107 protein-coding genes and 7 tRNA genes (2 of these 114 cut by a window edge) are annotated in these 113,684 nt (G+C 56.5%); 67 read left to right on the top strand and 47 right to left on the bottom strand.

Translation table 11 applies throughout. The features are described 5' to 3' along the window. Both dapE and VPX56_RS16100 read right to left on the bottom strand, forming a co-directional pair. Positions 1-573 carry the 5' portion of a succinyl-diaminopimelate desuccinylase gene (gene dapE / locus VPX56_RS16105; protein WP_326467608.1) on the bottom strand. It extends 555 nt beyond the left edge of the window, so only the first 573 of its 1,128 coding nucleotides appear in the window; the start codon lies at positions 571-573; its stop codon lies off the left edge, out of view. A 3-nt stretch (positions 574-576) separates the two neighbouring features. Beyond that, complete coding sequence (locus VPX56_RS16100; protein ID WP_131634768.1) at positions 577-933, bottom strand: ArsC family reductase; 357 nt, start codon at positions 931-933, stop codon at positions 577-579. A gap of 387 nt (positions 934-1,320) precedes the next feature. Between VPX56_RS16100 and ypfM the strand changes: the two genes are divergently transcribed. Further along, the gene (gene ypfM, locus VPX56_RS16095) at positions 1,321-1,380 is read left to right on the top strand and encodes a protein YpfM (RefSeq protein WP_015572204.1); all 60 of its coding nucleotides are present in this window, start codon (positions 1,321-1,323) and stop codon (positions 1,378-1,380) included. Between the two features lie 108 nt (positions 1,381-1,488). Here ypfM and acrD read toward each other — a convergent pair whose 3' ends face one another. Further along, positions 1,489-4,602: a multidrug efflux RND transporter permease AcrD gene (gene acrD / locus VPX56_RS16090; RefSeq protein ID WP_131634769.1), complete on the bottom strand. Its 3,114-nt coding sequence runs from the start codon at positions 4,600-4,602 to the stop codon at positions 1,489-1,491. Between the two features lie 130 nt (positions 4,603-4,732). Continuing rightward, on the bottom strand, positions 4,733-6,427 hold the full coding sequence (gene narQ, locus VPX56_RS16085) for a nitrate/nitrite two-component system sensor histidine kinase NarQ (RefSeq protein ID WP_131634770.1): 1,695 nt from the start codon (positions 6,425-6,427) through the stop codon (positions 4,733-4,735). Between the two features lie 152 nt (positions 6,428-6,579). Here narQ and aegA point away from each other — a divergent pair, with 152 nt between their 5' ends. The 3 genes from aegA (at position 6,580) to VPX56_RS16070 (ending at position 10,367) form a co-directional block, all read left to right on the top strand. Further along, positions 6,580-8,556: a formate-dependent uric acid utilization protein AegA gene (gene aegA, locus VPX56_RS16080; protein ID WP_326467603.1), complete on the top strand. Its 1,977-nt coding sequence runs from the start codon at positions 6,580-6,582 to the stop codon at positions 8,554-8,556. A 67-nt stretch (positions 8,557-8,623) separates the two neighbouring features. Continuing rightward, entirely contained in the window at positions 8,624-9,214 is a 591-nt protein-coding gene (gene nudK / locus VPX56_RS16075; protein WP_326467601.1) for a GDP-mannose pyrophosphatase NudK, read from the top strand. 109 nt (positions 9,215-9,323) lie between these two features. After that, positions 9,324-10,367, top strand: coding sequence for a DUF1176 domain-containing protein (locus VPX56_RS16070; protein WP_131634773.1), 1,044 nt, complete (start codon positions 9,324-9,326; stop codon positions 10,365-10,367). A gap of 114 nt (positions 10,368-10,481) precedes the next feature. Here the strand turns inward: VPX56_RS16070 and ygjK are convergent, their stop codons facing one another. The 6 genes from ygjK to ebgR form a co-directional block, all read right to left on the bottom strand. After that, positions 10,482-12,827 (bottom strand): alpha-glucosidase, encoded by a 2,346-nt coding sequence (ygjK, locus tag VPX56_RS16065; protein ID WP_131634774.1) that lies wholly within the window; start codon positions 12,825-12,827, stop codon positions 10,482-10,484. A gap of 14 nt (positions 12,828-12,841) precedes the next feature. Then, a complete protein-coding gene (gene ygjJ, locus VPX56_RS16060; RefSeq protein ID WP_326467597.1) occupies positions 12,842-13,900 on the bottom strand; it encodes a protein YgjJ in 1,059 nt (352 codons plus the stop codon). A 38-nt stretch (positions 13,901-13,938) separates the two neighbouring features. Further along, complete coding sequence (locus VPX56_RS16055) at positions 13,939-15,375, bottom strand: amino acid permease (RefSeq protein ID WP_131634776.1); 1,437 nt, start codon at positions 15,373-15,375, stop codon at positions 13,939-13,941. 52 nt (positions 15,376-15,427) lie between these two features. After that, a complete protein-coding gene (locus VPX56_RS16050; RefSeq protein ID WP_326467594.1) occupies positions 15,428-15,877 on the bottom strand; it encodes a beta-galactosidase subunit beta in 450 nt (149 codons plus the stop codon). After that, on the bottom strand, positions 15,874-18,957 hold the full coding sequence (gene ebgA, locus VPX56_RS16045) for a beta-galactosidase subunit alpha (RefSeq protein WP_326467592.1): 3,084 nt from the start codon (positions 18,955-18,957) through the stop codon (positions 15,874-15,876). The genes VPX56_RS16050 and ebgA overlap by 4 nt, the downstream gene beginning before the upstream one ends. Before the next feature lie 146 nt (positions 18,958-19,103). Then, positions 19,104-20,087, bottom strand: coding sequence for a transcriptional regulator EbgR (ebgR, locus tag VPX56_RS16040; RefSeq protein WP_131634779.1), 984 nt, complete (start codon positions 20,085-20,087; stop codon positions 19,104-19,106). A gap of 137 nt (positions 20,088-20,224) precedes the next feature. Here ebgR and VPX56_RS16035 point away from each other — a divergent pair, with 137 nt between their 5' ends. Beyond that, on the top strand, positions 20,225-20,557 hold the full coding sequence (locus VPX56_RS16035; RefSeq protein WP_131634780.1) for a tRNA-binding protein: 333 nt from the start codon (positions 20,225-20,227) through the stop codon (positions 20,555-20,557). A gap of 71 nt (positions 20,558-20,628) precedes the next feature. On the opposite strand, the gene tkt is transcribed toward VPX56_RS16035, so the two are convergent. Then, a complete protein-coding gene (gene tkt / locus VPX56_RS16030) occupies positions 20,629-22,617 on the bottom strand; it encodes a transketolase (RefSeq protein WP_131634781.1) in 1,989 nt (662 codons plus the stop codon). A 19-nt stretch (positions 22,618-22,636) separates the two neighbouring features. Beyond that, positions 22,637-23,587, bottom strand: a complete 951-nt coding sequence (gene tal / locus VPX56_RS16025; protein ID WP_131634782.1) for a transaldolase — start codon at positions 23,585-23,587, stop codon at positions 22,637-22,639. Between the two features lie 290 nt (positions 23,588-23,877). On the opposite strand from tal, the gene maeB reads away from it, so the two are divergent. Continuing rightward, positions 23,878-26,157, top strand: coding sequence for an NADP-dependent oxaloacetate-decarboxylating malate dehydrogenase (gene maeB, locus VPX56_RS16020; RefSeq protein WP_326467588.1), 2,280 nt, complete (start codon positions 23,878-23,880; stop codon positions 26,155-26,157). Positions 26,158-26,274: 117 nt separating this feature from the next. Here the strand turns inward: maeB and hemF are convergent, their stop codons facing one another. Both hemF and amiA read right to left on the bottom strand, forming a co-directional pair. Further along, a complete protein-coding gene (hemF, locus tag VPX56_RS16015) occupies positions 26,275-27,174 on the bottom strand; it encodes an oxygen-dependent coproporphyrinogen oxidase (RefSeq protein ID WP_326467586.1) in 900 nt (299 codons plus the stop codon). Then, a complete protein-coding gene (amiA, locus tag VPX56_RS16010; protein ID WP_131634786.1) occupies positions 27,174-28,049 on the bottom strand; it encodes an N-acetylmuramoyl-L-alanine amidase AmiA in 876 nt (291 codons plus the stop codon). The genes hemF and amiA overlap by 1 nt, the downstream gene beginning before the upstream one ends. 212 nt (positions 28,050-28,261) lie before the next feature. Here amiA and VPX56_RS16005 point away from each other — a divergent pair, with 212 nt between their 5' ends. The 10 genes from VPX56_RS16005 to pdxK all read left to right on the top strand — a co-directional run bounded on the left by VPX56_RS16005 (position 28,262) and on the right by pdxK (position 36,600). Continuing rightward, positions 28,262-28,687 carry a GNAT family acetyltransferase gene (locus tag VPX56_RS16005; RefSeq protein ID WP_003861292.1) on the top strand — a complete coding sequence of 142 codons (426 nt, stop codon included), beginning with the start codon at positions 28,262-28,264 and terminating at the stop codon, positions 28,685-28,687. Beyond that, positions 28,674-29,123, top strand: a complete 450-nt coding sequence (locus tag VPX56_RS16000; protein WP_326467584.1) for a DUF2919 domain-containing protein — start codon at positions 28,674-28,676, stop codon at positions 29,121-29,123. Before VPX56_RS16005 ends, VPX56_RS16000 begins: the two co-directional genes overlap by 14 nt. A 63-nt stretch (positions 29,124-29,186) precedes the next feature. Continuing rightward, the gene (locus VPX56_RS15995; RefSeq protein ID WP_326467583.1) at positions 29,187-29,762 is read left to right on the top strand and encodes an RpoE-regulated lipoprotein; all 576 of its coding nucleotides are present in this window, start codon (positions 29,187-29,189) and stop codon (positions 29,760-29,762) included. A 92-nt stretch (positions 29,763-29,854) separates the two neighbouring features. After that, entirely contained in the window at positions 29,855-30,754 is a 900-nt protein-coding gene (locus VPX56_RS15990; protein WP_326467581.1) for a Dyp-type peroxidase, read from the top strand. A gap of 173 nt (positions 30,755-30,927) precedes the next feature. Next, entirely contained in the window at positions 30,928-31,941 is a 1,014-nt protein-coding gene (locus tag VPX56_RS15985) for a sulfate ABC transporter substrate-binding protein (protein ID WP_263609796.1), read from the top strand. Further along, positions 31,941-32,774 (top strand): sulfate/thiosulfate ABC transporter permease CysT, encoded by an 834-nt coding sequence (cysT, locus tag VPX56_RS15980; RefSeq protein ID WP_326467579.1) that lies wholly within the window; start codon positions 31,941-31,943, stop codon positions 32,772-32,774. Before VPX56_RS15985 ends, cysT begins: the two co-directional genes overlap by 1 nt. Beyond that, positions 32,774-33,649: a sulfate/thiosulfate ABC transporter permease CysW gene (cysW, locus tag VPX56_RS15975; protein ID WP_326467577.1), complete on the top strand. Its 876-nt coding sequence runs from the start codon at positions 32,774-32,776 to the stop codon at positions 33,647-33,649. Before cysT ends, cysW begins: the two co-directional genes overlap by 1 nt. Continuing rightward, positions 33,639-34,733, top strand: coding sequence for a sulfate/thiosulfate ABC transporter ATP-binding protein CysA (gene cysA, locus VPX56_RS15970; protein WP_263609798.1), 1,095 nt, complete (start codon positions 33,639-33,641; stop codon positions 34,731-34,733). The genes cysW and cysA overlap by 11 nt, the downstream gene beginning before the upstream one ends. Before the next feature lie 113 nt (positions 34,734-34,846). After that, entirely contained in the window at positions 34,847-35,758 is a 912-nt protein-coding gene (cysM, locus tag VPX56_RS15965; protein ID WP_326467574.1) for a cysteine synthase CysM, read from the top strand. 5 nt (positions 35,759-35,763) lie between these two features. Beyond that, the gene (pdxK, locus tag VPX56_RS15960) at positions 35,764-36,600 is read left to right on the top strand and encodes a pyridoxine/pyridoxal/pyridoxamine kinase (protein WP_326467572.1); all 837 of its coding nucleotides are present in this window, start codon (positions 35,764-35,766) and stop codon (positions 36,598-36,600) included. 44 nt (positions 36,601-36,644) lie between these two features. Here the strand turns inward: pdxK and crr are convergent, their stop codons facing one another. The 5 genes from crr to cysZ form a co-directional block, all read right to left on the bottom strand. Further along, entirely contained in the window at positions 36,645-37,154 is a 510-nt protein-coding gene (crr, locus tag VPX56_RS15955; RefSeq protein ID WP_003861316.1) for a PTS glucose transporter subunit IIA, read from the bottom strand. Between the two features lie 40 nt (positions 37,155-37,194). Beyond that, entirely contained in the window at positions 37,195-38,922 is a 1,728-nt protein-coding gene (gene ptsI / locus VPX56_RS15950) for a phosphoenolpyruvate-protein phosphotransferase PtsI (RefSeq protein ID WP_131634795.1), read from the bottom strand. Between the two features lie 44 nt (positions 38,923-38,966). Next, positions 38,967-39,224 carry a phosphocarrier protein Hpr gene (ptsH, locus tag VPX56_RS15945; RefSeq protein ID WP_000487600.1) on the bottom strand — a complete coding sequence of 86 codons (258 nt, stop codon included), beginning with the start codon at positions 39,222-39,224 and terminating at the stop codon, positions 38,967-38,969. 317 nt (positions 39,225-39,541) lie between these two features. Then, positions 39,542-40,513 (bottom strand): cysteine synthase A, encoded by a 972-nt coding sequence (gene cysK, locus VPX56_RS15940; protein WP_006176601.1) that lies wholly within the window; start codon positions 40,511-40,513, stop codon positions 39,542-39,544. Between the two features lie 163 nt (positions 40,514-40,676). Further along, entirely contained in the window at positions 40,677-41,438 is a 762-nt protein-coding gene (gene cysZ, locus VPX56_RS15935; protein ID WP_131634796.1) for a sulfate transporter CysZ, read from the bottom strand. A 230-nt stretch (positions 41,439-41,668) separates the two neighbouring features. Here cysZ and zipA point away from each other — a divergent pair, with 230 nt between their 5' ends. The 3 genes from zipA to VPX56_RS15920 all read left to right on the top strand — a co-directional run bounded on the left by zipA (position 41,669) and on the right by VPX56_RS15920 (position 44,948). Further along, positions 41,669-42,646 carry a cell division protein ZipA gene (zipA, locus tag VPX56_RS15930; protein WP_131634797.1) on the top strand — a complete coding sequence of 326 codons (978 nt, stop codon included), beginning with the start codon at positions 41,669-41,671 and terminating at the stop codon, positions 42,644-42,646. 69 nt (positions 42,647-42,715) lie between these two features. Further along, positions 42,716-44,731, top strand: coding sequence for an NAD-dependent DNA ligase LigA (gene ligA / locus VPX56_RS15925; protein ID WP_131634798.1), 2,016 nt, complete (start codon positions 42,716-42,718; stop codon positions 44,729-44,731). 1 nt (position 44,732) lies between these two features. Next, a complete protein-coding gene (locus VPX56_RS15920) occupies positions 44,733-44,948 on the top strand; it encodes a DUF3820 family protein (RefSeq protein WP_003861328.1) in 216 nt (71 codons plus the stop codon). On the opposite strand, the gene VPX56_RS15915 is transcribed toward VPX56_RS15920, so the two are convergent. Continuing rightward, positions 44,945-45,940 carry a bile acid:sodium symporter family protein gene (locus VPX56_RS15915; protein WP_326467561.1) on the bottom strand — a complete coding sequence of 332 codons (996 nt, stop codon included), beginning with the start codon at positions 45,938-45,940 and terminating at the stop codon, positions 44,945-44,947. The two genes, VPX56_RS15920 and VPX56_RS15915, sit on opposite strands and share 4 nt — an antisense overlap. An 89-nt stretch (positions 45,941-46,029) precedes the next feature. Here VPX56_RS15915 and VPX56_RS15910 point away from each other — a divergent pair, with 89 nt between their 5' ends. After that, a complete protein-coding gene (locus VPX56_RS15910) occupies positions 46,030-46,962 on the top strand; it encodes a LysR family transcriptional regulator (RefSeq protein ID WP_131634800.1) in 933 nt (310 codons plus the stop codon). Here VPX56_RS15910 and VPX56_RS15905 read toward each other — a convergent pair. Continuing rightward, positions 46,953-47,294 carry a FlxA-like family protein gene (locus VPX56_RS15905; RefSeq protein WP_131634801.1) on the bottom strand — a complete coding sequence of 114 codons (342 nt, stop codon included), beginning with the start codon at positions 47,292-47,294 and terminating at the stop codon, positions 46,953-46,955. The genes VPX56_RS15910 and VPX56_RS15905 overlap by 10 nt on opposite strands. 193 nt (positions 47,295-47,487) lie before the next feature. Between VPX56_RS15905 and xapA the strand changes: the two genes are divergently transcribed. From xapA to VPX56_RS15890, 3 genes are all read left to right on the top strand, one after another. Further along, a complete protein-coding gene (gene xapA, locus VPX56_RS15900; RefSeq protein WP_131634802.1) occupies positions 47,488-48,312 on the top strand; it encodes a xanthosine phosphorylase in 825 nt (274 codons plus the stop codon). Between the two features lie 51 nt (positions 48,313-48,363). Next, complete coding sequence (locus VPX56_RS15895; RefSeq protein ID WP_326467557.1) at positions 48,364-49,620, top strand: nucleoside permease; 1,257 nt, start codon at positions 48,364-48,366, stop codon at positions 49,618-49,620. A gap of 66 nt (positions 49,621-49,686) precedes the next feature. Further along, positions 49,687-50,574: a LysR family transcriptional regulator gene (locus VPX56_RS15890; RefSeq protein WP_131634803.1), complete on the top strand. Its 888-nt coding sequence runs from the start codon at positions 49,687-49,689 to the stop codon at positions 50,572-50,574. Between the two features lie 70 nt (positions 50,575-50,644). Here the strand turns inward: VPX56_RS15890 and VPX56_RS15885 are convergent. The 4 genes from VPX56_RS15885 to VPX56_RS15870 all read right to left on the bottom strand — a co-directional run bounded on the left by VPX56_RS15885 (position 50,645) and on the right by VPX56_RS15870 (position 51,022). Next, a tRNA-Lys gene (locus VPX56_RS15885) sits at positions 50,645-50,720 on the bottom strand. 4 nt (positions 50,721-50,724) lie between these two features. Further along, positions 50,725-50,800, bottom strand: a tRNA-Val gene (locus tag VPX56_RS15880). Between the two features lie 29 nt (positions 50,801-50,829). Further along, positions 50,830-50,905: transfer RNA gene (locus tag VPX56_RS15875), tRNA-Val, on the bottom strand. Between the two features lie 41 nt (positions 50,906-50,946). Further along, positions 50,947-51,022 (bottom strand) — tRNA-Val (locus tag VPX56_RS15870). A 258-nt stretch (positions 51,023-51,280) separates the two neighbouring features. Here VPX56_RS15870 and gltX point away from each other — a divergent pair. Next, entirely contained in the window at positions 51,281-52,696 is a 1,416-nt protein-coding gene (gltX, locus tag VPX56_RS15865; protein WP_131634804.1) for a glutamate--tRNA ligase, read from the top strand. Positions 52,697-52,738: 42 nt separating this feature from the next. On the opposite strand, the gene VPX56_RS15860 is transcribed toward gltX, so the two are convergent. Further along, on the bottom strand, positions 52,739-53,134 hold the full coding sequence (locus VPX56_RS15860) for a YfeC-like transcriptional regulator (RefSeq protein WP_131634805.1): 396 nt from the start codon (positions 53,132-53,134) through the stop codon (positions 52,739-52,741). After that, positions 53,115-53,498 (bottom strand): YfeC-like transcriptional regulator, encoded by a 384-nt coding sequence (locus VPX56_RS15855; protein ID WP_131634806.1) that lies wholly within the window; start codon positions 53,496-53,498, stop codon positions 53,115-53,117. Before VPX56_RS15855 ends, VPX56_RS15860 begins: the two co-directional genes overlap by 20 nt. Positions 53,499-53,715: 217 nt before the next feature. On the opposite strand from VPX56_RS15855, the gene VPX56_RS15850 reads away from it, so the two are divergent. The 3 genes from VPX56_RS15850 to VPX56_RS15840 all read left to right on the top strand — a co-directional run bounded on the left by VPX56_RS15850 (position 53,716) and on the right by VPX56_RS15840 (position 56,311). Continuing rightward, positions 53,716-53,791 (top strand) — tRNA-Ala (locus tag VPX56_RS15850). Between the two features lie 41 nt (positions 53,792-53,832). Further along, positions 53,833-53,908 (top strand) — tRNA-Ala (locus tag VPX56_RS15845). A gap of 213 nt (positions 53,909-54,121) precedes the next feature. After that, a complete protein-coding gene (locus VPX56_RS15840) occupies positions 54,122-56,311 on the top strand; it encodes a sensor domain-containing phosphodiesterase (RefSeq protein ID WP_131634943.1) in 2,190 nt (729 codons plus the stop codon). Positions 56,312-56,354: 43 nt separating this feature from the next. Here VPX56_RS15840 and nupC read toward each other — a convergent pair whose 3' ends face one another. Beyond that, positions 56,355-57,542: a nucleoside permease NupC gene (gene nupC / locus VPX56_RS15835; RefSeq protein ID WP_131634807.1), complete on the bottom strand. Its 1,188-nt coding sequence runs from the start codon at positions 57,540-57,542 to the stop codon at positions 56,355-56,357. 346 nt (positions 57,543-57,888) lie between these two features. On the opposite strand from nupC, the gene VPX56_RS15830 reads away from it, so the two are divergent. Next, complete coding sequence (locus VPX56_RS15830) at positions 57,889-59,127, top strand: Nramp family divalent metal transporter (RefSeq protein WP_131634808.1); 1,239 nt, start codon at positions 57,889-57,891, stop codon at positions 59,125-59,127. 31 nt (positions 59,128-59,158) lie between these two features. On the opposite strand, the gene VPX56_RS15825 is transcribed toward VPX56_RS15830, so the two are convergent. Next, positions 59,159-59,500, bottom strand: coding sequence for a DUF2502 domain-containing protein (locus VPX56_RS15825; protein WP_131634809.1), 342 nt, complete (start codon positions 59,498-59,500; stop codon positions 59,159-59,161). A 126-nt stretch (positions 59,501-59,626) separates the two neighbouring features. Then, positions 59,627-60,625: an L-glyceraldehyde 3-phosphate reductase gene (mgrA, locus tag VPX56_RS15820; protein ID WP_131634810.1), complete on the bottom strand. Its 999-nt coding sequence runs from the start codon at positions 60,623-60,625 to the stop codon at positions 59,627-59,629. Positions 60,626-60,808: 183 nt separating this feature from the next. Here mgrA and ipdC point away from each other — a divergent pair, with 183 nt between their 5' ends. Beyond that, positions 60,809-62,467 carry an indolepyruvate decarboxylase gene (gene ipdC / locus VPX56_RS15815; protein WP_131634811.1) on the top strand — a complete coding sequence of 553 codons (1,659 nt, stop codon included), beginning with the start codon at positions 60,809-60,811 and terminating at the stop codon, positions 62,465-62,467. Here the strand turns inward: ipdC and VPX56_RS15810 are convergent, their stop codons facing one another. After that, positions 62,468-63,703 (bottom strand): ion channel protein, encoded by a 1,236-nt coding sequence (locus tag VPX56_RS15810; protein WP_326467542.1) that lies wholly within the window; start codon positions 63,701-63,703, stop codon positions 62,468-62,470. Positions 63,704-63,907: 204 nt separating this feature from the next. On the opposite strand from VPX56_RS15810, the gene glk reads away from it, so the two are divergent. Further along, the gene (gene glk, locus VPX56_RS15805) at positions 63,908-64,873 is read left to right on the top strand and encodes a glucokinase (protein ID WP_131634813.1); all 966 of its coding nucleotides are present in this window, start codon (positions 63,908-63,910) and stop codon (positions 64,871-64,873) included. A gap of 38 nt (positions 64,874-64,911) precedes the next feature. On the opposite strand, the gene VPX56_RS15800 is transcribed toward glk, so the two are convergent. Then, positions 64,912-65,643: a LytR/AlgR family response regulator transcription factor gene (locus tag VPX56_RS15800; RefSeq protein ID WP_131634814.1), complete on the bottom strand. Its 732-nt coding sequence runs from the start codon at positions 65,641-65,643 to the stop codon at positions 64,912-64,914. Between the two features lie 13 nt (positions 65,644-65,656). Beyond that, positions 65,657-67,354 (bottom strand): sensor histidine kinase, encoded by a 1,698-nt coding sequence (locus VPX56_RS15795; protein ID WP_131634815.1) that lies wholly within the window; start codon positions 67,352-67,354, stop codon positions 65,657-65,659. Positions 67,355-67,740: 386 nt separating this feature from the next. Between VPX56_RS15795 and alaC the strand changes: the two genes are divergently transcribed. Further along, complete coding sequence (alaC, locus tag VPX56_RS15790; protein WP_326467538.1) at positions 67,741-68,976, top strand: alanine transaminase; 1,236 nt, start codon at positions 67,741-67,743, stop codon at positions 68,974-68,976. A gap of 55 nt (positions 68,977-69,031) precedes the next feature. On the opposite strand, the gene ypdK is transcribed toward alaC, so the two are convergent. Both ypdK and lpxP read right to left on the bottom strand, forming a co-directional pair. Beyond that, positions 69,032-69,103: a membrane protein YpdK gene (gene ypdK / locus VPX56_RS15785; RefSeq protein ID WP_099458937.1), complete on the bottom strand. Its 72-nt coding sequence runs from the start codon at positions 69,101-69,103 to the stop codon at positions 69,032-69,034. Positions 69,104-69,442: 339 nt separating this feature from the next. Next, positions 69,443-70,360, bottom strand: a complete 918-nt coding sequence (gene lpxP, locus VPX56_RS15780) for a kdo(2)-lipid IV(A) palmitoleoyltransferase (RefSeq protein WP_407655044.1) — start codon at positions 70,358-70,360, stop codon at positions 69,443-69,445. Positions 70,361-70,439: 79 nt separating this feature from the next. On the opposite strand from lpxP, the gene VPX56_RS15775 reads away from it, so the two are divergent. Then, positions 70,440-70,616, top strand: a complete 177-nt coding sequence (locus VPX56_RS15775; protein ID WP_326467536.1) for a hypothetical protein — start codon at positions 70,440-70,442, stop codon at positions 70,614-70,616. A gap of 28 nt (positions 70,617-70,644) precedes the next feature. On the opposite strand, the gene VPX56_RS15770 is transcribed toward VPX56_RS15775, so the two are convergent. The 3 genes from VPX56_RS15770 to VPX56_RS15760 form a co-directional block, all read right to left on the bottom strand. Continuing rightward, positions 70,645-71,121 (bottom strand): WbuC family cupin fold metalloprotein, encoded by a 477-nt coding sequence (locus tag VPX56_RS15770; protein ID WP_263609812.1) that lies wholly within the window; start codon positions 71,119-71,121, stop codon positions 70,645-70,647. Between the two features lie 50 nt (positions 71,122-71,171). After that, positions 71,172-71,243: transfer RNA gene (locus VPX56_RS15765), tRNA-Arg, on the bottom strand. Positions 71,244-71,318: 75 nt separating this feature from the next. Beyond that, positions 71,319-72,239 carry a formate/nitrite transporter family protein gene (locus tag VPX56_RS15760; protein WP_131634820.1) on the bottom strand — a complete coding sequence of 307 codons (921 nt, stop codon included), beginning with the start codon at positions 72,237-72,239 and terminating at the stop codon, positions 71,319-71,321. A gap of 316 nt (positions 72,240-72,555) precedes the next feature. Between VPX56_RS15760 and mlaA the strand changes: the two genes are divergently transcribed. Continuing rightward, positions 72,556-73,308 carry a phospholipid-binding lipoprotein MlaA gene (mlaA, locus tag VPX56_RS15755; protein WP_131634821.1) on the top strand — a complete coding sequence of 251 codons (753 nt, stop codon included), beginning with the start codon at positions 72,556-72,558 and terminating at the stop codon, positions 73,306-73,308. A gap of 44 nt (positions 73,309-73,352) precedes the next feature. On the opposite strand, the gene fadL is transcribed toward mlaA, so the two are convergent. After that, positions 73,353-74,699 (bottom strand): long-chain fatty acid transporter FadL, encoded by a 1,347-nt coding sequence (gene fadL, locus VPX56_RS15750; protein ID WP_131634822.1) that lies wholly within the window; start codon positions 74,697-74,699, stop codon positions 73,353-73,355. 372 nt (positions 74,700-75,071) lie between these two features. On the opposite strand from fadL, the gene VPX56_RS15745 reads away from it, so the two are divergent. From VPX56_RS15745 to sixA, 4 genes are all read left to right on the top strand, one after another. Then, positions 75,072-75,356 (top strand): YfcZ/YiiS family protein, encoded by a 285-nt coding sequence (locus VPX56_RS15745; RefSeq protein WP_131634823.1) that lies wholly within the window; start codon positions 75,072-75,074, stop codon positions 75,354-75,356. A 234-nt stretch (positions 75,357-75,590) separates the two neighbouring features. After that, complete coding sequence (fadI, locus tag VPX56_RS15740) at positions 75,591-76,901, top strand: acetyl-CoA C-acyltransferase FadI (protein ID WP_326467529.1); 1,311 nt, start codon at positions 75,591-75,593, stop codon at positions 76,899-76,901. Continuing rightward, complete coding sequence (gene fadJ, locus VPX56_RS15735) at positions 76,901-79,048, top strand: fatty acid oxidation complex subunit alpha FadJ (protein WP_131634825.1); 2,148 nt, start codon at positions 76,901-76,903, stop codon at positions 79,046-79,048. Before fadI ends, fadJ begins: the two co-directional genes overlap by 1 nt. 209 nt (positions 79,049-79,257) lie before the next feature. Continuing rightward, positions 79,258-79,743 (top strand): phosphohistidine phosphatase SixA, encoded by a 486-nt coding sequence (gene sixA, locus VPX56_RS15730; protein WP_119937133.1) that lies wholly within the window; start codon positions 79,258-79,260, stop codon positions 79,741-79,743. 48 nt (positions 79,744-79,791) lie between these two features. Here the strand turns inward: sixA and smrB are convergent, their stop codons facing one another. Then, positions 79,792-80,343, bottom strand: a complete 552-nt coding sequence (gene smrB / locus VPX56_RS15725) for an endonuclease SmrB (RefSeq protein ID WP_326467525.1) — start codon at positions 80,341-80,343, stop codon at positions 79,792-79,794. 145 nt (positions 80,344-80,488) lie between these two features. Between smrB and prmB the strand changes: the two genes are divergently transcribed. From prmB to VPX56_RS15695, 6 genes are read left to right on the top strand one after another with little or no spacing between them, the layout of a single operon-like run. After that, positions 80,489-81,421, top strand: a complete 933-nt coding sequence (prmB, locus tag VPX56_RS15720; protein WP_326467523.1) for a 50S ribosomal protein L3 N(5)-glutamine methyltransferase — start codon at positions 80,489-80,491, stop codon at positions 81,419-81,421. 60 nt (positions 81,422-81,481) lie between these two features. Continuing rightward, positions 81,482-82,567 carry a chorismate synthase gene (gene aroC / locus VPX56_RS15715; protein ID WP_131634828.1) on the top strand — a complete coding sequence of 362 codons (1,086 nt, stop codon included), beginning with the start codon at positions 81,482-81,484 and terminating at the stop codon, positions 82,565-82,567. A 2-nt stretch (positions 82,568-82,569) separates the two neighbouring features. After that, positions 82,570-83,394 carry a penicillin-insensitive murein endopeptidase gene (mepA, locus tag VPX56_RS15710; RefSeq protein ID WP_131634829.1) on the top strand — a complete coding sequence of 275 codons (825 nt, stop codon included), beginning with the start codon at positions 82,570-82,572 and terminating at the stop codon, positions 83,392-83,394. After that, positions 83,394-84,203 carry a sulfite exporter TauE/SafE family protein gene (locus VPX56_RS15705; protein WP_131634830.1) on the top strand — a complete coding sequence of 270 codons (810 nt, stop codon included), beginning with the start codon at positions 83,394-83,396 and terminating at the stop codon, positions 84,201-84,203. Before mepA ends, VPX56_RS15705 begins: the two co-directional genes overlap by 1 nt. Then, positions 84,203-84,748: an elongation factor P hydroxylase gene (locus VPX56_RS15700; RefSeq protein WP_263609820.1), complete on the top strand. Its 546-nt coding sequence runs from the start codon at positions 84,203-84,205 to the stop codon at positions 84,746-84,748. The genes VPX56_RS15705 and VPX56_RS15700 overlap by 1 nt, the downstream gene beginning before the upstream one ends. Before the next feature lie 13 nt (positions 84,749-84,761). Then, the gene (locus tag VPX56_RS15695) at positions 84,762-85,037 is read left to right on the top strand and encodes a YfcL family protein (protein ID WP_033146100.1); all 276 of its coding nucleotides are present in this window, start codon (positions 84,762-84,764) and stop codon (positions 85,035-85,037) included. 96 nt (positions 85,038-85,133) lie between these two features. Here the strand turns inward: VPX56_RS15695 and mnmC are convergent, their stop codons facing one another. Then, positions 85,134-87,131, bottom strand: coding sequence for a bifunctional tRNA (5-methylaminomethyl-2-thiouridine)(34)-methyltransferase MnmC2/FAD-dependent 5-carboxymethylaminomethyl-2-thiouridine(34) oxidoreductase MnmC1 (mnmC, locus tag VPX56_RS15690; protein WP_326467518.1), 1,998 nt, complete (start codon positions 87,129-87,131; stop codon positions 85,134-85,136). 158 nt (positions 87,132-87,289) lie between these two features. Between mnmC and fabB the strand changes: the two genes are divergently transcribed. Then, positions 87,290-88,507, top strand: coding sequence for a beta-ketoacyl-ACP synthase I (fabB, locus tag VPX56_RS15685; RefSeq protein ID WP_131634833.1), 1,218 nt, complete (start codon positions 87,290-87,292; stop codon positions 88,505-88,507). Between the two features lie 68 nt (positions 88,508-88,575). Further along, positions 88,576-89,754 carry an MFS transporter gene (locus VPX56_RS15680; RefSeq protein WP_263609823.1) on the top strand — a complete coding sequence of 393 codons (1,179 nt, stop codon included), beginning with the start codon at positions 88,576-88,578 and terminating at the stop codon, positions 89,752-89,754. Positions 89,755-89,844: 90 nt separating this feature from the next. On the opposite strand, the gene flk is transcribed toward VPX56_RS15680, so the two are convergent. Then, positions 89,845-90,849, bottom strand: a complete 1,005-nt coding sequence (gene flk, locus VPX56_RS15675) for a flagella biosynthesis regulator Flk (protein ID WP_263609824.1) — start codon at positions 90,847-90,849, stop codon at positions 89,845-89,847. Positions 90,850-90,951: 102 nt separating this feature from the next. On the opposite strand from flk, the gene pdxB reads away from it, so the two are divergent. The 15 genes from pdxB (at position 90,952) to hisP (ending at position 105,040) form a co-directional block, all read left to right on the top strand. Next, positions 90,952-92,088, top strand: coding sequence for a 4-phosphoerythronate dehydrogenase PdxB (pdxB, locus tag VPX56_RS15670; protein WP_263609825.1), 1,137 nt, complete (start codon positions 90,952-90,954; stop codon positions 92,086-92,088). A 67-nt stretch (positions 92,089-92,155) separates the two neighbouring features. Next, positions 92,156-93,169 carry an aspartate-semialdehyde dehydrogenase gene (locus VPX56_RS15665; protein ID WP_326467514.1) on the top strand — a complete coding sequence of 338 codons (1,014 nt, stop codon included), beginning with the start codon at positions 92,156-92,158 and terminating at the stop codon, positions 93,167-93,169. Continuing rightward, positions 93,169-93,981, top strand: a complete 813-nt coding sequence (gene truA / locus VPX56_RS15660) for a tRNA pseudouridine(38-40) synthase TruA (RefSeq protein ID WP_042716992.1) — start codon at positions 93,169-93,171, stop codon at positions 93,979-93,981. The genes VPX56_RS15665 and truA overlap by 1 nt, the downstream gene beginning before the upstream one ends. 28 nt (positions 93,982-94,009) lie before the next feature. Continuing rightward, entirely contained in the window at positions 94,010-94,669 is a 660-nt protein-coding gene (locus VPX56_RS15655) for a DedA family protein (RefSeq protein WP_326467512.1), read from the top strand. Positions 94,670-94,823: 154 nt separating this feature from the next. Further along, positions 94,824-95,729 carry an acetyl-CoA carboxylase, carboxyltransferase subunit beta gene (gene accD, locus VPX56_RS15650; RefSeq protein WP_023336427.1) on the top strand — a complete coding sequence of 302 codons (906 nt, stop codon included), beginning with the start codon at positions 94,824-94,826 and terminating at the stop codon, positions 95,727-95,729. A gap of 70 nt (positions 95,730-95,799) precedes the next feature. After that, positions 95,800-97,068: a bifunctional tetrahydrofolate synthase/dihydrofolate synthase gene (folC, locus tag VPX56_RS15645; protein ID WP_326467509.1), complete on the top strand. Its 1,269-nt coding sequence runs from the start codon at positions 95,800-95,802 to the stop codon at positions 97,066-97,068. Then, entirely contained in the window at positions 97,058-97,741 is a 684-nt protein-coding gene (gene dedD, locus VPX56_RS15640; protein ID WP_263609828.1) for a cell division protein DedD, read from the top strand. The genes folC and dedD overlap by 11 nt, the downstream gene beginning before the upstream one ends. A gap of 252 nt (positions 97,742-97,993) precedes the next feature. After that, positions 97,994-98,482 carry a colicin V production protein gene (cvpA, locus tag VPX56_RS15635; protein WP_000262116.1) on the top strand — a complete coding sequence of 163 codons (489 nt, stop codon included), beginning with the start codon at positions 97,994-97,996 and terminating at the stop codon, positions 98,480-98,482. Between the two features lie 33 nt (positions 98,483-98,515). Beyond that, a complete protein-coding gene (gene purF, locus VPX56_RS15630; protein ID WP_119937116.1) occupies positions 98,516-100,033 on the top strand; it encodes an amidophosphoribosyltransferase in 1,518 nt (505 codons plus the stop codon). An 89-nt stretch (positions 100,034-100,122) separates the two neighbouring features. Further along, positions 100,123-100,692 carry a UbiX family flavin prenyltransferase gene (locus VPX56_RS15625; RefSeq protein WP_131634845.1) on the top strand — a complete coding sequence of 190 codons (570 nt, stop codon included), beginning with the start codon at positions 100,123-100,125 and terminating at the stop codon, positions 100,690-100,692. Positions 100,693-100,982: 290 nt separating this feature from the next. Continuing rightward, positions 100,983-101,765, top strand: a complete 783-nt coding sequence (argT, locus tag VPX56_RS15620) for a lysine/arginine/ornithine ABC transporter substrate-binding protein ArgT (RefSeq protein WP_131634846.1) — start codon at positions 100,983-100,985, stop codon at positions 101,763-101,765. A gap of 225 nt (positions 101,766-101,990) precedes the next feature. Further along, entirely contained in the window at positions 101,991-102,773 is a 783-nt protein-coding gene (hisJ, locus tag VPX56_RS15615; RefSeq protein WP_326467501.1) for a histidine ABC transporter substrate-binding protein HisJ, read from the top strand. An 88-nt stretch (positions 102,774-102,861) separates the two neighbouring features. Continuing rightward, entirely contained in the window at positions 102,862-103,548 is a 687-nt protein-coding gene (locus VPX56_RS15610; protein ID WP_326467499.1) for a histidine ABC transporter permease HisQ, read from the top strand. Next, on the top strand, positions 103,545-104,258 hold the full coding sequence (locus tag VPX56_RS15605) for an ABC transporter permease (protein ID WP_131634850.1): 714 nt from the start codon (positions 103,545-103,547) through the stop codon (positions 104,256-104,258). The genes VPX56_RS15610 and VPX56_RS15605 overlap by 4 nt, the downstream gene beginning before the upstream one ends. Positions 104,259-104,266: 8 nt before the next feature. Then, on the top strand, positions 104,267-105,040 hold the full coding sequence (gene hisP / locus VPX56_RS15600; RefSeq protein ID WP_045354320.1) for a histidine ABC transporter ATP-binding protein HisP: 774 nt from the start codon (positions 104,267-104,269) through the stop codon (positions 105,038-105,040). Positions 105,041-105,487: 447 nt separating this feature from the next. On the opposite strand, the gene VPX56_RS15595 is transcribed toward hisP, so the two are convergent. From VPX56_RS15595 to yfcG, 4 genes are all read right to left on the bottom strand, one after another. Next, on the bottom strand, positions 105,488-106,009 hold the full coding sequence (locus VPX56_RS15595) for a GNAT family N-acetyltransferase (RefSeq protein ID WP_326467497.1): 522 nt from the start codon (positions 106,007-106,009) through the stop codon (positions 105,488-105,490). A 44-nt stretch (positions 106,010-106,053) separates the two neighbouring features. Further along, positions 106,054-106,947 carry a TIGR01777 family oxidoreductase gene (locus VPX56_RS15590; protein ID WP_263609832.1) on the bottom strand — a complete coding sequence of 298 codons (894 nt, stop codon included), beginning with the start codon at positions 106,945-106,947 and terminating at the stop codon, positions 106,054-106,056. 13 nt (positions 106,948-106,960) lie between these two features. Beyond that, complete coding sequence (gene folX, locus VPX56_RS15585; RefSeq protein WP_131634856.1) at positions 106,961-107,329, bottom strand: dihydroneopterin triphosphate 2'-epimerase; 369 nt, start codon at positions 107,327-107,329, stop codon at positions 106,961-106,963. Between the two features lie 75 nt (positions 107,330-107,404). Next, positions 107,405-108,034 carry a GSH-dependent disulfide bond oxidoreductase gene (gene yfcG / locus VPX56_RS15580; protein ID WP_131634858.1) on the bottom strand — a complete coding sequence of 210 codons (630 nt, stop codon included), beginning with the start codon at positions 108,032-108,034 and terminating at the stop codon, positions 107,405-107,407. Between the two features lie 140 nt (positions 108,035-108,174). Here yfcG and yfcF point away from each other — a divergent pair, with 140 nt between their 5' ends. Genes yfcF through yfcD form a run of 3 tightly spaced genes read left to right on the top strand, consistent with a single transcriptional unit; the run spans position 108,175 to position 110,049 of the window. Further along, positions 108,175-108,819: a glutathione transferase gene (gene yfcF, locus VPX56_RS15575; RefSeq protein ID WP_131634860.1), complete on the top strand. Its 645-nt coding sequence runs from the start codon at positions 108,175-108,177 to the stop codon at positions 108,817-108,819. A 56-nt stretch (positions 108,820-108,875) separates the two neighbouring features. Further along, on the top strand, positions 108,876-109,427 hold the full coding sequence (gene yfcE / locus VPX56_RS15570) for a phosphodiesterase (protein WP_131634862.1): 552 nt from the start codon (positions 108,876-108,878) through the stop codon (positions 109,425-109,427). 55 nt (positions 109,428-109,482) lie between these two features. Continuing rightward, positions 109,483-110,049 carry an NUDIX hydrolase YfcD gene (yfcD, locus tag VPX56_RS15565; RefSeq protein WP_131634864.1) on the top strand — a complete coding sequence of 189 codons (567 nt, stop codon included), beginning with the start codon at positions 109,483-109,485 and terminating at the stop codon, positions 110,047-110,049. Between the two features lie 3 nt (positions 110,050-110,052). On the opposite strand, the gene VPX56_RS15560 is transcribed toward yfcD, so the two are convergent. After that, positions 110,053-111,072: a LacI family DNA-binding transcriptional regulator gene (locus tag VPX56_RS15560; RefSeq protein ID WP_131634866.1), complete on the bottom strand. Its 1,020-nt coding sequence runs from the start codon at positions 111,070-111,072 to the stop codon at positions 110,053-110,055. 235 nt (positions 111,073-111,307) lie between these two features. Between VPX56_RS15560 and VPX56_RS15555 the strand changes: the two genes are divergently transcribed. The 4 genes from VPX56_RS15555 to VPX56_RS15540 all read left to right on the top strand — a co-directional run. Continuing rightward, entirely contained in the window at positions 111,308-111,751 is a 444-nt protein-coding gene (locus tag VPX56_RS15555) for a PTS sugar transporter subunit IIA (protein WP_131634868.1), read from the top strand. Between the two features lie 80 nt (positions 111,752-111,831). Continuing rightward, positions 111,832-112,104 (top strand): PTS sugar transporter subunit IIB, encoded by a 273-nt coding sequence (locus VPX56_RS15550; protein WP_131634870.1) that lies wholly within the window; start codon positions 111,832-111,834, stop codon positions 112,102-112,104. 21 nt (positions 112,105-112,125) lie between these two features. After that, a complete protein-coding gene (locus tag VPX56_RS15545; protein WP_131634872.1) occupies positions 112,126-113,517 on the top strand; it encodes a PTS ascorbate transporter subunit IIC in 1,392 nt (463 codons plus the stop codon). Then, positions 113,514-113,684, top strand: partial view of a transketolase gene (locus VPX56_RS15540; RefSeq protein WP_131634873.1) — the 5' end (the start) only. 660 nt of this gene lie beyond the right edge of the window; 171 of the gene's 831 nt are visible here — the first part of the coding sequence; it begins with the start codon at positions 113,514-113,516; the stop codon falls past the right edge of the window. The genes VPX56_RS15545 and VPX56_RS15540 overlap by 4 nt, the downstream gene beginning before the upstream one ends.

The following is a 113,684-nucleotide window of genomic DNA, read 5'->3' as shown; positions in this document are numbered from 1 at the left end:
CTGAACGCCGTGGATCGTGAGGTTACAGGTCATCGACCCGCGACGTCCGTTTTTCACTACGTCGCCCACCACTTCGGTACTGGACGGCTCGCCCACCAGACAGTAGTCCAGGCGTTCGTTGCGCGCCATCAGCGCCTCAACGACTTTAACCGTGCCGTTATGCGCGCTGGCTTCTTCATCGGACGTGATCAAAAACGCGAGGCGGTTTTTATGATTTGGATGCTGGGCCACGAAGCGCTCAGCGGCAACAACCATCGCCGCCAGCGAGCCCTTCATGTCCGCCGCACCGCGGCCAAACAGCATACCGTCGCGGATGGTTGGCTCAAAAGGCGGGTTGATCCAGCGATCGGCATCACCCGCGGGAACGACGTCGGTATGTCCGGCAAAGGCCAGCGTTTCACCCTGGCCGCGCCATGCCCAGAAGTTTTGCGTGTCGCCAAAATCCATGTGCTCCACGGTAAACCCGATGGCGCACAGGCGCTCAATCATTAATGCCTGACAACCTGCATCGTCCGGGCTAAGGGAAGGACGGCGAATAAGCTGCTGAGTCAGCTCAATGACCGGGCATGACATAGACTACACCTCAACGAAAAATTCAGAATAAAGGGTTTCACTGAAACCCAGCAGCATAGGCTGCCCTGGCTTGCAGAGCAATGGGCGTTTGATAATAGCCGGCATTTCCATCATCAGTTTTGCCGCGCTGTCAGCGTCGGTGATGCTGGCCCGCAGCGACTCGTCCAGCTTGCGCCAGGTGGTTCCGCGCGTGTTCAGCAGCGCTTCCCAGCCAAGCTCGTTAATGGCGGTATGCAGGAATTCTGCATCAAGTCCGTCAGCACGGTAATCGTGGAAGCGATACTCGACGCTGTTAGCCTCCAGCCAGCGGCGGGCTTTCTTGATGGTGTCGCAATTTTTAATGCCGTACATCACAACCATGGTGAATCCTTTTGCTCTTATGACGATTAAATGTTCAGTAATTTCGAAGATATATCCTTATGTGAAATATAACACAGCCAGGAATTCTCTCGATTTACAATTCTTCTTAATTCAACTTACACCTGTGCGCTGAATATTCTTTCATCATTTAAGCATAGATGTCCATCATGTTTAAAATTCTAATAAACTCAGGGGGTAAAATACTTCTCACCCGGTCGTAGGGTTATTTCAAAATATTGCTATCCGTCACACAAAATTTGACGCTTCGCGTTCATATTTATCATAAATCCCTGACTGCAGCGGGGTATAATCGCAGCGATAGGTTAAGCAGGCTTCACAATGATGATACGTTTTCGTAGAATGCGCATAATAATAAGAGAGGTCGTTATGATTGAACGTGAACTGGGGAACTGGAAAGATTTTATCGAAGGTATGCTTCGTAAATGACATTCAGTAAGAATGCAAGAGCACTAAAATAAGTAAAATAACCATAGTGTGAATTAATCACACAATAAAAAGGCGGCCCTCGAGAGCCGCCTTTTTTATTTCACGCCGTTATTCCGGACGCTCTTTCAGCGGGAAGCGGCGACGCACCAGCACAAAGAACAGCGGCACGAAATAGATCGCCAGAATCGTTGCTGAAATCATGCCGCCCATTACCCCTGTGCCCACCGCGTGCTGGCTGCTGGAGCCTGCGCCAGAGCTGGTCGCCATCGGCAGCACGCCAAAGACAAACGCCAGTGAGGTCATCAGGATCGGGCGTAAGCGCTGACGGCAGGCGTAGAGCGTGGCCTCCATCAGGTCGTGGCCTTTCGCATTCATCTCATTGGCAAATTCGACGATCAGAATGGCGTTTTTCGCCGACAGGCCGATAACGGTGAGGAGCCCGACCTGGAAGTACACGTCGTTCTCCAGGCCGCGCATCCAGGTCGCCAGCAGCGCGCCGATCACGCCGAGCGGAACCACCAGCATCACCGAGAACGGCACTGACCAGCTTTCATACAGCGCGGCGAGACACAGGAACACCACCAGCAACGACAGCGCGTACAGGGCAGGCGCCTGCGCGCCGGAGAGGCGCTCCTGGTAAGACATCGCCGTCCACTCCAGGCCAAAACCAGTCGGCAGCTCCTGCACCAGTTTTTCCATGATATCCATTGCCGTACCGGTACTGACCCCCGGCGCGGCTTCACCCACAATTTCCAGCGCGGAATAGCCGTTATAGCGTTCCAGACGCGGCGATCCGGTTTCCCAGCGCGAGGTGGCGAACGCGGAGAACGGCACCATGCCGCCCGCGTTATTACGCACGTACCAGCGGTTGATATCGTCCGGCAGCATGCGGTATTTGGCGGCGGACTGAACGTACACTTTCTTCACGCGGCCGCGATCCATAAAGTCGTTCACGTAGCTGGAGCCCCACGCGGTTTGCAGCGTGTCGTTAATATCATCGATGGAGACGCCAAGCGCCTGCGCCTTACGCTGGTCGATATCCACCTGCAGCTGCGGGCTGTCGTCCAGGCCGTTGTGGCGCACGCGGGTCAGCTGGGGATCTTTACCCGCCAGGTCGAGCAGCTTGTCGCGGGCGGCCATTAGCGCGTCGTGGCCTGCGCCAGCGTGATCCTGCAGCTCCATATCAAACCCTGCCGAACTGCCGAGGCCGCTGATGGCCGGAGGGCTGCTGGCAAATACCCGCGCCTCCTTAATGTGGCTGAAGGCTTTGGTCGCGCGCTCGATAATGGCAAACGAGGAGCCCGTGTCGCTATCGCGCTGGTCCCAGTCCTTCAGGCGCACGAACATACGCGCCACGTTCTGCCCGTTGCCGCCCGGGCCCGAACCGACGGTGGAAAAGACCGAAACAACGTTATCTTTCTCTTTGGTATGGAAATAGTCCTCAACCTTCTGCACCACCTTCAGCGTCTGCTGCTGCGTTGAGCCGCTCGGCAGCTGAACGGAGGTGATAAACATGCCGCGATCCTCCAGCGGCAGGAAGGAGGTCGGCAGACGCAGGAACAGGAACACCATGCCGCCCAGCAGCAGAACGTAGACCACCATCCAGCGCACGCTGCGGTGCAGGATCTTGCCCACGCCCGCTTCATAGCGCGCCGCATTGCGGTTAAACATGCGGTTGAACCAGCCGAAAAAGCCTTTCTGACCGTGATGCTCACCCTTGTGTAAGGGTTTAAGAAGGGTGGCGCACAGCGCCGGCGTCAGGATCATCGCCACCAGCACCGAAAGCACCATCGCAGAGACGATGGTGATCGAAAACTGACGGTAAATCGCGCCGGTGGTGCCGCCAAAGAAGGCCATCGGAATAAACACCGCCGAGAGCACCATCGCGATGCCGACCAGCGCGCCCTGAATTTGCCCCATCGATTTTCGCGTGGCCTCGCGCGGCGATAGCCCTTCCTCGCTCATGATGCGCTCGACGTTTTCCACCACCACGATGGCATCATCCACCAGCAGACCGATGGCCAGCACCATCGCGAACATCGTCAGGGTGTTGATGCTGTACCCAAACGCATACAGCACGGCGAAGGTGCCCAGCAGCACGACCGGCACGGCAATGGTGGGAATAAGCGTGGCGCGGAAGTTTTGCAGGAACAGGTACATCACCAGGAATACCAGTGCGATCGCTTCCAGCAGGGTTTTCACCACGTCCTCAATGGAGGCCTTAACGAAGGAGGTGGTTTCGTAGGCGACCTTGTACTCCAGGCCGTGCGGGAAATAGTGCGACAGTTCGTCAAGGCGATTTAGCACCAGCTCGGCGGTGGCCATTTCGTTCGCGCCGGAGGCCAGCTTCACCCCTAAACCTGACGCCTGATTACCGTTGAAGCGGCTCAGGTAGTCATATTTTTCCGCCCCCATCTCCACGGTGGCGACGTCGCCGAGACGCACCTCGGAGCCGTCCTGATTCACCCGCAGGGTAATATTTCTGAACTGCTCGGGCGTCTGGAGCAGGGACTGTGAGTTGATGGTGGCGTTCAGGGCCTGATTATCAACGGACGGCGTACCGCCAAGCTGGCCGACGGCTATCTGGGCGTTCTGCGATTCGATAGCGTCGGTAACGTCTTTGGCCGTCATCTGCACGCTGTTCAGCTTGTTAGGATCCAGCCAGATGCGCATGGAATATTGTGAACCGTAGGCGTCGATATCCCCCACGCCGTTAATACGGCTGAGCGGGTCCTGAATATTACTCGCCACGTAGTCGGCGATATCCTGTTTATCCATCGAACCATCGGTCGAGACGAAGGCGATGGTCAGAATGTTGGTATCACCGGTTTTACGCACGGTGACGCCCTGATTTTGAACCGCTTGAGGCAGCTTGCGCAGGGCCGACTGCAGCTGGTTTTGCACCTGCTGCACCGCTTCGTCCGGGTCTGTCCCCGCCTTAAAGCTCAGTGTGACCGTGGCCTGGCCCGTGGCGCTACTTTGCGAGGACATGTACATCAGGTTATCCAGACCCGTCATGTTCTGTTCGATAACCTGCGTCACGGTGTTTTCCAGCGTCTGCGCAGATGCGCCGGGATAGTTGGCGGTGACGCGCACGTTCGGCGGTGCGAGATCGGGATATTGCTCAACAGGCAGTGAAGTAATGGCCAGGACGCCTGTCAGACACAACAGAATCGCAAGCACCCAGGCAAAAATGGGGCGATCGATGAAGAAATTCGCCATGAAAAAGTGACCTCGTTTTGCAGCACGTCATTGTTGTTTATTAGCCGCCTAACTTTAGCGGTAAGACGAAGGTCAAACGTGGAGAAATAAAGGAGATAATGTAAATTATCATGCGCTTTACGCCTCCCCGCTAGTTTCCCACCTGCGCCGTAGGCGTGCGGAACGTCACGCTGACCTGCGTTCCGCCATTTTGCGGCTGGGAGAAGTGCAGCGTTCCGCCGAGCCGACCTGCGCGCTCGCGCATAATATTCAGCCCGTAATGGCCCGGCGGCTCGCTTGCATCGCCAATGCCAATGCCGTTGTCGCATATGGTGACGGTGTGCGTACCGTCGGCCGCGGTAATGCAGCTAACGGTGATCTCGCTCGCTTCGGCATGCTTGATGGCGTTCAGCACCGCTTCACGCACGATCTGTAACAAATGAACCTGCTTTTGCGCGTCCAGAGCAAGCGACGACAGCCGACAGTCGAGGATCAGCTTCGCCTGCGTCTGGTTTTGCAATCCGTCGAGCGACTCCTGCAGCGCAGCGGGAAGATTGGCGTGGTTAAGCGTCAGGCGGAAGGTGGTGAGCAGCTCGCGAAGCTGCTGCCAGGCGTTGTTAAGTTCGCGGGAAAAGTCCGTGATGATGCCCTGCGCCGGGGCATTTTCCTCCGGTATTGCATGTTTGAGCAACGTAAGCTGGATGCGTAAATAAGAAAGCACCTGTGCCAGCGAATCATGCAGCTCGCGGGCAATCGTCGCACGCTCCTCCATCAGCAGCAGCTGCTGGAAATGCTTTTGCCCCTGGTTGAAGTAGAGACCGCGTCCCAGCATCGTCGCCACGCTTTTCATCAGCGGGAGGGGAACATTTCCTGCTGCGCTTTGCCAGCGTAATTCCCCGTACAGCGTATCCTGCATTAGCACCGGCAGGCTTTGCATTTCAGCATGGCTCTGCTCTGTACCCTCGCAAAGCCGCCAGTCGTCGCTGGTGCGCAGCTCCAGGTAATTCACCCGGGTGTATTCATGCACAATCTGCAGAATATGCCTGAAGCAGTGGCTGTCTATCTGGCCGGTGTTCAGCGCCTGAGAACATGTGAACAGCATTTCCAGCTGCTGGTGCGCCTCGTTGAGGTGGTGCGTTTTTTCGGCAACGGAGCGTTCCAGCGAGCGATAAAGCGTGTGCAGTTCCGCCGACATATGATTGAACGCGCGCGAGAGCTGGCCCAGTTCGTTCGGCAGATGCGTATCCGGGGCAGGGGTATCAAACTGTCTTTGCTCAATGCGTTCGCTTGCCGCCACCAGGTTGTTGAGCGGCAACACCACCTGGCGGCGTATGCGCCGCAGGGTCAGTACCGTCAGCAGCAGAATGCCAAGACCGCCTGCCAGGGACATCAGGATCACCAGCTGAATTTTATGTTCGGTATAGTGCTGGAGGGCCAGGACGAAGGCGTCAATGCGGCTGACAAAATCCTCTATGTGATTCTGATACCACAGGGTATCGCCGCTGGCGATGCGCTGGTCTATCTCCTGCCAGGCAAGATGCAGCTGTTGATAGCGCTGTTTAACATCGTCCGGCACGTACCAGCGGCTCAGCGTGGTGAGCGCGGGGGCGCTCAGGGTTTGCTGCCAGTCTTTGCGATGTTCCGAAAGCGACGGGCTGTTGCGCTGCATCTCGTAGCCAAGACGGTAGCTCTGCATGCGCAGCGATCCGGCAATGTTGATCGCTTCTGCGTCGCGCTGGCTGCTGGCAAGCGTGAATAGCGCAACGGTGCTGGTCAAAACGGACAGCACGATAATCGAAAAGAAAGCCCGGGCAAGGCTTCCCGAAACGGGGCGTTTAACGGTCACAGAACAGCTTCCTGAATAAAATTGATCTGCCACAGGTTCACTGGAGATAGTTGGGCTTCCTGGGCATTTGAACATTGCCTGATAACGTTGCCGTCGGTTAATACAATATTCTTATAAAGATTAAGGTTATTGAACCAGAAACAGGTGTTGTTATGAATCGTTTTATTATGGCCAACAGCCAGCAATGCATTGGTTGCCGGGCCTGCGAGGTTGCCTGCGTGATGGCGCACAACGGCGAACAGCATGTCCTGAGCGCGCGCCATTTTCATCCCCGCATTACGGTCCTCAAATCCGGCGTGAAGAACAGTCCTGTCACCTGTCACCACTGCGAAAATGCCCCCTGCGCGCAAAGTTGCCCAAACGGGGCGATCGACAGGCTCGCTGACAGCGTACAGGTGAATCAGCAAAAATGCATTGGCTGCAAAGCCTGCGTGGTGGCCTGTCCGTTTGGCACCATGGACATTATCGTCACGCCGCTGGATAACGCGAGCGTGAAAGCCTCTGCGCATAAATGCGATCTCTGCCTGGATCGTCCACGGGGCCCGGCCTGTATCGAAAATTGTCCGGCGGGGGTTCTCACCCTCGCGACGCCCGCGGTGCTGGAAAATCTGGCGAAGGCGCGTCGACAGCGCACGGCTCGCCTGGAATCTCAGCCCTGGCACGGCGAATCGGTTCAACGGGAACGCCCGCAAACCCTGCAGCAGCAGATGCAAAACACGCCCGCGCGCGGCGAGCCGGATAAGCTCCCTGCGAAAGCGCGCGCCTGCCATTTCAACGAAATCTACCTGCCGTTTCGGGCCGAACAGGCTCAGCGCGAGGCGTCCCGCTGCCTGAAGTGCGGCGAGCACAGCATCTGCGAATGGACCTGTCCGCTGCATAACCACATTCCCCAGTGGATTGAACGCATCAAAGCCGGGGATATCGTCGGTGCGGCCGAGCTTTCGCACCAGACCAACTGTTTACCTGAAATCACCGGCCGCGTCTGTCCCCAGGATCGATTATGTGAAGGAGCCTGCACCCTGCGCGATGAATCGGGTTCAGTGACCATTGGCAATATTGAGCGCTACATCTCCGATCGGGCGCTGGCGGCGGGCTGGATGCCGGATATGAGCGGGATTTCACCGGTAGATAAGCGCGTGGCGATCGTCGGCGCAGGCCCGGCAGGACTTGCCTGCGCCGACGTGCTGGTACGCCGCGGCGTAAGCGTGACGGTGTACGATCGTCACCCGGAGATCGGCGGCCTGCTGACGTTTGGCATTCCCGCCTTCAAGCTGGACAAATCCCTGCTCGCCCGGCGCAGAGAGATTTTTACCGCGATGGGGGTCCACTTTGAGCTGAATTGCGAAGTGGGTCAGGACGTGTCGATGTCGCAGCTGCAGCAAGACTACGATGCGCTGTTTATTGGCGTCGGAACCTATCGCTCCATGAAAGCGGGAATACCGCACGAGGATGCGCCGGGGGTCTACGACGCGCTGCCGTTCCTGGTGGCGAACACGAGGCACGTGATGGGGCTAGCGCCGACGGAGGCCGAGCCGTTTATCGACACGCGGGGGCTTAACGTGGTGGTGCTGGGCGGCGGCGATACGGCGATGGACTGCGTGCGTACCGCGCTACGCCACGGGGCGAACAAAGTCACCTGCGCCTATCGCCGGGATGAGGCCAACATGCCTGGCTCTAAAAAAGAGGTCAAGAACGCGAAGGAAGAGGGGGCTGAATTTGAGTTTAACCTCCAGCCCATTGAGCTGACGCGCGATCCCAGCGGTCGGGTTAACGGTATCCGTATGCTGCGTACGGAGCTGGGAGAGCCGGATGCGCAGGGGCGCCGTCGGCCCGTTCCGATTGCGGGCAGCGAGTTCGTGATGCCCGCCGATGCGGTCATCATGGCGTTTGGATTTAACCCCCATGCGATGCCCTGGCTGCAGGCGCAGGGCGTCGAGACGGACGACTGGGGGCGCATCGTTGCCTCGGTGGAGAGCCGCTATCGCTACCAGACCTCCAACCCGCAGATTTTTGCGGGCGGGGACGCCGTGCGCGGCGCGGATCTGGTCGTCACCGCAATGGCGGAAGGGCGGCATGCGGCGCAGGGCATTCTCGACTGGCTTGGCGTCAATCCGCTAAAAATGCATTAACCCCGGCGGGCGACAAAGCGGGTTTCGCGGCGTAATATAAATGCACTCATTTTGCCGTGGAGCCCGCATGACCCTGAAAATCGACGTGATCAAAGACAAAATCCTCTCTGAAAATTACTTTGTCCTGCGCAACATCACCTATGACTTAACGCGCCGTAACGGTGAAGTGATTCGCCACAAGCGCGAGGTCTACGACCGCGGAAATGGCGCAACCATTTTGCTCTATAGCCGTGAAAAACAGAGCGTGGTGTTGATCCGCCAGTTCCGCGTCGCGACCTGGGTCAATGGCAACCCTGACGGACGGCTGATTGAAACCTGCGCAGGGCTGCTTGACGATGATGAGCCTGAGGTTTGCATCCGTAAAGAGGCGGTTGAAGAAACCGGTTTTGAAGTAGGAGAGGTGACCAAAGTCTTCGAACTGTTCATGTCGCCCGGTGGCGTGACGGAACTGGTCCATTTCTTTATTGCGGAATACAGCGACGCGCAGCGGACGCACCGGGGCGGGGGCGTAGAGGACGAGGATATCGAAGTGCTGGAATTACCTTTTTCCCGGGCGCTGGCAATGGTGCGTTCCGGTGAAATTAAAGACGGTAAGGCGGTGATATTGCTGCAGTATTTACAGACAACCGGTTTAATGAATTCCCCTTTCGGACGGTAATAGGCTGTGTTTCGGATAAATCTATCCGATAAATCCGATTGAGCCAGCACGGTTGGAACACGAAGATACTGCCCAGATATGCGTTTTCGTTTCCGGGATTGTGCCATTCATGCGCCACTGCGTTTTTATTATCTTCTTATTCTGCGTGCTGCCCGCGCCGCTGGCGTGGGCCGCGCCCGCTCAGCAATCATTCTCTGACTGGCAGGTCACCTGCAATAATCAGAACTTTTGCGTTGCGCGTAATACGGGGGAACACCGTGGCCTGGTCATGACGCTCAGCCGGAGCGCGGGAGCGAAAACCGATGCCACGCTGCGTATCGATCTTGGCGGCCTGTCCGCGCCATCGGTTAAAGAGCCGGATATTGCGCCGCGCCTGCTGCTGGATAATGTACCGCTGAGGCCTGAGGGGCCGCGCTGGCAGTTAACTCCCTGGCATCTGAAAACTGACGATGCGGCGACCATCACGGCATTTTTGAAAAACATTCAGGAAGGGAAAACCCTGACCCTGAAAGGCGGAAATCAGGTTATCTCACTGGATGGGCTGAAGGCGGCGCTGCTGTTTATCGACGCGCAGCAAAAGCGCGTCGGGAGTGAAACCGCCTGGATTAAAAAAGGCGACGATCCGCCGTTGAGCGTCCCGCCCGCGCCTGCCTTAAAAAAGGTGGCGGTGGTGAACCCGACCCCCACGCCGCTCTCCCACGCTGAGCTGAACGACCTGCTTGATTACGGTACCTGGCGAATGAACAACAGCCAGTGCTCCCTTGACCCAAACCGCCGCGAAGTCCGCGTAACCGCGTTAACCGATGACAAAGCGCTGCTGATCGTGAGCTGTGAAGCGGGGGCGTACAACACGGTCGATCTGGCGTGGCTGGTGTCGCGTAAAAAACCCTTTGCCGCGCGCAGCGTGCGGTTGCGCCTGCCGTTTACTCCCTCCAGCGAAAGCAGTGAAATGGAGCTGATGAACGCCAGCTTTGATGAAAAAACGCGTGAGTTGACCACCCTGGCGCTGGGGCGAGGGATGGGCGATTGCGGTATCCAGACGCGCTGGCGTTTTGATGGGCAGCGCTTCCGCCTGGTGCGTTATGCAGAAGAGCCCAGCTGCGACGGATGGAACGGGCCAGATGCCTGGCCCACGCTGTGGATCACGCGCTAGTTTTGCCGGGTGGCGGCTTGGCCTTACCCGGCCTACGAATCGTGCGGCCTGCAAAAGCTCGAACCGTAGGCCGGGTAAACGATAGCGCCACCCGGCAAAGCAGACAGCTCCCCGTTACTGTTTACGGAAGAAGTCGTTATACAGCATGTAAAGATGCGCCGCGCTCCACGAGAAATTCGGCGCGCCTTGCTGCGCCCCGGTCAGCGGGTTGTAGTTTTCCTGAATCGGACCGTCGGACGTTAGCCCCTTCGCGTGCTTAAAGAAGGTCTCCGCCAGGGTTTGTGCCTGCTCACGGTAGCCATACCGCTCCATCCCTTTTAGCCCAAACCAGAACTGGTCGACCCAGACCCGGCCGCGCCAGTAGATATCCGGGCCGAATGCCGGATTGGTCAGCGCGGCGGTGCCGAGCGGCACATACGTGTTGAACTCTTTCGGATCGAGCATCACTTTTACCACCGCGTCAGCATGTTCCTGCGTGGCGGCCCCGTTAAACAGCGGCGACCAGCCTTCCGGCCCTTTCCCGCGCTCGACGATAGGCTTACCCGCACAGCCATTCGCCAGCGGCTTATCCTCGATACGAATGTCATAGTAAAAACCGCTCTTCGCATCGAACATGCAGGTATTGATGTAGGCCGCGAGCCTATCCGCCAGCTGGCGGTAGCGGCTGGCTTCCCGCTCTTTCCCCAGCAGGCTGGCCATTTGCGCCAGATAGTGATTGTCGCTGTACATATAGCTCGCCTGGTCGACGGACTCCTGCAGCAGCGAATAACCCAGCAGCTTGCCTTGTTTATCCCGGTTTTCGGCAAACTTCACCACCCAGTCGCTGCGCTTACCGCCGTTTTCGACGTATTTATCCAGCTGCGCTTTATCGATAAAACCGAATACGGCGGCGTCATCGCGCCCCGATTCCCACGAGGCCGCAACCTGCGCCGGGATCGCCAGGCTGTCGTAATGGCCCTTGTCGATGACTTTGGCATAATTCTTCAGGCCGGAAAGGGATTCCTCCTTATCGCCTTTTTTCACCGTAAAAAGCATGTCGCCGTTCGCGGTATTATGGGCCTTGTCGCGCGTCGCGCCGTACTCCGGCACGCCGTTTCCGTTGTGGTCGCGGTTGCGCAGCCACCAGTCGTGATAGGCGACCAGTTTTGGGTACATTTCCGCAAGCCAGGCTTTGTCCTGGGTTGTGTTGTACACCTCCATTACCGACCATGCGGCCAGGCTCGGCTTGGTGTTGCGTTCGTTCCAGTTGCCGCCGTCGCCCCCGCGTTCCGGGCTCAGGTTCCAGGCGATAAGATCCGGCACAAAGCCGGCATCCTGCGGGCGCACCGGATCGTCAGGTTTGATTTGCCACGAGAAGACCGCGCGGATGTTCTCTTTGGCGATATCCGGATTGAAGTGCGACATGGCGAATGCCTGTTTCCAGGTATCCCACGGCCAGGTCTGGTTGCCGGAGAACCAGCGTCCGGTGACGGACGGGGTTACGGTATTGTGCTTCACCGCGCCGCCCGGCGAGCGCCAGTTGCCGTTCAGCGTCTCAATGGCTTTCACCGCGACCCGGGTTTGCTCCGGCGTGGCATTGGGATTGGTTAAGCCTTTGTGCAGATAGTCCTCCCAGCGCTCCCGCGAGGCCGACATGTACGCGGCGGGGCGTGCCAGAATATCGCGGATCTGCACCTGCTCGCGCTTCACGTCATCGGCGTTCAGCAGATGGGAGTAGGTGGTATACAGCGTGGTGCTGCCCGTAACGTGCGCCCGGCTGGTAAAGCGATGCCCGTCGACCGTGGTGTCTGCTGGTATCGACTTGTGGATCTGGTATTCAGAGCTGCCGGAGGTGAGCAGATCCCAGGTCGAGCGCACCTTGCCGAAGGTGACCTTCAGGCCGTCACGCGTGGGGACTATGTTGCGCCGGTAATCCGGATACGCGCCGTCGATGGTCTTATCCGACAGCGGTTTGCCCTCTTTAGCCTCCAGCTTTTCCAGCAGTTCGCCGTCCCACACCAGCTCAAGGGGCGCGTTGCTGGTGATGCGGGTTTCCAGCAGCGAGGTGCGCGCGGTGGCGAAGCGCAGCGTCATGTCGATCTGCACCTCTTTCGCACTCAGCTTCTGAACCAGCGCGCCGGGCAGGCTGTAAGCCTCAAGGGTAAAATCGACTTTTTTACCGTCCCGGTAGACGGTGAGGCGGTCGAAATTGGTCGCCATAAAGTTGATGTACTCTTCGGTGAGCAGCGCTACGCCGGGAAATCCCCCCTGCGTTTGCGGCCCGTCCGGCAGCAGATGCCCATGCCAGGCACCCAAATCGAAAAAGGGATTAAAGCGCTGGTGGTCGTCATAATCGAAATCGTGCATGTATTCCGGCGCCCCGGTCCGGTTGATGACGTTTTTGAAGTCGGTCGCGGTGGCGGCGTGAGCAGAAAAGCTGAGCGCCAGCGCGCAGGCCAGCGGTGTAAGGCTGAATTTCATGATGGAAGATCCTTTTACCAGTAGAAGTATTGCATCAGGAAAACCTGGTCACTTGGGTCACCAGAGGCATTTTTCATGTAGAAACGGCTGTCGGCGGCGGTGGCAAAGCGTCCGTTGCCGTACTCGTACCAGATACCAAACTGCATAAACGACGTGGTTTCGTCGGCAGCATTGTCCGGACGATGCTTCGCGTAGCTGTAGGCGGTGGAGAGATAAACCCCTTTCAGGGCTTCCACCATGGCGCTGACCATATAGCCGGTTTCGGTGCCTGAGACGTCCTTTCCGCTGGCGCGTCCGGTGTGATGCCAGGCGCGCGCCGCCAGATTAGGCGACAGAATGCCGGTCAAAAAGAGTTGCCCGGTTCCATCGGTGACTTCAAGGCCGTTCATCCAGGTCACGTCCTTTACGATGTCATACTGGATGTAGCCGTTGGCCATTGCCGGATAGGTATATTTGTCGTCATAGCGATCGTATTTGCCAAAATGCAGCCAGGCTTTACCCTCATCGTGATGGCCTGCAGGCGTCGCGGTAACGCTGTAGCGCAGGTTGCCCGAGAGATTCTGCACCTTGAGCGCATACATAATGTCGCGGGTGTTGGGTATCACGTAGCCTAAATCCGGTGTGAAATCGCCCCACCACTGCAGGTCGTCGAGAGAGGAGTCCTGACGCAGGCTGAGCATGATTTCGGTGCTGTTATCGGTTTTGTACCCGCCGTAAAGGCGGTTAAGCCCGCCTTCAAATCCGCCCCAGCCGTGGTCAGGCACCCAGGCGTTCCCCTGATGGTCGGCCTGAACCGTCCAGCCTTCCCCGTAAATCAGGCCGAACCAGTTCCCGTGCTTCATTTCCAGGCCACCTTCAATGTAGGTGCCATCGCTGTATTTATGTTTATCCTGGCCTTCTACATCCATATATCCACCGACGCCCATCTCGCCATAAAAACGGAAGGACGGCGAGGTGATTTCCGGCGTTCGGGTATCGTCGCGTTCGGCTGGCCGGACGTCTTCTGCGGCAAATGCGGGGCAGCAGAAAGAGAGGGCGGCAAGCGCCCCAAGGGTTTTATCTTTTATTTTCATGCACTCATCCCAAAGAGAGAATATCCATTACTTCACCGTCAGTGAATATTTGACGCAGGTGATGCTTCTATTTGTTGTTGTTCTTTTGATAATCCCTTTACGTATTTGCTGTATTTCCACCAGGCAAATCCGAGGAATAAAACAATGCCGCCGACGTTGTAGAAAATTATCGTCAGAATATTGGCACCGGTCGGGAAGGTAGAGGCCACAAAGCCAATGGCGAATATTACAATCAGCATTGATACCACCACTATGCCCGTGGTGCGGGAGCCCATTTTGAAATCGCGCGGCAGGTGATCGAGTTTGCGGCGCAGGTTAAGGTAGGCCAGCATGATGAACAGCGGCGGCAGCATCGAGGCGGCGGCGGTCATGTTGATGACGGTATTCATCAGATCCTGCGCGGTGTTCGAGCCCAGGGTCGGGATGATCATGAGCGGGATGACAATCAGATACTGGAACCATGCCGCGCGCGCCGGGACGCCGTTTTCGTTCAGCGCTACGGTCTTTGGCCCAAAAATGCCGGTCGGGATTTCAGAGAAGAAGATTTTGACCGGGGTCGCCGTCCACATCAGCAGGGAGCCAAACATTGCGGTAAAGGAAACCAGCCCGACAAAGCGGTTCATCAGCACTTCCGGCAGGCCAAACCACACCGCCAGACCGTGGAAGACCTGCACCGAGCCGCCGGTGTATTTCAGCTCTTTGCTGCTGATAAAGACGTTAATCAGCACCGAGGAGATGGAGTACAGCACGCCGATGAAAATCCCTGCCAGGATAATCACCTTCACGAAGGATTTTGAGCCGCCCTTCACGTCGTTAACGTACACCGCGACGGACTCCGCGCCCCCGGCGGCCATGAATATCCAGGTTGTGATGCCGAGGAACGCCCAGTTAACGTTCGGGATCATCGCATCGACGGTAATCGGGTCGGCCGGCTGCACGCCGCCCATCAGCGCTGCACCGGCCAGCAGAATATAGGAGAGGGTTAGCAGCAGCATCAGCGTGGACGTAACGGAGGTAATCGGCCCCAGCATTTTCGCCCCGTTGGTGGACACCCAGGTCGAGAAGGCGAACAGCACCATGCTCAGCACCGTGGTGGCAAACGGCGTGAGAATGTACTCATACCCCAAAAAGGCATAAGAGGCGTAGGCGATGACGCGCGGCAATAGCGAGGTGAAAAAGAACAGGTTTACGAACCAGTAGGTGTAGGCGGTAATAAACGCCCAGCGCCCGCCAAGCGAACTTTTCACCCAGGCGTACACCCCGGCTTCGGAGTTTTTATTCAGCGAGACAAACTCCGCGATAATCAAGCAGAACGGAATGAAGTAGAACAGGGTGGCTAAAAAGAACATCGGCGCCGAGGCGAGGCCCAGCTCGATATTATTGTTGATAACGTTGTTAAAACTGAATACGGCGGCAAACGTCAGCGACAGCAGGCCGAATTTGCCGATGGTATTACGCTTGGTGGTTTCAGACATAACGTTTCTCCGGGTACGAGGATAGCGGTGCTTCATTGGCACCGCGGATTTTTTATTTGTTATGGAAATAACCGTCTTCGATGGTCACATTGAGAATGACTTTTTTAACCGCCTCCTCGCTGATGAAGCGATAGGCCTCGTGATTCTCACAAATCACTATCTGCCCCTCGCGCACCTGCTCGGTAAGGCCCACGCCTTTCAGGTATTCGCGGTCGGTTTCATCCCGGTAGCACTCCACCACCTGCAGGGCTTCTTTTGCGCCGTACTCGATTTTTTGCGCGCCCTGCAGGTAGTAATGCACCTCGAAATAGCGGCGATGGCCGACGAACAGCGCGTCCGTGCTGGCATCATGGGTCACGCGGTAGGCCAGCGAATCGCCAATCGAGTGGGCAACGCCGGGCTGAATGGCGTCGATGTTGTTAATGGCCTCTACGCAGCGCTGCCATTTGCGCCCCGCGCGGTAAAGTTTCTGGAACTGTTCCAGGCTGTCGAGAACGATCATTTGTCTGCCTCGCTGAGCGAATTCATGGAGAAGAAACCGGTGCCGAACGGCTGGTGCGCCAGCGCCTGCGCGGCGTTCAGGCCACCTTCGAACGGGAGCAGGGTAAAGCCGTAGCGGAACGGTCTGAACCAGACGCGCCAGGAATCCAGCACTTCGCTTCCCCAGGAGTTAGAGCCTAAACCCAGCACCTGACTATCGAGGTTGAGGGTGATGTCATCGCAGCGACGCAGTTCGTTGCAGTGCTGCGCGGCGTGGATGTTTTCTGCCGTATAGTGCCAGGCGCTGAAGTGAATGGGCCGTTCAGGCACCACCAGCAGGCCGCTGCCGTGGCGGTTGGCGAGCGTTGCCCAGCGCACCTGCTGGCGGTTGCCGTTGTTCTGCGGGAACGGATAGTTTTCAAACATGTCGTCCACCGTGGTATGCCACAGATCGACGATGCTGGCCTGCTGGCTGTCCGGGTAGTTCTCTCCGGGGCCGCGTCCGTAGTAGCTCACCCGATCAAACTCGCCGTTGATGCCGAGGGTAAAGCCGATGCACGGGATGATGTGCGGGTAATCACCGTAGCGTTCGCCGCTCAGCTCAACGTTGATTTGCCCGTCGGCGGCAATGCGCCAGCGGTAGGTGCAGCGCATGCCAAAATCAAATACCGGCGGGGCAATCAGGGTGTGGGTCGTCACGATCACCGCATCGTCCAGCTGCTCGACCGCAAAGCCGCGCAGATGCTCCTGCATAATCTGCAGGTGGTTCGGCTGCCACAGCCCCTCATACTCCTGCTTGTGGTTATCAATCATCGGCTTGAAGAAGTTAATCTTCGGCTCGCGGGTGATATGTTCCTCGCCGTTAACCTGCCAGGCGCTCAGTTTCCCCGTCACTTTTGAGAAATGCGCGCGGAAATTGTGCCCGGTGACGGTGCAGCTCAGCCGATCCTCTTCCAGTTTGAGCGGCGCGGCACTGGTGTTGAGTAAGGGTAAGGCGCGTGCGGTTCGCGCCTTTAACAGGAACTGGTACACCGCGATCTCGTGCCCGGCTTCGCTGTAGCGCGTGCGGCTGTTTTTGCTGATGCGCACGGTCAGGAACGCTTCGCGCTCGTCGAGTTCCGGCACGTTCAGGCTCACGCGGCGGGCGCTGTTGGGGGCCAGCCCGGCAATCGTCAGCGGCTGGCTGTGCAGCGTTTCGCCTTCGGCACGCACCTCAACCAGCAGGGTGTAATCATCCAGCGTGGTGAACCAGAGGCGGTTTTCAACGTGCAGCTCGCCGTTCTGCCAGCGCAGCTTGACCGGGGCAATCACCTGCTTGTATTCGCGCAGGCCCGGACCCGGCGTTTGATCGGAGTAGATCAGCCCGTCGAGGCAGAAGTTGTAGTTGTTCGGGTAATCACCAAAGTCGCCGCCGTAGGCGTAGTAGGTACTGCCGCTGGCGTCCGTTGCCTGAATGCCGTGATCGCACCACTCCCAGACGTAGTGCCCCTGAATGCAGTCGTGGCGATCGAAGACGTTTTGATACTCGGTTAAGCCGCCGGGGCCGTTGCCCATCGCGTGGGCGTATTCGCAGATAATGCGCGGCTTAGGGTGCGGAAACTCGCCGAATAGGTTCATCAGCGGCACGCGGGTGTACATGGTGGAGATGATATCCACCACCTCGGCGTCGCGATCTTCTTCGTAATGCAGCAGGCGCGTGTCGTCCAGCGCTTTTGCCGCCCGCGCCATGGCGCGGATATTGCAGCCGTAGCCGGACTCGTTTCCAAGCGACCAGATAATGATTGATGGATGGTTTTTCTGGGCGTGGATGTGGCGCTCGATGCGCTCAACGTAGACATGCTCCCATGCAGGATCGTCCGTGATGCGGCTCAGATCGCCGACGTTGGCAAAGCCGTGAGACTCCACATCCGTCTCCGCCATCACGAACAGGCCGTAGATGTCGCACAGCTCGTAGAAGCGCGGATCGTTCGGGTAGTGGGCGGTGCGTACAGAGTTGATGTTGTGCTGCTTCATCAGGATCAGGTCGCGCTCCACGCGATCCATGCCTACCGCGCGGCCTTTCTGGTGATCGTTGTCGTGGCGGTTTACGCCGTGCAGCTTCAGGTAGTGATTGTTAACGTAGAACAGACCGCCGCGCACCCTGATGTCGCGAAAACCAATACGCTGCGGGATAACCTCCAGCGTTTGCCCGTTCGCATCTTTTAGCGTTACTACCAGATGGTAGAGATAGGGCGATTCCGCAGACCACTGCCGAGGCTGTTTGACCTCAATGCTAAAGGCGGTTTCCGCGCTGTGCGTGACGGAAAGGCTGCCGGCTGTGCCCTGATGAAGCACCGCTTCGCCGTCGTAGAGGGCATACTCCAGCGATACGGCTGATGCGTGCGGGGCCAGGTTTTCCAGCTCAAGCTGACAGAAGAGGGTGGCGTCTTTGTAGGCGTCGTCAAAGGTGGTTTTGATCGTCAGGTCGCGCACGTGGGCCTGATTTTTGCCGATCAGATAGACGTCGCGGAAAATGCCCGCCGTCCACCACATGTCCTGATCTTCAATGTAGGTCGAATCCGCCCACTGCATCACCCGCACGCACAGCAGGTTTTGCCCGCCGTGCACTGCGTCAGAGATATCAAACTCGGCGGTCAGCCGGCTGCCTTTGCTAAAGCCAATGTAGCGGCCATTCACGTAGACTTCGAAATAGGTTTCAACCCCGTCAAACTTGATGAGGGTCTGCTTATCCTGCCAGCCGTCCGAGAGCGTGAAGTAGCGCTGATACGCCCCGGTTGGATTATCCGTAGGCACCCACGGCACGTCTACCGGGAAGGGAAAGCCTTCGTCGGTGTACTGCAGGCTGCCGTGGCCCTCCATCTGCCACATGCCTGGCACGGCGATATCGCCCCAGTCCGTCATGTACCGTGACGTGAAGTCCTCCGGTACCAGCAGCGGGTTAGTGAAAAAACGAAAATTCCACCGGCCGCTTAGCGACAAAAAGCGGCTGCTGGCCTCGCGGGCAAAGGTGCGCGCCTGGGCGACGGTATCATAAGAGAAGAAATACGCGCGCGGCGGGAGCCGGTTCTCGTGCGTAAGTTGAATATTTTCCCAGCGATTCATGCGATCTCCCTGTAGGGGTAAAACATCATTGCTGGGGATTTTAGTAAATATTTTACTAAATAAAATCAGTAAAACTGATTTGCTTTAACTCGATCACGAAATAAAAAAATGCCGGGCATGCCCGGCAGAGAAATTGAGGAGGGATATTAGCGCGTGGTGCCGCGCAGTTTTAGCACGCTAGGCACGAAGACTTGCAGCGGCAGCGCCCGGCCATCGCGGGATTTTTCCAGCAGCAGGTTAACGCCCTGGCTGCCCATCATTTCGGAGTGAATGCGCACCGTGGAGAGCGGCGGGAAGGTGAAGCGGGCGGTCGGGATATCGTTGACGCTAATGAGTGAAATATCCTGAGGGATGGAAAGCCCCTTCTCGTGGATCGCGCGCAATACGCCGATGGCTATCGAGTCGGATGCCACAAACAGCGCAGCGGGCCAGCTTTCCTGCGCCAGCATCGTTTTTGCCAGCTCGTAACCGGAGGAGCTGGAAAAACCGCCGCGCCAGATATCCTGTTCTGAGACCACGCCCTTCAGCTTACCGTACTCGACAAAGGCCGCTTCGCGGATATCGGCTTTGCCGGGTTCATCCTCTCCGCCAATAAAACCTATGCGCTTAACGTTCTGAGCGATAAAGAAATCAATGATTTGTTTGCTGATCCGCGACAGGTCAATGTCGACGGAATCGTACTCGCTGCCCGGTTCGTGAAAATCGATAAAGCAGATGTTATCCGTTAACGCCGTCGCAGCGCGCAGGACGGCGGAAGAGGGCTTGCCCACAATCAACACGCCGGTGAGTTTTTTCCCTTCCGGCAGGGTAGCATTGGCGTAGCAGTTGCTTAGCTCAACGCCGAGCTTTTCACACTGCGTCTCAATGCCGTGGCGGATGGCAAGGTAGTAAGGGTCGTTAATTTCCAGCTCTTGCTGGTAGCTATAGAGTGCCAGAATGTGCTGCTGACCCACCGCGGCAGACTGCATTTTGCGGGACGTTGTGCTCTTATATTCCAGCTTTTCAGCGATCTCCAGAATGCGGTGTTTGGTCTCTTCTTTTACGTTCAACGTTGGGTCATCGTTTAAAACCCGGGATACCGTCGCCAGCGAAACGCCAGCCTCCGTCGCGATGTCTTTGAGCGTTGCCATGTTTGTCCTTATTCCCCACGTGATAACCCATTGTAAAGGATGAGCCAGGACATGCATCAGTTTTTACTAAATATCCTGCCCATTGCTTCCCGCAAATACCGTGCTAATATTTAGTAAAATTTTACTAAGGAGAGAGTATGGACACGATTGCCTATGATGACTTTGCAAAGCTGGAGATCCGCACGGGAAAAATAATCGACGTTAAGCGTCACGCCAACGCCGATAAGCTCTACATCGCGCAGATCGAGGTGGGCGGCAAAACGCTGCAAACGGTCACCAGCCTGGTGCCTTACTACCGGGAGGAGGAGCTGATGGGGAAAACGGTGGTGGTGCTGTGCAATCTGGCGAAAGCCAAAATGCGCGGCGAAACGTCCGAATGCATGCTGCTCTGTGCGGAAACCGATGACGCCAGCGAAAGCGTGCTGTTAACGCCGGAGCGGGCGATGGCGGCGGGTATACGGGTGGTATAAAAAAGGGTGGCAAAGCCACCCAATTTTGTAGGCCGGGTAAGCGACAGCGCCACCCGGCAGCGCAGGCCGCACTAGATCACGCTCAGCGCCTTCTCCACCACGTTCTCAACGGTAAAGCCGAAGTACGGGAACAGCTTGTCGGCAGGCGCCGATTCACCGTAGCCGCGCATCCCGACGATGGCCCCTTTTAGCCCGACGTACTTGTACCAGTAGTCGGCAATCCCGGCCTCTACCGCCACGCGCGCCGCGACGTTAGAAGGCAGAACCGATTCCCGGTACGCCTCGTCCTGCGCGTCGAAGATGTCCGTGGAAGGCAATGACACCACGCGCACCGCGTGACCTTCGGCGGTCAGCTTTTCCGCTGCTTTAACGGCGATCTCGATTTCGGAGCCGGTGGCAATCAGGATCACGTCCGGCTTGCCGCCGCTGTCTTTCAGGATGTAACCACCGCGGGCGATGTTTTTCACCTGCTCCGGCGTGCGCTCAATCTGCGCCAGGTTCTGACGCGACAGGATCAGCGCGGTCGGTCCGTTATGACGCTCCACCGCCAGCTTCCAGCCCACTGCGGCCTCTACCTGATCGCACGGACGCCAGGTGCTGAAGTTCGGCGTCAGGCGCAGGCTTGCCAGCTGCTCGACGGCCTGGTGCGTTGGCCCATCCTCGCCCAGCCCGATGGAATCGTGGGTATACACCATAATCTGCCGCGCCTTCATCAGCGCCGCCATGCGCGCCGCGTTTCGGGCGTACTCGACGAACATCAGGAAGGTGGCGGTATAGGGCACAAATCCGCCGTGGTGGGCGATGCCGTTGGCAATAGCCGTCATGCCAAACTCGCGCACGCCGTAGTGGATGTAGTTCCCGGCTATATCCTCTTTCAGCGATTTTGAGCCGGACCAGATGGTCAGGTTGCTCGGGGCAAGGTCAGCAGAGCCGCCCAGCAGTTCCGGCAGGATAGGGCCGATCGCGTTGAGGGTGTTTTGCGACGCCTTGCGGGTGGCAATTTTCGCCGGGTTGGACTGGAGATCTTCAATCAATGCCTGGGTTTTCGCTTCCCAATCCTCTGGCAGACCCCCGCTCATGCGGCGGGAAAACTCGGCGGCCAGATCCGGATGCGCTTTCTTATAGGCGGCAAACTTCTCGTTCCAGCTATGCTGGGCCTTCTCGCCCTCTTCACGCGCGTCCCACGCCCGGTAGATCTCCTTCGGAATTTCAAAGGCAGGATATTTCCAGCCCAGCTTCTGGCGGGTCAGCGCCACTTCCTCTTCACCCAGCGCCGCGCCGTGCGCCTCTTCTTTGCCCGCCTTGTTCGGGGAGCCAAAGCCGATGGTGGTGCGGCAGATAATCAGGGACGGTTTGTCCTTCACGCTCTGCGCTTCCTGAATCGCTCTCTTCACCGCCTCCGGGTCGTGCCCGTCGATCTCATGCACCACGTGCCAGTGGTAGGCCTCAAAGCGTTTTGCCGTGTCGTCGGTAAACCAGCCTTCGGTTTCCCCGTCGATAGAGATGCCGTTGTGATCGTAAAAGCCGATCAGCTTGCCCAGCCCCAGCGTGCCTGCCAGCGAGCAGACCTCGTGGGAAATCCCCTCCATCAGGCAGCCGTCACCCATAAACACGTAGGTGTAATGATCGACAATCTCATGTTCCGGCTGGTTAAACTGCGCCGCCAGCGTGCGTTCGGCAATCGCCAGCCCGACCGCGTTGGCTAAGCCCTGACCCAGCGGCCCGGTGGTGGTTTCTACGCCGGGCGTATAGCCGATCTCCGGGTGGCCCGGCGTTTTGGAGTGCAGCTGGCGGAAGTTTTTAATCTCCTCAAGCGGCAGATCGTAGCCGGAGAGATGCAGCAGGCTGTAGAGCAGCATCGAGGCGTGGCCGTTAGAGAGAATAAAACGGTCGCGATCGTACCAGGTGGGATCGTTCGGGTTGTGCTTGAGGAAGTCGTTCCACAGCACTTCGGCAATGTCGGCCATGCCCATTGGGGCGCCGGGATGGCCGGAATTGGCTTTTTGCACGGCATCCATGCTGAGGGCGCGAATGGCGTTGGCTAGCTCTTTACGGGACATAGTTCACTCCGTGGCAAGGTTAAAGTTTGGCGGCGAGAAGGTCTTCAAGTTTGCGCTGATCGACGGCGAACTGGCGGATGCCGTCCGCCAGTTTCTCAACGGCCATTGCGTCCTGATTATGCTCCCAGCGGAACTCCGCTTCCGTCATGGCTTTGGGTTTTGGCAATACGGTAGAGGTCGGCACCAGCTTGCGGATCACCGTTTCGTCGCTCTCCTGCAGCTTTTTCAGCAGGTCAGGGGAGATGGTCAGACGATCGCATCCTGCCAGCGCCAGGATCTGCTCGGTGCGGCGGAAGCTCGCCCCCATTACGATGGTCTGGTAGCGGTGCTGTTTGAAGTAGTCGTAGATATTACGCACCGACTTCACGCCGGGATCTTCTTCCACCACGTAAGGGTCCATCGGCTGTTTGGCCTGATACCAGTCGTAAATGCGCCCAACGAAAGGCGAGATGAGGAACACGCCCGCTTCGGCGCAGGCGCGCGCCTGCGCAAAGGAGAACAGCAGCGTGAGGTTGCAGTGGATACCCTCTTTTTCCAGCACTTCCGCCGCGCGGATGCCTTCCCACGTCGATGCGAGCTTAATCAGAATGCGTGATTTATCGATCCCCTGCTCCTGGTAGAGTTCGACCAGGTGACGAGCTTTGTTAATACTTTTCTCCTGGTCGAACGAGAGGCGGGCGTCCACTTCGGTCGAGACGCGACCAGGAATGCTTTTCAGAATTTCCGCACCGAAATTGACCGCCAGCTTGTCGCTGGCCTCGGCGACCTGCTGCTCCTGCGTCTTGCCGCGTTGTTTACCGTAGGCAATGGCGTCATCAATCAGATGACTAAAATGGGCAAGCCCCGCTGCCTTTAGCAGCAGCGACGGGTTAGTGGTCGCATCTTCGGGCTGATAGTGCCGAATGGACTCGATATCGCCGCTGTCGGCGACCACGGTGGTGAATTGTTTGATGCCGTCTAGCTGGTTCATAAATAATTACTCCTTGGAAATAAAAGAGTTAGTCGAGTGCGTTAGTTCACACTTCTGCGAAAATCATGATGGACTTAACAAAAAAGCATAGCAGACGGGGGAGGCATTGCTTTCTGAGACGGGTAACATGGATGTTATAAATTGATAACAATTTTTGCTCCGCAATGGTGAGAGTTTGGCAGCCTTCAAAGTTTAGGGGGCCGCCTGCGGCGATACTATGCGGCACGCCAGGGTGTGCATAGGAACGTCAACATCACCCTTTTTGACCGATACGTGAAAGGAAAAATAAGATGGATGAGCAGTTGAAGCAGAGTGCCCTCGATTTTCACGAGTTTCCTGTCCCGGGTAAAATCCAGGTTTCCCCCACCAAGCCGCTGGCAACACAGCGCGATCTGGCGCTGGCCTACTCGCCGGGCGTAGCAGCCCCGTGTCTTGAGATCGAAAAAGACCCGCTCGCCGCCTATAAATACACCGCGCGCGGCAACCTGGTGGCGGTGATCTCTAACGGCACGGCGGTGCTGGGATTAGGTAATATCGGCGCGCTGGCCGGTAAGCCGGTGATGGAAGGGAAGGGCGTTCTGTTTAAGAAATTCGCCGGTATCGACGTGTTTGATATCGAAGTGGACGAACTCGATCCCGATAAATTCATCAACGTGGTGGCCGCGCTGGAGCCGACCTTCGGCGGCATCAACCTGGAAGACATCAAAGCGCCGGAATGTTTCTACATCGAGCAGAAGCTGCGCGAGCGCATGAACATTCCCGTGTTCCATGATGACCAGCACGGCACGGCGATCATCAGCACCGCCGCCATTCTCAACGGCCTGCGCGTGGTCGAGAAAAACCTCTCCGACGTGCGCATGGTGGTCTCCGGCGCGGGCGCGGCGGCGATTGCCTGTATGAACCTGCTGGTGGCGCTGGGGATGCAGAAACACAACATCGTGGTCTGCGATTCTAAGGGCGTGATCTATAAAGACCGCGAGCCGAACATGGCGGAAACCAAGGCGGCGTACGCGGTGGAAGACGACGGCAAACGCACGCTTGAGGAGGTGATTGACGGCGCGGATATCTTCCTCGGCTGCTCGGGTCCGAAGGTGCTGACCCAGGAGATGGTGAAGAAGATGGCGCGTGCGCCAATGATCCTGGCCCTGGCGAACCCGGAGCCGGAAATTCTGCCGCCGCTGGCGAAAGCGGTGCGTGAAGACGCCATCATATGTACCGGCCGTTCGGACTATCCGAACCAGGTGAATAACGTGCTTTGCTTCCCGTTCATCTTCCGCGGCGCGCTGGACGTTGGCGCAACGGCGATCAACGAAGAGATGAAGCTGGCGGCGGTTCACGCCATCGCCGAGCTGGCGCACGCCGAGCAGAGCGAAGTGGTGGCCTCCGCCTACGGCGATCAGGACCTGAGCTTTGGCCCGGACTACATTATTCCAAAACCGTTCGACCCGCGCCTGATTGTCAAAATTGCACCGGCGGTGGCGAAGGCGGCGATGGACTCCGGCGTGGCGACGCGTCCGATTCAGGACTTCGACGCCTACGTCGATAAGCTCACCGAGTTTGTCTACAAAACCAACCTGTTTATGAAGCCGATCTTCTCTCAGGCGCGCGCCGACGCGAAGCGCGTGGTGCTGGCGGAAGGGGAAGAGGCGCGCGTGCTGCACGCGACGCAGGAGCTGATCACCTTAGGCCTGGCGAAGCCGATCCTGATTGGTCGTCCGAGCGTGATTGAGATGCGTATCCAGAAGCTGGGGCTGCAGATCAAGCCGGGCGTAGACTTCGAGATCGTTAACAACGAATCCGATCCGCGCTTTAAGGAGTACTGGAACGAGTACTACGCGATCATGAAGCGCCGGGGGATCACCCAGGAGCAGGCGCAGAAAGCGGTCATCAGCAATACCACGGTGATCGGCGCGATCATGGTGCATCGCGGCGAAGCGGATGCGCTGATCTGCGGCACCATCGGCGATTACCACGAGCACTTTAGCGTGGTGCAGGAGATCTTCGGCTATCGCGAAGGCGTTCATACCGCCGGTGCGATGAACGCGCTGCTGCTGCCGAGCGGCAACACCTTTATTGCCGATACCTACGTCAACGACGATCCGACCCCGGAACAGCTGGCGGAGATCGCCGTGATGGCGGCGGAAACCGTGCGTCGCTTTGGCATTGAGCCGAAGGTGGCGCTGCTGTCGCACTCTAACTTCGGTTCGTCTAAATCCCCGGCGGCCTGCAAAATGCGTCAGACGCTGGAGCTGGTGCGCGAGCGTGCGCCGGAGCTGATGATTGACGGCGAGATGCACGGCGATGCCGCGCTGGTGGAGAGCATCCGTAATGAGCGCATGCCGGACAGCCCGCTGAAAGGCTCGGCGAACGTGCTGATCATGCCAAACGTGGAGGCGGCGCGTATCAGCTATAACCTGCTGCGCGTCTCCAGTTCTGAAGGGGTAACCGTGGGGCCGGTGCTGATGGGCGTGGCGAAGCCGGTGCATGTGCTAACGCCGATTGCGTCTGTGCGTCGTATCGTGAACATGGTGGCGCTGGCGGTGGTTGAGGCGCAGACGCAGCCATTGTAATTAACCCTACCCCTCACCCTAACCCTCTCCCCTGAGGGGAGAGGGGACTGCTCCGAGCCGTCTTTTCACCCTCGCCCCTTTGGGGAGAGGGCCGGGGTAAGGGGTAAGGGTCAAGGGTTACACCCAGTCCCGAACCTGAATAAACTCTCTCAAGGCAGCCTCCGGACTGCCTTCTTTTGGTTCGTAGCTGTATTCCCAGCGCACCAGCGGCGGCATCGACATCAGAATCGACTCCGTGCGTCCGCCGGTCTGCAGGCCGAACAGCGTCCCGCGATCCCACACCAGGTTAAACTCCACGTACCGTCCGCGGCGGTAAAGCTGGAACTCACGCTCGCGCACGCCGTAGTCGGTGTCTTTGCGGCGCTCAACGATGGGCAGGTACGCGTCGGTGTAGCCTTCACCCACCGCGCGCATAAAGCTGAACGCGGTATCAAAATCGGGCGTGTTGAGATCGTCAAAGAACAGCCCGCCGATGCCGCGCTGCTCGTCCCGGTGCTTCAGGTAGAAATAGTCATCGCACCATTTTTTAAATTTCGGGTAGACGTCCTCGCCAAACGGCAGGCAAATGTCTCGCGCGGTGGTGTGCCAGTGCACGGCGTCCTCTTCGAAGCCGTAGTAGGGCGTGAGGTCAAAACCGCCGCCAAACCACCAGACCGGATCGGCGCCGGGCTTTTCCGCTATGAAAAAGCGCACGTTGGCGTGGCTGGTCGGCACAAACGGGCTGTGAGGATGCACCACCAGCGAGACGCCCATCGCCTCGAAGCTGCGGCCTGCCAGCTCAGGGCGATGCGCCGTTGCAGACGCAGGCATCGCGTCGCCGTGAACGTGGGAAAAATTCACGCCCGCCTGCTCGAAGATGCCGCCGTTGCGCAGCACGCGGCTGCGGCCGCCGCCGCCCGCTTCGCGCTGCCAGCTATCTTCCTGGAATTCACCGCCGTCTGCGGCGGCCAGTTTTTGGCAAATGTCATCCTGCAGCTGCAGCAGGAAAGTTTTGACCAGCTGTGCATTGGGTTTCATTAACGTTTCCTGGAGTGCGCTTTCTGGTTATCGAACCAGTTGAAGTAGCTGATGATACCGGAGGCAATCGCGTTGGCGATCTTCTGGCGAAACGCCGTGGTGCCGAGCAGACGCTCCTCTTCCGGGTTGGTGATAAAGGAGGTTTCCACCAGCACCGACGGAATCGACGGGGATTTCAGCACCACAAACGCCGCCTGTTCCGTGCCTTTACTGTGCAGGCGGTGCACCGGCTTAATCTTCTTCAGAATATGCGACCCGAGCGTCAGGCTGTTCTTGATGGTGTCCGTCTGCACGAGGTCAAACAGCACCTGCTGCAGCAGATGGTCTTTGTCGGTGGCTTTCTTCCCGGCGACTTCATCCGCGCGGTTTTCGCGGTCGGAGAGGTATTTTGCCATGGCGCTACTGGCGCCGCGGTTGGAAAGCGCAAACACCGACGCGCCCGCCGCCGACGGGTTGGTAAAGCCGTCGGCGTGAATCGACATAAACAGATCCGCGCCGTGCTTATGGGCAATCTCCACGCGGTCGTACAGCGGAATGAAGGTGTCGCCAGAGCGCGTCAGGCGGGCGTCAATGCCGTTGCTGCGTAAAATCGATCGCACATTTTTTGCAATCGCCAGCACGACGTGTTTTTCTTTCGAACCGTTTCTGCCGATGGCGCCGGTATCAATGCCGCCGTGGCCCGGGTCGAGCATCACCAGGCGCTTCGCCCCCGGCTTCCTGGCTTTGGGTTTACTGTGTCCGTTACTGGTTTTAAGCGTGCTCTCGTCTTTAGCCTGAGCCTGCTTAGCGATGCCCGTTAACGTTAAGGCCGCCAGCCCCGCTTTGAGAACCTGACGACGCGATGTGAGTGCTTTTAATGGTTTGAATGTGCTCATGCGGCCTGAATAGTAAAAATTGCGATCCTGGTGTTATATCGTATCGTGATTACCGTTACGACAGTCCTTATTGATAATTGTTTTACTTTTCATTTCAATACGTGACAAAGTGACATTATGCCAAATTTTGGCGAGATTTTCCCCGGTTATTGGCTAAACGCGCGGTTCACGCCATAATCACTGTTTTTAAACCCGAAAAGGCGGTTAATACCATGGAGATACGCGTTTTTCGCCAGGAAGATTTCGAAGAGGTGATCACCCTTTGGGAGCGCTGCGATCTGCTGCGTCCGTGGAACGACCCGGAAATGGACATCGAGCGTAAGGTGAATCACGACGTTAGCCTGTTTCTGGTCGCAGAAGTCAACGGCGAGGTGGTCGGAACGGTGATGGGCGGTTACGACGGCCACCGCGGTTCGGCCTATTATCTGGGCGTTCACCCGGAATACCGGGCGCGCGGCATTGCTAACGCGCTGCTCAATCGTCTTGAAAAGAAACTCATCGCCCGCGGCTGCCCGAAAATCCAGATCATGGTGCGGGAAGATAACGACGTGGTGCTGGGGATGTATGAACGTCTGGGCTACGAGCACGCCGACGTGCTGACCCTGGGTAAGCGCCTGATCGAAGATGAAGAGTACTGAAATTCACCCGGCAGACTATGACGCGCAGGGCCGCGTCAGGCTGCCTTTTCTGTTCTGGTGCGTACTCCTGCTGCAGGCCCGCACCTGGGTGCTGTTCGTGATGGCCGGGGCGTCGCGCGGGCAGGGCGACACGCTGCTGAACCTCTTCTATCCCGATCACGATGCGTTCTGGCTTGGTTTACTGCCGGGCATTCCGGCCGTAATGGCGTTTTTGGTCAGCGGACGGCGGCATCTTATCCCGCGCTTATGGGCCGCGCTTCGCTGGCTGCTGATCCTGGCCCAGATTGCGCTGCTCTTCTGGCAGCCGGTTCTCTGGTGGCGCGGTGAGCCGCTTACGGGCATCGGCATTGCGCTGGTGGTGGCGGATATCGTGGCGCTGCTGTGGCTGCTCACTAACCCGCGTCTGCGCGCCTGTTTTACGCATCAGGATGATTAATCCGGCACTTTTTGCCGATGCCGCACTCCAACAAGCGTTGATTTAACAAGAAAGGACGTTTCAATGAAATCGCTGCGTTTACTTTTATGCGCTCTCCCGCTGGCGTTGACCGGCTGTTCGACGCTCTCTTCCATCAACTGGTCTGCTGCGTATCCGTGGAACTGGTTTGGTTCTTCCATCGAAGTGACCGAGCAGGGCGTAGGAAAAATTACCGCCTCAACGGCGCTCGATCAGGACGCCATTCAGGACGCCCTGAGCAGCGACTACCGGCTGCGCAGCGGCATGAAAACGGAGAATGGCAATATTGTGCGTTATTACGAAGCGCTGAAGGGCGACACGCTTGCGCTGGTGATTAACGGCGATAAAGGCACGGTAAACCGTATCGCGGTGATGGATGAAGACATTCCAACCGCCAGCGGCGTGAAGGTGGGTACGCCGTTTGGCGATCTCTATAAGCAGGCGTTCGGCAACTGCACCAGCGTGCCGTCGGACGACAAGGTGGCGGTAGAATGTAAGGCTGAAGGCAGCCAGCATATCTCCTACCTGTTCACCGGCGAGTGGAGCGGCCCGGAGGGGCTAATGCCGTCCGACGACACGCTGAAAAACTGGAAAGTGAGCAAAATAATCTGGAAGCAGTAATTTGCGCCTGAACAAACCGCCTCGCTGAAATCCGGGTATAATAGCCGCCATCAATGCCACGCTGACGTGGCATCTTTATTTCAGGAGGAGCGATGTCTCAGGTTCAGAGCGGCATTTTGCCAGAACATTGCCGCGCGGCGATTTGGATTGAAGCCAATGTAAAAGGGGACGTGGATGCCCTGCGTGCGGCCAGTAAAGTTTTCGTGGATAAACTGGCCACCTTCCAGGCCAAATTCCCGGAAGCTCACCTTGGCGCCGTTGTTGCCTTTGGCAATAACGTCTGGCGTCAGCTGAGCGGTGGGGAAGGGGCGGAAGAGTTAAAAGACTTCATCCCTTACGGCAAGGGCCTTGCGCCAGCCAACCAGTACGACGTGCTGATCCATATTCTTTCTCTGCGTCACGACGTGAACTTCTCCGTTGCTCAGGCGGCGGTTGAGGCCTTTGGCGACAGCATCGAGGTGCAGGAAGAGGTTCACGGTTTCCGCTGGGTTGAAGAGCGCGATCTGAGCGGCTTCGTCGACGGAACGGAAAACCCGGCGGGTGAAGAGACGCGTCGCGACGTGGCGGTGATCAAAGACGGCGTGGACGCGGGCGGCAGCTACGTGTTCGTGCAGCGCTGGGAGCACAACCTCAAGCAGCTTAACCGCATGAGCGTGCATGACCAGGAGATGATGATTGGCCGAACCAAAGACGCCAACGAAGAGATCGACGGCGACGACCGTCCCGTTACCTCTCACCTGACCCGCGTTGATCTGAAAGAAGACGGCAAAGGGCTGAAGATTGTCCGCCAGAGCCTGCCGTACGGCACGGCAAGCGGCACGCACGGCCTTTACTTCTGCGCCTACTGCGCGCGCCTGTATAACATTGAGCAGCAGCTGCTGAGCATGTTCGGCGATACCGACGGCAAGCGCGACGCCATGCTGCGCTTCACCAAACCGGTGACCGGCGGCTACTATTTCGCGCCGTCCGTAGAGCGCCTGCTGGCGCTGTAATGGCCTTTCTCCCTCTCCCTGTGGGAGAGGGCCGGGGTGAGGGCATCAGGCCGCACCCCTTATTCCCTTTTCTGCTTCTAAATCACCAAACGGTATATAAAACCGTTACTCCTTTCGACCTCGTTATAAATATTATGACCATAAGATAGTCATCACATTTATAAGGGTGCGCAATGGCCGTTACTGTACTGAAAAAAGGATCTCTGGCGCTGGCAGGTTTACTGCTGGTGGCACAGGCGCAGGCAACCGAGCTGTTGAACAGTTCCTATGACGTCTCCCGCGAGCTGTTTGCCGCCCTTAACCCGCAGTTTGAACAGCAGTGGGCGAAAGATAACAACGGTGACAAGCTGACCATCAAGCAGTCCCACGCCGGCTCGTCCAAGCAGGCGCTGGCGATCCTGCAGGGGCTGAAGGCCGACGTGGTAACCTACAACCAGGTGACCGACGTGCAGATCCTGCACGACAAAGGCAAGCTGATCCCGGCGGACTGGCAGAGCCGGCTGCCCAACAACAGCTCGCCGTTCTACTCCACCATGGGCTTCCTGGTGCGTAAGGGCAACCCGAAGAATATCCACGACTGGAACGACCTGGTGCGTTCTGACGTGAAGCTGATTTTCCCGAATCCGAAAACCTCCGGCAACGCGCGCTATACCTATCTGGCGGCGTGGGGCGCGGCGGATAAAGCTGACGGTAACGATAAAGCGAAGACCGAGCAGTTCATGACCCAGTTCCTGAAAAACGTCGAGGTGTTTGATACCGGCGGCCGCGGCGCAACCACCACCTTCGCCGAGCGCGGCCTGGGCGACGTGCTGATCAGCTTCGAGTCGGAAGTGAATAACATCCGTAAACAGTATGAAGCGCAGGGCTTCGAGGTCGTTATCCCGAAAACCAATATCCTGGCCGAGTTCCCGGTGGCGTGGGTGGATAAAAACGTACAGGCAAACGGTACCGAGAAGGCGGCGAAAGCCTACCTGAACTATCTGTATAGCCCGCAGGCGCAGACCGTGATCACCGATTATTACTATCGCGTCAACAACCCGGACGTGATGAATAAACTTAAAGACAAATTCCCGCAGACCGACCTGTTCCGCGTGGAAGACCATTTTGGCGCCTGGCCTGAGGTGATGAAAACGCATTTTGCCAGCGGCGGCGAGCTGGACAAACTGCTGGCGGCGGGGCGTAAGTAATGTTTGCAGTGTCCTCCAGACGCGTGCTGCCGGGCTTTACCCTAAGCCTCGGGACCAGCCTGCTGTTCGTCTGTCTGATTTTGTTGTTACCGCTCAGCGCGCTGGTGGTCCAGATCTCTGAAATGAGCTGGGCGCAGTATTGGGTCGTGGTCACCAACCCGCAGGTGGTGGCGGCCTATAAGGTCACGCTGCTGTCGGCGTTTGTGGCCTCGATCTTCAACGGCGTCTTCGGCCTGCTGATGGCGTGGATCTTAACCCGCTATCGCTTCCCGGGCCGCACGCTGCTCGATGCGTTAATGGATTTGCCGTTTGCGCTGCCGACGGCGGTGGCGGGCTTAACGCTGGCGTCGCTGTTCTCGGTGAACGGCTTTTACGGCGAATGGCTGGCGAAGTTTGATATCAAAGTGACCTACACCTGGCTCGGTATCGCAGTGGCGATGGCCTTTACCAGCATTCCGTTTGTGGTGCGTACCGTGCAGCCGGTGCTGGAAGAGCTCGGTCCGGAATACGAAGAAGCAGCGGAAACGCTGGGCGCCACGCGCTGGCAGAGCTTCCGCAAGGTTGTCCTGCCAGAGCTCTCTCCGGCACTGCTGGCGGGCGTGGCGCTGTCGTTTACCCGTAGCCTCGGCGAGTTCGGGGCCGTTATTTTCATCGCGGGGAATATCGCGTGGAAAACGGAAGTGACCTCGCTGATGATTTTCGTCCGGTTGCAGGAGTTTGATTATCCGGCGGCGAGCGCGATTGCCTCGGTGATCCTGGCCGCGTCGCTGCTGCTGCTGTTCTCAATTAACACTCTGCAAAGTCGCTTTGGTCGACGCGTGGTAGGTCATTAATGGCGGAAGTGACGCAGTTGAAGCGCTATGACGCACCCCGTATTAACTGGGGAAAATGGTTTCTGATTGGCACCGGGGTACTGGTTTCGGCGTTTATCCTCGTGGTGCCGATGGTGTACATCTTTGTTCAGGCCTTCAGCAAAGGGATCATGCCCGCGCTGCAAAACCTGGCCGATCCGGACATGCTGCACGCCATCTGGCTGACGGTAATGATTGCCCTGATTACCGTGCCGGTGAACCTGGTCTTTGGCGTGCTGCTGGCCTGGCTGGTGACGCGCTTTAATTTCCCGGGCCGCCAGCTGCTGTTGACCCTGCTTGATATTCCTTTTGCGGTATCGCCGGTGGTCGCGGGTCTGGTTTACCTGCTCTTTTACGGCTCCAACGGCCCGCTGGGCGGCTGGCTGGACGAACACAACCTGCAGATCATGTTCGCCTGGCCGGGCATGGTGCTGGTGACGGTCTTTGTGACCTGTCCGTTCGTGGTGCGCGAGCTGGTGCCGGTGATGCTAAGCCAGGGGAGTAACGAAGACGAAGCCGCGGTGTTGCTGGGCGCATCCGGCTGGCAGATGTTCCGGCGCGTGACGCTGCCGAACATCCGCTGGGCGCTGCTTTACGGCGTGGTGCTGACTAACGCCCGCGCGATTGGCGAGTTCGGGGCCGTGTCGGTGGTATCCGGTTCCATTCGTGGTGAAACGCTGTCGTTGCCGCTGCAGATTGAGCTGCTACAGCAGGACTACAACACCATCGGCTCCTTTACTGCCGCAGCGTTGCTGACGCTGATGGCCATTTTGACCCTGTTTTTGAAGAGTGTGGTGCAGTGGCGTTTAGAGAATCAGGAAAAACGTCAGCATCAGGAGGGAAATCATGAGCATTGAGATTGCCAATATTAAGAAGTCTTTTGGTCGCACCCAGGTGCTGAATGATATCTCGCTGGATATCCCTTCCGGACAAATGGTAGCGCTGCTGGGGCCGTCCGGCTCGGGCAAAACCACGCTGCTGCGTATTATCGCCGGGCTTGAGCATCAGACCAGCGGACATATCCGCTTTCACGGTACCGACGTAAGCCGCCTGCATGCCCGGGACCGTAAGGTTGGCTTTGTGTTCCAGCACTACGCGCTGTTCCGCCATATGACCGTGTTCGACAACATTGCGTTTGGCCTGACCGTACTGCCGCGTCGCGAGCGCCCGGATGCGGCAGCCATTAAGGCGAAAGTAACCAAACTGCTGGAGATGGTGCAGCTTGCCCATCTGGCGGACCGTTTTCCTGCGCAGCTTTCCGGCGGGCAGAAGCAGCGCGTGGCGCTGGCGCGCGCGCTGGCCGTTGAGCCGCAAATTCTGCTGCTGGACGAACCCTTCGGCGCGCTGGACGCCCAGGTGCGTAAAGAGCTTCGCCGCTGGCTGCGCCAGCTGCATGAGGAGCTGAAGTTTACCAGCGTCTTCGTGACCCACGATCAGGAAGAGGCGATGGAAGTTGCGGATCGCGTGGTGGTGATGAGCCAGGGCAACATCGAGCAGGTGGACGAGCCTGAGCAGCTCTGGCGTGAACCGGCCACCCGCTTCGTGCTGGAGTTTATGGGCGAGGTGAACCGTCTGCAGGGCACCATTCGCGGCGGCCAGTTCCACGTCGGCGCGCACCGCTGGCCGCTGGGCTACACCTCGGCGCATCAGGGTCCGGTCGATCTGTTCCTGCGTCCGTGGGAAGTGGACGTGAGCCGCCGAACCAGCCTGGATTCACCGCTGCCGGTGCAGGTGCTGGAAGCTAGCCCTAAAGGCCACTATACCCAATTGGTGGTACAGCCGCTGGGCTGGTATACCGAGCCGCTGACCGTGGTGATGCGCGACGACGTGCCGCCGCACCGGGGCGAGCGTCTGTTTGTTGGGCTGCAGCATGCCCGCATTTATCACGGCAACGAGCGTATCGAGACGCGCGAGGATATTGCTCTGGCGGAGTCAGCCTGATAGGTTAGGATTACGTAGTTTTGCCGGGTGGCGCTGCGCTTACCCGGCCTACAATATGACGTCTGTAGGCCCGGTAAGCGAAGCGCCACCGGGCTTTTTATTGGACAGCGATCATGAATACATTAGAACACACCATCGGCAATACTCCTCTGGTCAAGCTTCAGCGCATGGGGCCGGACAACGGCAGCGAAATCTGGGTCAAACTCGAAGGCAACAACCCGGCGGGCTCGGTGAAAGACCGCGCGGCGCTGTCGATGATTGTCCAGGCCGAAAAGCGCGGCGAGATAAAACCGGGCGACGTGCTGATTGAAGCGACCAGCGGCAACACCGGTATTGCGCTGGCGATGATTGCCGCGCTGAAGGGCTACCGCATGAAGCTGCTGATGCCGGACAACATGAGCCAGGAGCGCCGCGCCGCGATGCGTGCCTACGGGGCCGAGCTGATTCTGGTGACCAAAGAGCAGGGGATGGAAGGCGCGCGCGATCTGGCGTTAGAAATGGCCGAACGCGGCGAAGGTAAACTCCTCGATCAGTTTAATAATCCCGATAACCCCTACGCGCACTACACCACGACCGGGCCGGAAATCTGGCAGCAAACCGACGGGCGTATCACCCACTTTGTCTCCAGCATGGGCACTACGGGCACCATTACCGGCGTATCGCGTTTTCTGCGCGAGCAGGACAAAGCGGTGACGATTGTTGGCCTGCAGCCGGAAGAGGGAAGCAGCATTCCCGGCATTCGCCGCTGGCCTGCAGAGTACATGCCGGGCATTTTTAATGCGCAGCTTGTGGACCAGGTGCTGGATCTTCACCAGCGCGAGGCGGAAAATACCATGCGTGAGCTGGCCGTGCGTGAAGGTATCTTCTGCGGCGTCAGCTCGGGCGGCGCGGTAGCGGGTGCGATTCGGGTGGCGAAGGCCAATCCGGGTTCGGTGGTGGTGGCGATTATTTGCGATCGCGGCGATCGCTACCTGTCTACCGGGGTGTTTGGTGAAGAGAGTTATTCGCAGGGGGCGGGGATTTAAGCGTCATGGAGATGATTTTATTCCGGGATAAAACCCGGGCGCAGCAAACCGATATTGTCGCGGTGCAGTCGCAGGTGGTGTACGGCAGCGTGGGGAACAGCATCGCGGTGCCCAATATTCGCACCCATCAGCTGAACGTCACGGCGGTGCCGACGGTCCTGTTCAGCAACACGCCGCACTACGATACCTTCTACGGCGGGGTGATCCCCGACGAGTGGTTCAGCGGCTACCTGAAGGCGCTGGAAGAGCGCGAGATTTTACGCGAGCTGAAGGCGGTGACGACGGGCTATATGGGGAGCGCTAGCCAGATCGCGCTGTTGGCGCAGTGGATTAAGGCGGTCAAAATGCAGCATCCTGACCTGCCGGTGCTGGTCGACCCGGTCATCGGCGATATCGACAGCGGCATGTACGTGAAGCCTGATATCCCGGATGCCTATCGGGAACATCTGCTGCCGCTGGCGCAGGGCATTACGCCGAACGTCTATGAGCTTGAGGTGTTAAGCGGTAAGCCGTGCCGAACGCCTGAAAGCGCCATTGCCGCCGCGCAGGGACTGCTCTCTGACTCGCTGAAATGGGTGGCGATCACCAGCGCGCCGGTCGCCGACGCCCCGGAAAATATCCACGTGGTGCTGGTGACCAAAGAGGGCGTCACGGTGAGCGCGCACCCGCGGGTTGAAACCGATCTGAAGGGGACGGGCGATCTGTTCTGCTCGGAGCTGGTAAGCGGCATCGTCGAAGGGAAAACCGTTGCGGATGCCATTCGTCGTGCGGGAGACCGCGTCACCGAGGTGATGGTCTACACGCATGAAAAAGGCTATGACGAGCTTATTCTGCCGGCATAAACAAAAATGGCGCCCGAAGGCGCCATTTCTTTGTGCGGCAAGAATTACTTCTTGATGCGGATAACCGGGGTTTCACCCACGGTCACGCTGCCGGACAGTTTGATCAGTTCTTTGATTTCGTCCATGTTGGAGATAACAACCGGCGTCAGGGTAGACTTGGCTTTTTCTTCCAGCAGTGGCAAATCGAATTCAATCACCGGGTCGCCAACTTTAACGCGCTGGCCTTCTTCCGCGATACGCTTGAAGCCTTCGCCTTTCAGTTCAACGGTGTCGATACCGAAGTGAACGAACAGCTCGATACCGCTATCAGATTCGATAGAGAACGCATGGTTGGTTTCAAAAATTTTACCGATGGTGCCGTCAACTGGAGCAACCATTTTGTTGCCAGTTGGTTTGATAGCAATGCCATCACCAACGATTTTCTCAGCAAACACTACATCCGGCACGTCTTCAATGTTGACGATCTCGCCAGAGAGCGGAGCAACAATCTCAATAGTTCCGGAGTCTTTTTTATCATCAGAAACCAGAGATTTCAGTTTATCGAACAAACCCATGATCTTCTCCTAAGCAGTAAATTGGGCCGCATCTCGTGGATTAGCAGATTGTTTTTTCTTCAATGAACTTGTTAACCAGCGTCATTAACTCGTCCGTTGTCGGTTGAGCAAGAGCCTGCTCTGCTAATACCTTCGCATCTTCGAAGTTCGTGTTACGGATAATCTTCTTGATGCGCGGGATGGAAATGGCGCTCATAGAGAATTCGTCCAGACCCATACCCAGCAACAGAAGTGTAGCACGTTCGTCGCCTGCAAGCTCACCGCACATGCCAGTCCATTTACCTTCTGCATGAGAAGCATCAATAACTTGCTTAATAAGCGTCAGTACGGACGGTGACATCGGCTGGTAGAGATGTGAAATCATATCATTACCACGGTCAACTGCCAGGGTGTACTGCGTTAAATCATTGGTACCGATACTAAAGAAATCAACTTCTTTGGCTAAATGACGCGCAATTGTCGCGGCGGCAGGTGTTTCCACCATCACGCCCACTTCGATTGACTCGTCAAACGCTTTACCTTCGTCGCGCAGTTCCTGCTTGTAGATTTCGATCTCTTTCTTCAGTGCACGCACTTCTTCAACAGAGATGATCATCGGGAACATGATGCGCAGCTTACCGAAAGCGGAGGCACGCAGAATGGCGCGAACCTGGTCACGCAGGATCTCTTTGCGATCCATAGCGATACGCACCGCACGCCAGCCCAGGAATGGGTTCTCTTCTTTCGGGAAGTTCATGTACGGCAGCTCTTTGTCGCCGCCGATGTCCATAGTACGGACGATAACCGCCTGAGAGCCACAGGCTTCAGCCACGGCTTTGTACGCAGCAAACTGTTCTTCTTCAGTTGGCAGCGCGTCGCGGTCCATGAACAGGAATTCAGTACGATACAGACCCACACCTTCCGCACCGTTGCGCTCAGCGCCATCAACGTCACGTACGGTACCGATGTTAGCGCACACTTCAACCTGATGGCCGTCCAGCGTAATTGCCGGCAGGTCTTTCAGCTTAGCGAGTTCCGCTTTCTCGGTTGCAACCTGCTCCTGAACGGCGCGCAGCTGCTCGATCTCTTCGTTAGTTGGGTTGACGTAAACCACGTTGTTTACGGCATCCAGAATCAGATAGTCGTCGTTTTTCACCTGAGAGGTGACGCTACCGGTACCCACGATGGCAGGCAGTTCCAGAGAACGCGCCATGATTGAGGTGTGGGAAGTACGGCCACCCGCATCGGTGATGAAACCCAGCACCTTGTTCAGGTTCAGCTGTGCGGTTTCTGACGGGGTCAGGTCAGCGGCAACCAGGATAACTTCGTCCTGAATCGCGCTCAGATCGATGATGGCCAGACCCAGGATGTTGCGCAGCAGGCGCTTACCGATGTCGCGTACGTCAGCCGCACGCTCTTTCAGGTATTCGTCATCCAGTTCTTCCAGGGCAGTTGCCTGACCTTCGATAACTTCATGCGCAGCCGCGTCGGCCGTCATGCCTTTATCTTTAATCAGGGCTATGATTTCCTGCTCCAGCTCCTCATCTTCGAGCAGCATGATGTGCCCTTCGAAGATGGCTTCTTTTTCTTCACCGAAAGTTTCGCCAGCTTTAGTTTTGATGGTTTCCAGTTGCGCAGATGCCTTGGCACGACCGCTCAGAAAACGTTCAACTTCCTGATCAACCTTGTCGGCAGAAATTTTTTTCCGGTCAATGACGATTTCGTCTTCTTTCAGCAGCAGTGCTTTGCCGAAAGCGATACCCGGGGATGCTAAAATGCCTGAAATCATAACCCTACCTTACTTGTGACTGATATTGAAAAAAACCCGGAAACTTACTCGAGTTCCGCCATCAGCTTAACCAGATGCTCAACTGCTTTCTGCTCGTCTTCACCTTCTGCAGAGATGGTGACGACGGTTCCCTGGGTCAGGCCCAGAGTCTGCAGTTTGAACAGGCTCTTAGCGCTAGCGCTTTTGCCGTTGGAAGTTACAGTGATTTCAGAAGTGAAGCCTTTCGCTTCTTTAACAAACTGAGCAGCAGGGCGGGTGTGCAGACCGTTCGGAGCGGTAATGGTAACTTCTTGCTGGAACATTGTATTTCCCCAACTTATAGGTTTAGTGTTGTGGAACTAAAGTCTAGCCTGGCGGCTTCACTTTAGCCTGTATTGTTAGCGCTGACGTTTCAATCGTCATTAAACATTATGCAGCGAAAGCAAGACTTGAACCAAATCATAAAATCGATTCAGCAAGGCTATTTCGTTCACTGATTAATTTCACGCTTCAAAATAATTGCTGGTTTAAATACCAGACCCAACGGGGTGAATCAATGGCAGGAGGGGTAAAACTTTGAAGCAGGCCACAAAAAAGCACCCAAAAAGGTGCTTTTTTACGCGTTTTTAACATGCTGGCATTACTGTTGCAGTTCTTTCTCAGTGAAGAGATCGGCAAACAGTGCAGTGCTTAAGTAACGCTCACCCGAGGAAGGAAGGATAACCACAATATTCTTATTGGTAAAGGTTTCATCTTCCTGAAGTTTGAGCGCGGCCGCAACTGCAGCGCCGGAAGAGATACCTGCCAGAATACCCTCTTCGTCCATCAGGCGACGCGCGGTTGAGATGGCTTCTTCGTTGGTGATGGCAACCACTTTATCAATCAGCTTCAGATCCAGGTTGCCTGGAATGAAGCCTGCGCCGATCCCCTGGATTTTATGCGGGCCCGGCTTCAGCTCTTCACCCGCCAGCGCCTGAGCGATAACCGGAGAGTCGGTTGGCTCGACGGCAACGGTAATCAGATCTTTTTTGCCTTTCGTGCCTTTTATATAGCGAGACACGCCGGTCAGCGTACCGCCGGTACCTACGCCGGAGATAAACACGTCAACCTGACCGTCAGTATCTTCCCAGATTTCCGGGCCGGTGGTTTTTTCGTGGATTTCCGGGTTCGCCGGGTTGCTGAACTGCTGCAGCAGCAGATATTTCGCCGGGTCGCTGGCAACAATTTCCTCGGCTTTCTGAATGGCGCCCTTCATGCCTTTTGCGCCTTCGGTCAGAACCAGGTTCGCGCCCAGCGCCTTCAGCAGCTTGCGACGTTCAATGCTCATGGTTTCAGGCATGGTCAGCGTCAGCTTATAGCCGCGTGCCGCCGCAACATAGGCCAGCGCGATACCGGTGTTACCGCTGGTTGGTTCAACCAGCTCGACGCCAGGCTTCAGCACGCCACGTTTTTCAGCATCCCAAATCATGTTTGCACCGATACGGCATTTTACGCTGAAGCTCGGGTTACGTGATTCGACCTTCGCCAGGATGCGTCCATTACCGATACGGTTCAGTCGAACCAGGGGCGTATGACCGATAGTCAGCGAGTTGTCTTCATAAATCTTACTCATGGCCTGTCCTTAACTGTATGAAATTGGGATACCGACCCAGCATACCTGTTGATTAAGTATGGGGAAGTAAGGAATTCGCATATCTATATGCTGCAAGGAAATAATGGGGATCAGTATGGAATAAGGGGCGGCATAAGCCACCCCTGTTTTACACATTTTTGCATTACTTCCATAACGCGTGCTTAGCACGATAGCAGTCGACCCACATCGCCGTCGCGCCGCAGACGGCAACCGGCATGATGAACAGATTCAGGAACGGGATCAGGGTGAACAGGCTGGTCAGCGCGCCAAACTGCATATTGGCGACCTTCTGCGTGCGCAGGGCGGTGCGCATCTCTTTGAACGGCACCTTGTGGTTATCGAACGGATAGTCGCAGTACTGGATCGCCAGCATCCATGCGCTGAACAGGAACCACAGCACAGGGGCCACCGTCTGGCCAATGCCTGGGACAAAATAGAGGATAAGCAACACAATCGCGCGGGGGAGGTACCACGCAAATTTCTGCCACTCGCGCTTCATAATGCGCGGGAGATCTTTCATTATGCCCAGAATGCCGGTATCGGGCGGGGTTGCGCCGGTAAGACGGGCCTCCAGCTGTTCCGCCAGCAGGCCGTTAAAGGGTGCGGCTATCCAGTTTGCAATCGTCGAGAAGAAGTAGCCGAACACCAGCAGGACGGAGATCACCACGATTGGCCATAGCAGATAGCTCAGCCACTGCAGCCAGTCTGGTACATGGCTCATGATGGCAGGCACCCAGCTTTCCAGTTTGGTGAACAGCCACCAGAACGCCCCGCCCATCAGGATAACGTTGATCAGCAGCGGCAGAATAACAAAGCGTCGAATGCCCGGCAGGGAGACCAGCTTCCAGCCCTGAGAAAAATACCAGACGCCGCTGCGCGGGGGAGAAGAAGATGTTGAAACCATAACCAGGCTGTACTCCTTTTTTCACAACCAGTGGATTTGCCCGCCTATATTATCCAGTTACGGACCAATGACCAGTTCGGAAATGTTCGAAAAAACAGCAAAAAGCACGATTTAGTTCATCTTTATGCCGTGAATGCTCTGCACACACTTGCACTTGACGTAAACGGCAAATACTCTTAGTGAGTAAATGTTTGCCGTGGTGGCAAGGTGTTAGAACAACAGAGAATATAATGATGCAGGATTTGCGTCTGATATTAATCATTGTTGGCGCGATCGCCATAATCGCTTTACTGGTGCATGGTTTCTGGACCAGTCGTAAAGAGCGCTCTTCTATGTTTCGCGATCGCCCACTGAAGCGCATGAAGTCCAGTCGTGATGACGATGACGTAGAAGACGACATCGTCGGAAGCGACGACGACGGCGTGGGTGAAGTTCGTGTTCATCGGGTCAATACTGCGCCCGGCGCAGCACATGGGGAGCATGAAGCCCCCCGCGCTCCGCAGCACCAGTATCAACCGCCGTATGCTTCTGCACAGCCGCGCCAGCCAGCGCCGCAGCCCGTGGAAGAGCCGGTGCGTCAGCCGCCGCAACAGCCTGTTCACCAGCAGCCTGCAGCGCACCAGCCGGTTCAGCAGCCACAGCCTGTGCAACAGCCACAGCCGCAGCCGGTTCAGCAACCGCCGCAGCAGCCTGTCCAGGTTCAGCCTGCGCCGCAGCCCGCTCCAGCGCCTCACGTTGAGCCTGAGCCGGTAGCTGAGCCAGAGCCCGTTGTTGAGAAACCGCAGCGTAAAGAGGCGGTTATTATCATGAACGTGGCCGCGCATCATGGCACTAACCTGAACGGTGACGTGCTGCTTAACAGCATCCAGCAGGCTGGCTTCAAGTTTGGCGACATGAACATCTTCCATCGCCACCTGAGCCCTGACGGAAGCGGTCCGGCGCTGTTTAGCCTCGCGAACATGGTCAATCCAGGCACGTTCGATCCGGAAATGACCGGTGATTTCGTTACGCCGGGCGTGACTATCTTTATGCAGGTGCCGTCCTACGGGGACGAACTGCAAAACTTCAAGCTGATGCTGCAGTCCGCTCAGCACATCGCTGACGAAGTCGGCGGCGTGGTGCTCGACGACCAGCGTCGTATGATGACGCCGCAGAAACTGCGCGAGTATCAGGACCGCATCCGCGAAGTTAAGGAAGCCAACGCGTAATCCTCGCGTTTACTTCATCTCCTCCTGAACCCCCGCATGTCGGGGGTTTTTTCTCATTGATGGTGCGATATGGACTCAATCGAACAACAACTCACTGAACTGCGAACCACGCTTCGCCATCATGAATATCTCTATCATGTTATGGACGCCCCGGAAGTGCCGGATGCGGAGTATGACCGCCTGATGCGGGAACTGCGCGAAATAGAGGCACAGCATCCGGAGTTGATTACCCCTGATTCGCCGACCCAGCGCGTCGGCGCAGAGCCTTTGGGCGCCTTCAGCCAGGTGCGCCACGAAGTGCCGATGCTGTCGCTGGATAACGTCTTTGACGAAGAGAGCTTCCTGGCTTTCAACAAGCGCGTGCAGGACAGGCTTAAAAGCGCGGACTCGCTGACCTGGTGCTGCGAGCTGAAGCTGGACGGCCTGGCCGTCAGCATTCTTTACGAAAATGGCGTGCTGGTGCGCGCCGCCACGCGAGGCGATGGCACAACGGGGGAAGACATTACCACCAACGTGCGCACCATCCGCGCCATTCCGCTGAAGCTGCGCGGTGAAAATATTCCTGCACGTCTGGAAGTGCGCGGGGAGGTGTTCCTCCCGCAGGCGGGCTTCGAGAAAATTAACGAAGAGGCCCGACGCACCGGCGGGAAAGTGTTTGCTAACCCACGCAACGCGGCGGCAGGCTCTCTGCGCCAGCTGGACCCGCGCATTACCGCGAAGCGACCGCTTACTTTCTTCTGCTACGGCGTTGGGATCCTGGAAGGTGGGGAACTGCCGGATACGCACCTTGGGCGTCTGCTGCAGTTCAAAGAGTGGGGCCTGCCGGTAAGTAACCGCGTGCAGCTTTGCGACTCGCCGGAAGCGGTGCTGGCATTTTACCGCAAGGTTGAAGAAGACCGCCCAACGCTCGGTTTCGACATTGATGGCGTGGTGATAAAGGTTAACTCCCTTGCGTTACAGGAGCAGCTCGGCTTCGTGGCGCGCGCGCCGCGCTGGGCGGTGGCCTTTAAGTTCCCCGCTCAGGAGCAGATGACCTTCGTCCGCGACGTGGAGTTCCAGGTTGGCCGCACCGGCGCGATTACCCCGGTTGCGCGTCTGGAACCTGTGCAGGTGGCGGGCGTGCTGGTGAGCAACGCCACGCTCCACAACGCCGATGAAATTGCCCGTCTCGGCCTGCGCATCGGTGACAAAGTGGTGATTCGCCGCGCGGGTGATGTGATCCCGCAGGTGGTGAACGTCGTTGAATCCGAACGTCCTGATGAAACGCGCGAGATCGTCTTCCCGACCCACTGTCCTGTCTGTGGCTCTGACGTGGAGCGCGTGGAAGGCGAAGCGGTAACCCGCTGCACGGGCGGATTAATCTGCGGCGCGCAGCGTAAAGAGGCGCTGAAGCACTTCGTCTCCCGCCGCGCGATGGACGTCGACGGCATGGGCGACAAGATTATCGACCAGCTGGTTGAGAAAGAGTACGTCCACACGCCAGCGGATCTGTTTAAGCTGACGGCAGGCAAGCTGACCGGGCTGGACCGCATGGGGCCAAAGTCGGCACAGAACGTGGTTAACGCGTTAGAAACCGCGAAGGAAACCACCTTTGCCCGTTTCCTGTATGCGCTGGGCATTCGTGAAGTGGGCGAAGCGACGGCGGCGGGACTGGCGGCCTACTTTGGCACGCTCGACGCGCTGGAAAAGGCCAGCATCGACGAGCTGCAGAAAGTCCCGGACGTCGGCATCGTGGTTGCCACGCACGTATTTAACTTCTTCGCTGAAGAGAGCAACCGTGAGGTGATCGGCAAGCTGCTGGAAGAGGGCATCAAATGGCCCGCGCCGGTGGTGGTTAACGCCGAAGAGATTGACAGCCCGTTTGCCGGTAAGACCGTGGTGCTGACCGGCAGCCTGAGCCAGCTTTCGCGCGACGATGCCAAAGCGCGCCTGGTGGCGCTGGGGGCAAAAGTGGCGGGCAGCGTGTCGAAGAAAACCGATCTGGTCATCGCCGGGGAAGCGGCGGGTTCGAAGCTGGCTAAAGCGCAGGAGCTTGGCATTGAGGTTATCGACGAAGCGGAAATGCTGCGCCTGTTAGGAGAGTAAGGTGGAAAAAGAACAGCTCGTTGAGATCGCCAATACGGAGATGCCGTTCGGCAAATACAAGGGCCGCAGGCTGATTGATTTGCCGGAGGAGTATCTGCTGTGGTTTGCCCGCAAGGATGAGTTTCCTGCCGGGCGGCTGGGCGAGCTGATGGCTATCACGCTTCTGATTAAAACCGAGGGGCTGACCCAGCTGGTTCAGCCCCTGAAACGCCCTTAAGCCTTCGCGGCGCGGGTCTCTTCCTGCGCCAGCTTTTCCGTCTGCGCTTTGTAACGACGCGCCAGCACGGCGCAAACCATCAGCTGGATCTGATGGAAAATCATCAGCGGCAGCACCATCATCCCAATTACCGAGGTCGGGAACAGGATGTTGGCCATCGGAATACCGTTCGCCAGGCTCTTCTTCGAGCCGCAGAAAACAATCGTAATCTCATCGGCCTTATTGAAGCCGCACCTGCGCGCCACAAAGACGTTTACCGCGATCACAATCGCCAGCAGAACGATGCTGACCACCACGATAAACAGCAGCGAGCCTGCGCCAACCTTATGCCAGATCCCGTTCACCACGGCTTCGCTGAAGGCAGAATAGACCACCAGCAGAATCGACGTCTGGTCGGTTTTCGAAATCCACTTTTTGTGTTTCGCCACGAATGCGCCCGTCCACGGACGAGACAGGTGCCCAAGCACAAACGGCAGCAGCAGCTGCAGGCAGATTTTGCCAACCTGCTCCAGGTTGCCTTCCGCGCCGTGCATATTCATCAGTAGGCCAACCAGCAGCGGCGAGACGAAAATCCCTAGCAGGCTGGAGGCAGACGCCGAACACACGGCGGCGGCAACGTTACCGCCCGCCAGCGAGGTAAAGGCAATCGCAGACTGAACGGTGGCTGGCAGAATGCACAGGTAAAGGAAGCCGGTATACAGCGCCGGATCGACGTTTACCGGTGCCCACCAGGCAAACAGTACGCCCAGTACAGGGAAGAGGATAAAGGTACTGCACATTACCCACAGGTGCAGCCGCCAGTGGCCGCCCCCTGCGATGATGGCTTCGCGCGAAAGTTTTGCGCCGTGCATAAAGAACAGCAGGGCGATGGCCGCCGTGGTCAACCCTTCAAAGAACGGCACAAAGCCGCCGCGGGCCGGGAAGAAGGAGGCCAGTAAAACGGTCACTACCAGGGTAAGCGTAAATGGATCGAGAATACGGAAGAGTTTCATAATGACTCCTGAAAACGGATATCGCTATTGTGCTTTTATCCATTTGAGAAATAAAATTGATTTATTGCATCCATTCATGAATTAAACAGATGAATTATTCACTCCGCCAGCTTCGCGTCTTCGTTACCGTGGCGCATGCCCGCAGCTTTAGCCGGGCAGGGGAAATGATTGGCCTGAGCCAGTCTGCCGTGAGCCACAGCGTTAAAGAGCTGGAGCTTCAGACGGGCGTACGGCTGCTTGACCGAACCACGCGCGAAGTTGTGCTTACCGAAGCGGGGCAGCAGCTTGCCGTGCGTCTGGAGCGGCTGCTGGATGAGCTAAACAGCACGCTGCGGGATGTGGGCCGCCTTGGCCAGCAGCTTTCCGGTACCGTGCGGGTGGCGGCGAGCCAGACGATCTCTGCGCATCTGATCCCGCAATGTATTGCCGAGAGTAATCACCGCTATCCGGATATTAATTTTGTCCTGCACGACAGGCCGCAGCAGTGGGTGCTGGAGAGCATTCGCCAGGGGGATGTGGATTTCGGGATCGTTATCGATCCCGGCGCGGCAAGCGATCTGGCGTGCGAAGTCGTCCTCTCAGAGCCTTTTTTATTGCTCTGCCGTGATGACGATCCGCTGACGTTTCAGCCGCAGATCGCATGGCAGGCGCTGCAGGGAGCAAATCTGGTTTTACAGGATTACGCGTCAGGAAGCCGCCCGCTCATTGATGCTGCGCTGGCTGCGCAGGGCGTGAATGCGACCATCGTCCAGGAAATTGGCCATCCGGCGACGTTATTTCCCATGGTGGAGGCCGGGATTGGGATAAGCGTTCTGCCCGCGCTGGCGCTGCCGCTGCCGCAGGGAAGTCGTCTGGCGGTGAAGCGGCTGGTGCCCTGCATTGAGCGTCAGCTGATGCTGGTGCGGCGTAAAAACCGTTCGCTTTCGGGCGCCGCGCAGGCGTGTTGGGAAGTGGTGCGCATGCAGGCGCAGCGTTTGATGGAGGCCCGCACGCGCGATCCGCTGTTTAACGATCAGATGTAGATATCAATCTTATGTTCCGCGGAGGGGTTGTTAACGCCTTCCGCCACGGTCTGACCGCTTTCCTGTTTTGGCATCTCTTCCTCTGCCTGCTGGCGCTGCAGCTGCGCCAGCTGAGCCTGCAGCATCGCCAGCTGAGATTCGAGTAATTCCTGCTGCTTTTGTTTCTCTTCAGTTGTTGCATCGCTCAATGCCACTTCTTTGAGCTGCTGAGTGGCTTTTGTTATCTGTTTCATCAGTCGGTTGATCTGGGAAGCGATGTCGTTTCCGCCCGAGCTATTGTCCGCGCTACCGATTTCCATTGCCAGCGTTGATACCGGTTTGAGGGTGGTCATATTGCGTTCCTTTTCGCCATAAATAAGGGATATCGGCACGAAAAGGGATAGCTTGAGCGGGGCGGGTGCCATTAATAGCAAAAGAGTATCGCCGGGACGGGAAAAGTGTATTGGTGATAACCCGCAGGCTCCAGGTATAAGACGTAGGTCATGCGATCTGTGATATCGCCATTTTCGTCTTTAAGGAGCCTTTATGACCCTCTCAAATAACCCATGGTACTGTGCCGATATCATCCGCGCGGCAAAGCCAAACTTCACGCCGCGCGTTGCCTTTATCCTCGGCTCTGGCCTGGGTGCGCTCGCCGACCAGATCGATGACGCGGTGGCGATCTCGTATGAAAAACTGCCGGGCTTTCCGGTAAGCACCGTTCACGGTCACGCAGGTGAACTGGTATTAGGCCATCTTGCCGGCGTGCCTGTTGCCTGTATGAAAGGACGCGGTCACTTCTATGAGGGCCGGGGAATGACCATCATGACCGATGCGATTCGCACCTTCAAACTGCTGGGCTGCGAGCTGCTTTTCAGCACCAATGCGGCAGGTTCGTTACGTTCCGACGTCGAGCCGGGCAGCCTGGTTGCCCTGAATGACCATATCAATACCATGCCGGGCACGCCGATGGTCGGCCTGAACGACGAGCGCTTTGGTGAGCGTTTCTTTTCGCTGGCTAACGCCTACGATGCGGAATATCGCGCCGTTCTGCAAACCGTCGCGGCGAAAGAGGGCTTCCCGCTGCATGAAGGGGTGTTCGTCTCGTATCCTGGACCTAACTTTGAAACCGCCGCCGAGATCCGCATGATGCAAATCATCGGGGGCGACGTCGTCGGGATGTCCGTGGTGCCGGAAGTGATTTCGGCACGTCACTGCGGCCTGAAGGTCGTGGCGGTTTCAGCCATTACTAACCTTGCGGAAGGCCTCGGCGACATCAGGCTCTCTCATGAGCAGACGCTCGCCGCCGCCGAACTGTCCCGCCAGAACTTTATCAATCTTATCTGCGGTTTTCTGCGCCACGTTGCCTGATTAAAACAAGAAAGTGGCCCGCGAGGGCCACGCTGCGATAAGGAACGCGTTATGAACATCACGACTCGCTTAAAGATGATGTCCTTTATGCAATATTTTATCTGGGGGAGCTGGCTGGTTACCCTGGGTTCTTACATGATTAACACCCTACACTTTACCGGCTCCGACGTGGGCATGGTTTACAGCTCCAAAGGCCTTGCCGCGATTATCATGCCGTCGCTGGTGGGTATCATTGCCGACAAATGGTTGAGGGCTGACCGGGCTTACATTATCTGCCATCTCGTTTGCGCAGTTGCGCTTTGCTACGCGGCACAGGTTAACGAACCCGGGCTGATGTTCTGGGTGATGCTGGTCAATGCCATGGCTTTTATGCCCACGATTGCGCTGTCGAACACGATTTCATACTCCTGTCTTGCGCAGGCGGGCATGGATACGGTGACCCATTTTCCACCGGTACGGGTGTACGGCACCGTAGGATTTATTGCGGCGATGTGGGCCATCAGCCTGATGGGCGCCGAGTTAAGCAATGTGCAGCTTTATATGGCTGCCGGCGCGTCGCTGGCGCTCGCGCTCTATTCGTTGACCTTGCCCGCGATTCCGGTTGCCCGGAGCAAAGCGTCCCAGACGCTGGTCAGCAAGCTCGGCCTGAATGCGTTTGTCTTATTTAAACAACCCCGTATGGCGGTTTTCTTTTTGTTTGCCATGCTGCTTGGCGCGGTGCTGCAAATCACCAATACCTTCGGCAGCCCCTTCCTGCACGATTTTGCCCGTAACCCCGAGTACGCCGAGAGCTTTATCGTAAAATATCCGTCTATTTTGCTCTCCGTCTCGCAGATGTCAGAGGTGTTCTTTATCATGACCATTCCGTACTTCCTCAAGCGCTTCGGTATCAAAACTGTGATGCTGATGAGCATGGTCGCGTGGATGCTGCGGTTTGGACTATTTGCCTTTGGCGATCCGTCCGCGGTGGGCTTTGGGCTATTGATGCTGTCGATGATTGTCTACGGCTGCGCTTTCGACTTCTTCAATATCTCCGGATCGGTCTTCGTGGAGCAGGAGGTGAGTCCGGATATCCGCGCCAGCGCGCAGGGGCTGTTCATGACCACGGTCAACGGCATCGGCGCTTATTTCGGATCGATTCTAAGCGGTATGGCGGTGGACTACTTCTCTGTGGATGGCGTGAAGGACTGGCAGACCATCTGGCTGGTGTTTGCGGCCTACGCACTCGGGCTGGCGGTGGTGTTTTATTTCAGCTTCAACTATCGTCATTCGCAGAAAAACAGCGAGCTGCGCACAGTCGTACACTAAATTTTCCCGTTGATAATCAAAAGGCTTTAAGGTGAGGTGTCTGTGTTATCGCCAGGGTATGTTTTGATGGAACGCGTTTACCGAACCGACCTGAAGCTGCTGCGTTATTTTTTGGCCGTTGCCGAGGAACTTCACTTTGGGCGGGCTGCGGCCCGCCTCAACATGTCGCAGCCGCCGTTAAGCCTGCATGTAAAAGAGCTGGAGAGCCAGCTGGGTACGCTGCTCTTCATCCGCCACTCGCGAAGCGTTGCGCTGACGCACGCGGGGAAAGTGCTGATGGAAGAGTCCCGCAGGCTGCTTGCGAGCACAAACCAGGCGCTGGCACGCGTCGAGCAAATTGGCCGGGGTGAGGCGGGGCGCATTGAGCTGGGGATCGTCGGTACGGCGATGTGGAGCCAGGTGCGCACGATCGTGCGCGGTTACATTAAAGCACACCCTAACGTCGACGTTATTTTTCGGGAAAAATCACCCGTGATGCAGATGGCGCTGCTTGAACGTCGGGAGCTGGACGTGGGGATCTGGCGAATGGCGACAGAGCCAACGGCGGGGTTTACCAGCATCCGGCTCCGCGAAGCGGCATTTCTGGTGGCGATGCCCGAAGATCACCCTCTGGTAAGCGAAAGCGCCATCGCGCTAGCCGATCTGCAGAATGAGTACTTTGTCACAATGCCGTCGGCGCACTCTGACTGGGCGTTTTTACATCGCGTCTGCCAGCAGGCCGGGTTTTCACCGATGATCGTCCGCGAGGCCGTTGAGCCGCAAACCGTGCTGGCGATGGTCAGCATGGGGATGGGCATTACGCTCGCGGCAGATAGCTACGCCCAGATGCAGTGGCCGGGCGTAGTATTTCGTCCGCTTCAGGTGCGCGTACCGGCAGATTTGTATGTGGTCTATGATGAAAAGCAGGCGACACCAGCGGTGGAGACGTTGATTGCGACGTTGACGGCGGCGTAGGGGTTTTATTGTTGGGTGGGTTTCTGAACGTCAGATAGCAAAAAAGCGCCTTTAGGGCGCTTTTTTACATTGGTGGGTCGTGCAGGATTCGAACCTGCGACCAATTGATTAAAAGTCAACTGCTCTACCAACTGAGCTAACGACCCGAAATGGTGGGCGATGACGGGCTCGAACCGCCGACCCCCTCCGTGTAAAGGAGATGCTCTACCAACTGAGCTAATCGCCCATTTCGGAACTGCTGCGATAAGGTGAGAATGGTGGGCGATGACGGGCTCGAACCGCCGACCCCCTCCGTGTAAAGGAGATGCTCTACCAACTGAGCTAATCGCCCAATCTCAATTCTTATCTACACTGCGAGTCTACCTAAGTAGATGGTGGGTGATGACGGGCTCGAACCGCCGACCCCCTCCGTGTAAAGGAGATGCTCTACCAACTGAGCTAATCACCCCCGCTGTGTGGAGTCGCATTATAGGGAGAGTTGAAAATGAGTCAACGCCTTTTCTAAAGTTTTTATTCGTTCGTCGTAAAATTAAACAAAACGATCGCAAAACGGGCTGTGACGCATGATTTCTAAACAAAAATAGCAAACTCTATGGCTATACGGGGATCAACATTGAGGAATCGCCCCACAGTGATAGAATATTGCCCATTGTTTTTCCCCCAGGATTTGCCGATTGCCGGCATCTTTATAACGTAAGGCCATTTCATGAAAATCAAAACTCGCTTCGCGCCTAGCCCGACAGGCTATTTGCACGTCGGTGGTGCACGTACCGCTCTCTATTCCTGGCTCTTTGCACGCCACAACAAAGGTGAGTTCGTGCTGCGTATTGAGGACACCGATCTCGAGCGCTCTACCCCGGAAGCAATTGAAGCCATTATGGATGGGATGAACTGGCTGAACCTGGAGTGGGACGAAGGCCCGTATTTCCAGACCAAACGATTCGACCGCTATAACGCCGTCATTGACGAGATGCTGGTCGCAGGAACGGCTTATAAGTGTTACTGCTCCAAAGAACGTCTGGATGCACTGCGCGAAGAGCAGATGGCGAACGGCGAAAAGCCGCGTTACGACGGCCGCTGCCGTCACGACCACAGCGAGCATGCAGCAGATGAACCTTGCGTCGTGCGTTTCGCTAACCCGCAGGACGGCTCCGTTATCTTTGACGATCAGATCCGTGGCCCGATCGAATTCAGCAACCAGGAGCTGGACGATCTTATCATTCGCCGTACCGATGGCTCACCAACCTACAACTTCTGCGTCGTGGTTGATGACTGGGATATGGAAATCACCCACGTTATCCGCGGTGAAGACCATATCAACAACACCCCGCGCCAGATTAACATCCTGAAAGCGCTGAATGCGCCGGTGCCGGTTTACGCGCACGTTTCCATGATCAACGGTGATGACGGTAAAAAACTGTCTAAACGTCACGGTGCCGTCAGCGTTATGCAGTACCGCGACGACGGCTATCTGCCGGAAGCGCTGCTCAACTATCTGGTGCGTCTGGGCTGGGCCCACGGTGACCAGGAAATCTTCAGCCGTGAAGAGATGATCGAACTGTTCGCCCTGAACTCAGTGAGCAAATCCGCTAGCGCGTTCAATACTGACAAGCTGCTGTGGCTGAACCATCACTATATCAACACCATGCCGCCAGAATATGTTGCGACCTATCTGCAGTGGCATATTGAGCAGGCAAACATTGATACCCGCACCGGCCCGGAGCTGGCGGATCTGGTTAAACTGCTGGGCGAGCGTTGCAAAACGCTGAAAGAGATGGCGGAAAGCTGCCGCTACTTCTATGAAGAGTTCGAGGCATTTGATGCCGACGCGGCGAAGAAACACCTGCGTCCGGTTGCGCGTCAGCCTCTCGAAGTGGTGCGTGACAAGCTGGCAGCTATCACCGACTGGACGGCCGAGAATGTGCATCACGCGATTCAGGCCACAGCAGATGAGCTGGAAATCGGCATGGGTAAAGTCGGGATGCCTTTGCGCGTTGCCGTAACTGGCGCAGGCCAGTCACCGGCGCTGGACGTTACCGTTCACGCCATTGGTAAATCACGCAGCGTAGCGCGCATCAACAAGGCGCTCGACTTCATTGCTGAACGCGAAAGCCAGCAGTAAGTCAGCCTGAGTCGGGCAAACGGCAGGGTGACCTGCCGTTTTTTATGCCTGCAGTTCAGCAATACCGAGGCGCGTCAGAAAACCCTCAATGCCTTCGCGAGCCAGTAACACCTGAAGGCGATCCTGTTCCACCTCGGTCAAATTTTCCAGTGCGCTAACGATCTGTGGACGCAACTGTGATGGCGCAGGGACCCTGTACAGGGTAGGGGCTTCGGCCACCTGATAGACCGTCTGACGGTTGCGAATGGCAGGAAGGCTCATGATATGTTCCTTTACCCGCACATCGATATGAATCAGACGCGCGCGTCCGCCTTTAACACCATTGATCCCTTCGGTTTTCCAGCCTTTTTGGCGTATCCAGCGGTTAACCGTTTGTCTGGCAACGCCCAAAATTGCGGCCAGCTCTTCCGTGGTCATTTTACTGCGTAATCTTTTCATATTCGTTCTGATCGCGAATCCCTAAACGTTGCAATAATCCGGTTATCCCTTCCCGCAGCAGCAGCGATGTCATCTGCTTTTGCTCATCCGGCGTCATTTCATTTGCCAGCGTCAGAAGTAAAGTATGGAGCGAGCTTTCGTGACAGGCACTTTCTGGCATGTCAGGCGTCTCTGACGCCCTGCGCGCGCTGCGAATAAATTCTCGTACTTTTTCATTCACATGCACCAGACGTGCCTTACCACCCTGAACCCCTGGTTTTGGCGACGTAATCCAACCCTCTTTGCGTACCCATTTATTGATGGTCTGTCGGCTATAGCCAGTGAGCAGGGCTAACTCTTCCGGCGTCATTCGTTCCTTGATCATGCAATTTCCTGAATATCTATGGGGTTAATTAGTGGTTCATTTTATAGCACCGTTTTACGTGAAAACGTGACAGGCTTAACTCCTGGCTGCGAGCACGCTCGCAAAGTGATTTATTTGCATGATTTTTCGGCGATTGAATGGCTGTGATTGATTTTGCCGTTGACACTCTGCGGCGGAATTCATATTATGCCGCCCGTCAACATGACAGCTTTACGACGGGGCTATAGCTCAGCTGGGAGAGCGCCTGCATGGCATGCAGGAGGTCAGCGGTTCGATCCCGCTTAGCTCCACCAAACTCTGAACCCAACAGAGTGCGGTAGGTAAAGTAACATGTGGGGCTATAGCTCAGCTGGGAGAGCGCCTGCATGGCATGCAGGAGGTCAGCGGTTCGATCCCGCTTAGCTCCACCAAAATTTAAACCCTCGTCGAAAGACGGGGGTTTTTTTATGCCTGTGTAACACCCTTGCTAACGTAATGTTGGTAGAAGGGATGTTTTCTATACCCCACCTCAACCCAAATCAATAAAAGAGTCTATAAATAGACTTGAACTTGATTCGCTCAATTAATAAACCTATTATCCGTCCGGTCAATGATATGCGCGGTTAAATAGATTAATTAATTTGATGAAAAGAAAACCTTACAATAATGTAAAGATATTTATGATTTCGCTGGCATTATGCCTGATCGCGGTGCCATTTTCCCGCTATCTTTCGCCACGCGCAATGGTTAATGGGCATGATGTGTATTTGGCCTGGCTGCCACTCAGCGTCATGCTTGCCGTTATTTTATTGTTTGGTCGTCGCGCCATTATTCCCATCCTGTTAAGTTTTACCATCACTAATATATTCCTCATTGATTTAGCTCCGCTACACTATTTCGTCTTATTGTTTTGTCAGACTTTTTCAGTTTTCGCAGCATGTGGGGCGATCCGTCTGATGCTGGGCAAGCGCTGGCGCTACAGCGTCCCAAACAAGTACATCGGGATTCGGATTTTCTGGCTTGGTTTTATGGTGCCGATAGGCATCAAAATATCGATGTATCTCGCAGGCTATTTATTTCATTTCCCGGTCACTATTTCCACCTTCTTTGGGGAAGGAACGGCAATTTACAACGTCGTCGATATTCAAAGCCTGATCTGCGCGGCATTGATATTCACCATGATGTTCTATTATCCATTAAGAATGATTATTAATCCCCGCTATGCCAGAACGTTCTGGCGACGGAGCGTGAAGCCAGTTTTTTGTCATAAGAAATCATTATTTACAGTCATCTTGCTGATGCTGCTAATCACCATTCTGGCAATTTTATGTGCGCCATTTGAGTCCCCTATTATTGCGGGATATCTCATGCCGATTATATTTATCCTCTTCACGCTAGGTATCAGTCGACTAAGCTACGCGCTCATCTCTTTGCTGTGGGCGGCATCCGCGCTCCTGCTCTTGACCTATAACTACAATTTTCTCAACGGTGTGGAATCGGGTCATTCGCTCTCCTTTATTTTGTCCGTGCTGATCTCGTTCGCCATCTGTCTGCTTTACATGTCGCGGATCTACCAGCGGAGTGAGCGAATGAAGCAGGGGTGGCAGGAGATCGCATTAACGGACCCCCTGACGGGGCTGCCCAATATTCGTGCGCTTGAAGATTATCTTCAGGACCATCCCGACGCCAAAATCTGCTGTCTGCGCATGGACAACCTGGAGTTCCTCAGCCGCCATTACGGCATTCTTATGCGGGTGCATTGCAAAAAGATGATTACAGCCTCGCTGCAGCCGCTGTTGCAAAAGGATGAGACCCTTTTTCAGCTACCCGGAAGTGAGCTGGTGCTGGTGCTGTTGGGGCCGGGAGCCGGCGAGCGCCTGCAGCATATGGTCGATCGGCTCAATAGCCGTAAAATTTACTGGAACAACACCGGGCTGGATATCGAATTTGGCGCCTCGTGGGGCGAAGTCGAGAGCGGGGAAAACCTGCACCACACGCTGGGGCAGCTCAGCTGGCTGTCTGAGCAGTCCTGCGCTGCGCATAATGTTCTGGCCTTAACCAACAGCGTTGAGGATGTCTCGGGGCAAACAACGGACAGAGTGCTGATGCTCGCGCGCATCAAACGCGCGCTCGATGAAGGGGGGCTGCATCTGTATGCCCAGCCGATTCGAAACGCGCAGGGGGAGGGCTATCACGAAATTCTCGCGCGTCTGGAAAGTGACGGGGAAATTATTACGCCGGATCGCTTTATTCCGCTGATTGCCCAGTTCAACCTTAGCCACCGCTTTGACCTGAACGTAGTGGAAAATCTGCTGATTTGGCTGCGCGATCGCCCTGCCACGCATGCCGGAACCCGTTTTTCCGTGAACCTGATGCCGATGACCCTGATGCAAAATGAGGTCGCAGCAGAAATTATCGCGCTTTTCGAACGCTATGGGGTGGCGCCGCAGACGGTGGTCATTGAGGTGACCGAAGAGCAGGCGTTTTCCAACTCCGGGAGCAGCATCAAAAACATCCAGCAGCTGAGGGAAAATGGATTCCGCATCGCCATTGATGACTTTGGTACTGGCTACGCCAACTATGAGCGCCTCAAACGCCTGGAGGCCGATATCATCAAGATTGATGGCTGCTTTGTGAAGGATATTTGTACCGACAGCATGGACGCGATGATTGTGCAGTCCATATGCAACCTCGCAAAAACGAAGTCGCTCTGCGTGGTGGCGGAATATGTAGAAACGCCTGAGCAGCGAGAGATGCTATTCCGCTTCGGCGTGGACTATCTGCAGGGCTATCTGATCGGCAAGCCCACACCGCTTAGCGAACTGCAGGCATAAAAAAACCGGGAGCATGGCTCCCGGTTTTCGTTTCTGGCGTGAGTTACAGTACCAGTGCTGCGATAGAAGCAGACAGTACGCTCACCAGGGTAGAACCATAAACCAGCTTCAGACCGAAGCGAGAAACCACGTTACCCTGTTCTTCGTTCAGACCTTTAATCGCACCGGCGATAATACCGATGGACGAGAAGTTCGCGAAGGAAACCAGGAACACGGACAGGATGCCTTCCGCGCGTGGAGAGAGCGTGCTCGCAATCTTCTGCAGATCCATCATCGCCACGAATTCGTTAGACACCAGCTTGGTGGCCATGATGCTACCAACCTGCAGCGCTTCGTGAGCCGGAACACCCATCACCCATGCAACCGGATAGAAGATGTAGCCCAGGATGCCCTGGAAGGAGATACCCAGAACCGCTGCGAACAGGGCGTTCAGAGCAGAGATCAGGGCGATAAAGCCGATCAGCATAGCGGCAACGATAACCGCTACCTTGAAACCTGCCAGAATGTACTCACCCAGCATTTCGAAGAAGCTCTGGCCTTCGTGCAGGTTTGACATCTGAATGTTTTCTTCGCTGGCGTCAACGCGGTACGGGTTGATCAGCGACAGAACGATAAAGGTGCTGAACATGTTCAGAACCAGCGCCGCGACAACATACTTCGGCTCCAGCATGGTCATATACGCGCCCACGATTGACATGGAGACGGTAGACATTGCGGTTGCCGCCATGGTGTACATGCGGTTGCGGGACATCTTGCCGAGAATATCTTTGTACGCGATGAAGTTCTCAGACTGACCGAGGATCAGTGAACTTACGGCGTTGAAAGATTCCAGCTTACCCATGCCGTTCACTTTGGATAACAGGAAACCAATACCACGAATAACAACCGGCAGAACGCGAATGTGCTGCAGAATACCGATAAGCGCGGAGATGAAGACGATTGGGCACAGCACTTTCAGGAAGAAGAAGGCCAGGCCTTGATCGTTCATGCTGCCAAAGACGAAGTTCGTGCCTTCGTTGGCAAATCCGAGCAGTTTTTCGAACATTTCGGAAAAGCCTTTCACGAAGCCCAGGCCTACGTTTGAGTTCAGGAAGAACCACGCAAGTAAAACTTCAATGACCAGCAGCTGGACAACATAACGGATACGAATTTTTTTGCGGTCTGTGCTGACCAGCAATGCAAGTGCAGTAACGACAACAAGTGCCAGGACAAAATGAAGGACGCGGTCCATATTTGCTCCAAATATGAGGCAGGTTTAATTTCCGTGCACATTCTATGTAACAAGCGCAAAGAAAACGAGATCAAGGCCACACTATAGTTACATCCTGTGACGAGTCTCAAAAATAGTGATCAACAATACATTTTTGTTATGTTAGGTAAATGAGTGAAAAGTTAAGTTTGTGTGCTACGCTTCACAAATGACCGCGCATATTCACATTCTGTGATGTCGCACCACCTGCCCGTCTATCGTTCTTAGCTATCAGAGAAATCAATTTAAACCATCCAAATGAACTTGATAATCATTCTCATTTTGATAGCATTAAACATAGCAAAGGCTATATTTCCAGAGGCAGATAATGACAAACAGTCGCGTAGAGGGTAGCAGCGGCAGGGCAGCGCGCAAGTTGCGGTTCGCATTAATGGGACCTGCGTTCATTGCCGCCATTGGCTATATCGATCCGGGTAATTTTGCGACCAATATTCAGGCCGGGGCCAGCTTCGGCTATACGCTGCTGTGGGTGGTTGTCTGGGCTAACCTGATGGCGATGCTGATTCAAATGCTTTCAGCCAAGCTGGGGATTGCCACGGGAAAAAATCTGGCCGAGCAAATTCGCGACCACTATCCTCGCCCGGCGGTCTGGCTGTATTGGGTGCAGGCCGAAATTATTGCTATGGCGACTGACCTCGCTGAATTTATCGGCGCGGCGATTGGGTTTAAGCTGATCCTCGGCGTCTCCTTATTACAGGGGGCGGTGTTGACCGGGATTGCCACCTTCCTGATCCTGATGCTGCAGCGCCGGGGGCAAAAGCCGCTGGAAAGGGTCATCGGCGGCCTGCTGCTGTTTGTCGCCGCTGCCTATATTGTCGAGCTTATTTTTTCCCAGCCGAATTTGGTACAGCTCGGTAAGGGAATGGTGATCCCAAGTCTGCCAACCTCAGAGGCGGTGTTCCTCGCCGCCGGGGTGCTGGGCGCGACCATCATGCCGCACGTTATTTATCTGCACTCTTCCTTAACGCAGCATATGCACGGCGGTTCCCGTAAAGAGCGGTATTCTGCAACAAAATGGGATGTCGGTATTGCCATGACCATTGCCGGATTTGTGAACCTGGCGATGATGGCCACTGCAGCGGCTGCCTTCCACTTCAACGGGCACACGGGTATTGCCGATCTTGACCAGGCCTATCTGACGCTGGAACCCTTATTAAGCCACGCCGCGGCAACGATCTTCGGGCTAAGCCTGGTGGCGGCCGGTCTTTCTTCCACCGTGGTGGGGACGCTGGCCGGTCAGGTTGTCATGCAGGGGTTTGTGCGTTTCCATATCCCGCTGTGGGTGCGTCGCGCCGTTACCATGCTGCCATCCTTTATCGTCATTCTGATGGGGCTGGATCCAACGCGTATTCTGGTCATGAGCCAGGTGCTGTTAAGCTTCGGTATTGCGCTGGCCCTGGTGCCGCTGCTGATATTTACCAGCAATAAATCGTTAATGGGCGATCTGGTTAACTCGACGCTGGTGAAACGCGCGGGGTGGGTCATTGTGGTGGTGGTGGTGGCACTCAACCTGTGGTTGTTGATAGGCACGGTAATGGGATTATAAAGAAAAAGGAGCCGGGAGGCTCCTTTTTGCATTAATGGTGATGGCCATGACCGCGGCCTTTACCGTGACCCCAGCCGCCGCGGCGGTCGTCACGATCGCTCCAGCCTTCGCGATAGCCACGCTCGTAGGCTTTGCGATTGTCCCAACCGCGATGACGACCGTTGTCATGTTTCCACCAGCGGTCTTTACGCCATTCATAGTGGCGATGCCAGTAGTCGCGGTCGCGCCAGCCGCCGCCGTCCCAGTAGTTACCGTAATTGTCGCGATCGCCAATTTGTAATTTTATCGATGGCAACAGGGTGATTTCGCCGGCAGTGGCGACCAGCGGGGCCGAAGCCAATAATACCGCTGCAAGAATCAGTGACCTGAACATACTCTTCTCCTTCACGATCGGGGCCGCTGTGCGACCTGTTAACGCAATTTTACGAGTTGGTAAACATTCGTTTCATCGCCTCAACTCCTAAATCCTGAACGAGAGCACTTTTTGCTAAAAATGATTTTAATTTGAGCTGGACAGGATCTCTTCTATCGACGCCAGTTCGCCTGCGGTGAAATCGTAATTCGCCAGCATGCCCACGGCGTCATCAATTTGCGCGGTTTTACTGGCACCAATCAGCACGGAGGTGACCGCGTCATGGCGTAGAATCCACGCCAGCGCCATCTGCGACAGCTTCTGACCACGGCTTTCCGCCAGCGCGTTCAGCTTGCGGACTTTTTCCAGCTTCTCATCCGTAATCTGATCGGGGTTGAGGAACTTACTGCCGCTGGCCGCACGAGAATCCGCGGGGATGCCGTTCAGGTAACGGTTCGTTAACTGCCCGCCGGCCAGAGGCGAGAAGGGAATACAGCCCACGCCCTGCTTATGCAGAACGTCCAGCAGACCCTCCTCAGGCGCACGCTCGAACATCGAATATTTCGGCTGGTGAATAAGACAGGGTGTTCCCAGATCGTCGAGGATCTCTATGGCCTGACGCGCCAGCTCCGCAGGGTAATTGGATAATCCTACGTACAGGGCTTTGCCCTGGCGCACCACGTGGTCGAGCGCTTTCATCGTCTCCTGCAGCGGGGTTTCCGGATCGGGACGGTGGTGATAGAAGATGTCGACATAGTCCAGCCCCATACGCTTCAGGCTCTGATCAAGGCTTGATATCAGGTACTTGCGCGAGCCCCAATCCCCGTACGGGCCGTCCCACATGGTGTATCCCGCTTTGGTGGAGATGATGAGCTCATCGCGCCAGGGGAGGAAATCTTCCTGCAAAATGCGGCCAAAATTGCGTTCGGCCGAGCCGGGTGGAGGCCCGTAATTATTGGCAAGGTCAAAGTGTGTAATACCCAGATCGAACGCGCGCTGTAAAAGTTGACGGCTGTTTTCGATAAGGGTGGCGTCGCCAAAGTTATGCCAGAGCCCAAGAGAGATGGCGGGCAGTTTAAGGCCGCTCCGCCCGCAGCGGCGATAGTGCATTGTCTGATAACGATTTTTGTCTGGCTGATAACCCATTCTCATGACCTCTGACGATGAAGGAAAAATCAGTGTATACGTTTACACAGGGATGATGAAAAGGAGAATAGCGCAGCTTTTTTTGTAAAGCATTCTTTCCAGACCCTTCTTAGCGCCGTTTCTGGACAGTCATCACGCTTCTTTAATACTCAAGGTGAGATCAACATAAGAAGGATACCTGTAATGCGTACCCCATACTGCGTCGCCGATTACCTGCTGGACCGTCTTACAGACTGTGGTGCAGACCACATGTTTGGCGTGCCGGGCGACTATAACCTGCAGTTTCTCGATCACGTGATAGATAGCCCGGATATCTGCTGGGTCGGCTGTGCCAACGAGTTGAACGCATCCTACGCCGCCGACGGTTACGCCCGATGTAAGGGCTTTGCCGCGCTGCTGACGACGTTTGGCGTAGGTGAGTTAAGCGCCATGAACGGGATAGCCGGCAGCTTTGCCGAGCATGTTCCGGTGCTACATATCGTGGGTGCGCCAGGCATGGCGTCACAGCAAAAAGGGGAGTTATTGCACCACACGTTAGGCGACGGCGAGTTCCGCCATTTTTATCACATGAGCGAACCCATCACCGTCGCGCAGGCGATCCTTACCGAACAAAACGCCTGCTATGAAATCGATCGTGTGCTCACGACCATGCTGCGGGAACGTCGTCCTGGCTATCTGATGCTGCCTGCCGATGTGGCAAAAAAAGCCGCCACGCCGCCTGTAAACGCTCTCACTCTCAAGCCTGAAGATGCCGATAATGCCTGCCTGGATGCGTTTCGCGAGGCGGCCAGCAGCAGGCTGGCAATGAGCAAACGCCCCGCGCTGTTAGCGGATTTTCTGGTGCTGCGCTATGGCCTGAAGCATGCGCTGCAGAAGTGGGTCAAAGAAGTACCGATGGCACACGCTACGATGCTGATGGGCAAAGGGATCTTCGATGAGCGCCAGCCTGGTTTTTACGGTACGTACGCGGGTTCCGCCAGCGCGGGCGCGGTCAAAGAGGCGATAGAGGGCGCTGATACCGTGCTCTGCATTGGGACGCGCTTTACCGATACGCTGACGGCTGGATTCACCCATCAGCTCACCCCTGCCCAAACGATTGAGGTTCAGCCCCATGCGTCACGCGTGGGCGATGTCTGGTTCACCGGGATCCCGATGATTCAGGCGATTGAGACGCTGATCGCGCTGTGCAAGCAGCATGTATACGAGCCGCTAGCCGCTTCCAGCCACAGCAGCTTCTCCTTCCCGCAGCCTGACGGCTCGCTCACCCAGGAAAGTTTCTGGAACACGCTGCAGACCTTTATTCGCCCAGGCGACATTATTCTCGCCGACCAAGGCACCTCGGCGTTTGGCGCGATCGATCTGCGTCTGCCTGCCGACGTTAACTTTATCGTCCAGCCTCTGTGGGGCTCGATCGGCTACACCCTGGCATCGGCCTTCGGGGCGCAAACGGCCTGTCCACAGCGCCGCGTGATTGTTCTGACAGGGGATGGTGCGGCGCAGTTGACCATCCAGGAGCTGGGTTCCATGCTGCGTGATAAGCAGCGCCCGATTATTCTGGTGCTCAACAACGAAGGTTACACGGTTGAAAGGGCGATCCACGGGCCGGAGCAGCGGTATAACGACATTGCGCTGTGGAACTGGACGCAAATTCCACAGGCGCTCAGCCTGGCGCCTCAGGCAGAATGCTGGCGGGTCAGTGAAGCCGGGGAGCTTGCGGACGTGCTGGAAAAAGTCGCCCACCATGAGCGACTCTCGCTGATTGAGGTCATGCTGCCAAAAGCGGATATTCCGCCGCTGTTAAGCGCCATCACCAAAGCGCTGGAGGCGCGTAATAGCGCCTGATTATTTGTCGTTACGCCATGCCATCAGCATCGGTTTGCCCGCCAGCAGGAGCCAGGCGGGCAACATCACGATACAGAGCAGCGGAAACAGCGTCGAATCCAGCACCACCACGGCGGCCATAAACAGGCTTAACCAGGCGTCACGCGTGACGACCAGCACCAGCCCCAGTATCGAACAGGAAACGGTAATCGCCGCCGGTACGGCATCGACATGTTCGTGCAGCATCAGCCCCAGCGCCACGCCAATAAATACCGCCGGGAATATACGTCCTCCCCGGAAGCCGCATGCTGAGGCCACGACCAGAGCCGCCAGTTTTATCAGGGCAAACAGCAGATAATCGGACACGCTGAACACCTGGCTGAAGGCCAGCTGTTGCATTTCGTCCAGACCCTTAAAGAGGGTTACCGTTCCGCCGACCGCCCCCAAAATGCCAAGCACGAAACCGCCGACGCCGAGAATGAGCACCGGATGTTTCATCTTATGCATCAGACGGTGCAGGCGAGGCAGGCACCAGACCGCCACCATTCCCAGCGCAATGGCGATGGCAACCACGACCGCACCGCTGAAAATGTCGGCGATCTGCATTTGACCATAGTGGGGCAAAGAGAGTGAAAAGTGAGGATGGAAAAACAGGCTGGTGGTGAGCGCGCCTGCGGCAGCGGCCATCAGCGGAGCAAAGAGTTTATCCCAGAGGGGAACATCGTTATTGCTGCTGAGCGTCTGCGAAAAAATCAGCGCGGCGGCGACGGGGGTACCAAATAACGCGCCAATCGTGCCCGCCGAGGCCAGGATCGTCCAGTCCAGCGCGCCGACGCGCGGGAAGATACGCGCGCCCAGAAATACCGCCAGGCCAATATTCACCGCCATGATAGGGTGCTCCGGCCCCAGGCTCACGCCGCCTGCCAGACCTAAAATCAACGCGATAATTAACCCCGGCAGGGCGGAAGGCGCGACCGGCGCACCAATCAGCGGTTCCTGCGCCGGATCGGGGCCCGCATGCCCGGGGCTAAAGCGTATCACCAAACCGACTGCAACGCCGGTCAGCGTCAGCATTGTAATTATCCATACTGGAGAATCCGGGCTGAAACCCATATTGGCGGGAAGGGCAGTCCATAACATCGTCTGCAGCACCGACGCGACTTTCATCACGACGATGAGCACCAGGCTTGAGGCAACGCCAATGATTAACGCCGGAATTGCCAAAAGCAGCATGGTTCTGGCTCGCGGGTGGAGCATGATGATTTCCTTGTAGAAACGGTATTTCGTTACTTTGCACAATCAGCCTTAAGGCAATAGTGCAAAAGGTGCTGAAACGGTAAAGTTATTATGTGACGAAGATCGATTATCCTGGGCCATTCACCTTCTGGTCGTTGTTGTTATCACGCCTTGAATTTACAGTGTCCCAAAGATTTATTCTGACTTTAGCGGAGCAGTAGAAGAATGACAAAGTATGCTTTGGTAGGTGATGTGGGGGGCACAAACGCGCGCCTGGCATTATGCGATGTAAACACCGGTGAAATTTCCCAGGCGAAAACCTATTCAGGGCTGGACTATCCAAGTCTGGAAGCCGTTGTTCGCGTTTATCTTGATGAGCGCAAGGCAAACGTTGAGGACGGCTGTATCGCGATTGCCTGCCCGATTACGGGTGACTGGGTGGCGATGACCAACCACACGTGGGCATTCTCGATTGCCGAAATGAAGGAAAACCTCGGTTTTGCTCATCTTGAAATCATTAACGACTTCACTGCGGTATCCATGGCGATCCCGATGCTCAAGCAGGAGCACCTGATTCAGTTCGGTGGAATCGCGCCCGTTGAAGGCAAGCCGATTGCCGTATACGGCGCCGGAACCGGTCTGGGGGTGTCGCATCTGGTGCACGTCGATAAGCGCTGGGTCAGCCTGCCGGGCGAAGGTGGACACGTAGATTTCGCGCCAAACAGTGAAGAAGAGGGCATTATTCTTGAAGAGCTGCGCGCAGAGATTGGCCACGTATCCGCGGAGCGCGTGCTTTCCGGCCCGGGCCTGGTGAATCTGTACCGTGCAATTGTGAAATCAGACGGTCGACTGCCAGAAAACCTGCAGCCAAAAGACGTGACCGAGCGCGCGCTGGCGGATACCTGCATCGACTGCCGTCGTGCGCTGTCGCTGTTCTGCGTGATCATGGGGCGGTTTGGCGGCAACCTGGCGCTGACCCTGGGCACGTTTGGCGGCGTCTATATTGCGGGCGGTATCATGCCGCGCTTCCTCGACTTCTTTAAAGCCTCGGGCTTCCGCGGTGGGTTTGAAGATAAAGGGCGCTTCAGAAGCTACGTTCAGGATATTCCTGTCTATCTGATTGTGCATGATAATCCGGGCCTGCTGGGCGCGGGCGCGCATCTGCGTCAGGTGCTGGGTCAGATCCTCTGATGTTCATTCCCCCTCTTCGCCAGGGGAGGGGGATACTGCTACAGGTGCATCAGCTGGCGAAACTCTTTCACCTTGCTGCGGCTGACGGGTACCTGAAAATCGAGATCCTTCAGGCGCAAAATGTAGGTGTTGTTAAACCAGGGCTCTATCTCGCGGATCTTGTTCAAATTCACGCAAAACGAACGATGGCAGCGGAAGAAATGCGCCGCCGGCAGCTTGCTGCAAAACTCGGTGATGTTCATCGCCATCACGTACGATTCGCGCCGGGTATAAACAAACGTCATCTTTTCATGCGCTTCGGCGTAATAGATATCGTCGATTGGCGTCACGATAATGCGCTCATCTTTCACCAGATTAATGGTGTCGTTTTCGCGCACGGCCGGGCTGGCGCTGACGGGGGTTGCCTGCTGCTGCCATGCCGCCTCCAGCTTTTGCAGCATGCTGACAATCCGCGACTCCTGATAAGGCTTGAGAATATAGTCAAACGCCTCCAGCTCAAACGCCTCTACGGCGTGTTCTTTCCAGGCGGTGACGAACACAATAAACGGCTTGTGGGCAAACTGATTGATATTTTGCGCCAGCAGCACGCCGTCCAGCGACGGAATGTTGATGTCCAGAAAAATGGCGTCAACCCGGTTGTGCTGCAAGAACTTCAGCACGTCCAGACCGTCGTCAAAGGTGCCTACAATCTCCATCTGGCTGTGCGTTTCAATCAGCCAGCTTAGCTCCTGTTGAGCCAGAATCTCATCTTCTACAATGATGACTTTCATGCGTTACTCCGGCCTACGGCAGCAGGGATATCGGTGCATGAACGGCTATGCGCTCATGCGGGACGTAAAAAGCGATTTCGGTGCCGGGCTCAAGACGGCGAATGTGCAGCCCCTCGCCGTACAGCAGCTTCACCCGGTGATGTACGTTCAGCAGACCAATCTTGTTGCCCGGCATTTCGTTAGACTCAACGCGCTCGATAACTTTCGGGTCGATGCCGTGGCCGGTGTCGCGCACGGCAATACGCACGCGGTTGCCGCTTTCGGTGACGCTAATGGTCACCACGCCTTTGCCTTTACACGGCTGAATACCGTGGACAATCGCATTTTCGACCAGCGGCTGGATCAGCAGGCTGGGGATCACGCAGTTGACCTCTTCATCAATATCGTAAATGACCGTGAGCTTGTCGCCAAAGCGTGCCTGCTCAATCGCAATGTAGTCCTTGATTTGATAAAGCTCTTTCTTGATGTCGATCTGCTCGTCATCTTTCAGCTCAATGTTGTAGCGCAGGTAGCGCGACAGATTAAAAATGAGCTGACGCGCGGTGTCCGGATTGAGGCGAATGGAGGAGGAGATGGCGTTCAGCGCGTTAAACAGGAAATGGGGATTGATTTTACTTTGCAGCGCGCGCAGCTCTGCCTTATTTGCCATCTCGCGCAGCTGCTCCGCGCGGGAAACTTCCAGCTGAGTGGAGATAATCTGCGAGAGCCCGATGGCCATTTCCTGCAGCGACGAGGTGATCTGGTGAGCGTGGCAGTAGTAGATTTTCAGCGTGCCCGTCACGACGCCTTTCTCCCATAGCGGGATCACCAGCATGGAGTGAATTTCCGGCGTCCTGTGGGCTTCATCATTGTTTTTGATAATGATTTTCCCATAGTTAATCGCCTGCCGGGTCGTGGGGCTGATGGTATCGTCGTTGTCGTGATAGTTGTGTTCGCCCACGCCGACGTAGGCCAGCACGTGGTCAATATTGGTAATCGCCACCGCGTCGGCGTGAATATCGCGGCGAATGATATCGCACACCTGACGTAGAGATTCCGCGTTAACGTGGCGGAACAGCGGCAGCGTTTTGTTAGCGATATCCAGCGCCAGCTTGGCCTGACGCGCGGCGCTGGCCTCCTTTTCACCTTCAACGCTTTGTACCAGCAGCACGATAAACCCGATGCAGACGCTGCCGAGGATCATCGGGATCCCGATTTTAGAAACGATATCCAGCCCCAGAGCGGTGGTGGGAGCCCAGGCGACCACCAGGATCATGGTGAGCGTTTCGCAGACCATGCCCGCGATTATCCCGGCGCGCCAGTGCTGTTTTTTCGGGATCCTGCGGTTTATCCAGCCGGAAAGCACCCCGGCAATTATGCTGGTGATGAAGCACGGGATGGCCGTCACGCCGCCGATATCGATCAGATAACGGTGCGTACCGGCGATAGCGCCGGTGATAATCCCGACCCAGGGGCCAAATAAGATCCCGCCGGACATCACGGCGATGATACGCACGTTGACCAGCGAGCCTTCCACCGGGACGCCGGACCAGGTACTAAACAGGGCAAAAAGCGAAAAGATGGCGGTGACCGCCAGCAGCTCTTTAGGCGAGTGGGCCGATTTGTGCAGAAGCTCGCGAAACAGGCGAATGCGTATCAGGAAGAAGAGGCAAATCAGCATGAGCGCCGCGCGGTCAAAAACCGCCAGCAGCATAGTGAATATTTCGTGCACGAGTGGACCACTGGTAACCAGAAAGAACCATGATAGAAAACCTAGCGCGTATTGACCAGCTATCCGTCAGGTTTATGAAATGAGGATAAACCATAATTTCCAAAGGGGATTATGTTTGAGCAACTGAACAATCTCGATTTTTTCAACATGAGAAATCGGTGGGTAAATTTATTGATATCATGATGTTAACAAACAGGTATTGTTCATGCCATATCAGACCCAGCGTTTCCGCCTTTGGTCAAAGCAGACTTCCCGTTTTAACGCGAAATCTTTTTTTACTTTCCCCTCTCGACAGCATGATTTTTTTCAGGTTATTTTCTAATCATGCCACATCGGTGGCAGCGTCGCTCGGACGGTCCGGGCGCTAACGTTAATCTGAGGAATCTATGGCTGAATTCAGTCCTGAACGTCGTTTCACGCGTATCGATCGTCTCCCCCCTTATGTTTTCAACATCACGGCTGAACTGAAGATGGCTGCGCGTCGGCGCGGCGAAGATATTATCGACTTCAGTATGGGTAACCCTGACGGCCCAACGCCTCCGCACATTGTCGAGAAGCTCTGCACGGTAGCGCAGCGGCCGGATACACACGGTTATTCGACGTCTCGCGGTATTCCTCGATTACGCCGCGCGATCTCCCGCTGGTATCAGGATCGCTATCAGGTCGACATCGACCCTGAAAGTGAAGCCATTGTCACCATCGGTTCAAAAGAAGGGCTGGCGCACCTGATGCTGGCGACGCTGGATCAGGGTGATACCGTGCTGGTGCCAAATCCAAGCTATCCCATCCATATTTACGGCGCAGTGATCGCCGGGGCGCAGGTACGTTCTGTACCGCTGGTGGAAGGCGTGGATTTCTTCAACGAGCTGGAGCGCGCCATTCGCGAAAGCTATCCGAAACCGAAGATGATGATCCTCGGCTTCCCGTCGAACCCAACGGCGCAGTGCGTAGAGCTGGAGTTCTTCGAAAAAGTGGTCGCGCTGGCGAAACGCTATGACGTGCTGGTGGTTCACGATCTTGCCTACGCCGACATTGTCTATGACGGCTGGAAGGCACCTTCAATTATGCAGGTTCCGGGCGCGCGCGATGTGGCCGTTGAGTTCTTCACTCTGTCGAAAAGCTACAATATGGCCGGGTGGCGAATTGGCTTTATGGTGGGTAATAAGACGCTGGTAAACGCGCTGGCGCGCATCAAGAGCTATCACGACTACGGCACCTTTACGCCGCTGCAGGTGGCGGCTATTGCCGCGCTGGAGGGGGATCAGCAGTGCGTACACGATATCGCCGCGCAGTATAAACGCCGCCGCGACGTGCTGGTTAAAGGGTTACATGAGGCTGGCTGGATGGTCGACATGCCAAAAGCCTCGATGTACGTCTGGGCAAAAATTCCTGAGCCGTACGCGGCAATGGGCTCACTGGAGTTTGCCAAGAAGCTTCTGCAGGACGCCAAGGTCTGCGTCTCTCCAGGCATCGGATTTGGTGATTACGGTGACACCCACGTACGATTTGCACTCATTGAAAACAGCGATCGTATTCGTCAGGCGGTGAGGGGCATTAAGAGTATGTTCCGCGCCGACGGGCTTCTCTCATCAAAAAGCGTGGCTGAACACCCCGAGTCGTAACGACATAAAAAAACAGGCGCCGGTGGCGCCTGTTTTTTTAACAGCATTTGCTTTTCTAGATCATCAGGGCAAAGGTTCCGGCCCAGACTAAAACAATCACCGAAATGCCCATAAAGAAATATTTCACGTTTCATCGCTCCGCGTATCTTATGGTACGCATTGAAAAACAAAGTCCACCTGATGCTAAAGAATCGAAATTATGCGGCTTACGGCATCGCTAATTTCGGCTCAGAATTCTGTGCTTTCCTGTTGCCAGACGGCGCTAATGTACGCCTAAATTTGAGGGGTGACAAGAGGCATTTTTTTAAATAATTTCCGTCACTTACGAGTGTCGTGGAACGGCGACAGTTTGATTTCAGAGCGCAATAAATTGCCGTTGAGCGACGCAATAACACGCTCGTTACTCTGGGTGATGACAGGTAGTTGAAAAGGTTAGTTTCTTAGCGAAACTAACCTTCGGAATGGCTTAAACGTAGAGTGAGGACTCGCCGAGAGGGCGGGTTTTGAAGCGACGGTGCATCCACAGATACTGCTCAGGCGCGCGCATAATCTCTGTTTCAATCACTTTATTGATAAAGGCTGCTGCCTCGCATTCTTTTTCCGGATAGTTCGCCATTTCCTGAGAAATGTGCAGGCGATAGCCGGACTTATCTGCTTTTCTCACCATCGTCACGGTGAGCATGGCAGCTGCGGACAGACGCGAAATGACGAAGGTGCCGTTGGTAGTGGCAACGTCTTTTACCGCAAAGAAGGGGGCAAAGCTGCTGCCTTTACGCCCGTAATCCTGATCGGGCGCAAACCAGACGGCTTCCCCTTTCTTCAGCGCCCCGACCATGCCGCGCAGGTTATTACGGCTGATCATGGCTTTGTTGGAGCGCATGCGGCCGCGTGTCTGTACCCACTCCATGAGCGCACTGTTGTGCGGACGGTAGGTCGCCATCATCGGCTGACACAGACCCATCACGCGTCCACCCAGTTCGAGGGACATAAAGTGGACGCCGACAACCATCACGCCGCGGTTTTGCGCCTGCGTACGCTTCAGGTTTTCCAGCCCTTCGACATCAAACCATTTGCGGACGCGTTCATCAGGCCAGAACCAGGCCATCCCGGTTTCAAGCAGCGCCATGCCGATGGATTTGAAGTTTTCAGCAATCAGTTTTTCACGCTGTTCCGCGTTGTACTGCGGAAAGCAAAGTTCGAGGTTTTTACGGGCAATAGATTCGCGGCGCTTCAGGAAATGGCGTGAAGCACTGCCTAACTTAGAACCCAGGATACGAATAACGGGATATGGAAGCTGTACCAGCAGCCAAAGCACGCCAAGACCAAACCATGTAAACCAGTAACGCGGGTGCAAGAACGCGCGCTTAAATGAGGATTCAGACAAAATAGTGGAACCTATGTAAAGCCGGTAAAAGTACCGCTTATTGCGATACCACGTGCCAATTAGACCGTAGGACAAGGTCATGGTTGCAGGCTTTACCGATCTTTACGGCGTTGCCTGGCCATTGCTGACGTTTGGTGGGCGGCATAATGTAGCACCGTTATACGATATGTGCTATCGATCGTTTTTGATTAAAAAAGCGGCTGACAGGAAGGCGATTGAATTTGTTGTTTTTATATCAGCAACAGGCTCTCTGTAGACCTGTTGCTGGATATATGCAGTGGACATCAGGCCTTGTAGGCCGCGTCCCCCGGCTGTACCTGTTTGTACCACGCCATCAATTGGGCTGTTCCGGCTTCGCCTTCGGCCGGCGCCCAGCCAGCGAAATCATGCCCGGCCACGGGCTGGTAGCCGCCGTGTTTGACTTCAAAAATCACGCCGCCAGGATCGAGCGATAGCACGGCGTGCCAGGTTCCCGCTTCCATCTCCAGCGCCATACACGTTTCGCCGAGCACGACGCGACGGGTTACGATCCCTTCATCGTTAAAATTCAACACCACAAAGCGTCCGCGCAGCGGAAGCAGCAGTTCAAAGGTGTGCGGATGGCGATGAGGGCGGACATAGGTTCCCGGCTCCATCGCAATGGCCAGGCGTTGAACGGGATCGCTCAGTTCAGGGTGGAAATTACGGTGAGCGCGCAGGCGCGGGGACGTCGCCGCAGCTTCGCTTTGTTGCTGCAAATCCTGAAGGGTAATTTGTTTCATTTAAGCCGCCTGAAGGGGTGATATGGGGCTGTTGAAGACGTTGCAATAAGTGTCCCCTGCAGGAATCGAACCTGCAACTAGCCCTTAGGAGGGGCTCGTTATATCCATTTAACTAAGGGGACGAGGCGGCACGAGTATAGCCTTATTTACACTTTGCGTTAAGCGCATTGCCGCCTGACTGCTCAAAGAGTCACCATTCAGGCCGATTTTTTTGCAGATTTATCATTCTCTTCCTGTGCCTTTAGCTCAGCCTTGCGCTTGTTCGACATATCGTTGCGGATTTGGGCATGGCTCAATAATGCAAAGATAAAGGTACCGCCGCAGATGTTACCGGCGAGCGTTGGCAGGGCAAATGGCCAGAAGAAGTCGCTCCAGTGAAGCGTGCCGTTAAACACCAGATACAGAATTTCAACGGTACCGACAACGATATGCGTTGTATCCCCTAACGCAATAAGCCAGGTCATCAGTATAATTACCACGATCTTTGCGCTTCCCGCTGACGGAAACATCCACACCATAGTGGCGATGATCCAGCCGGAGATGATCGCATTCGAGAACATCTCTACGGGCGTATTCTTCATTACGTCCATACCGATTTTCACAAATGCGTCCCGGGTGGGTTCATCGAATATCGGCATATATTCGAACGCCCAGGCCGCAATGCCCGTACCAATCAGGTTTCCCAGCAGCACCACGCTCCACAGGCGCATCAGTAAACCAAAATTACCGAGGGTCGGATTTTGCATTACCGGCAGCACGGCGGTGACGGTGTTTTCGGTAAACAGCTGCTGGCGCGCCATGATGACGATAATAAAGCCAAACGTGTAACCGAGGTTTTCAAGGAGAAAACCGCCGGGGACCCCCTCCAGCTGAACGTGGAATATCCCTTTCGCAAGAAGTGACGCGCTCATCGATAAACCCGCAGCCACGGCGGACCATAGCAGCGCCATCGCGTCGCGTTCCATCTCCTTTTCGCCGTCCTGACGAATATGTTCATGAATCGCCATCGCACGCGAGGGGAGGCGATCTTCGTCGATTTCAATCTCTTCTCCCCGGTCTTTTTCCTCACTTTCAATTTCTCTTTCTTCGCCAATTTTTTCTTCGTTAACTTCCTTCATAACCACTCCACGGTGAGGGACCTTTCTTTTAAGCGTAGCGGCTTTCAACGGAATTCCCGTGGGGATGCTCTTAAATTGCCGACAATGGCAACAAAGGTGATACATCTCTTTCAAAGTCATTATAAAATTGCCGACGAAACGAATTCTAAAAGCCAGGCTATGCTGAGATTAGAGTAACGGTGGTTACTGCCCGTAATTGTGCTCATAGACATCGGGAAACGTGCTGTTACAATCACTTGCACGTTTTCAGACGGAGCGCCAGGCGCTTCGTTACGGATGGCAATCAACGATAGCCATACTGAACAGGGAGATATTTATGAAACTTCGGCTGTCGGCGCTTGCGCTGGGCGCAACGATGCTCGTGGGCTGCGCCAGCTCTGGAGATCAAACGGGACGGTCCGATCCTCTCGAAGGATTTAACCGTTCAATGTATAGCTTTAACTACAACGTGCTGGACCCTTATGTAGTCCGGCCGGTCGCAGTGGCCTGGCGTGATTACGTTCCACAGCCTGCGCGTAACGGGCTGAGCAACTTTACCAGCAACCTGGAAGAGCCTGCCGTCATGGTCAACTTCTTCCTGCAGGGCGACCCGTATCAGGGGATGGTGCACTTTACGCGCTTCTTCCTGAACACCATTCTGGGGATGGGCGGCTTCATTGATGTTGCAGGCATGGCGAACCCAAAACTGCAGCGCGAGCAGCCTCACCGCTTCGGCAGCACGCTGGGGCACTATGGCGTTGGCTATGGGCCTTACGTTCACCTGCCATTCTACGGCAGCTTCACTGTTCGTGACGACGGCGGCGATGCGGTAGATACGCTCTATCCGGTGCTGTCCTGGCTGACCTGGCCGCTGTCTATTGGGAAATGGACGGTTGAAGGCATTGAGACGCGCGCACAGCTGCTCGACTCCGACGGCCTGCTGCGCCAGTCTTCAGACCCGTATATTATGGTGCGGGAAGCCTACTTCCAGAATCATGACTTTATTGCCAACGGCGGCAAGCTGAAGCCGGAAGATAATCCGAATGCGAAAGCAATCGAGAATGAATTAAAAGATATCGATTCGGAATAAATAAAAAAGGTGAGCGAGGCTCACCTTTTTTCATTCCTGCGCGATTAGAACGCGTAGTTGAAGTTGGTGCCGAACAGCCAGGCTTTACCGTCAGAGTGGAAGGTATAGGCAGCCGGGCCTTCGCCCTCGGTGAAGCTCACGTTCTGACCATGCATATAGGATGCGCCAACGTCGATAGAGGCATCATCGTTAAAGGCATACGTCATACCGGCGCTCAGCCACAGGCGGTCCTGGTCCGGAATGGAGATGGAACGCTTGTCAGCCGGAACCGGGCTATCGTCAAATGCGATACCGGTACGGAAGGTCCAGTTCTTATCGTAGTAGTAGGTAGTACCCAGCGCGATACGATAGGCGTCCTTAAAGCTTTCGTCTTTATAGAACAGCGTCTGGCCGTTGTTGCCGGTTGCTTTCAGCTCCTGGAACTGGCTCCAGCTGGTGTAGGTCAGGCTATAGTGGATAGCCCACTGCGGCGCAACGCGGTTATAGCCGGACACTTCCCACATTTCAGGTAAATGCAGAGACAGTGAACCGTTCTCGGTTCTGCCGCCGGTACCAGCCGGAAGACCTGCCAGACCCATATTCCCCAGAATGGTGCTCAGGTTCGGGTTGATGGAGCTCTTATAGTCGCCGTCAAAGTCAATTTTCACTTCTGAGCGATAGGTCAAGCCCCAGCGGTTGTCTTTATTCAACTCATACAGGATACCCGCGTTCCAGCCGAAGCCCCATTCATCGCCCTTCAGGTGCGCAATCTGGTCGTCAGGCGAGCTGATCCCATCCAGATACGATGGAGGAACACGGCCCGAGAGCTGGCCCGCCAGAATTGGCCCCAGAGAACCCGCGTAGCGCTCGATTTTGGCTTTCGCGTAAACCGCATCGAAGCCCAGACCGAAGCTCCAGTTGCTGTCCAGGCGATAGGCACCGCTCAGGTTCAGGTTAACGGTTTGCAGATCGGTTTTACCGCCATAAATGCCGGCTTCGTAATTATTGCCAAACTCGGTTGCCAGACCGTAGTTAGAGGTTACGGATGCACCCCAGCCAAACTGATCGTTAATTGGCATCACAAAGTGCATGTTAGGAACCCATGCGCTTGGCGCGATGTTATCCTGGTTGGCGCTTTGTCCGGTTAAGGCTGATTTACCCGTCACGTTCACGTCCGGGTCAATATAAACAGCACCGATAGAGAACGTTGGACGGTCAAACATGGTGATCAGCGCAGGGTTACGACTTACGTTACCTGCATCATCTGCGATTGCACCTTCCCCGGAATACGCACGGCCAAGGCCAGAGGAAGAAAATTCGTTAAGCTGGAAGCCCGCTGACCAGGCGGACGTTGAGACGATTGCCACTGCAACTGCTAATGCAGTCTTTTTGAACAGGGTTTTCTGGCTCATGACCATAACCTCATTGAGTTATTTTTATTCAATAATTGTTACATACCGTAACAGGAGCGCGAAGTGTAGGGTCTGCGGTAATACATACAAATCAGACCAGTGGCGTGAGTATAGGTCTGACCAGCTAGAATGTTGCAAGTTTGTTTATTAATATTTTCAAACATGTTTCTTGAAACGAGATCTGGTTGGCAAAATTGTGACCATCGCTACTCATCCAAAAGGGCGATTTTTGTTTTAGATCATTTTTTAGTGTGATATCGGTCACTTATCCCATTTTGCGTCATTAACGGCTGGAGGCTGCCTGCGCGGGGGCGTAAAATATCAGCATCGTGTTTATCTCGCGCCGTGCGCGAATACAGAGGAAATTGAGCTATGAGTAAATGCAGTGCTGATGAAACCCCGGTTTGCTGCTGTATGGATGTTGGCACCATCATGGACAACACCGATTGCACCGCCTCTTACAGCCGTGTGTTCCCTAACCGTGCTGAAGCAGAAGAAACGCTGGCCGCGCTGAGCAAACGCGCGCGCGATGTCGAATCCGATCCGTGTGACATCAAGTCCACCTTCACGGAAGTGGAAGGCGGCGTGCAGCTGGACATCGACTTTGTCTTCGCCTGCGAAGCTGAAACGTTGATTTTCCAGTTAGGCCTGCGTTAATTTCTGCAGTCTGGTGCCCTCACCCCGACCCTCTCCCACGGGAGAGGGGCAAACACTAAAAACGGTAACCTACGGGTTACCGTTTTGCTTTTACCTCGTGGCATTTTCTTTTTCTTCTCTGTGCCTTAGCTCGCACTTTTTCGTTTCCCCGATTGGCTGAATGTAAAAAAATGGTTAAGACTGTTATCAGGTCAGACCACTTTATGTTTGCGCAAAATTTTACAGGGGAGCGTTATGAGTCAGGCATTACCGCTTATCACCCGCCAGGGTGACCGCATTGCTATTGTCAGCGGGCTTCGCACGCCGTTTGCGCGTCAGGCGACAGCGTTTCACGGTATACCGGCTGTCGAACTTGGGAAGATGGTGGTAGGGGAGATGCTGGCGCGCAGCGAAATTCCCGCTGAGGTCATTGAACAGCTGGTTTTCGGCCAGGTGGTACAAATGCCGGAAGCGCCCAACATTGCGCGTGAAATCGTGCTCGGGACGGGAATGAATGTGCATACCGATGCCTACAGCGTCAGCCGCGCATGCGCCACCAGTTTCCAGGCGGTGGCTAACGTTGCCGAGAGCCTGATGGCAGGCACTATTCGTGCCGGGATTGCCGGCGGGGCCGACTCCTCCTCGGTACTGCCTATCGGTGTGAGCAAGAAGCTGGCGCGCATCCTGGTGGATGCCAATAAAGCCCGCACCACCGGTGCGAAGCTCAAGCTCTTCTCTCGCCTTCGCCTGCGCGACCTTTTGCCTGTTCCTCCCGCCGTAGCCGAATACTCCACCGGCCTGCGCATGGGCGACACCGCCGAGCAGATGGCGAAAACCTATGGCATCACCCGCGAGCAGCAGGACGCGCTGGCGCACCGTTCGCACCAGCTTGCGGCAAAAGCCTGGTCGGAAGGTAAACTGACCGACGAGGTCATGACCGCCTATATCCCGCCCTATCGTGAACCGCTCTCAGAAGACAACAATATTCGCGGCGCCTCAACGCTGGCGGACTACGCCAAACTGCGCCCGGCGTTTGACCGCAAGCACGGCACCGTGACGGCGGCCAACAGCACGCCGTTGACCGATGGGGCTGCTGCGGTGATCCTGATGACGGAGTCCCGCGCCAAAGAATTAGGGATTAAGCCTCTGGGGTATCTGCGCAGCTATGCCTTCACCGCTATTGATGTCTGGCAAGACATGCTGCTGGGACCGGCCTGGTCTACGCCGCTGGCGCTGGATCGCGCGGGGCTGACGCTTGCAGACTTAACGCTGATCGATATGCATGAAGCCTTTGCCGCGCAAACGCTGGCCAACGTGCAGCTGCTGCGCAGCGAACGTTTTGCCCGCGATGTGCTGGGGCGTGCGCATGCAACCGGCGAAGTGGATCAAAGCAAATTCAACGTGCTGGGCGGCTCAATTGCCTACGGCCATCCGTTCGCGGCGACCGGCGCGCGTATGATTACGCAAACCTTACATGAGCTGCGTCGCCGAGGCGGCGGTTTTGGACTTGTCACCGCCTGTGCGGCGGGTGGGCTGGGCGCGGCAATGGTTCTGGAGGCGGAATAATGGAAATGACATCTGCATTTAACCTGACGGTTCGCCTCGATAACGTCGCCGTTATGACCATTGATGTACCTGATGAAAAGATGAATACCCTGAAGGCCGAGTTCGGCGTTCAGGTGCGCGCGATGCTCAAGCAGATCCGCGAAAACAAAGCCATTCGTGGTCTGGTGTTTATTTCGGCCAAGCCGGACAACTTTATTGCCGGGGCGGATATCAACATGATCGCCCGCGCGCAAAGCGCACAGGAAGCCGAAGAGCTGGCGCGTCAGGGGCAGCAGGTGATGGCCGAGATCCACGCGCTGTCGATCCCGGTTGTCGCCGCTATTCACGGTGCCTGTCTGGGCGGCGGCCTTGAGCTGGCGCTGGCCTGCCATAGCCGCATCTGTACCGACGATGCAAAAACCGTTCTGGGCCTGCCGGAAGTGCAGTTAGGCCTGTTGCCGGGATCGGGGGGAACACAGCGCCTGCCGCGCCTGGTGGGCGTTAGCACCGCGCTGGAGATGATCTTAACCGGTAAGCAGCTGCGCCCCCGTCAGGCGCTGAAGGCGGGTCTGGTTGACGAGGTTGTTCCACACGCGATCTTACTTGAAGCCGCCGTTGAGCGGGCGCTGAAGGGACGTCAGACAAGACGCCCTCTGCCGGTGCGGGAGCGCGTCCTTGCCGGACCGCTGGGGCGGGCGCTGCTGTTCAGCATGGTCGGCAAAAAAACCGAACAAAAAACCAGAGGTAACTATCCGGCGGCAAAACGCATTCTGGAGGTCATTGAAACCGGCCTGTCGCAGGGCAGCAGCAGCGGCTATGCCGCAGAAGCAAAAGCCTTTGGCGAGCTGGCAATGACGCCGCAGTCGCAGGCGCTGCGCAGTATTTTCTTTGCCAGTACCGAAGTGAAAAAAGATCCCGGCAGCGACGCGGAACCTGCGCCGCTGCATGCCGTCGGCGTGCTGGGGGGCGGGCTGATGGGCGGTGGGATAGCCTTCGTCACCGCCAGTAAGGGCAAATTGCCGGTGCGTATCAAAGACATTAATCCTAAGGGAATCAACCACGCGCTGCAGTACAGCTGGCAAAACCTTGATCGGAAGGTCAAGCGCCGCCATATCAAGGCCAGCGAGCGTGATAAAACCCTGGCGACGATCACGGGCACGACGGACTACAGCGGTTTTGCACATCGCGATCTGGTGATTGAAGCGGTATTTGAGGATCTCGCGCTCAAGCAGCAGATGGTTGCGGAGGTCGAGCAGCACTGCGCGCCGCACACGATTTTTGCCTCAAACACCTCGTCATTGCCGATTGGCGATATCGCGGCGAAAGCCGTGCGGCCAGAACAGGTGATAGGCCTGCACTTCTTTAGCCCGGTGGAGAAAATGCCGCTGGTAGAGGTTATTCCTCACGCGACGACCAGCCCGCAAACCGTCGCCACCGTGGTGAAACTGGCCAAAAAACAGGGTAAGACACCGATCGTGGTGGCGGACAAAGCAGGCTTCTACGTCAACCGCATACTGGCCCCCTATATCAACGAAGCCATGCGGCTGCTGACGGAAGGGGAGAAGATCGAGCACGTCGATGAGGCGCTGGTAAAGTTTGGTTTTCCCGTGGGGCCAATCCAACTTTTGGATGAGGTAGGAATAGACACCGGCACTAAAATTATACCTGTGCTGGAAGCGGCTTATGGCGATCGTTTTGCGCCGCCTGCAAACATTGTTTCCGCAATTTTGAAGGACGATCGCAAAGGCAGAAAAAATGAACGCGGTTTCTATCTTTACGCGGCAAAAGGGCGTAAAAGCAAGAAACAGGTCGACCCTTCGGTTTATGGGCTTATTCCGGTAGCCGGTCAGGGAAAACTGTCGGCAGTTCAGTGTGCTGAACGCTGCGTCATGATGATGCTTAACGAAGCGGCGCGCTGCTTTGGTGAGCAGGTGATCAAAAACGCACGCGACGGCGACATCGGCGCCGTGTTTGGTATTGGTTTCCCGCCGTTCCTTGGCGGTCCGTTCCGGTATATGGATACCCTCGGGGCGGGTGAAGTGGTTGCCATTTTGCAACGTCTTGCCGCGCAATACGGTTCACGGTTTACACCCTGTGACGAATTATTGCAGAGGGCGGAACGGGGTCAGACATTCTGGCCCGCAAGGGAAACTGATTTCGTAAACTGAAGTCAAAGAAGGGTAAATCCTGAGGTTATGGAACCTGTTCTGGCGAAATTGTAAACAGAGATTGACTATACTTACGCCATTGAGGTAAAAAACAGCGTTTCATTCACCGAATGGATCAGGCACAATGCCCGGCCATCGGGTTTTCTACCTCAGAGCATTCATTGCGGGTAGTCAACGCCGGTGATTCTGGTTAACAAAAGCGGTGCAATATGCAAGTTTTTATCATGCGTCACGGCGACGCGGCACTCGATGCCGCCAGTGACTCAGTACGTCCTTTGACCGTCTGTGGCTGTGACGAATCTCGTCAGATGGCCACCTGGCTTAAAGGTCAAAAAGTGGATATCGAACGCGTTCTGGTGAGTCCGTTCCTGCGTGCAGAACAGACGCTGGATGTGGTAGGGGAGTGTATGAACCTGCCATCCGGCGTGGACGTTCTCCCTGAACTCACGCCGTGTGGCGATGTCGGCCTTGTCAGTGCCTATCTTCAGGCGCTGTGCAACGAAGGTGTCGCTTCCGCACTGGTCATTTCCCACCTGCCGCTGGTCGGCTATCTGGTATCTGAGCTGTGCCCAGGCGAAACGCCGCCGATGTTCACGACCTCTGCCATTGCCAACGTCACCCTCGACGAAACCGGCAAAGGGGTCTTCAACTGGCAAATGAGTCCGTGCAACCTGAAGATGGCTAAAGCTATCTGACGTGACGTGCGATATGGCGGGGGGCAAAACGTGCTTCCCGCCATGCTGTCAGGGTAACTCTGGCGGCTGCCACTCTTCTACCTCAACCAACACCAGCAATGCGGCATCTCCGCCGTACTCTTTGGGTGCCTGATGAAAAGCCATCACGTGCGGATGCTGGGCCAGCCAGAGCGGCGTTTGTTGCTTAAGAATATGTTTACCGTGGCCGTGCATCACGCAGGCGCAAAAAACATGCTCGCGGCGGCAGGCGGCAATTAACGCCCCCAGCTCCTGTTTGGCCTGCATTTGGGTTAACCCGTGCAAATCAAGAAACAGCTCCGGCGAATAATCCCCGCGGCGTAATTTTTTCAGTTCAAAGTGGCTGACGTCTTCGCGCACGTACTTCACGGCTCCCTGCGTGTTCAGCAGCGGCTGAAATTCATCTGAAAAATAGTGGCTGTTATCCGCCTGTTCCTGCAGAAGCCGTTTCACCGGCACTTCGGTGATTTTCTTGCGCAGCGGGCGGTGGACGATGGTGTCCTGCTTGATTTGACGGGTGCCGGTCATAAGCTGCTGGAAGAGCGCCTGATCCTCCTCGCTGAGCGTGGTTTTCTTTTTCATTGGTCTGTCTCATCTCTTATTTCCAATAGTGTACCTGACTAAACGCATTTTTTAACCTCAAGCGGTACGCGTCATTGCTGATTTATCGGCGTCTTCGTGGCAAACTAGCCGCCGAAAATTATGCGAGCATGCCCTGGAGGAAAGAGTGGATAAAATTTTTGTCGATGAAGCAGTAAACGAGCTGCATACCATACAGGACATGTTGCGCTGGTCGGTTAGCCGCTTCAGAGCCGCCAATATCTGGTACGGTCACGGCACCGACAACCCGTGGGATGAGGCCGTTCAGCTGGTGCTGCCGTCTCTGTACCTGCCGCTGGACATTCCGGAAGACATGCGCAGCGCGCGCCTGACCTCCAGCGAAAAACACCGCATCGTTGAGCGCGTGATCCGCCGCGTGAACGAGCGCATTCCGGTCGCCTACCTGACCAACAAGGCCTGGTTTTGCGGCCACGAATTCTACGTTGATGAACGCGTGCTGGTGCCGCGCTCGCCGATTGGTGAGCTGATCAACAACCAGTTCGACGGTTTGATTAACCATCAGCCGCAGCACATCCTCGATATGTGTACCGGCAGCGGCTGCATCGCGATTGCCTGCGCATATGCCTTCCCGGAAGCAGAGGTGGACGCGGTCGATATTTCTACAGACGCGCTGGCGGTGACCGAGCACAACATTGAAGAACATGGCCTGATCCATCACGTGACGCCGATCCGTTCCGACCTGTTCCGCGACCTGCCTACGCTGCAGTACGATCTGATCGTCACCAACCCGCCGTACGTTGATGCGGAAGACATGTCCGATCTGCCAAACGAATATCGTCACGAGCCGGAGCTGGGTCTGGCGTCGGGTTCCGACGGCCTGAAGCTCACCCGCCGTATTCTGGCCTGCGCGCCGGATTACCTGACCGACGACGGCGTTCTGATTTGTGAAGTGGGCAACAGCATGGTACATCTGATAGAGCAGTACCCGGATGTGCCGTTCACCTGGCTTGAGTTCGACAACGGCGGTGACGGCGTCTTTATGCTGACCAAAGCGCAGCTTCTCGACGCGCGCGAACACTTCAGCATCTATAAAGATTAATCCAGCGGGCTTCGGCCCGTTTCACAACGCTCAAACACAAACAACAACAGCGGAGCCGTGATGGCAGGAAACAGTATTGGACAATTATTCCGCGTGACCACCTTCGGTGAGTCGCACGGGCTGGCGCTGGGCTGCATCGTGGACGGCGTGCCGCCGGGCATCGAGCTGACCGAAGCCGATTTACAGCACGACCTTGACCGTCGTCGCCCTGGGACCTCTCGCTACACCACGCAGCGTCGCGAGCCGGACCAGGTTAAAATTCTCTCCGGCGTGTTTGAAGGCCGCACCACCGGGACCAGCATTGGTCTGCTGATTGAAAATACCGATCAGCGCTCCCAGGACTACGGCGCCATCAAAGACGTCTTCCGTCCGGGCCACGCCGACTACACCTACGAACAGAAGTACGGCTTTCGCGACTATCGCGGCGGCGGGCGTTCTTCCGCGCGTGAAACCGCAATGCGCGTGGCGGCAGGGGCGATTGCCAAGAAATACCTGCAGCAAAAATTTGGCATCGTTATTCGCGGCTGCCTGACCCAGATGGGCGACATTCCGCTGGCGATCAAAGACTGGGATCTGGTTGAACAAAACCCCTTCTTCTGCGCCGATGCTGACAAAATTGACGCGCTGGACGAGCTGATGCGCGGCCTGAAAAAAGAGGGCGACTCCATCGGTGCGAAAGTGACCGTGGTGGCCGACGGCGTCCCGGCGGGCTGGGGCGAGCCGGTATTTGACCGTCTCGACGCCGACATCGCCCACGCGCTGATGAGCATCAACGCGGTGAAGGGCGTAGAGATTGGCGACGGCTTTGACGTGGTTCAGCTTCGCGGCAGCCAGAATCGTGACGAAATCACGAAAGCGGGCTTCCAGAGCAACCACGCGGGCGGCATCCTGGGCGGGATCAGCAGCGGGCAGCAGATTATTGCCAACATCGCGCTGAAGCCAACCTCCAGCATCACCGTGCCGGGCCACACGATTAACCGCGATGGCGACGAAGTTGAGATGATCACCAAAGGACGTCACGATCCGTGCGTGGGGATCCGCGCGGTGCCGATCGCAGAAGCGATGCTGGCGATCGTGCTGATGGATCACTTCCTGCGCCAGCGCGCGCAGAATGCGGATGTGACGACCACCATTCCACGCTGGTAAACATGAAAAAAACCGCAATTGCTCTGCTGGCGCTGCTCGCCAGTGGAGCCAGTCTGGCCGCCACGCCGTGGCAAAAAATCACCCATCCGGTGGCGGGGAGCGCGCAGTCCATCGGCGCGTTCTCTAACGGCTGTATCGTCGGGGCGCAGGAGCTTCCGCTGCAGTCGGACACCTATCAGGTGATGCGCACCGACCAGCGTCGCTACTTTGGTCACCCGGACCTGGTGCTATTTATTCAGCGTCTGGGTAATCAGGTGCATAACCTGGGGCTGGGGACGATGCTGATTGGCGATATGGGTATGCCTGCCGGGGGCCGCTTCAACGGCGGGCACGCCAGCCATCAGACCGGACTGGACGTGGATATCTTCCTGCAGCTGCCGAAAGCGCGCTGGAGTTCAGCACAGCTGCTGAAGCCGCAGGCGCTGGATCTGGTCGCTCGCGACGGTAAGCGCGTGGTGCCTTCGCTCTGGACGCGGGAGGTTTCCAGCATGATCAAGCTGGCGGCAGAGGATAACGACGTCACGCGGATTTTCGTCAATCCGGCCATCAAGCAGCAGCTCTGCCTGGATGCGGGAACCGATCGCGACTGGCTGCGTAAAGTGCGCCCGTGGTTCCAGCATCGTGCACACATGCACGTCCGTCTGCGCTGTCCGGCCAACAGTCTTGAATGTGAAGATCAGCCGTTACCACCGCCTGGCGATGGCTGCGGCTATGAGCTGCAAAGCTGGTTTGAACCGGCTAAGCCTGGAACCTCTAAGCCTGAGAAGAAGACACCGCCTCCGCTGCCGCCTTCCTGCCAGGCGCTACTGGATGAGCATGTACTTTAATGGATAATTTCGTCGATCTGTTTATGGTGTCGCCGTGGATGCTGGCGGCACTGTTTTTTGTTGCGATGTTAGCCGGTTTTATCGATGCCCTGGCGGGTGGGGGCGGTTTGCTGACCGTTCCGGCACTGCTGGCGGTGGGGATGAGCCCTGCCCAGGCGCTTGCCACCAACAAGCTTCAGGCCTGCGGAGGGTCGCTTTCCGCGTCTCTCTACTTCATTCGCCGCAAGGTGGTGAATCTTGCCGATCAGAAGCTGAATATTCTGATGACCTTTATCGGCTCCACCTCCGGCGCGCTGCTGGTCCAGCACGTGCAGTCCGATATATTGCGCCAGATCCTGCCTATTTTGGTTATCTGTATTGGCCTCTACTTTTTGCTGATGCCGAAGCTCGGCGAAGAAGACCGCCAGCGCCGGCTGCACGGCCTGCCGTTCGCGCTGATTGCCGGTGGCTGCGTCGGTTTTTACGACGGTTTCTTTGGCCCGGGTGCGGGATCGTTTTACGCGCTGGCGTTCGTGACGCTGGCCGGGTTTAACCTCGCCAAATCCACCGCCCACGCCAAGGTGCTCAACGCCACGTCTAACGTTGGCGGCCTGCTGCTGTTTATCATTGGCGGTAAGGTCATCTGGGCCACCGGTTTTGTGATGATGGCAGGACAGTTTTTGGGCGCGCGCGCGGGCTCGCGTCTGGTATTGAGCAAGGGGCAAAAGCTGATCCGCCCGATGATTGTTATCGTCTCAGCGGTGATGAGCGCCAAACTTCTTTATGACAGCCATGGACAGGAGATCCTCACCTGGTTGGGGATGAACTAATGAACAGTACGCATAACTACGAACAGCTAATTGAGATTTTTGACGGCTGCTTTGCTGATGATTTTAATACCCGTCTGATTAAAGGCGACGACGAACCGATCTATCTTCCCGCTGATGCCGAGGTACCGTACAACCGAATCGTCTTCGCGCACGGCTTTTACGCCAGCGGATTGCACGAGATCTCGCACTGGTGCATCGCCGGAAAAGCGCGTCGCGAGCTGGTGGACTTTGGTTACTGGTACTGCCCGGACGGGCGTGATGCCGCGACGCAGGGCAAGTTCGAAGACGTGGAGGTGAAACCCCAGGCATTCGACTGGCTGTTCTGCGTAGCGGCGGGTTATCCGTTCAACGTCAGCTGCGACAACCTCGAAGGCGACTTTGAGCCAGACCGTATCGTTTTCCAGCGCCGCGTGCACGCGCAGGTGATGGAATATCTTGAGAAGGGCATCCCGGAACGTCCGGCGCGCTTTATCAAGGCTTTGCAGAATTATTACCACACGCCGGAGATCACGGCGGAATGCTTCCCGTGGCCGGAAGATATTTAACAGAGGAAAGAAGATGATCGCAGAATTTGAATCGCGCATTCTGGCGTTAATTGATGACATGGTGGAACACGCCAGTGATGATGAGCTGTTCGCCAGCGGTTATCTGCGCGGTCACCTGACGCTCGCGGTAGCCGAGCTGGAAGCGGGTGACGATCACTCTGCCGACGCCGTGCACGCTGAAGTGACCCGCAGCCTCGAGAAAGCCATTCTGGCCGGGGAGCTCTCTCCGCGCGACCAGTCACTGGTGCTGGGCATGTGGGACACTTTGTTCCAGCAGGCTAAACGCTAAGTCATTGCTTTTCGCCCGGTGGCGCTGCGCTTACCGGGCCTACGAATATCCCCTCTCCCTGTGGAAGAGGGTTAGGGTGAGGGCGCCAGCCGCACCCTACTTAACCTTCTTCCCCTTCAGCAGTTTCCGTACCCACAATCGATTCGGGTTGAGTCCCGCGAGCGTAACCCGGTCCAGCGGAATCGGCTCGTCGCTCATCTGCGCGGCTAACACTTCCGCCAGCAGCGGTGCAGAACATAATCCGCGCGAGCCCAGCCCGCCCAGCATAAACAGCTCGGCGTAAACGGGTGCACTTGCCGCCGTTTCTTTGTTGTCTGCAAGATCGCGATAGGCTTCGAGCGTGGCTTCGTAGTCCGGCACGTTTCCTGCCATTGGCAGATGGTCGCGCGTCGCACAGCGCACGCCGCAGCGCGCCTCCCCAGCGCTGACATCCACCTCTTTTGCCCATGCCGCATCCGGGAAACAGTCGATCAGGCGCTGGCGGTTTTGCTGCTGGTCCGCGTCGCTATAGCGCATCTCCGCTTCGCCGCGGCGGTAGCTTGCGCCGATGCAGTGGTGTCCGTTAGACGGATTTTGCGGCGTCAGATAGCCGTCGTAGCAGAGCACCTGGCGCAGTTTGCCCAGCTCCGGCGCGGTAGGGACATGGCTGACCTGGCCGCCGACCGGATAAACCGGGAGTGATGCCGTCTGAATGAACTGGCTGATGCTATGCCCGTTTGCCAATACGACGCTGGCATGCCGGGACTCTCCTCCATCGGCAAATGTCAGATTCCAGCGCTCGGATCGGCTAAGGGAGTCAACCTTGCGCGAATAATGCACGACCAGACCGCGCGATTGCGCAAGGGTGAGCGCCGCAGCGGTCAGTTCAGCGGGACACAGCCAGCCGCCGAGCGGATAGTGAATACCGCCGCAGCCGGTGTCAACGCCAGCGGTTGCAGCTACCTGCCGCGCAGCCACCGCGTGGGCGATCGCCTCCGGCAGACCCAGCGACAGCATCTGCGTAATTTTTTGCTGGCTCTTCTCATCCCAGCCGAGCTGCGTTACGCCGCACCAGTCGTGGGCGAATGTGGCCGGAAGGGCGTCATACAAACGACGGGCGAAGGTGAACGCCGCCGGGAAAAACTGGAACAGGGCCGGATCGTGCGCGCTCAGAAGGGGATAGAGCGCTCCCTGGCGGTTACCCGAGGCCCCTTTTGCCGGTGCGTCGTCTTCGCAGTAAAGCGTCACCTGCCAGCCACGATGCAGAAGCGCAAGCGAGAGCAGGGCGCTGGCAATTCCGCCGCCGATTATCGCGACCTCGCGCGACGCGCTGGCGCTGCGGGCAAACCAGGGCGCCTGAACGGGGATCGACAGCGTATTCTCCATTACGCCTACCAGCATGTCGCGCTTGCGGCCAAAACCTTTGGTCTTGCGCATGGTAAAGCCCGCCTCCTGCAGCCCGCGACGAACAAAGCCAGCAGACGTAAAGGTGGCAAGCGTCGCGCCAGGGCGTGCGAGACGCGCCATTGCCATAAACAGATGCTGGCTCCACATGTCCGGGTTTTTGGCGGGCGCGAAACCGTCCAGGAACCAGGCATCTACCTTCTGATTCATCGAGTCGTCGAGCGTATCGGTCAGCTCGTTGATGTCGCCCAGCCATAAGTCCAGCGTGACGCGCCCGCCGTCCAGAATCAGACGATGACAGCCGCCGATAGCGGGCGGCCACTGGGCCTGGAGCTGCTCTGCCCACGGCGCCAGCTCCGGCCAGCGCTGATGCGCAAGCCGCAGGTCGTGCGCGGTCAGCGGAAACTTTTCAAAACTGACGAAATGTAATCTTTGGAGCGTAGCCTCGGGGCTCGCGGCATGAAAACGATCGAACGCCTGCCAGAGGGTCAGAAAATTTAGCCCGGTGCCAAATCCGCTCTCCGCCACCACAAACAGGCTGCGCGGATGCGCGGGAAAACGGGCGCTGAGGTGGTTTCCTTCAAGGAAAACATAACGGGTTTCTTCCAGTCCGTTATCATTAGAAAAATAGACGTCATCAAAATCTCGGGAAACAGGTGTACCCTCAGCGTTGAATTCGAGGTTGGCGGGTTGTATAGCGTTTTGTTTCACGTAAGTTACTCGTCCGACAGGCAGTGGCACGATCTTAACGATGTGAGCCCATCGGTGCAAATTTCCGCAGAAAATGGCTGATCGGACTTGTTCGGCGTACAAGTGTACGCTATTGTGCCACTCGAAACTTACTATAGTGCGACTTACAGAGGTATTGAATGAAACGTGCAGTGATTACTGGCCTGGGCATCGTTTCCAGCATCGGTAATAACCAGCAGGAAGTCCTGGCATCTCTGCGTGAAGGACGCTCCGGGATCACTTTCTCTGAAGAGTTTAAAGATTCAGGTATGCGTAGCCACGTATGGGGTAACGTCAAACTGGACACCACCGGTTTGATTGACCGCAAAGTGGTTCGTTTCATGAACGATGCCTCTATTTATGCTTATCTCTCCATGCAGGAAGCTATTGCTGACGCTGGCCTGAGCGAAGACGTTTATCAGAACAACCCACGCGTGGGTCTGATTGCCGGTTCCGGCGGTTCGTCTAAAGCACAGGTATTCGGTGCTGACGCAATGCGTAGCCCGCGTGGTCTGAAAGCGGTGGGTCCCTATGTCGTAACCAAAGCAATGGGCTCTGCGGTATCCGCGTGCCTGGCGACCCCTTTCAAAATCCACGGCGTGAACTACTCCATCAGCTCCGCGTGTGCGACTTCTGCACACTGTATCGGTAATGCGGTAGAGCAGATCCAGCTGGGCAAACAGGACATCGTGTTTGCTGGCGGCGGCGAAGAGCTGGGCTGGGAAATGGCCTGTGAGTTCGACGCGATGGGCGCGCTGTCCACCAAGTACAACGAAACCCCAGAAAAAGCCTCCCGTACGTATGATGCACACCGTGACGGTTTCATCATCGCTGGCGGCGGCGGTATGGTTGTGGTTGAAGAGCTGGAACACGCTCTGGCACGTGGTGCACACATCTATGCTGAGATCGTTGGCTACGGCGCAACGTCCGACGGCGCCGACATGGTTGCACCATCCGGCGAAGGCGCGGTGCGCTGCATGAAGATGGCGATGCACGGCGTTGACACCCCGATTGACTACCTGAACTCCCACGGTACCTCCACTCCGGTAGGCGACGTGAAGGAGCTGGGTGCCATTCGCGAAGTGTTTGGCGACAACAGCCCGGCTATCTCTGCAACCAAAGCTATGACCGGTCACTCTCTGGGTGCGGCTGGCGTGCAGGAAGCGATCTACTCTCTGCTGATGCTGGAAAATGGCTTCATTGCCCCAAGCATCAACATTGACGAGCTGGACGAGCAGGCTGCTGGCCTGAACATCGTGACCAAACCTACCGATGCGACGCTGACTACCGTTATGTCCAACAGCTTCGGTTTTGGCGGCACGAACGCCACGCTGGTCATGCGTAAGCTGAAAGCATAAGCGTTTGAATGTATAGTAGAAGGGAGCCTGAGGGCTCCCTTTTTTTATGCCTGAACCCGGAGTTATGCATGACGGCCGCTATTCCCGAAAAGAATGCCTCTACTGGAAACATTCCTCTGTTCCGCATCGCTTTTGCGGTTTTCCTGACCTATATGACCGTTGGCCTGCCGCTGCCGGTGATCCCGCTGTTCGTTCACCAGGAGCTGGGCTACGGCAATACCATGGTCGGTATTGCCGTGGGCATTCAGTTTTTAGCCACGGTTTTAACCCGAGGCTATGCGGGACGTCTGGCGGATCAGCATGGTGCAAAGCGCTCGGCATTGCAGGGGATGTTTGCCTGCGGTCTGGCGGGCGGCGCCTGGCTGCTGGCCGCGCTGCTGCCGGTGGACGCCGCGTATAAATTCGCGCTGCTGGTGGTGGGGCGCTTAATCCTCGGCTTTGGTGAGAGCCAGCTGCTGACCGGCACGCTGACGTGGGGAATGGGGCTGGTTGGCCCCGCGCGTTCGGGCAAAGTGATGTCCTGGAACGGGATGGCCATCTACGGCGCGCTGGCCGCGGGTGCGCCGCTGGGTTTATTAATCCACAGCCAGTTTGGCTTTGCGGTCCTGGCCGGAACGACCATGGTGCTGCCGCTGCTGGCATGGGCGTTCAACGGTTCGGTGCGTAAAGTGCCCGCCCATAAAGGTGAGCGCCCGTCGCTCTGGAGCGTGGTGGGCCAAATCTGGCAGCCGGGACTGGGGCTGGCGCTACAGGGTGTTGGCTTCGCGGTCATTGGTACATTCGTCTCGCTGTACTTTATGAGTCGCGGCTGGGCGATGGCTGGCTTCACGCTTACCGCCTTTGGCGGCGCGTTTGTGCTGATGCGCGTGCTTTTTGGCTGGATGCCGGATCGCTTCGGCGGCGTCAAGGTGGCGGTGGCCTCGCTGGTGATTGAAACGGTTGGTCTGGTGCTGCTTTGGCAGGCCCCCACCGCCCCCGTTGCGCTGCTGGGCGCGGCGCTGACCGGCTGCGGCTGTTCGCTGATCTTCCCTGCGCTGGGCGTGGAGGTGGTTAAGCGCGTGGCTCCGCAGGTGCGCGGTACGGCGCTGGGCGGCTACGCTGCGTTTCAGGATATCTCGTACGGTGTCACCGGACCGATAGCGGGGCTGTTAGCGACGTCGTTTGGCTATCCGTCGGTATTCCTCGCAGGGGCAGTTTCAGCGGTGGTGGGGATTGTGGTGACGCTGGTGGCGTTTCGCAGGCGTTGAGCCGATGTTGCCGGGTGGCGGCTGCGCCTTACCCGGCCTACGGTTCGAGCCGTTGTAGGCCTGGTAAGCGTCGCGCCACCGGGCTAAACCTCAGACAACCAGCCAGAAAATCGCCAGTGCAATCAATAGCGCCATAAACATCAACCCCGGACGCGCAGAGAGCGTTCTGAACGTCTCGACGACTGGCGCAAACAGCGGGCTGTAAATGGGCTGAATGTTTCGCGCCTCCGGCACGCCGCCTTCGCGCTCGCTGCGGCGAGTAAAGATCTGATTCAGCACATCCTGAACCTGCGCGGCGGTCAATACCGTTTGCGGCGTGGCCTGCCAGGTTTGCTGGGCATAATCCCTGATCGCTTCAAATTCGCGCGGCTCCAGCGGCTGTTTCAGCGCCGCCTGCAGCGTATGCAGAGTAGGCGCACTTTGGCCGCTGAGCGTCTGCCGCGCCTGTAGCCAGGTGACCAGATGGGTAAACTGTTTTGCCGGGATCAGCTCCCCGTCCTTCACGCCAGAAAGCTCCAGCATGGACTGCCAGATAAGCTTTGTCGGTTCGCCGGTGGCCGCAGCCAGCCTGGTGACCATCTGCTTGAGGGTGTTGTGTTCAGCAGGCAGCAGCGGGCGCTCGGTTGCGGGACGCTGCTGCGGCTGCGGGATAGACAGCTGGTTACTCTGCAGCAGCGTCAGTACGGTTTTGAGCTGATCCGGCGTCAGCTGGCTGAGAGCGGTCTGACCGTACTGCTGACGAATAAAATCGCTCACCGCCTGGCGGTTGTTCCCCTGGCCCAGCAGCTCGGTCAGCTGCGAGACGATCTGGCGGGTGGCATGGTTCTGCTGAGCGGCGGTAAGGCGCTGATTCAGGTTTTGCTCGGCGGCAGGAAAATGGCGCGACTGAAGCGGTGCATCATTCCTTACGCCCAGATCGTGCTTTACGCCGGCCCAGACCTCTGCGTTTTGCTGTGAGGTCAGCGCGATCAGGCGCGTGATCAGTCGCTCCAGCACGGTGCGCTGTTGCGTGGAAAGCGGCTGTTCACCGGCGACAGTGTGCGTTGCCGGGCCATCACCCGGAGGGCGCGGCGGCATACCTGAAATGGGCTGCATCGTCAAAAATCCTTAAAGTCAAAACTCGGCCTGCATATATGCCTGGCGGCCAGATTATGGCACACTTGCGCGGTTAACTTCCTCTCAAACAGGTACTCAGACGTGAAAATCCTCGTTGATGAAAATATGCCTTACGCCCGCGAGCTGTTTAGCCGCCTTGGCGACGTTAAGGCTGTCCCGGGTCGCCCAATTCCGGTGAATGAACTGGATGACGCGGATGCGCTGATGGTGCGTTCGGTGACCAAAGTAAATGAGGCGTTGCTTTCCGGCAAAGGGATTCAGTTTGTTGGAACCGCAACGGCAGGGACCGATCATGTGGATGACAAATGGCTGAAGCAGGCGGGGATTGGCTTTTCCGCCGCGCCCGGCTGTAATGCGATTGCCGTCGTGGAATATGTGTTTTCTTCTCTACTGATGCTGGCCGAGCGCGACGGTTTTGCGCTCAAAGACCGTACGGTGGGGATTGTCGGCGTGGGCAACGTGGGGGGGCGCCTGCAAAAACGTCTTGAGGCGTTAGGCATTCGCACGCTGCTGTGCGATCCGCCGCGCAAGGATAATGGCGATGAGGGGGATTTCCGCTCGCTGGATGAGCTGGTTCAACAGTGTGATGTGCTCACCTTCCACACGCCGCTGTTTAAGGACGGTCCGTACAAGTCTCTTCATCTGGCCGATGAAACGCTGATCCGCCGCCTGAAGGCTGGCACTATTCTGATAAATGCCTGCCGCGGTCCGGTCGTAGATAACGCCGCGCTGCTGACATGTCTGAACGAAGGACAAGACCTCAGCGTGGTGCTGGACGTCTGGGAGCCGGAGCCGGATCTCAACGTTGAGCTATTAAATAAAGTGGACGTGGGAACCGCGCATATCGCCGGTTACACGCTTGAAGGTAAAGCGCGCGGCACGACGCAGGTGTTTGAGGCCTACAGCGCCTTTATCGGCCACCCACAGCAGGTGGCGCTGGATACCTTACTGCCCGCGCCGGAGTTTGGTCGTATTACCCTCCACGGCCCGCTTGATGAAGCCACGCTAAAAAGGCTGGTGCATTTGGTGTATGATGTGCGCCGCGATGACGCGCTGCTGCGTAAAGTGGCGGGTATTCCGGGTGAGTTTGATAAGCTGCGCAAGAACTACGTTGAGCGCCGCGAGTGGTCTTCCCTGTACGTTATTTGTGACGACGCAACGGCGGCGACGCTGCTGCAGAAGCTGGGATTTAACGCCGTTCACCACCCGGCACGTTAATGTCTTCTTAATGCTCCCTGCCGGATACTCTGGCAGGGACGCTTTTTTATTTCTGGAGTAAACCACCATGTCTGAAGGCTGGAACATTGCCATTTTGGGCGCCACTGGCGCCGTGGGTGAAGCCCTGCTTGAAACTCTTGCTGAGCGTCAGTTCCCGGTGGGAGAAATTTATGCGCTGGCACGTACCGACAGCGCGGGCGAGCATCTGCGCTTTAGCGGTAAATCCGTGATGGTTCAGGATGCCGCAGAATTCGACTGGACGCAGGCGCAGCTGGCGTTCTTCGCTGCGGGCGTTGAGGCTAGCGCATCCTATATTGAAGACGCGACGAATTCGGGCTGTCTGGTGATCGATCTCAGCGGTCTGTTCGCGATGGAACCCGACGTGCCGCTGGTGGTGCCGGACGTGAACCCGTTTGTGCTGGCTGACTACCGTAACCGCAACGTGATTGCGGTACCGAATAGCCTGACCAGCCAGCTGCTGACCGCGCTTAAGCCGCTGATCGATGACGGCGGCCTGTCGCGTATCACCGTGACCAGCCTGCTGTCCGCTTCAGCCAACGGTAAAAAAGCCGTCGATGCGCTGGCAGGGCAGAGTGCGAAACTGCTTAACGGCATCCCGATTGACGAAGATGATTTCTTTGGCCGTCAGCTGGCGTTCAACATGCTCCCGCTGCTGCCCGATCGCGAAGGTTCCGTGCGCGAAGAGCGCCGTATCGTCGATGAAGTCCGCAAAATTCTGCAGGACGAAGGCCTGATGATCTCCGCCAACGTTGTGCTGTCGCCCGTTTTCTACGGCCACGCGCAGATGGTGGGCTTTGAAGCGCTGCGCCCGCTGGCTGCAGAAGAGGCGCGCGATGCGTTTAGCCGCGGTGAAGACATTGTGCTTTCCGAGGAGAGCGAATTTCCGACGCAGGTGGGCGATGCCACCGGTAGCGCACATCTTTCCGTGGGCTGCGTGCGCAACGATTACGGCATGCCGGAGCAGGTGCAGTTCTGGTCCGTGGCCGATAACGTTCGCTTTGGCGGCGCGCTGATGGCGGTCAAAATCGCCGAGAAGCTGGTCCAGGAGTATCTGTACTGATGTCAGAAGTGGAACAAAAGCCGGTCCATAGAATTGCCCTCGGTATTGAGTACGACGGCAGTAAATACTATGGCTGGCAGCGTCAGAATGAGGTGCGCAGCGTTCAGGAAAAGCTGGAGAAAGCGCTCTCTCAGGTGGCGAACGAGCCGATTAACGTCCTGTGCGCGGGCCGTACGGACGCGGGCGTCCACGGTACAGGGCAGGTGGTGCATTTTGAAACCACCGCCGTGCGGAAGGACGCCGCCTGGACGCTGGGTGTAAATGCGAATTTACCTGGTGACATTGCCGTGCGTTGGGTAAAAGCTGTGCCGGATGATTTTCATGCGCGCTTCAGCGCCACCGCGCGCCGCTACCGCTATGTCATCTACAACCAGCGTCTGCGCCCGGCGGTGCTAAGCCAGGGCGTGACCCACTTTTATGAACCGCTCGATGCAGAACGTATGCAGCGCGCGGCGCAGTGTCTGATAGGAGAAAATGACTTTACGTCGTTTCGTGCGGTGCAGTGTCAGTCCCGCACGCCGTGGCGTAACGTCATGCACATTAACGTCAGTCGTTATGGCGCGTATGTGGTGGTGGATATCAAAGCCAATGCCTTTGTACATCATATGGTGCGGAATATTGTTGGCAGCCTGATGGAAGTAGGTGCCGGACACCAGCCGGAGAGCTGGATTGCAGAACTGCTGGCAGCGAAGGACAGAACGCTTGCGGCAGCAACGGCGAAAGCGGAAGGGCTGTATCTGGTCTCGGTGGATTATCCGGACCGGTTTGACCTGCCAAAACCGCCAATGGGCCCGCTGTTTTTAGCGGACTAAACAAAGGTGCAATTAAGGCTTAGACAATATGGATGTAATACGTTTTCTGATTGATTTCATTCTGCATATTGATATTCACCTGGCGGAGCTGGTCGCGCAGTACGGCGTCTGGGTGTATGCCATTCTTTTCCTGATCCTGTTCTGCGAAACGGGTCTGGTCGTGACGCCGTTCCTGCCGGGCGATTCCCTGCTGTTTGTGGCCGGGGCGCTATCCGCATTACCCACTAACGATCTGAACGTGCACTTAATGGTGGTGCTGATGATTATCGCGGCGATTATCGGCGATGCGGTCAACTACACGATTGGGCGCGTGTTTGGAGAACGGTTGTTCAGCAATCCGGACTCGAAAATTTTCCGCCGCAGCTATTTAGATAAAACGCATGCGTTCTATGAGCGCCATGGCGGTAAAACGATTATCCTTGCGCGCTTCGTGCCTATTGTGCGCACATTTGCACCGTTTGTGGCGGGAATGGGGCATATGTCCTATCGTCATTTTGCGATGTATAACGTTGCTGGCGCACTGCTGTGGGTTCTTCTCTTTACCTACGCAGGCTACCTGTTTGGCGATCTCCCTGTGGTTCAGGAAAACCTTAAGTTACTGATTGTAGCTATTATTGTGCTTTCCGTATTGCCTGGAGTTATTGAAATTATTCGTCATAAACGGGCAGCAGCAAAACAGGCGAAGTAAATTTGCACCTGCGGTTCGACCACTTTTTTATCCAAAGTTTCGGGCTGTTATGTTTTAATGTGCAACATTCATGGTCTGTTGGAGGCAAAAATGGCATTATTCGCCTCTTACAGCAAAACTGGCATACGACCAGGTTCAGGCAGAAAGGTTATCAATGAGCTGGATTGAACGAATTAAAAGCAACATTACCCCGACTCGTAAAGCGAGCATTCCTGAAGGGGTATGGACGAAGTGTGATAGCTGCGGCCAGGTTCTGTATCGTGCAGAGCTGGAGCGCAATCTTGAGGTGTGTCCAAAATGCGACCACCACATGCGTATGTCGGCGCGCAACCGCCTGCATAGCCTGCTGGACGAAGGTTCTCTGGTAGAGCTGGGCAGCGAACTTGAGCCAAAAGACGTGCTGAAGTTCCGCGATTCCAAAAAATACAAAGATCGCCTGGCCTCTGCCCAGAAAGAGACCGGCGAGAAAGACGCGCTGATCGTCATGAAGGGCACCCTTCACGAGATGCCGGTTGTCGCTGCAGCCTTCGAGTTCGCTTTCATGGGCGGCTCAATGGGTTCCGTGGTTGGCGCGCGCTTCGTGCGTGCCGTTGAGCAGGCGCTGGAGGACAACTGTCCGCTGATCTGCTTCTCCGCCTCCGGCGGCGCGCGTATGCAGGAAGCGCTGATGTCTCTGATGCAGATGGCGAAAACCTCTGCTGCGCTGGCGAAAATGCAGGAACGCGGTCTGCCGTACATTTCCGTGCTGACCGACCCAACCATGGGCGGCGTTTCCGCGAGCTTTGCGATGCTGGGCGATCTGAACATCGCCGAGCCGAAAGCGCTGATTGGCTTTGCCGGCCCGCGCGTTATCGAACAAACCGTACGTGAAAAACTGCCGCCGGGCTTCCAGCGCAGTGAGTTCCTCATCGAGAAAGGCGCTATCGACATGATCGTTCGCCGCCCGGAAATGCGCCTGAAACTGGCAAGCATTCTGGCGAAGCTGATGAATCTGCCGGCGCCTAACCCGGATGAGCCGCGCGAAGGCGTGGTCGTACCGGATCAGGAACCCGAGGCCTGATAACTGAAAAGGGCAGGGCCGGTTGGCGCTGCCCTTTTGCTTTCTAAATCGTTAATGACAACCGGGCATCATGGAAAATAAAAGCATTCCTCAAGCCACGTCGCCCCTGGCCGCGTGGCTTTCTTATCTGGAAAACCTGCACAGTAAAACCATCGATATGGGGCTTGAGCGCGTAAGCCAGGTTGCCGCGCGTCTCGACGTTTTGAAGCCCGCACCCTTTGTGTTTACCGTCGCCGGAACCAACGGTAAAGGCACCACCTGCCGCACGCTGGAATCGGTCCTGATGGCCGCAGGCTACAAGGTTGGCGTATACAGCTCGCCGCATCTGGTGCGCTACACCGAGCGCGTACGCGTTCAGAATGCCGAGCTGGCGGAGTCTGCCCACACGGCGTCGTTTGCCGCTATTGAGGCCGCGCGCGGTGAAACCTCATTAACCTATTTTGAATACGGCACCCTGTCGGCGCTGTGGCTGTTCAAACAGGCGCAGCTTGACGTGGTGATTCTGGAGGTCGGCCTGGGCGGGCGTCTTGATGCCACCAACATGGTGGACGCCGATGTCGCCGTCGTCACCAGCATCGCGCTGGATCATACCGACTGGCTGGGGCCGGATCGCGAAAGCATTGGCCGCGAGAAGGCCGGTATTTTCCGGGCGAATAGGCCTGCCGTGGTCGGCGAGCCGGATATGCCGCACACCATTGCGGACGTGGCGAAAGAGAAGGGCGCGCTGCTGCTGCGTCGCGGCGCGGACTGGCAGTATGAGGTTCAGGGCAACGCCTGGCGTTTCAGCGATGCTCACGGCGTGCTGGACAACCTGCCGCTGCCGCAGGTGCCACAGCCTAACGCGGCGACCGCGCTGGCGGCACTGCGCGCCAGCGGATTAACGGTAAGCGAGCAGGCGATCCGCGACGGTATTCAGAACGCGATCCTGCCGGGGCGTTTTCAGATTGTCAGCGAGTCACCGCGCCTGATTCTGGACGTGGCGCACAACCCGCACGCGGCGGCGTATCTCGCAGGACGTCTCAAATCGTTACCAAAAACCGGGCGCGTCCTGGCGGTTATCGGTATGCTTCACGATAAAGATATTGGCGGCACGCTGGCCTGCATGGAGAGTGTGGTCGATAGCTGGTATTGTGCTCCTCTGGAAGGGCCGCGCGGCGCCACTGCTGAACAGCTGATGGAACATCTTGGCAAGGGCAAAATTTACGATAGCGTGGTTCAGGCCTGGCACGCCGCGATGGCGGATGCTAAACCAGAAGATACCGTGCTGGTGTGTGGGTCATTCCACACGGTGGCACATGTCATGGAAGTGATGGACGCGGGGAGAACCGGTGGCGAGTAAGTTTCAGAACCGTTTAACAGGAACCATTGTGCTGGTCGCGCTGGGGGTGATTATTCTCCCGGGTCTGCTCGACGGGCAGAAGAAGCATTACCAGGATGAGTTTGCCGCGATTCCGCTGGTACCGAAACCGGGCGATCGCGACGAGCCGGATATGCTGCCCGCTGCGACGCAGGCGCTTCCTGCTCAGCCGCCAGAAGGTGCGGCGGAAGAGGTGCGTGCGGGTGATGCCGCTGCGCCGTCGCTCGATCCGTCGCGTCTTGCGGCGAATAACAATATCGAGATCGATCCGATACCGGTAGAACAGCCGAAGCCTGTTGAAAAACCGAAGCCCGTAGAGAAGCCGCAGCCTAAACCGCAGCGGGATAAAGCGGCCGAACAGCTTGCTGCCGCCTCAGAAGCGCCGCCGACGAAACAAGACGCGGCACCGACCGGAAAAGCCTACGTTGTACAGCTCGGCGCGCTGAAAAATGCCGATAAAGTTAACGAGGTGGTGAGTAAACTGCGCGGCGCGGGATATCGTGTCTACACTTCACCTTCCACGCCGGTGCAGGGTAAAATCACCCGTATCCTCGTGGGCCCTGACGCCTCGAAAGACAAGCTGAAAGGATCGCTTGGCGAGCTGAAGCAGATCTCCGGGCTGAGCGGTGTGGTGATGAACTACAGCGCGAACTGATAAGATCTACCCCTCACCCCGGCCCTCTCCCCAAAGGGGCGAGGGTGAAAATCGCATTGAGCGCGTTTGTATCATACTGCATCGTACAGTTCCCTCTCCCCTTTGGGGAGAGGGCTAGGGTGAGGGGCGTTGAGCATTTTTTCAGCGCCTTTTTTATTTACGCGCGGGAAGGAAATCCCTACGCAAACGTTTTCTTTTTCTGTTAGAATTCGCCCCGAACTGGATGACAGGGCGTTTAATCGTGGGACACATATGGTCTGGATTGATTACGCCATCATTGCGGTGATTGGTTTTTCCTGTCTGGTTAGCCTGATCCGTGGCTTTGTTCGTGAAGCGTTATCGCTGGTAACCTGGGGTTGTGCTTTCTTTGTTGCCAGTCATTACTACACTTACCTGTCTGTCTGGTTCACGGGCTTTGAAGATGAACTGGTCCGAAACGGAATCGCCATCGCGGTGCTGTTTATCGCGACGCTGATAGTCGGCGCTATCGTGAATTACGTGATAGGCCAACTGGTCGAGAAAACCGGTCTGTCAGGGACGGACAGGGTGCTCGGGATCTGTTTCGGCGCGCTGCGAGGCGTGCTGATTGTGGCCGCGATACTGTTCTTCCTGGATACCTTTACCGGGTTCTCAAAAAGCGAAGACTGGCAGAAATCGCAGCTCATTCCAGAGTTCAGCTTCATCATCAGATGGTTCTTTGACTATCTGCAAAGCTCGTCGAGTTTCTTGCCCAGGGCATAAACCCTGAGATGTGGCTTAACGAGGAAAAGACGAATGTGCGGTATTGTCGGTATCGCCGGTTTCATGCCGGTTAACCAGTCTATTTATGACGCATTATCGGTGCTTCAGCACCGTGGACAGGACGCTGCGGGCATCATCACCATTGATGCACACAACTGCTTCCGTTTACGTAAAGCAAACGGCCTGGTAAACGATGTGTTTGAAGCCCGCCATATGCAGCGCCTGCAGGGTAATATGGGGATTGGTCACGTTCGTTATCCTACTGCTGGCAGCTCCAGCGCCTCTGAGGCTCAGCCTTTCTACGTCAACTCTCCTTACGGCATCACGCTTGCCCACAATGGCAACCTGACTAACGCCCACGAGCTGCGTAAAAAGCTGTTTGAAGAGAAACGTCGCCACATAAACACCACCTCCGATTCAGAAATCCTGCTCAATATTTTTGCCAGCGAGCTGGATAACTTCCGTCACTACCCGCTGGAAGCCGACAATATCTTTGCTGCCGTTGCCGCGACCAACCGCCTGATCCGCGGCGCGTACGCCTGCGTGGCAATGATTATCGGCCACGGCATGGTCGCCTTCCGCGATCCGAACGGCATCCGTCCCCTGGTGCTCGGCAAGCGTGACCTGGGCGATGGCCGTACCGAGTACATGGTCGCCTCCGAAAGCGTGGCGCTGGATACCCTGGGCTTTGAGTTCCTGCGCGACGTCGCGCCGGGCGAAGCGGTCTACATCACCGAGAAGGGTCAGCTGTTCACCCGCCAGTGTGCAGACAACCCGGTCAGCAACCCGTGCCTGTTCGAATACGTTTATTTTGCCCGTCCGGACTCCTTCATTGACAAGATTTCCGTGTACAGCGCGCGCGTGAACATGGGCACGAAGCTGGGCGAGAAGATTGCCCGCGAGTGGGACGATCTGGATATCGACGTTGTCATCCCGATCCCGGAAACGTCCTGCGATATCGCGCTGGAAATCGCCCGTATTCTGGATAAGCCATACCGTCAGGGCTTCGTGAAGAACCGCTACGTTGGCCGCACCTTTATCATGCCGGGCCAGCAGCTGCGCCGTAAGTCCGTACGCCGCAAGCTGAACGCCAACCGCGCGGAGTTCCGCGATAAGAACGTCCTGCTGGTGGATGACTCCATCGTGCGCGGCACCACCTCTGAGCAAATTATCGAGATGGCGCGCGAAGCCGGTGCGAAGAAAGTGTACCTGGCCTCAGCGGCACCTGAAATCCGCTTCCCGAACGTGTACGGCATCGACATGCCAACCGCGACGGAGCTGATTGCTCACGGGCGTGAAGTGGACGAAATTCGCCAGATCATCGGCGCCGACGGCCTGATTTTCCAGGATCTGAACGATCTGATCGACGCGGTACGCGCCGAGAACCCGGACATTCAGCAGTTCGAATGCTCGGTGTTTAACGGCGTCTATGTGACGAAAGACGTTGACCAGCAGTATCTCGACTACCTTGATTCGCTGCGTAACGACGATGCGAAAGCCGTCCAGCTGCAGAACGATCTGGAAAGTTTAGAGATGCATAACGAAGGTTGATGCTCCTGCAGGTGAGGGCAGCCGCCCTCACTTGCAACTCCGCACAAAATCCTGCACAGTCAGCCCTGAAATCAGCCAGGGCGAATATCATGAAACGACTTATTGTTGGGCTTAGCGGTGCCAGCGGCGCCATTTACGGCGTACGCCTGTTGCAGGTGCTGCGTGACGTATCGGAAGTAGAAACCCATCTGGTGATGAGCCAGGCAGCGCGTCAGACTCTCTCGCTTGAAACCGATTTCTCCCTGCGTGACGTTCAGTCCCTGGCGGATGTGGTGCACGATGCCCGTGACATCGCGGCCAGCATCTCCTCGGGTTCGTTCAAAACGGCCGGCATGGCGATCCTGCCCTGCTCAATCAAAACCCTCTCCGGCATTGTGAACAGCTATACCGACACGCTGGTGACGCGTGCGGCAGACGTGGTGCTCAAGGAGCGCCGTCCGCTGGTACTGTGCGTGCGGGAAACGCCGCTGCACCTGGGTCATTTACGTCTGATGGCGCAGGCCGCCGAGCTGGGCGCCGTGATAATGCCGCCTGTTCCGGCGTTTTACCATCGCCCGCAGACGCTGGATGATTTGATTAATCAGACGGTTAACCGCGTGCTGGATCAGTTTGATATTGACCTGCCTGAAGATCTCTTTACCCGCTGGCAGGGAGCATGATGTTTTGCACTTCCTGAGTGCATGAAAAGGCAACTTGCCCTGTTTCAGGGTAAAACTGCAACCGCGATCATATCCTCGACATTTAATTCGTTTTTTCCCTTTTTCTCTCTCCGGTTCGTTCGGCAGACCTGCTATCTTTCCTCATTAAGGCAATATCGCAACGTTTTATTAACATATTTAACGTCGAATTTTTGACCAGACGGCAATGTGGCATAAGACCTGCAAGAGAAGCCTGCAACACAACACACAACGCAAACCATAATAAAATCACGGTACTTGAGGGTAAATGTATGAAGAAGACGGTTCTGGCTCTGTCTTTACTCGTGGGGTTAAGCGCAGCCGCAGGCAGCTACGCGGCGCTGCCGCAGACGGTACGCATCGGTACTGACGCAACCTATGCGCCATTCTCTTCGAAGGATGCGAAAGGTGATTTCGTTGGGTTTGATATCGATTTGGGGAATGAGATGTGCAAGCGCATGGAGGTGAAATGCACATGGGTGGGCAGCGACTTCGACGCGCTGATCCCGTCGCTGAAGGCCAAGAAAATCGACGCCATTATCTCCTCGCTCTCCATCACTGAAAAACGCCAGCAGGAGATCGCCTTCTCTGAAAAGCTTTACGCAGCGGATTCCCGTCTGATTGCCGCCAAAGGCTCTCCGATTCAGCCGACCATTGACTCGCTGAAAGGCAAGCACGTGGGCGTGCTGCAGGGATCGACTCAGGAAGGCTTTGCAAACGCCAACTGGCGTGAGAAGGGCGTGGACGTTGTGGCTTACCAGAACCAGGATCTGATTTACTCCGATCTGGCTGCGGGCCGTCTGGATGCCGCATTCCAGGATGAAGTCGCCGCGAGCGAAGGCTTCCTGAAACAGCCCGCGGGTAAAGAGTACGCCTTTGCTGGCCCGTCCGTGAAGGATAAAAAATACTTCGGGGATGGCACCGGCATCGGCCTGCGTAAGGACGATACCGAGCTGAAAGCCGCCTTCGATAAAGCTTTCACCGAGCTGCGTAAAGACGGTACCTACGACAAACTGGCGAAGAAATACTTCGACTTCAACGTCTACGGTGATTGAGGTATAGCGGCGATGCACCTAATCGGTGCATCAGTGGCGTGAATGATCCAATATGGTGCAGATTATGCACCGTATTGGGACGCTGTGTGCATACTTAAGCATTTATAATGCAAAAATTCCCGTCCGAAAGGCATTATTCTTTGCCTGACAATGGGGATTAATGGCACATTAGCAGCACCCCGTCGTCGTAAAAACCTGAATCAAGACAGTTTGTTGAGGACAGATATGAAAAAACTAGCATTGTCACTTTCTCTGGTACTGGCACTTTCCAGCGCCACCGCGGCGTTCGCAGCTATTCCGCAAAAAATTCGTATTGGTACCGATCCTACCTATGCCCCGTTCGAATCGAAGAATGCGAAGGGTGAACTGGTTGGTTTTGACATCGATCTGGCTAACGAGCTATGCAAACGCATCAAAGCGCAATGTACCTACGTTGAGAACCCGCTGGATGCGCTGATCCCGTCTTTGAAAGCGAAAAAAATCGACGTGATCATGTCCTCTCTCTCCATCACTGAAAAACGCCAGCAGGAGATTGCCTTCACCGACAAACTGTACGCGGCAGATTCCCGTCTGGTGGTGGCTAATTCCTCTGACATTCAGCCTACCCTTGAATCCCTGAAGGGCAAACGCGTGGGCGTGCTGCAGGGCACCACTCAGGAAACCTACGGTAACGAGCACTGGGCGCCGAAGGGGATTGAAATCGTTTCCTATCAGGGCCAGGAAAACATCTACGCTGACCTGACGGCGGGCCGTATTGATGCCGCTTTCCAGGATGAAGTCGCGGCGAGCGAAGGCTTCCTCAAACAGCCAGTAGGTAAAGACTATAAGTTCGGTGGCCCGTCCATTAAGGACGAGAAGCTCTTTGGCGTCGGGACCGGTATGGGCCTGCGCAAAGGAGACAACGAACTGCGCGAAGCGCTGAACAAAGCCTTCGCCGAAATGCGTGCAGACGGCACCTACGACAAGCTGGCGAAAAAATACTTCGATTTTAATGTTTACGGCGGCTAATCGCCCCGGCAAATAACGTGCGGCCCCTCCCCCGGCGGGAGGGGAATAGACACGGTTTCACCACTCACGACACGACAGGGCACGCGGTATGCTGTACGGATTTTCGGGCGTTATTTTACAAGGCGCGCTTGTCACCCTTGAGTTGGCTATCAGCTCCGTTGTACTGGCGGTGCTGATCGGTCTGGCGGGCGCAGGCGCGAAGCTGTCGGCAAACAAGCCGCTGGCGCTGATTTTTGAAGGTTACACTACGCTTATCCGCGGTGTTCCCGACCTGGTGCTGATGCTGCTGATTTTTTACGGCCTGCAGATTGCGCTCAACAGCGTGACGGATGCCGTCGGTATGGATCAAATTGATATCGATCCGATGGTGGCCGGTATTATTACCCTCGGTTTTATCTACGGTGCGTACTTCACTGAAACCTTCCGCGGCGCCTATATGGCGGTGCCGAGAGGGCATATTGAAGCGGCAACCGCGTTCGGTTTTACCTCCTCACAAACGTTTCGCCGGATCATGTTCCCGGCCATGATGCGCTATGCGCTTCCGGGCATCGGCAACAACTGGCAGGTTATCCTCAAGTCAACGGCGCTGGTCTCTTTGCTCGGTCTGGAAGACGTCGTGAAGGCGACGCAGCTGGCGGGGAAAAGTACCTGGGAACCGTTCTATTTTGCGGTAGTCTGCGGCGTGATTTATCTGGTCTTTACGACCGTCTCCAATGGCGTGCTGCTTCTTCTCGAACGTCGCTACTCCGTGGGTGTGAAGAGGGCTGACCTGTGATTGAGATTATTCAGGAATACTGGAAATCGCTGCTGTGGACCGATGGCTACCGCTTCACCGGCGTGGCCATTACGCTGTGGCTGCTGATTTCTTCCGTGGTGATGGGCGGCATTCTGGCGGTGTTTCTCGCCATCGGCCGCGTGTCAAACAACAAGTTTATCCAGTTCCCGATCTGGCTGTTCACCTACGTGTTCCGCGGTACCCCGCTGTATGTGCAGCTGCTGGTATTTTATTCGGGGATGTACACGCTGGAGATCGTGAAAGGCACCGAGATGCTGAACGCCTTCTTCCGCAGCGGCCTGAACTGTACGGTGCTGGCGCTCACGCTCAACACCTGCGCCTATACCACCGAGATTTTTGCAGGCGCTATTCGCTCCGTGCCTTATGGTGAGATCGAGGCCGCGCGCGCGTACGGTTTTTCATCGGTGAAGCTCTATCGCTGCATTATTTTGCCGTCGGCGCTGCGCATTGCGCTGCCTGCGTACAGTAACGAAGTGATTCTGATGCTGCACTCCACCGCGCTGGCCTTTACGGCGACGGTGCCGGACCTGCTCAAAATCGCGCGCGATATCAACTCCGCGACCTACCAGCCGTTCACCGCGTTTGGCATTGCGGCGGTGCTCTATTTGATTATTTCCTACGTCCTGATTAGCCTGTTCCGCAGGGCTGAAAAACGCTGGTTGCAGCATATAAAACCTTCGACGCACTGAGAAAGATGATGGCTGAGAACAAATTAAACGTTATTGATCTGCACAAACGCTACGGCGAACATGAAGTGCTGAAAGGGGTGTCGCTGCAGGCGAATGCGGGCGACGTAATCAGTATTATCGGCTCATCCGGCTCGGGTAAAAGTACCTTCCTGCGCTGCATTAACTTCCTTGAAAAACCGAGCGAAGGCTCGATTGTGGTGAGCGGGCAGAACATCAACCTGGTCCGTGACAAAGACGGCCAGCTGAAGGTGGCGGATAAAAATCAGCTGCGCCTGCTGCGCACGCGCCTGACGATGGTCTTCCAGCACTTTAACCTCTGGAGCCACATGACGGTGCTGGAGAACGTGATGGAAGCGCCGATTCAGGTGCTGGGCCTGAGCAAGCAGGAAGCCCGCGAGCGCGCGGTAAAATACCTGGCGAAAGTGGGTATCGATGAGCGCCAGCAGATGAAGTACCCGGTGCATCTTTCAGGCGGGCAGCAGCAGCGTGTTTCTATCGCCCGCGCGCTGGCGATGGAGCCGGAGGTGCTGCTGTTCGACGAACCGACGTCTGCGCTCGACCCGGAACTCGTGGGTGAAGTGCTGCGCATCATGCAGAAGCTGGCCGAAGAGGGCAAAACGATGGTGGTGGTGACGCACGAGATGGGCTTCGCCCGTAACGTTTCTAACCACGTTATCTTCCTGCATCAGGGGAAAATTGAAGAACAGGGACATCCTGACGAGGTGCTGGCGAACCCGCAAAGCCCGCGCCTGCAGCAGTTCCTGAAGGGATCGTTGAAGTAGGTTTTGCCTTTCGCCCTCTCCCGGTGGCGCTGCGCTTAGAGGGCCTACGGGCTGGGTGTTCTCCCTCTCCCTGTGGGAGAGGGTTGGGGTGAGGGCATCAGGCCGCAGTGCCGCTCAATCGCACGGTGGCGCTGCGCTTACCGGGCCTACGGGCTGGGTGTTCTCCCTCTCTCTTTGGGAGAGGGCTGGGGTGAGGGCATCAGACCGCAGTGCCGCCCAATCGCCCGGTGGCGCTGCGCTTACCGGGCCTACGGGCTGGGTGTTCTCCCTCTCCCTTTGGGAGAGAGTTGGGGTGAGGGCATCAGGCCACAGTGCAGCCCAATCGCCCGGTGGCGCTGCGCTTACCGGGCCTACGGGCTGGGTGTTCTCCCTCTCCCTGTGGGAGAGGGTTGGGGTGAGGGCATCAGGCCGCAGTGCAGCCTAATCGCCCGGTGGCGCTTACCGGGCCTACAAATTCCGTTGCCGTCCGGCACATTCCAGCCGATACGCCCAGTCGTCATACCGCACGCCGTCAATCTCATACGCCTTTTCCAGCACCTGCGTACGCACAAACCCCGCTTTCTCCAGCACGCGCACCGATCCGCCGTTGTCCGCCAGCACGTATGCGTTAATGGCCTTCACGCCCGTCTGGCTGAACGCATATTCACATACCGCCTGCAGCGCCTCGCTGGCGATGCCTTTACCCTGGGCGGCGGGCACGACCGTATAGCCGATATCGGCCTCTTCACGATTCTCGGGGCTGATTTGCAGGCCAATATCGCCCAGCGGGGTTTCGTCGTCCTGAAAGCGGATCACGAATACATGCTCCGCCATCAGGCGTGCGGCAAAGACGCGTCGGGTCTCTTTTTCCGGGGCGATGGCGGCCATATAGCGCATGACGTCGCGATCTTCACGCAGCGAGCGGAAAAACGCCCAGTCAGAGGGTTCGAAAGGGGTGAGTTGAAGCCGGGAGGTTGTGATAGTTGCCATGGTTACGCCATATCATCAAAACATGGCGTAAGACTGTAACATATTCACCGCACCACATCCCCCAGCGCCTCTTCAAGATCGTACCAGCGGAACGCAAAACCGGATGCTTCTAACCTTTTCGGCAGCGCGCGCTGTCCGCCCAGCACCAGGACCGACGATTCCCCCATCAACAGCCGGATCGCCGTGGCAGGCACGCGCAGCACCGCCGGACGATGGAGGGCATGTCCCAGCGCATGGGCGAACTGCTCGTTACGCACCGGGTACGGCGACACCATATTAAACGGCCCGCGCAGATCGTTATCCAGCAGCCAGAGAATACCGTTCACCATATCGTCGATGTGGATCCACGCCAGGTACTGACGCCCGTTGCCGATAGGCCCGCCGAGCCCCAGCCTGAAGGGCGGGAGCATTTTGCCGAGAATGCCGCCTTTTGGCGCAAGCACCACGCCGGTACGCAGCAGGCAGACGCGGGTATTATCGCTCTGCGCGGCGCTGGCGATACGCTCCCACTGGGCGCAAAGCTTATGGGTAAATTCGTTATGCGGCGGCTCCTCTTCGGTCACCACCACTTCACCGAGATCGCCGTAGTAGCCCGTCGCTGAGCCAGAAATCAGCACCGACGGCGGCGTCTGGCTGTTGCGAATCAGCTCGACCAGCTTCTCGGTGATGTTCCAGCGGCTGCTGCACAGCCGCTGCTTTTGCTCTTCGGTCCAGCGCTTGTCGGCGATGGGTTCACCCGCGAGGTTAATCACGGCGTCGAAGCCGTCCAGATTCTGTTTTTCCGCCAGTCCTTTCCAGATGTCGATACCCGCTCCCAGCACCTGACGCGCTTTCTCAGGACTGCGGGTGACGACGGTGACGTCATGATGCAGCGCCTGCAGGCGGGGAACGAGGTGGCGACCAATCAGGCCCGTACCGCCGGTCAACAGAATCTTCATACAACCTCCAGGTTTATGCCTGGCGCTGCCAGCTTAGCGTCATGGAGACGGAGTCGGCGTAGCGCAGGGCGTGAAGTTTATCGATCTCTACTTCAGCATATGTGACCCAGTGATGTTCACGTGCGATGTCGAGCACATCCTGAGTTAATTTTTCCAGCAGGAAGAAACGGTTGTTTTCAACGTACTGGATGATGCTTTTGGTAATGGTGCGGTAATTCAGCGCGTCATTGATGTCTTCACTGGCGCGCGCCTTGTCTGCCGGGTAGTGGATCACCACGTTCACAACGATATCCTGACGGTTGGCGATCTCTTCTTCTTTGATACCAATGAACGTGCGTAAGCGTAAATTTTTTATACGAATAATAGCGTCGTGCTGCGACATTGCAGGTCTTCTCCGTGTCAGTATTACCTCCTCATCATACATGAGAGCACGACCTGCGCCCAATCGGGCGCGGGCTCAAATCTGCTGGATTTTTTGCAGGGCGCGCTCGGTGGCTGGCCTAGTGCGAATCCGCTCAAACCAGTTATTTACGGCAGGGTAAGAGGCCAAATCAATACGGTGACGCTCATGGGTATTCACCCACGGCCAGCAGGCGATATCGGCAATGCTGTAGTGATCGCCCCCGAGCCAGGGCGTTTTTTCCAGTCGACGGTTTAACACGCCGTATAACCGCTGGGTTTCAACCTGATAGCGCTCGATAGCGTAAGGGATCGGCTGCGGCGCATAGGCGGTGAAGTGGTGGTTTTGTCCGAGCATTGGCCCAAGCCCGCTCGACTGCCAGAACAACCACTGCAGCGTGTGATGGCGTTCGCGAAGTTCTCCGCTCAGCAGCTTGCCGGTTTTCTCCGCCAGGTAGAGCAAAATTTCGCCGGATTCAAACAGGCTTAACGGCTTGCCGCCGTCGGCAGGCAGGTTATCGATAATGGCAGGAATTTTATTGTTGGGCGATATCGCCAGAAACACGGGCCGGAACTGATCGCCTTTGCTGATATCGACGCGAATAATGCGATAATCCAGCTCGGCTTCTTCCAGAAAGAGGGTGATCTTATGGCCGTTTGGGGTAGGGGCATAGTAAAGGTCGATCATGCTCAACTCCTGTCAGTGCAAATAGTGACGCCATGACCAATGAGTATAGGTGCTTGTTGTAAATCCTGAGTTTTCATCAAGTGACAGCGGCGCAAAGAGATTATATGTTGAGTGAAAACCGATCAGCCTATGAGGATGTTATGAACCAGCCTGCGATTACCCTGTGGTCCGACTCCAGTTATTTTTCACCTTATGTCCTGAGCGCCTACGTTGCGCTGGCGGAAAAAGGGCTCTCTTTTAGCCTGAAGAGCGTCGATCTCGACGGCGGCGAGCACCTGAAGCCGCAGTGGCAGGGATACGCGCTGACCCGACGCGTGCCGATGCTGGAAATCGACGGCTTTCAGCTGAGCGAATCCTCGGCGATCGATGAATATCTTGAAGACCGTTTTGCTCCGCCGGAGTGGGAACGCATCTATCCTCACGATCTGCAAAAGCGCGCCCGCGCGCGTCAAATTCAGGCGTGGCTGCGCAGCGATCTGGTGCCGATCCGCGTTGAACGTTCTACCGATGTGGTGTTTGCCGGAGTGAAAAAGCCCGCCCTGAGTGCAGAAGGGCGTGAGAGTGCGCAAAAGCTGATTGAGACCGCCACCTCGCTGCTGGCGCACGGTAACCCAAATCTTTTTGGCGAGTGGTGTATTGCCGATACCGATCTGGCGCTGATGCTGAACCGCCTGATCCTGAACGGCGACGAGGTGCCGCAGCTGCTGGTGGATTATGCTTCATTCCAGTGGCAGCGCGCCTCCGTGCAGCGCTATGTGGCACTCTCCGCTAAGCGCGCAGGCTGATAAGCCTTCACGCTTCAGGTATGATAGGGGCAGTTTGTTTTCCCGAGGAGTGACGGATGAAGCTGATGTTTGCGTCGGATATCCATGGATCGCTGCCCGCTACCGAGCGTGTTCTTTCTCTGTTTGCCGAAAGTGGCGCGCAGTGGCTGGTGATTCTGGGCGATGTGCTAAATCATGGCCCGCGAAATGCCCTGCCGGAAGGCTATGCCCCCGCGCAGGTGGCTGAAAAGCTCAATCAGTATGCCTCGCGCATCATCGCCGTTCGCGGCAACTGCGACAGCGAAGTGGACCAGATGCTGCTCCAGTTCCCCATCACCGCGCCGTGGCAGCAGGTACTACTGGAAAGAAACCGTCTTTTTTTGACCCACGGTCATCTTTTTAGCCCGGATAATCTCCCGGCGTTAGCGGCTGGCGATGTCCTGGTTTACGGTCATACTCATATTCCGGTGGCGGAAAAACGCGGGGAGATTTATCACTTTAACCCCGGTTCGGTCAGTATTCCGAAGGGCGGGCACGCGGCGAGCTACGGCATGCTTGATGAGAATACATTAAGCGTTATCGCACTTAATGATCAGCAAGTTATTGCGCAGGTAGCGATTAATCCGTAAGTTACACCTCAACTGCAAACGCGCCGTAAGAGCGCTTAGACGAGAAGGTTTCCCGATGGTGGAGCAGAGTCATTTGGCAAGTACTGAGTGGGTTGACATTGTCAGCGAAGAAAATGAAGTGATCGCGCAGGCCAGCCGCGAACAAATGCGCGCAGAGCGTCTGCGCCACCGCGCAACGTACATCGTTGTGCATGACGGTATGGGCAAAATTCTGGTCCAGCGCCGTACGGATACCAAAGATTTTCTCCCCGGGATGCTGGACGCCACGGCGGGCGGCGTCGTGCAGGCAGATGAAGTGCTGCTGGACTCCGCGCGTCGCGAGGCAGAAGAAGAGCTGGGTATCGCCGGCGTGCCGTTTGCCGAGCACGGTCAGTTCTATTTCGAAGACGAAAACTGTCGCGTCTGGGGCGGGCTGTTCAGCTGCGTCTCACACGGACCTTTCGCGCTGCAGGAAGAAGAAGTGAGCGAAGTGAGCTGGATGACGCCGGAAGAGATCACCGCACGCTGTGACGAATTCACGCCGGATTCATTGAAGGCGCTGGCGCTGTGGATGACCCGCAACGCCAAAAACGAATCCGCGAAACCGGAAAATAAACCGGAAAAAGAGGAAGAGGCCGAGTAAGCCTCAGCAACTCTCCCGCAGGCACAGGCTGGACGCGATAGGTTTATGGTCGCGCCAGTCTCCGTCATTCAGACGTTCCAGAAGCGCTTTTCCTGCTTCTATCCCTATCTTGCGATGCGGCACCGCCATGGTCGTCAGCGGCGGCTGACACACGCGGCTCACATCGCTGTCGCCAAAGCCCACCACGGCCAGATCGTCCGGCACTTTAATGCGTCTGCGGTGGCATTCATACAGCGCCCCGCAGGCCAGTTCGTCCGAGACGCACACCAGCGCGTCCAGCTCTGGCCACGCCAGCAGAAATTCCGGCAGCTGCGCCGCGCCGGTGGAAAAGCTCGGCGGCATGGCGGCATTAATCACCCGGTTTAGCGACATATGGTGGCGAAGCATCGCTTTATACCAGCCCTGCAAATGCTGCTGGAAGATCCACTGCTCCTGATTGGCGCACAGCAGGCCGATATTCTGGTAGCCGCGCTGGATCACCATCTCCGTCAGCTCATACATGGCGGCAACGTTATCGATTCCGATATTCATATCAATCGGATCGGCGCGCATTGCGCCCATCTCCATGACCGGAATGGAGGCATTTTTCAGCCAGTGGCGGACCGTATCGGTATGCTCAACGCTGAGCAATATGGCGGCGGCGATGTTCGAGGCCAGCAGCGTTTCTAGCAGCTTCTCTTCCTGCTCCAGCCGGTGCTGGGACTCCGCCAGCATGATCTGGTATCCGGCAGGCTGCAGCACCTGCTGAAGCCCGGCGAACATCTCCGAGCAGCCGGATTCGGAAAGATTGGGGACCACCATCGCGATCGTCCATGACGACGCAGAGGCCAGCGCGCTGGCGGCAAGGTTGGGCATATACCCCAGCTCCTGCACCGCAGCTTCAATTTTTTCCCGCAGTTTATCCGATACCTGTTCTGGCGTGCGGAGCGCACGGGACACGGTCATCGTGCCTACACCGGCAAGCTGAGCGACATCGGCCAGCGTGACTTTACCGGTACTGCGTCGTTTTCGGGTTAAAGACATACACCTTCCTGCTAACAGGACGCGCCAAATTCCATCCTTCTCTTCACGTGACAGGCAGTATACGCCTTAAATCCCTTTTTTTGCTGTGATTTCATACCGGGATGATAATTTGATAGCGCTATCACACTTCTGAAGGTTGCTCTTTGGTAGCGCTATCTTTGTGATCTCGATCGTAGTCAATGCGTGATGTGTTGAATAAAGTTTGCTCATCTTTTGCGTTGTGGCCGGAGGGAAAGTGCTCAAAAAGTGGATATATGATACAACCATCACGCTGCAGGATAGCGTAGAGGACTGGCCGCAGGCGCTGGCGCTGTGCGCGAAGCCGCTGCTGGATTTGCAGGTGATTACGCCGGAGTACATCGCGGCCATCATCGAGCAGCATCATACTTTAGGTCCGTATTACGTGCTGGCACCAGGGCTGGCGATGCCGCATGCGCGGCCGGAAGAAGGGGCAAAAGGACTCGGCCTCTCATTATTAAAACTGAAACAGGGCGTCTCATTTGGTGCCGGTGAGTTTGATCCCGTCGACGTTATTGTGATGCTGGCGGCACCGGACAAACATAGCCATATCGAAACGATCTCGGCATTAGCAGAATTATTTTCCAGCGACGAGGATATGGCTGAATTACATCAGGCGAACACGCTGGAGGAAATTAAAAAAATTATCGACCGCTTCTGATTTAAATATTTACTTCGACTCGTCTCAACATTACGCGCCAGCGTGATGGGGCGTACTCTACACCAAAAAAGGGGATAACAATGAAAATCATGGCTATTTGCGGGTCCGGCCTGGGCAGCAGTTTTATGGTCGAAATGAATATTAAAAAGGTGCTTAAAAAGCTGGAGATTGAGGCCGAGGTTGAACATTCCGATCTCTCCTCCGCCACCCCGGGCGCAGCCGATCTGTTCGTGATGGCAAAAGACATCGCGGCCAGCGCCAGCGTGCCGGAGAGCCAGCTGGTAGTGATTACCAACATCATCGACATCAACGAACTCGAAGCGCAGCTGCGCGCCTGGTTCGACAGACAATAACCCTGATAAGGCGAGGTGGATATGTTTATCCTTGAAACGCTGAATTTCGTTGTTGATATTTTAAAAGTCCCTTCCGTGCTGGTCGGCTTAATTGCATTAATTGGGCTTGTTGCGCAGAAGAAAGCCTTTTCGGACGTGGTGAAAGGGACCATTAAAACCATTCTTGGCTTTATCGTTCTGGGCGGCGGTGCGACGGTGCTGGTCGGTTCGTTAAATCCGCTAGGCGGCATGTTTGAACATGCTTTTACTATCCAGGGCATTATTCCCAATAATGAAGCCATTGTGTCGATTGCGCTGGAAAAATACGGTGCGGCAACCGCGCTTATTATGGCCTTTGGGATGGTGGCGAATATTATCGTCGCACGCTTTACCCGCCTGAAGTACATCTTCCTGACAGGCCACCACACCTTCTACATGGCGTGCATGATTGGCGTGATCCTGACGGTGGCGGGCTTTGAAGGCGTCGGTCTGGTCTTTACCGGCTCGCTGATCCTCGGCCTGATCATGGCCTTCTTCCCGGCGATTGCGCAGCGCTACATGAAGCGTATTACCGGCAACGACGAGATTGCCTTCGGCCACTTCGGCACGCTGGGCTACGTGCTGTCCGGCTGGATTGGCAGCAAGGTCGGCAAAGGCTCACGCTCGACCGAAGAGATGAACCTGCCGAAGAACCTGAGCTTCCTGCGCGACAGCTCGATCTCCATCTCCCTGACCATGATGATTATCTACCTGATCATGGCGGTGAGCGCCGGGCGCGAGTACGTAGAGGCGACCTTCAGCGGCGGCCAGAACTACCTGGTGTATGCCATCATCATGGCCATTACCTTTGCGGCGGGCGTGTTCATCATCCTGCAGGGCGTGCGCCTGATTCTGGCAGAGATTGTCCCGGCATTTACCGGCTTCTCGGAAAAACTGGTGCCGAACGCGCGCCCCGCGCTGGACTGCCCCGTGGTCTACCCGTATGCCCCCAACGCGGTGCTGATTGGCTTCCTGTTCAGCTTCCTCGGCGGGATTGTGGGGTTAGTCATCTGCGGCCAGTTCAACTGGGTGCTGATCCTCCCGGGCGTGGTGCCGCACTTCTTTACCGGCGCAACGGCGGGCGTGTTCGGCAACGCCACCGGCGGACGTCGCGGGGCAATGATTGGCGCATTTGCCAACGGCCTGCTGATTACCTTCCTGCCGGTTCTGCTGCTGCCGGTACTCGGCGCGATTGGCTTTGCCAACACCACCTTCTCGGACGCTGACTTCGGCGCGGTCGGGATTGTGCTGGGCAACCTTGCGCGCTTCCTGTCGCCGCTTGCCATCACCGGACTCGTCGTTGCGTTGTTCGCGCTGCTGGTGGCGTACAACGTGTTCGCGAAAAACAAACCTGCTGGCGGTAACGCGCAGGAAAACACCGGAGCCAAATCATGAATGAGAATGAGATAACCCATCTGGCGCGTCAGATCCGTCTCGAGACGCTGAAATCCCTGACACAGCTGGGCTTTGGCCACTACGGCGGCAGTATGTCGGTGGTTGAAACCCTGGCCGTGCTGTACGGCGCGGTGATGAAAATCGACCCGGCGGATCCGGACTGGCCG

It is taken from the genome of Enterobacter wuhouensis (genome assembly GCF_035835995.1).
GTDB lineage: Bacteria > Pseudomonadota > Gammaproteobacteria > Enterobacterales > Enterobacteriaceae > Enterobacter > Enterobacter wuhouensis.
The sequence above is the reverse complement of the archived record's forward strand: the minus strand, read 5'-3'. Positions and strand labels throughout refer to the sequence as shown.

Excerpts from the sequence above, each read along its gene's own strand:
- VPX56_RS16100 (WP_131634768.1), bottom strand. The coding sequence starts at position 933 with ATGGTTGTGATGTACGGCATTAAAAATTGCGACACCATCAAGAAAGCC.
- acrD (WP_131634769.1), bottom strand. The coding sequence starts at position 4,602 with ATGGCGAATTTCTTCATCGATCGCCCCATTTTTGCCTGGGTGCTTGCG.
- aegA (WP_326467603.1), top strand. The coding sequence starts at position 6,580 with ATGAATCGTTTTATTATGGCCAACAGCCAGCAATGCATTGGTTGCCGG.
- nudK (WP_326467601.1), top strand. The coding sequence starts at position 8,624 with ATGACCCTGAAAATCGACGTGATCAAAGACAAAATCCTCTCTGAAAAT.
- VPX56_RS16070 (WP_131634773.1), top strand. The coding sequence starts at position 9,324 with ATGCGCCACTGCGTTTTTATTATCTTCTTATTCTGCGTGCTGCCCGCG.
- ygjK (WP_131634774.1), bottom strand. The coding sequence starts at position 12,827 with ATGAAATTCAGCCTTACACCGCTGGCCTGCGCGCTGGCGCTCAGCTTT.
- ygjJ (WP_326467597.1), bottom strand. The coding sequence starts at position 13,900 with ATGAAAATAAAAGATAAAACCCTTGGGGCGCTTGCCGCCCTCTCTTTC.
- VPX56_RS16055 (WP_131634776.1), bottom strand. The coding sequence starts at position 15,375 with ATGTCTGAAACCACCAAGCGTAATACCATCGGCAAATTCGGCCTGCTG.
- VPX56_RS16050 (WP_326467594.1), bottom strand. The coding sequence starts at position 15,877 with ATGATCGTTCTCGACAGCCTGGAACAGTTCCAGAAACTTTACCGCGCG.
- ebgA (WP_326467592.1), bottom strand. The coding sequence starts at position 18,957 with ATGAATCGCTGGGAAAATATTCAACTTACGCACGAGAACCGGCTCCCG.
- ebgR (WP_131634779.1), bottom strand. The coding sequence starts at position 20,087 with ATGGCAACGCTCAAAGACATCGCGACGGAGGCTGGCGTTTCGCTGGCG.
- VPX56_RS16035 (WP_131634780.1), top strand. The coding sequence starts at position 20,225 with ATGGACACGATTGCCTATGATGACTTTGCAAAGCTGGAGATCCGCACG.
- tkt (WP_131634781.1), bottom strand. The coding sequence starts at position 22,617 with ATGTCCCGTAAAGAGCTAGCCAACGCCATTCGCGCCCTCAGCATGGAT.
- tal (WP_131634782.1), bottom strand. The coding sequence starts at position 23,587 with ATGAACCAGCTAGACGGCATCAAACAATTCACCACCGTGGTCGCCGAC.
- maeB (WP_326467588.1), top strand. The coding sequence starts at position 23,878 with ATGGATGAGCAGTTGAAGCAGAGTGCCCTCGATTTTCACGAGTTTCCT.
- hemF (WP_326467586.1), bottom strand. The coding sequence starts at position 27,174 with ATGAAACCCAATGCACAGCTGGTCAAAACTTTCCTGCTGCAGCTGCAG.
- amiA (WP_131634786.1), bottom strand. The coding sequence starts at position 28,049 with ATGAGCACATTCAAACCATTAAAAGCACTCACATCGCGTCGTCAGGTT.
- VPX56_RS16005 (WP_003861292.1), top strand. The coding sequence starts at position 28,262 with ATGGAGATACGCGTTTTTCGCCAGGAAGATTTCGAAGAGGTGATCACC.
- VPX56_RS16000 (WP_326467584.1), top strand. The coding sequence starts at position 28,674 with ATGAAGAGTACTGAAATTCACCCGGCAGACTATGACGCGCAGGGCCGC.
- VPX56_RS15995 (WP_326467583.1), top strand. The coding sequence starts at position 29,187 with ATGAAATCGCTGCGTTTACTTTTATGCGCTCTCCCGCTGGCGTTGACC.
- VPX56_RS15990 (WP_326467581.1), top strand. The coding sequence starts at position 29,855 with ATGTCTCAGGTTCAGAGCGGCATTTTGCCAGAACATTGCCGCGCGGCG.
- VPX56_RS15985 (WP_263609796.1), top strand. The coding sequence starts at position 30,928 with ATGGCCGTTACTGTACTGAAAAAAGGATCTCTGGCGCTGGCAGGTTTA.
- cysT (WP_326467579.1), top strand. The coding sequence starts at position 31,941 with ATGTTTGCAGTGTCCTCCAGACGCGTGCTGCCGGGCTTTACCCTAAGC.
- cysW (WP_326467577.1), top strand. The coding sequence starts at position 32,774 with ATGGCGGAAGTGACGCAGTTGAAGCGCTATGACGCACCCCGTATTAAC.
- cysA (WP_263609798.1), top strand. The coding sequence starts at position 33,639 with ATGAGCATTGAGATTGCCAATATTAAGAAGTCTTTTGGTCGCACCCAG.
- cysM (WP_326467574.1), top strand. The coding sequence starts at position 34,847 with ATGAATACATTAGAACACACCATCGGCAATACTCCTCTGGTCAAGCTT.
- pdxK (WP_326467572.1), top strand. The coding sequence starts at position 35,764 with ATGGAGATGATTTTATTCCGGGATAAAACCCGGGCGCAGCAAACCGAT.
- crr (WP_003861316.1), bottom strand. The coding sequence starts at position 37,154 with ATGGGTTTGTTCGATAAACTGAAATCTCTGGTTTCTGATGATAAAAAA.
- ptsI (WP_131634795.1), bottom strand. The coding sequence starts at position 38,922 with ATGATTTCAGGCATTTTAGCATCCCCGGGTATCGCTTTCGGCAAAGCA.
- ptsH (WP_000487600.1), bottom strand. The coding sequence starts at position 39,224 with ATGTTCCAGCAAGAAGTTACCATTACCGCTCCGAACGGTCTGCACACC.
- cysK (WP_006176601.1), bottom strand. The coding sequence starts at position 40,513 with ATGAGTAAGATTTATGAAGACAACTCGCTGACTATCGGTCATACGCCC.
- cysZ (WP_131634796.1), bottom strand. The coding sequence starts at position 41,438 with ATGGTTTCAACATCTTCTTCTCCCCCGCGCAGCGGCGTCTGGTATTTT.
- zipA (WP_131634797.1), top strand. The coding sequence starts at position 41,669 with ATGATGCAGGATTTGCGTCTGATATTAATCATTGTTGGCGCGATCGCC.
- ligA (WP_131634798.1), top strand. The coding sequence starts at position 42,716 with ATGGACTCAATCGAACAACAACTCACTGAACTGCGAACCACGCTTCGC.
- VPX56_RS15915 (WP_326467561.1), bottom strand. The coding sequence starts at position 45,940 with ATGAAACTCTTCCGTATTCTCGATCCATTTACGCTTACCCTGGTAGTG.
- VPX56_RS15910 (WP_131634800.1), top strand. The coding sequence starts at position 46,030 with ATGAATTATTCACTCCGCCAGCTTCGCGTCTTCGTTACCGTGGCGCAT.
- VPX56_RS15905 (WP_131634801.1), bottom strand. The coding sequence starts at position 47,294 with ATGACCACCCTCAAACCGGTATCAACGCTGGCAATGGAAATCGGTAGC.
- xapA (WP_131634802.1), top strand. The coding sequence starts at position 47,488 with ATGACCCTCTCAAATAACCCATGGTACTGTGCCGATATCATCCGCGCG.
- VPX56_RS15895 (WP_326467557.1), top strand. The coding sequence starts at position 48,364 with ATGAACATCACGACTCGCTTAAAGATGATGTCCTTTATGCAATATTTT.
- VPX56_RS15890 (WP_131634803.1), top strand. The coding sequence starts at position 49,687 with ATGGAACGCGTTTACCGAACCGACCTGAAGCTGCTGCGTTATTTTTTG.
- gltX (WP_131634804.1), top strand. The coding sequence starts at position 51,281 with ATGAAAATCAAAACTCGCTTCGCGCCTAGCCCGACAGGCTATTTGCAC.
- VPX56_RS15860 (WP_131634805.1), bottom strand. The coding sequence starts at position 53,134 with ATGAAAAGATTACGCAGTAAAATGACCACGGAAGAGCTGGCCGCAATT.
- VPX56_RS15855 (WP_131634806.1), bottom strand. The coding sequence starts at position 53,498 with ATGATCAAGGAACGAATGACGCCGGAAGAGTTAGCCCTGCTCACTGGC.
- VPX56_RS15840 (WP_131634943.1), top strand. The coding sequence starts at position 54,122 with ATGAAAAGAAAACCTTACAATAATGTAAAGATATTTATGATTTCGCTG.
- nupC (WP_131634807.1), bottom strand. The coding sequence starts at position 57,542 with ATGGACCGCGTCCTTCATTTTGTCCTGGCACTTGTTGTCGTTACTGCA.
- VPX56_RS15830 (WP_131634808.1), top strand. The coding sequence starts at position 57,889 with ATGACAAACAGTCGCGTAGAGGGTAGCAGCGGCAGGGCAGCGCGCAAG.
- VPX56_RS15825 (WP_131634809.1), bottom strand. The coding sequence starts at position 59,500 with ATGTTCAGGTCACTGATTCTTGCAGCGGTATTATTGGCTTCGGCCCCG.
- mgrA (WP_131634810.1), bottom strand. The coding sequence starts at position 60,625 with ATGGGTTATCAGCCAGACAAAAATCGTTATCAGACAATGCACTATCGC.
- ipdC (WP_131634811.1), top strand. The coding sequence starts at position 60,809 with ATGCGTACCCCATACTGCGTCGCCGATTACCTGCTGGACCGTCTTACA.
- VPX56_RS15810 (WP_326467542.1), bottom strand. The coding sequence starts at position 63,703 with ATGCTCCACCCGCGAGCCAGAACCATGCTGCTTTTGGCAATTCCGGCG.
- glk (WP_131634813.1), top strand. The coding sequence starts at position 63,908 with ATGACAAAGTATGCTTTGGTAGGTGATGTGGGGGGCACAAACGCGCGC.
- VPX56_RS15800 (WP_131634814.1), bottom strand. The coding sequence starts at position 65,643 with ATGAAAGTCATCATTGTAGAAGATGAGATTCTGGCTCAACAGGAGCTA.
- alaC (WP_326467538.1), top strand. The coding sequence starts at position 67,741 with ATGGCTGAATTCAGTCCTGAACGTCGTTTCACGCGTATCGATCGTCTC.
- VPX56_RS15775 (WP_326467536.1), top strand. The coding sequence starts at position 70,440 with ATGGTTGCAGGCTTTACCGATCTTTACGGCGTTGCCTGGCCATTGCTG.
- VPX56_RS15770 (WP_263609812.1), bottom strand. The coding sequence starts at position 71,121 with ATGAAACAAATTACCCTTCAGGATTTGCAGCAACAAAGCGAAGCTGCG.
- VPX56_RS15760 (WP_131634820.1), bottom strand. The coding sequence starts at position 72,239 with ATGAAGGAAGTTAACGAAGAAAAAATTGGCGAAGAAAGAGAAATTGAA.
- mlaA (WP_131634821.1), top strand. The coding sequence starts at position 72,556 with ATGAAACTTCGGCTGTCGGCGCTTGCGCTGGGCGCAACGATGCTCGTG.
- fadL (WP_131634822.1), bottom strand. The coding sequence starts at position 74,699 with ATGAGCCAGAAAACCCTGTTCAAAAAGACTGCATTAGCAGTTGCAGTG.
- VPX56_RS15745 (WP_131634823.1), top strand. The coding sequence starts at position 75,072 with ATGAGTAAATGCAGTGCTGATGAAACCCCGGTTTGCTGCTGTATGGAT.
- fadI (WP_326467529.1), top strand. The coding sequence starts at position 75,591 with ATGAGTCAGGCATTACCGCTTATCACCCGCCAGGGTGACCGCATTGCT.
- fadJ (WP_131634825.1), top strand. The coding sequence starts at position 76,901 with ATGGAAATGACATCTGCATTTAACCTGACGGTTCGCCTCGATAACGTC.
- sixA (WP_119937133.1), top strand. The coding sequence starts at position 79,258 with ATGCAAGTTTTTATCATGCGTCACGGCGACGCGGCACTCGATGCCGCC.
- smrB (WP_326467525.1), bottom strand. The coding sequence starts at position 80,343 with ATGAAAAAGAAAACCACGCTCAGCGAGGAGGATCAGGCGCTCTTCCAG.
- aroC (WP_131634828.1), top strand. The coding sequence starts at position 81,482 with ATGGCAGGAAACAGTATTGGACAATTATTCCGCGTGACCACCTTCGGT.
- mepA (WP_131634829.1), top strand. The coding sequence starts at position 82,570 with ATGAAAAAAACCGCAATTGCTCTGCTGGCGCTGCTCGCCAGTGGAGCC.
- VPX56_RS15705 (WP_131634830.1), top strand. The coding sequence starts at position 83,394 with ATGGATAATTTCGTCGATCTGTTTATGGTGTCGCCGTGGATGCTGGCG.
- VPX56_RS15700 (WP_263609820.1), top strand. The coding sequence starts at position 84,203 with ATGAACAGTACGCATAACTACGAACAGCTAATTGAGATTTTTGACGGC.
- VPX56_RS15695 (WP_033146100.1), top strand. The coding sequence starts at position 84,762 with ATGATCGCAGAATTTGAATCGCGCATTCTGGCGTTAATTGATGACATG.
- fabB (WP_131634833.1), top strand. The coding sequence starts at position 87,290 with ATGAAACGTGCAGTGATTACTGGCCTGGGCATCGTTTCCAGCATCGGT.
- VPX56_RS15680 (WP_263609823.1), top strand. The coding sequence starts at position 88,576 with ATGACGGCCGCTATTCCCGAAAAGAATGCCTCTACTGGAAACATTCCT.
- flk (WP_263609824.1), bottom strand. The coding sequence starts at position 90,849 with ATGCAGCCCATTTCAGGTATGCCGCCGCGCCCTCCGGGTGATGGCCCG.
- VPX56_RS15665 (WP_326467514.1), top strand. The coding sequence starts at position 92,156 with ATGTCTGAAGGCTGGAACATTGCCATTTTGGGCGCCACTGGCGCCGTG.
- truA (WP_042716992.1), top strand. The coding sequence starts at position 93,169 with ATGTCAGAAGTGGAACAAAAGCCGGTCCATAGAATTGCCCTCGGTATT.
- VPX56_RS15655 (WP_326467512.1), top strand. The coding sequence starts at position 94,010 with ATGGATGTAATACGTTTTCTGATTGATTTCATTCTGCATATTGATATT.
- accD (WP_023336427.1), top strand. The coding sequence starts at position 94,824 with ATGAGCTGGATTGAACGAATTAAAAGCAACATTACCCCGACTCGTAAA.
- folC (WP_326467509.1), top strand. The coding sequence starts at position 95,800 with ATGGAAAATAAAAGCATTCCTCAAGCCACGTCGCCCCTGGCCGCGTGG.
- cvpA (WP_000262116.1), top strand. The coding sequence starts at position 97,994 with ATGGTCTGGATTGATTACGCCATCATTGCGGTGATTGGTTTTTCCTGT.
- purF (WP_119937116.1), top strand. The coding sequence starts at position 98,516 with ATGTGCGGTATTGTCGGTATCGCCGGTTTCATGCCGGTTAACCAGTCT.
- VPX56_RS15625 (WP_131634845.1), top strand. The coding sequence starts at position 100,123 with ATGAAACGACTTATTGTTGGGCTTAGCGGTGCCAGCGGCGCCATTTAC.
- argT (WP_131634846.1), top strand. The coding sequence starts at position 100,983 with ATGAAGAAGACGGTTCTGGCTCTGTCTTTACTCGTGGGGTTAAGCGCA.
- hisJ (WP_326467501.1), top strand. The coding sequence starts at position 101,991 with ATGAAAAAACTAGCATTGTCACTTTCTCTGGTACTGGCACTTTCCAGC.
- VPX56_RS15610 (WP_326467499.1), top strand. The coding sequence starts at position 102,862 with ATGCTGTACGGATTTTCGGGCGTTATTTTACAAGGCGCGCTTGTCACC.
- hisP (WP_045354320.1), top strand. The coding sequence starts at position 104,267 with ATGGCTGAGAACAAATTAAACGTTATTGATCTGCACAAACGCTACGGC.
- VPX56_RS15595 (WP_326467497.1), bottom strand. The coding sequence starts at position 106,009 with ATGGCAACTATCACAACCTCCCGGCTTCAACTCACCCCTTTCGAACCC.
- VPX56_RS15590 (WP_263609832.1), bottom strand. The coding sequence starts at position 106,947 with ATGAAGATTCTGTTGACCGGCGGTACGGGCCTGATTGGTCGCCACCTC.
- folX (WP_131634856.1), bottom strand. The coding sequence starts at position 107,329 with ATGTCGCAGCACGACGCTATTATTCGTATAAAAAATTTACGCTTACGC.
- yfcG (WP_131634858.1), bottom strand. The coding sequence starts at position 108,034 with ATGATCGACCTTTACTATGCCCCTACCCCAAACGGCCATAAGATCACC.
- yfcF (WP_131634860.1), top strand. The coding sequence starts at position 108,175 with ATGAACCAGCCTGCGATTACCCTGTGGTCCGACTCCAGTTATTTTTCA.
- yfcE (WP_131634862.1), top strand. The coding sequence starts at position 108,876 with ATGAAGCTGATGTTTGCGTCGGATATCCATGGATCGCTGCCCGCTACC.
- yfcD (WP_131634864.1), top strand. The coding sequence starts at position 109,483 with ATGGTGGAGCAGAGTCATTTGGCAAGTACTGAGTGGGTTGACATTGTC.
- VPX56_RS15560 (WP_131634866.1), bottom strand. The coding sequence starts at position 111,072 with ATGTCTTTAACCCGAAAACGACGCAGTACCGGTAAAGTCACGCTGGCC.
- VPX56_RS15550 (WP_131634870.1), top strand. The coding sequence starts at position 111,832 with ATGAAAATCATGGCTATTTGCGGGTCCGGCCTGGGCAGCAGTTTTATG.
- VPX56_RS15545 (WP_131634872.1), top strand. The coding sequence starts at position 112,126 with ATGTTTATCCTTGAAACGCTGAATTTCGTTGTTGATATTTTAAAAGTC.